112 protein-coding genes, 2 tRNA genes, 3 rRNA genes and 1 riboswitch (2 of these 118 only partly in view) are annotated in these 115,343 nt (G+C 36.4%); of the genes, 72 read left to right on the forward strand and 45 right to left on the reverse strand.

What is annotated here, in order from left to right:
- The 3 genes from G7050_RS09270 to gpmA form a co-directional block, all read left to right on the forward strand.
- Positions 1–260: the final stretch of an MBOAT family protein gene (locus G7050_RS09270; RefSeq protein WP_166114348.1), read on the forward strand. The gene continues 1,177 nt to the left of window position 1, outside the view; only the last 260 of its 1,437 coding nucleotides appear in the window; its start codon lies off the left edge, out of view; it ends in the stop codon at positions 258–260.
- A gap of 153 nt (positions 261–413) precedes the next feature.
- Complete coding sequence (locus G7050_RS09275) at positions 414–1,259, forward strand: hypothetical protein (RefSeq protein ID WP_166114351.1); 846 nt, start codon at positions 414–416, stop codon at positions 1,257–1,259.
- A gap of 212 nt (positions 1,260–1,471) precedes the next feature.
- Positions 1,472–2,218, forward strand: a complete 747-nt coding sequence (gene gpmA, locus G7050_RS09280) for a 2,3-diphosphoglycerate-dependent phosphoglycerate mutase (RefSeq protein ID WP_166114354.1) — start codon at positions 1,472–1,474, stop codon at positions 2,216–2,218.
- 76 nt (positions 2,219–2,294) lie between these two features.
- On the opposite strand, the gene G7050_RS09285 is transcribed toward gpmA, so the two are convergent.
- The 3 genes from G7050_RS09285 to G7050_RS09295 are packed head-to-tail and all read right to left on the reverse strand — an operon-like array spanning position 2,295 to position 6,643.
- Positions 2,295–3,176 carry a hypothetical protein gene (locus G7050_RS09285; RefSeq protein WP_166114357.1) on the reverse strand — a complete coding sequence of 294 codons (882 nt, stop codon included), beginning with the start codon at positions 3,174–3,176 and terminating at the stop codon, positions 2,295–2,297.
- Positions 3,177–3,213: 37 nt separating this feature from the next.
- Complete coding sequence (locus tag G7050_RS09290) at positions 3,214–5,640, reverse strand: hypothetical protein (RefSeq protein WP_166114360.1); 2,427 nt, start codon at positions 5,638–5,640, stop codon at positions 3,214–3,216.
- Entirely contained in the window at positions 5,603–6,643 is a 1,041-nt protein-coding gene (locus tag G7050_RS09295; protein WP_166114363.1) for a hypothetical protein, read from the reverse strand. Before G7050_RS09295 ends, G7050_RS09290 begins: the two co-directional genes overlap by 38 nt.
- Positions 6,644–6,989: 346 nt before the next feature.
- Here G7050_RS09295 and gnd point away from each other — a divergent pair, with 346 nt between their 5' ends.
- The 4 genes from gnd (at position 6,990) to G7050_RS09315 (ending at position 13,769) form a co-directional block, all read left to right on the forward strand.
- The gene (gnd, locus tag G7050_RS09300) at positions 6,990–7,886 is read left to right on the forward strand and encodes a phosphogluconate dehydrogenase (NAD(+)-dependent, decarboxylating) (RefSeq protein ID WP_166114367.1); all 897 of its coding nucleotides are present in this window, start codon (positions 6,990–6,992) and stop codon (positions 7,884–7,886) included.
- A gap of 95 nt (positions 7,887–7,981) precedes the next feature.
- Complete coding sequence (gene zwf / locus G7050_RS09305; protein WP_166114370.1) at positions 7,982–9,511, forward strand: glucose-6-phosphate dehydrogenase; 1,530 nt, start codon at positions 7,982–7,984, stop codon at positions 9,509–9,511.
- Between the two features lie 70 nt (positions 9,512–9,581).
- A complete protein-coding gene (gene pgl, locus G7050_RS09310) occupies positions 9,582–10,304 on the forward strand; it encodes a 6-phosphogluconolactonase (protein WP_255499080.1) in 723 nt (240 codons plus the stop codon).
- 561 nt (positions 10,305–10,865) lie between these two features.
- Positions 10,866–13,769, forward strand: coding sequence for a glycoside hydrolase family 2 protein (locus G7050_RS09315; protein ID WP_255499081.1), 2,904 nt, complete (start codon positions 10,866–10,868; stop codon positions 13,767–13,769).
- Positions 13,770–14,121: 352 nt separating this feature from the next.
- Here G7050_RS09315 and G7050_RS09320 read toward each other — a convergent pair whose 3' ends face one another.
- The 3 genes from G7050_RS09320 to G7050_RS09330 are packed head-to-tail and all read right to left on the reverse strand — an operon-like array spanning position 14,122 to position 16,855.
- The gene (locus tag G7050_RS09320) at positions 14,122–14,859 is read right to left on the reverse strand and encodes a DUF3239 domain-containing protein (RefSeq protein ID WP_166114373.1); all 738 of its coding nucleotides are present in this window, start codon (positions 14,857–14,859) and stop codon (positions 14,122–14,124) included.
- Between the two features lie 6 nt (positions 14,860–14,865).
- Complete coding sequence (tsaE, locus tag G7050_RS09325; protein WP_166114377.1) at positions 14,866–15,282, reverse strand: tRNA (adenosine(37)-N6)-threonylcarbamoyltransferase complex ATPase subunit type 1 TsaE; 417 nt, start codon at positions 15,280–15,282, stop codon at positions 14,866–14,868.
- Positions 15,283–15,310: 28 nt separating this feature from the next.
- The gene (locus tag G7050_RS09330) at positions 15,311–16,855 is read right to left on the reverse strand and encodes a bifunctional response regulator/alkaline phosphatase family protein (protein ID WP_166114381.1); all 1,545 of its coding nucleotides are present in this window, start codon (positions 16,853–16,855) and stop codon (positions 15,311–15,313) included.
- A 380-nt stretch (positions 16,856–17,235) separates the two neighbouring features.
- Between G7050_RS09330 and rpsL the strand changes: the two genes are divergently transcribed.
- The 33 genes from rpsL (at position 17,236) to rplQ (ending at position 35,380) form a co-directional block, all read left to right on the forward strand.
- Complete coding sequence (rpsL, locus tag G7050_RS09335; protein WP_166114384.1) at positions 17,236–17,655, forward strand: 30S ribosomal protein S12; 420 nt, start codon at positions 17,236–17,238, stop codon at positions 17,653–17,655.
- 159 nt (positions 17,656–17,814) lie between these two features.
- Positions 17,815–18,291: a 30S ribosomal protein S7 gene (rpsG, locus tag G7050_RS09340; RefSeq protein WP_166114387.1), complete on the forward strand. Its 477-nt coding sequence runs from the start codon at positions 17,815–17,817 to the stop codon at positions 18,289–18,291.
- 20 nt (positions 18,292–18,311) lie between these two features.
- Positions 18,312–20,438 (forward strand): elongation factor G, encoded by a 2,127-nt coding sequence (fusA, locus tag G7050_RS09345; protein ID WP_166114390.1) that lies wholly within the window; start codon positions 18,312–18,314, stop codon positions 20,436–20,438.
- Between the two features lie 92 nt (positions 20,439–20,530).
- Positions 20,531–20,836, forward strand: coding sequence for a 30S ribosomal protein S10 (gene rpsJ / locus G7050_RS09350; protein ID WP_026626968.1), 306 nt, complete (start codon positions 20,531–20,533; stop codon positions 20,834–20,836).
- A gap of 24 nt (positions 20,837–20,860) precedes the next feature.
- Positions 20,861–21,481 carry a 50S ribosomal protein L3 gene (gene rplC / locus G7050_RS09355; RefSeq protein WP_166114393.1) on the forward strand — a complete coding sequence of 207 codons (621 nt, stop codon included), beginning with the start codon at positions 20,861–20,863 and terminating at the stop codon, positions 21,479–21,481.
- Positions 21,481–22,110, forward strand: a complete 630-nt coding sequence (gene rplD / locus G7050_RS09360; protein WP_166114397.1) for a 50S ribosomal protein L4 — start codon at positions 21,481–21,483, stop codon at positions 22,108–22,110. The genes rplC and rplD overlap by 1 nt, the downstream gene beginning before the upstream one ends.
- An 11-nt stretch (positions 22,111–22,121) precedes the next feature.
- A complete protein-coding gene (gene rplW / locus G7050_RS09365; protein WP_166114400.1) occupies positions 22,122–22,415 on the forward strand; it encodes a 50S ribosomal protein L23 in 294 nt (97 codons plus the stop codon).
- An 8-nt stretch (positions 22,416–22,423) separates the two neighbouring features.
- Positions 22,424–23,248, forward strand: a complete 825-nt coding sequence (gene rplB / locus G7050_RS09370) for a 50S ribosomal protein L2 (RefSeq protein WP_166114403.1) — start codon at positions 22,424–22,426, stop codon at positions 23,246–23,248.
- A gap of 21 nt (positions 23,249–23,269) precedes the next feature.
- Entirely contained in the window at positions 23,270–23,539 is a 270-nt protein-coding gene (rpsS, locus tag G7050_RS09375; protein WP_029903251.1) for a 30S ribosomal protein S19, read from the forward strand.
- Between the two features lie 49 nt (positions 23,540–23,588).
- The gene (gene rplV, locus G7050_RS09380) at positions 23,589–23,996 is read left to right on the forward strand and encodes a 50S ribosomal protein L22 (RefSeq protein ID WP_166114406.1); all 408 of its coding nucleotides are present in this window, start codon (positions 23,589–23,591) and stop codon (positions 23,994–23,996) included.
- A 9-nt stretch (positions 23,997–24,005) separates the two neighbouring features.
- Positions 24,006–24,749, forward strand: a complete 744-nt coding sequence (gene rpsC, locus G7050_RS09385) for a 30S ribosomal protein S3 (protein ID WP_166114409.1) — start codon at positions 24,006–24,008, stop codon at positions 24,747–24,749.
- Positions 24,750–24,770: 21 nt separating this feature from the next.
- Positions 24,771–25,202, forward strand: a complete 432-nt coding sequence (gene rplP / locus G7050_RS09390) for a 50S ribosomal protein L16 (RefSeq protein ID WP_110309647.1) — start codon at positions 24,771–24,773, stop codon at positions 25,200–25,202.
- Positions 25,203–25,207: 5 nt separating this feature from the next.
- Positions 25,208–25,405 carry a 50S ribosomal protein L29 gene (rpmC, locus tag G7050_RS09395; RefSeq protein ID WP_166114412.1) on the forward strand — a complete coding sequence of 66 codons (198 nt, stop codon included), beginning with the start codon at positions 25,208–25,210 and terminating at the stop codon, positions 25,403–25,405.
- Positions 25,406–25,414: 9 nt separating this feature from the next.
- Complete coding sequence (gene rpsQ / locus G7050_RS09400) at positions 25,415–25,672, forward strand: 30S ribosomal protein S17 (protein ID WP_166114415.1); 258 nt, start codon at positions 25,415–25,417, stop codon at positions 25,670–25,672.
- Between the two features lies 1 nt (position 25,673).
- Positions 25,674–26,039 (forward strand): 50S ribosomal protein L14, encoded by a 366-nt coding sequence (gene rplN, locus G7050_RS09405; RefSeq protein ID WP_166114419.1) that lies wholly within the window; start codon positions 25,674–25,676, stop codon positions 26,037–26,039.
- A gap of 21 nt (positions 26,040–26,060) precedes the next feature.
- Entirely contained in the window at positions 26,061–26,378 is a 318-nt protein-coding gene (rplX, locus tag G7050_RS09410) for a 50S ribosomal protein L24 (RefSeq protein WP_166114422.1), read from the forward strand.
- Positions 26,378–26,941 carry a 50S ribosomal protein L5 gene (gene rplE / locus G7050_RS09415; protein ID WP_166114425.1) on the forward strand — a complete coding sequence of 188 codons (564 nt, stop codon included), beginning with the start codon at positions 26,378–26,380 and terminating at the stop codon, positions 26,939–26,941. Before rplX ends, rplE begins: the two co-directional genes overlap by 1 nt.
- Position 26,942: 1 nt before the next feature.
- Positions 26,943–27,212, forward strand: a complete 270-nt coding sequence (gene rpsN / locus G7050_RS09420) for a 30S ribosomal protein S14 (protein ID WP_050709697.1) — start codon at positions 26,943–26,945, stop codon at positions 27,210–27,212.
- A gap of 67 nt (positions 27,213–27,279) precedes the next feature.
- A complete protein-coding gene (gene rpsH / locus G7050_RS09425; RefSeq protein WP_166114428.1) occupies positions 27,280–27,675 on the forward strand; it encodes a 30S ribosomal protein S8 in 396 nt (131 codons plus the stop codon).
- Positions 27,676–27,692: 17 nt separating this feature from the next.
- Complete coding sequence (gene rplF / locus G7050_RS09430) at positions 27,693–28,247, forward strand: 50S ribosomal protein L6 (protein ID WP_166114431.1); 555 nt, start codon at positions 27,693–27,695, stop codon at positions 28,245–28,247.
- A gap of 21 nt (positions 28,248–28,268) precedes the next feature.
- Complete coding sequence (gene rplR, locus G7050_RS09435; protein ID WP_166114434.1) at positions 28,269–28,613, forward strand: 50S ribosomal protein L18; 345 nt, start codon at positions 28,269–28,271, stop codon at positions 28,611–28,613.
- 5 nt (positions 28,614–28,618) lie between these two features.
- Complete coding sequence (gene rpsE, locus G7050_RS09440) at positions 28,619–29,137, forward strand: 30S ribosomal protein S5 (RefSeq protein ID WP_166114437.1); 519 nt, start codon at positions 28,619–28,621, stop codon at positions 29,135–29,137.
- Positions 29,138–29,156: 19 nt separating this feature from the next.
- Complete coding sequence (rpmD, locus tag G7050_RS09445; protein WP_221412794.1) at positions 29,157–29,333, forward strand: 50S ribosomal protein L30; 177 nt, start codon at positions 29,157–29,159, stop codon at positions 29,331–29,333.
- Positions 29,334–29,364: 31 nt separating this feature from the next.
- The gene (gene rplO / locus G7050_RS09450; protein WP_166114443.1) at positions 29,365–29,814 is read left to right on the forward strand and encodes a 50S ribosomal protein L15; all 450 of its coding nucleotides are present in this window, start codon (positions 29,365–29,367) and stop codon (positions 29,812–29,814) included.
- Position 29,815: 1 nt separating this feature from the next.
- A complete protein-coding gene (secY, locus tag G7050_RS09455) occupies positions 29,816–31,141 on the forward strand; it encodes a preprotein translocase subunit SecY (protein WP_166114446.1) in 1,326 nt (441 codons plus the stop codon).
- Between the two features lie 19 nt (positions 31,142–31,160).
- Positions 31,161–31,961 (forward strand): type I methionyl aminopeptidase, encoded by an 801-nt coding sequence (gene map / locus G7050_RS09460; protein ID WP_166114450.1) that lies wholly within the window; start codon positions 31,161–31,163, stop codon positions 31,959–31,961.
- Positions 31,962–31,972: 11 nt separating this feature from the next.
- A complete protein-coding gene (gene infA / locus G7050_RS09465; RefSeq protein ID WP_166114453.1) occupies positions 31,973–32,191 on the forward strand; it encodes a translation initiation factor IF-1 in 219 nt (72 codons plus the stop codon).
- 11 nt (positions 32,192–32,202) lie between these two features.
- Positions 32,203–32,319, forward strand: coding sequence for a type B 50S ribosomal protein L36 (gene ykgO / locus G7050_RS09470; protein ID WP_166114456.1), 117 nt, complete (start codon positions 32,203–32,205; stop codon positions 32,317–32,319).
- 30 nt (positions 32,320–32,349) lie between these two features.
- A complete protein-coding gene (rpsM, locus tag G7050_RS09475) occupies positions 32,350–32,730 on the forward strand; it encodes a 30S ribosomal protein S13 (protein ID WP_166114459.1) in 381 nt (126 codons plus the stop codon).
- A 9-nt stretch (positions 32,731–32,739) separates the two neighbouring features.
- The gene (gene rpsK / locus G7050_RS09480; protein ID WP_050709708.1) at positions 32,740–33,129 is read left to right on the forward strand and encodes a 30S ribosomal protein S11; all 390 of its coding nucleotides are present in this window, start codon (positions 32,740–32,742) and stop codon (positions 33,127–33,129) included.
- 108 nt (positions 33,130–33,237) lie between these two features.
- Complete coding sequence (rpsD, locus tag G7050_RS09485; protein ID WP_166114462.1) at positions 33,238–33,846, forward strand: 30S ribosomal protein S4; 609 nt, start codon at positions 33,238–33,240, stop codon at positions 33,844–33,846.
- Between the two features lie 4 nt (positions 33,847–33,850).
- Positions 33,851–34,843: a DNA-directed RNA polymerase subunit alpha gene (locus tag G7050_RS09490; protein WP_050709710.1), complete on the forward strand. Its 993-nt coding sequence runs from the start codon at positions 33,851–33,853 to the stop codon at positions 34,841–34,843.
- 6 nt (positions 34,844–34,849) lie between these two features.
- Complete coding sequence (gene rplQ / locus G7050_RS09495; RefSeq protein ID WP_166114465.1) at positions 34,850–35,380, forward strand: 50S ribosomal protein L17; 531 nt, start codon at positions 34,850–34,852, stop codon at positions 35,378–35,380.
- A gap of 148 nt (positions 35,381–35,528) precedes the next feature.
- On the opposite strand, the gene G7050_RS18010 is transcribed toward rplQ, so the two are convergent.
- From G7050_RS18010 to purB, 4 genes are all read right to left on the reverse strand, one after another.
- Positions 35,529–36,380 (reverse strand): DUF3667 domain-containing protein, encoded by an 852-nt coding sequence (locus G7050_RS18010; RefSeq protein ID WP_370521823.1) that lies wholly within the window; start codon positions 36,378–36,380, stop codon positions 35,529–35,531.
- Positions 36,337–37,740, reverse strand: coding sequence for an asparagine--tRNA ligase (gene asnS, locus G7050_RS09505; RefSeq protein ID WP_166114471.1), 1,404 nt, complete (start codon positions 37,738–37,740; stop codon positions 36,337–36,339). The genes G7050_RS18010 and asnS overlap by 44 nt, the downstream gene beginning before the upstream one ends.
- A 182-nt stretch (positions 37,741–37,922) precedes the next feature.
- Positions 37,923–39,137 carry a pseudouridine synthase gene (locus G7050_RS09510; RefSeq protein WP_166114474.1) on the reverse strand — a complete coding sequence of 405 codons (1,215 nt, stop codon included), beginning with the start codon at positions 39,135–39,137 and terminating at the stop codon, positions 37,923–37,925.
- A 63-nt stretch (positions 39,138–39,200) separates the two neighbouring features.
- Entirely contained in the window at positions 39,201–40,544 is a 1,344-nt protein-coding gene (gene purB / locus G7050_RS09515) for an adenylosuccinate lyase (RefSeq protein WP_166114477.1), read from the reverse strand.
- A gap of 355 nt (positions 40,545–40,899) precedes the next feature.
- Here purB and G7050_RS09520 point away from each other — a divergent pair, with 355 nt between their 5' ends.
- A complete protein-coding gene (locus G7050_RS09520; RefSeq protein WP_166114480.1) occupies positions 40,900–41,499 on the forward strand; it encodes a ribonuclease HII in 600 nt (199 codons plus the stop codon).
- Here the strand turns inward: G7050_RS09520 and G7050_RS09525 are convergent.
- The 6 genes from G7050_RS09525 to G7050_RS09550 all read right to left on the reverse strand — a co-directional run bounded on the left by G7050_RS09525 (position 41,496) and on the right by G7050_RS09550 (position 46,822).
- The gene (locus tag G7050_RS09525) at positions 41,496–42,065 is read right to left on the reverse strand and encodes a DUF4468 domain-containing protein (RefSeq protein WP_166114483.1); all 570 of its coding nucleotides are present in this window, start codon (positions 42,063–42,065) and stop codon (positions 41,496–41,498) included. The two genes, G7050_RS09520 and G7050_RS09525, sit on opposite strands and share 4 nt — an antisense overlap.
- A 180-nt stretch (positions 42,066–42,245) precedes the next feature.
- Positions 42,246–43,394: a 1-acyl-sn-glycerol-3-phosphate acyltransferase gene (locus G7050_RS09530; protein ID WP_166117688.1), complete on the reverse strand. Its 1,149-nt coding sequence runs from the start codon at positions 43,392–43,394 to the stop codon at positions 42,246–42,248.
- Positions 43,394–44,383 (reverse strand): D-alanine--D-alanine ligase, encoded by a 990-nt coding sequence (locus G7050_RS09535; protein WP_166114486.1) that lies wholly within the window; start codon positions 44,381–44,383, stop codon positions 43,394–43,396. The genes G7050_RS09530 and G7050_RS09535 overlap by 1 nt, the downstream gene beginning before the upstream one ends.
- A gap of 145 nt (positions 44,384–44,528) precedes the next feature.
- Positions 44,529–45,590 (reverse strand): RluA family pseudouridine synthase, encoded by a 1,062-nt coding sequence (locus tag G7050_RS09540; RefSeq protein WP_166114489.1) that lies wholly within the window; start codon positions 45,588–45,590, stop codon positions 44,529–44,531.
- Entirely contained in the window at positions 45,587–46,210 is a 624-nt protein-coding gene (locus G7050_RS09545) for a PASTA domain-containing protein (protein ID WP_166114492.1), read from the reverse strand. Before G7050_RS09545 ends, G7050_RS09540 begins: the two co-directional genes overlap by 4 nt.
- A 147-nt stretch (positions 46,211–46,357) precedes the next feature.
- Positions 46,358–46,822 carry an Lrp/AsnC family transcriptional regulator gene (locus tag G7050_RS09550; RefSeq protein WP_050709723.1) on the reverse strand — a complete coding sequence of 155 codons (465 nt, stop codon included), beginning with the start codon at positions 46,820–46,822 and terminating at the stop codon, positions 46,358–46,360.
- Positions 46,823–47,198: 376 nt separating this feature from the next.
- On the opposite strand from G7050_RS09550, the gene G7050_RS09555 reads away from it, so the two are divergent.
- Both G7050_RS09555 and G7050_RS09560 read left to right on the forward strand, forming a co-directional pair.
- The gene (locus G7050_RS09555) at positions 47,199–48,974 is read left to right on the forward strand and encodes a hypothetical protein (protein ID WP_166114495.1); all 1,776 of its coding nucleotides are present in this window, start codon (positions 47,199–47,201) and stop codon (positions 48,972–48,974) included.
- Between the two features lie 16 nt (positions 48,975–48,990).
- Entirely contained in the window at positions 48,991–49,731 is a 741-nt protein-coding gene (locus tag G7050_RS09560; RefSeq protein WP_166114498.1) for a BT1926 family outer membrane beta-barrel protein, read from the forward strand.
- 74 nt (positions 49,732–49,805) lie between these two features.
- Here the strand turns inward: G7050_RS09560 and G7050_RS09565 are convergent, their stop codons facing one another.
- Together G7050_RS09565 and G7050_RS09570 are read right to left on the reverse strand one after the other, a co-directional pair.
- Positions 49,806–50,810: an FKBP-type peptidyl-prolyl cis-trans isomerase gene (locus G7050_RS09565; RefSeq protein WP_166114501.1), complete on the reverse strand. Its 1,005-nt coding sequence runs from the start codon at positions 50,808–50,810 to the stop codon at positions 49,806–49,808.
- Between the two features lie 27 nt (positions 50,811–50,837).
- A complete protein-coding gene (locus G7050_RS09570; protein WP_166114504.1) occupies positions 50,838–51,422 on the reverse strand; it encodes an FKBP-type peptidyl-prolyl cis-trans isomerase in 585 nt (194 codons plus the stop codon).
- A gap of 165 nt (positions 51,423–51,587) precedes the next feature.
- On the opposite strand from G7050_RS09570, the gene G7050_RS09575 reads away from it, so the two are divergent.
- Positions 51,588–52,298 (forward strand): NAD-dependent deacylase, encoded by a 711-nt coding sequence (locus G7050_RS09575; protein ID WP_255499082.1) that lies wholly within the window; start codon positions 51,588–51,590, stop codon positions 52,296–52,298.
- 21 nt (positions 52,299–52,319) lie between these two features.
- Here G7050_RS09575 and G7050_RS09580 read toward each other — a convergent pair whose 3' ends face one another.
- The 8 genes from G7050_RS09580 to G7050_RS09615 form a co-directional block, all read right to left on the reverse strand.
- Positions 52,320–52,559, reverse strand: coding sequence for a DUF4834 family protein (locus G7050_RS09580; RefSeq protein WP_166114507.1), 240 nt, complete (start codon positions 52,557–52,559; stop codon positions 52,320–52,322).
- Between the two features lie 228 nt (positions 52,560–52,787).
- On the reverse strand, positions 52,788–53,513 hold the full coding sequence (locus tag G7050_RS09585; protein WP_166114510.1) for a phosphatidylcholine/phosphatidylserine synthase: 726 nt from the start codon (positions 53,511–53,513) through the stop codon (positions 52,788–52,790).
- Positions 53,510–54,184, reverse strand: a complete 675-nt coding sequence (locus G7050_RS09590; RefSeq protein WP_166114513.1) for a phosphatidylserine decarboxylase family protein — start codon at positions 54,182–54,184, stop codon at positions 53,510–53,512. The genes G7050_RS09585 and G7050_RS09590 overlap by 4 nt, the downstream gene beginning before the upstream one ends.
- Before the next feature lie 145 nt (positions 54,185–54,329).
- The gene (locus G7050_RS09595; protein WP_166117690.1) at positions 54,330–55,265 is read right to left on the reverse strand and encodes a ribose-phosphate pyrophosphokinase; all 936 of its coding nucleotides are present in this window, start codon (positions 55,263–55,265) and stop codon (positions 54,330–54,332) included.
- A gap of 247 nt (positions 55,266–55,512) precedes the next feature.
- Entirely contained in the window at positions 55,513–56,307 is a 795-nt protein-coding gene (locus tag G7050_RS09600) for a patatin-like phospholipase family protein (RefSeq protein WP_166114516.1), read from the reverse strand.
- A gap of 135 nt (positions 56,308–56,442) precedes the next feature.
- Positions 56,443–56,931, reverse strand: a complete 489-nt coding sequence (locus G7050_RS09605; RefSeq protein WP_166114519.1) for a CvpA family protein — start codon at positions 56,929–56,931, stop codon at positions 56,443–56,445.
- A gap of 200 nt (positions 56,932–57,131) precedes the next feature.
- Positions 57,132–57,284, reverse strand: coding sequence for a 50S ribosomal protein L34 (gene rpmH, locus G7050_RS09610; RefSeq protein ID WP_050709734.1), 153 nt, complete (start codon positions 57,282–57,284; stop codon positions 57,132–57,134).
- Positions 57,285–57,471: 187 nt separating this feature from the next.
- Positions 57,472–59,184 carry a SulP family inorganic anion transporter gene (locus G7050_RS09615; protein ID WP_166114522.1) on the reverse strand — a complete coding sequence of 571 codons (1,713 nt, stop codon included), beginning with the start codon at positions 59,182–59,184 and terminating at the stop codon, positions 57,472–57,474.
- 333 nt (positions 59,185–59,517) lie between these two features.
- Between G7050_RS09615 and G7050_RS09620 the strand changes: the two genes are divergently transcribed.
- From G7050_RS09620 to G7050_RS09640, 5 genes are all read left to right on the forward strand, one after another.
- Entirely contained in the window at positions 59,518–60,177 is a 660-nt protein-coding gene (locus tag G7050_RS09620) for a DUF5715 family protein (protein ID WP_166114525.1), read from the forward strand.
- An 11-nt stretch (positions 60,178–60,188) separates the two neighbouring features.
- Positions 60,189–60,938, forward strand: coding sequence for a tRNA pseudouridine(38-40) synthase TruA (truA, locus tag G7050_RS09625; RefSeq protein ID WP_166114528.1), 750 nt, complete (start codon positions 60,189–60,191; stop codon positions 60,936–60,938).
- A gap of 125 nt (positions 60,939–61,063) precedes the next feature.
- Positions 61,064–62,203, forward strand: a complete 1,140-nt coding sequence (gene nhaA / locus G7050_RS09630; RefSeq protein WP_166114531.1) for a Na+/H+ antiporter NhaA — start codon at positions 61,064–61,066, stop codon at positions 62,201–62,203.
- A gap of 42 nt (positions 62,204–62,245) precedes the next feature.
- A complete protein-coding gene (locus G7050_RS09635) occupies positions 62,246–63,145 on the forward strand; it encodes an EamA family transporter (protein WP_166114533.1) in 900 nt (299 codons plus the stop codon).
- 130 nt (positions 63,146–63,275) lie between these two features.
- A complete protein-coding gene (locus tag G7050_RS09640; protein ID WP_166114536.1) occupies positions 63,276–63,905 on the forward strand; it encodes a DUF3256 family protein in 630 nt (209 codons plus the stop codon).
- Positions 63,906–64,048: 143 nt separating this feature from the next.
- Here the strand turns inward: G7050_RS09640 and G7050_RS09645 are convergent, their stop codons facing one another.
- A complete protein-coding gene (locus G7050_RS09645) occupies positions 64,049–64,339 on the reverse strand; it encodes a GNAT family N-acetyltransferase (protein WP_166114539.1) in 291 nt (96 codons plus the stop codon).
- Positions 64,340–64,639: 300 nt separating this feature from the next.
- Between G7050_RS09645 and trmB the strand changes: the two genes are divergently transcribed.
- Positions 64,640–65,401 carry a tRNA (guanosine(46)-N7)-methyltransferase TrmB gene (gene trmB, locus G7050_RS09650; RefSeq protein WP_166114541.1) on the forward strand — a complete coding sequence of 254 codons (762 nt, stop codon included), beginning with the start codon at positions 64,640–64,642 and terminating at the stop codon, positions 65,399–65,401.
- Between the two features lie 159 nt (positions 65,402–65,560).
- On the forward strand, positions 65,561–66,673 hold the full coding sequence (locus tag G7050_RS09655; protein ID WP_166117691.1) for an Mrp/NBP35 family ATP-binding protein: 1,113 nt from the start codon (positions 65,561–65,563) through the stop codon (positions 66,671–66,673).
- A gap of 59 nt (positions 66,674–66,732) precedes the next feature.
- Here the strand turns inward: G7050_RS09655 and G7050_RS09660 are convergent, their stop codons facing one another.
- A complete protein-coding gene (locus tag G7050_RS09660; protein ID WP_166114544.1) occupies positions 66,733–66,852 on the reverse strand; it encodes a ComC/BlpC family leader-containing pheromone/bacteriocin in 120 nt (39 codons plus the stop codon).
- Between the two features lie 251 nt (positions 66,853–67,103).
- Here G7050_RS09660 and G7050_RS09665 point away from each other — a divergent pair, with 251 nt between their 5' ends.
- Positions 67,104–68,474: a sensor histidine kinase KdpD gene (locus G7050_RS09665; RefSeq protein ID WP_166114547.1), complete on the forward strand. Its 1,371-nt coding sequence runs from the start codon at positions 67,104–67,106 to the stop codon at positions 68,472–68,474.
- Positions 68,475–68,557: 83 nt separating this feature from the next.
- A complete protein-coding gene (locus G7050_RS09670; RefSeq protein ID WP_166114550.1) occupies positions 68,558–69,235 on the forward strand; it encodes a response regulator transcription factor in 678 nt (225 codons plus the stop codon).
- Between the two features lie 111 nt (positions 69,236–69,346).
- Here the strand turns inward: G7050_RS09670 and ppc are convergent, their stop codons facing one another.
- The 6 genes from ppc to G7050_RS09700 form a co-directional block, all read right to left on the reverse strand.
- Positions 69,347–71,983: a phosphoenolpyruvate carboxylase gene (gene ppc / locus G7050_RS09675; protein WP_166114553.1), complete on the reverse strand. Its 2,637-nt coding sequence runs from the start codon at positions 71,981–71,983 to the stop codon at positions 69,347–69,349.
- 117 nt (positions 71,984–72,100) lie between these two features.
- On the reverse strand, positions 72,101–73,837 hold the full coding sequence (locus tag G7050_RS09680; RefSeq protein WP_166114556.1) for a phosphoenolpyruvate carboxykinase: 1,737 nt from the start codon (positions 73,835–73,837) through the stop codon (positions 72,101–72,103).
- A 160-nt stretch (positions 73,838–73,997) separates the two neighbouring features.
- On the reverse strand, positions 73,998–74,201 hold the full coding sequence (locus tag G7050_RS09685; protein WP_166114559.1) for a cysteine-rich CWC family protein: 204 nt from the start codon (positions 74,199–74,201) through the stop codon (positions 73,998–74,000).
- Between the two features lie 71 nt (positions 74,202–74,272).
- Positions 74,273–74,535, reverse strand: a riboswitch (cobalamin riboswitch).
- 351 nt (positions 74,536–74,886) lie between these two features.
- Positions 74,887–76,656, reverse strand: coding sequence for a hypothetical protein (locus tag G7050_RS09690; protein WP_166114562.1), 1,770 nt, complete (start codon positions 76,654–76,656; stop codon positions 74,887–74,889).
- A gap of 116 nt (positions 76,657–76,772) precedes the next feature.
- A complete protein-coding gene (locus tag G7050_RS09695; protein WP_166114565.1) occupies positions 76,773–79,778 on the reverse strand; it encodes a tetratricopeptide repeat protein in 3,006 nt (1,001 codons plus the stop codon).
- Complete coding sequence (locus tag G7050_RS09700; protein WP_166114567.1) at positions 79,775–80,308, reverse strand: NUDIX domain-containing protein; 534 nt, start codon at positions 80,306–80,308, stop codon at positions 79,775–79,777. Before G7050_RS09700 ends, G7050_RS09695 begins: the two co-directional genes overlap by 4 nt.
- A gap of 339 nt (positions 80,309–80,647) precedes the next feature.
- On the opposite strand from G7050_RS09700, the gene G7050_RS09705 reads away from it, so the two are divergent.
- From G7050_RS09705 to G7050_RS09755, 11 genes are all read left to right on the forward strand, one after another.
- On the forward strand, positions 80,648–81,091 hold the full coding sequence (locus tag G7050_RS09705; RefSeq protein ID WP_166114570.1) for a cysteine peptidase family C39 domain-containing protein: 444 nt from the start codon (positions 80,648–80,650) through the stop codon (positions 81,089–81,091).
- Positions 81,092–81,232: 141 nt separating this feature from the next.
- Complete coding sequence (locus tag G7050_RS09710) at positions 81,233–83,428, forward strand: peptidase domain-containing ABC transporter (RefSeq protein ID WP_166114573.1); 2,196 nt, start codon at positions 81,233–81,235, stop codon at positions 83,426–83,428.
- Complete coding sequence (locus G7050_RS09715; protein ID WP_166114576.1) at positions 83,429–84,730, forward strand: HlyD family secretion protein; 1,302 nt, start codon at positions 83,429–83,431, stop codon at positions 84,728–84,730. It abuts the gene before it with no gap.
- A 160-nt stretch (positions 84,731–84,890) separates the two neighbouring features.
- A complete protein-coding gene (locus G7050_RS09720) occupies positions 84,891–85,595 on the forward strand; it encodes an ATP-binding cassette domain-containing protein (protein WP_166114579.1) in 705 nt (234 codons plus the stop codon).
- Positions 85,596–85,927: 332 nt separating this feature from the next.
- A 16S ribosomal RNA gene (locus tag G7050_RS09725) occupies positions 85,928–87,454 on the forward strand.
- Positions 87,455–87,613: 159 nt separating this feature from the next.
- Positions 87,614–87,687: transfer RNA gene (locus G7050_RS09730), tRNA-Ile, on the forward strand.
- A 32-nt stretch (positions 87,688–87,719) separates the two neighbouring features.
- Positions 87,720–87,793, forward strand: a tRNA-Ala gene (locus G7050_RS09735).
- 122 nt (positions 87,794–87,915) lie between these two features.
- Positions 87,916–90,805: ribosomal RNA gene (locus tag G7050_RS09740) — 23S ribosomal RNA — on the forward strand.
- 116 nt (positions 90,806–90,921) lie between these two features.
- A 5S ribosomal RNA gene (gene rrf / locus G7050_RS09745) occupies positions 90,922–91,032 on the forward strand.
- The 16S, 23S and 5S rRNA genes sit together here with 2 tRNA genes alongside, the layout of an rRNA operon.
- A 223-nt stretch (positions 91,033–91,255) precedes the next feature.
- Positions 91,256–92,719 carry an MAC/perforin domain-containing protein gene (locus G7050_RS09750; RefSeq protein WP_166114582.1) on the forward strand — a complete coding sequence of 488 codons (1,464 nt, stop codon included), beginning with the start codon at positions 91,256–91,258 and terminating at the stop codon, positions 92,717–92,719.
- 193 nt (positions 92,720–92,912) lie between these two features.
- Positions 92,913–94,013, forward strand: a complete 1,101-nt coding sequence (locus G7050_RS09755; protein ID WP_166114585.1) for a glycosyltransferase family 4 protein — start codon at positions 92,913–92,915, stop codon at positions 94,011–94,013.
- A 14-nt stretch (positions 94,014–94,027) separates the two neighbouring features.
- Here G7050_RS09755 and G7050_RS09760 read toward each other — a convergent pair whose 3' ends face one another.
- Positions 94,028–95,083, reverse strand: coding sequence for a glycosyltransferase (locus G7050_RS09760; RefSeq protein ID WP_166114588.1), 1,056 nt, complete (start codon positions 95,081–95,083; stop codon positions 94,028–94,030).
- Between the two features lie 196 nt (positions 95,084–95,279).
- Here G7050_RS09760 and G7050_RS09765 point away from each other — a divergent pair, with 196 nt between their 5' ends.
- Positions 95,280–96,404 carry a glycosyltransferase family 4 protein gene (locus G7050_RS09765; protein WP_166114591.1) on the forward strand — a complete coding sequence of 375 codons (1,125 nt, stop codon included), beginning with the start codon at positions 95,280–95,282 and terminating at the stop codon, positions 96,402–96,404.
- A gap of 2 nt (positions 96,405–96,406) precedes the next feature.
- On the opposite strand, the gene G7050_RS09770 is transcribed toward G7050_RS09765, so the two are convergent.
- The 6 genes from G7050_RS09770 to G7050_RS09795 form a co-directional block, all read right to left on the reverse strand.
- The gene (locus G7050_RS09770) at positions 96,407–97,453 is read right to left on the reverse strand and encodes a glycosyltransferase family 9 protein (RefSeq protein WP_166114594.1); all 1,047 of its coding nucleotides are present in this window, start codon (positions 97,451–97,453) and stop codon (positions 96,407–96,409) included.
- 13 nt (positions 97,454–97,466) lie between these two features.
- Entirely contained in the window at positions 97,467–98,213 is a 747-nt protein-coding gene (locus G7050_RS09775; RefSeq protein ID WP_255499083.1) for a lipopolysaccharide kinase InaA family protein, read from the reverse strand.
- A gap of 312 nt (positions 98,214–98,525) precedes the next feature.
- Entirely contained in the window at positions 98,526–99,323 is a 798-nt protein-coding gene (locus G7050_RS09780; protein ID WP_166114598.1) for an META domain-containing protein, read from the reverse strand.
- A 119-nt stretch (positions 99,324–99,442) separates the two neighbouring features.
- Positions 99,443–100,270 (reverse strand): amidohydrolase, encoded by an 828-nt coding sequence (locus G7050_RS09785; RefSeq protein ID WP_255493183.1) that lies wholly within the window; start codon positions 100,268–100,270, stop codon positions 99,443–99,445.
- A complete protein-coding gene (locus tag G7050_RS09790; RefSeq protein WP_166114601.1) occupies positions 100,221–100,772 on the reverse strand; it encodes a 1-acyl-sn-glycerol-3-phosphate acyltransferase in 552 nt (183 codons plus the stop codon). Before G7050_RS09790 ends, G7050_RS09785 begins: the two co-directional genes overlap by 50 nt.
- A gap of 10 nt (positions 100,773–100,782) precedes the next feature.
- Entirely contained in the window at positions 100,783–101,064 is a 282-nt protein-coding gene (locus tag G7050_RS09795; RefSeq protein ID WP_166114604.1) for a hypothetical protein, read from the reverse strand.
- Positions 101,065–101,435: 371 nt separating this feature from the next.
- On the opposite strand from G7050_RS09795, the gene G7050_RS09800 reads away from it, so the two are divergent.
- The 3 genes from G7050_RS09800 (at position 101,436) to G7050_RS09810 (ending at position 105,358) form a co-directional block, all read left to right on the forward strand.
- On the forward strand, positions 101,436–101,795 hold the full coding sequence (locus G7050_RS09800; RefSeq protein ID WP_166114607.1) for a MarR family winged helix-turn-helix transcriptional regulator: 360 nt from the start codon (positions 101,436–101,438) through the stop codon (positions 101,793–101,795).
- Positions 101,796–101,955: 160 nt separating this feature from the next.
- Positions 101,956–104,397: an FAD-dependent oxidoreductase gene (locus G7050_RS09805; protein WP_166114610.1), complete on the forward strand. Its 2,442-nt coding sequence runs from the start codon at positions 101,956–101,958 to the stop codon at positions 104,395–104,397.
- A 220-nt stretch (positions 104,398–104,617) separates the two neighbouring features.
- Entirely contained in the window at positions 104,618–105,358 is a 741-nt protein-coding gene (locus G7050_RS09810; protein WP_255499084.1) for a carbonic anhydrase, read from the forward strand.
- Between the two features lie 155 nt (positions 105,359–105,513).
- On the opposite strand, the gene G7050_RS09815 is transcribed toward G7050_RS09810, so the two are convergent.
- Positions 105,514–106,113, reverse strand: a complete 600-nt coding sequence (locus G7050_RS09815) for an NAD(P)H-dependent oxidoreductase (protein WP_166114613.1) — start codon at positions 106,111–106,113, stop codon at positions 105,514–105,516.
- A gap of 144 nt (positions 106,114–106,257) precedes the next feature.
- Here G7050_RS09815 and G7050_RS09820 point away from each other — a divergent pair, with 144 nt between their 5' ends.
- The gene (locus G7050_RS09820) at positions 106,258–106,560 is read left to right on the forward strand and encodes a helix-turn-helix domain-containing protein (RefSeq protein WP_221412795.1); all 303 of its coding nucleotides are present in this window, start codon (positions 106,258–106,260) and stop codon (positions 106,558–106,560) included.
- Between the two features lie 33 nt (positions 106,561–106,593).
- Here G7050_RS09820 and G7050_RS09825 read toward each other — a convergent pair whose 3' ends face one another.
- From G7050_RS09825 to G7050_RS09835, 3 genes are all read right to left on the reverse strand, one after another.
- The gene (locus G7050_RS09825) at positions 106,594–107,997 is read right to left on the reverse strand and encodes an rRNA cytosine-C5-methyltransferase (RefSeq protein WP_166114619.1); all 1,404 of its coding nucleotides are present in this window, start codon (positions 107,995–107,997) and stop codon (positions 106,594–106,596) included.
- A 310-nt stretch (positions 107,998–108,307) separates the two neighbouring features.
- Complete coding sequence (locus G7050_RS09830; protein ID WP_166114622.1) at positions 108,308–110,197, reverse strand: ABC-F family ATP-binding cassette domain-containing protein; 1,890 nt, start codon at positions 110,195–110,197, stop codon at positions 108,308–108,310.
- 117 nt (positions 110,198–110,314) lie between these two features.
- The gene (locus G7050_RS09835; RefSeq protein WP_166114625.1) at positions 110,315–112,363 is read right to left on the reverse strand and encodes a hypothetical protein; all 2,049 of its coding nucleotides are present in this window, start codon (positions 112,361–112,363) and stop codon (positions 110,315–110,317) included.
- A 376-nt stretch (positions 112,364–112,739) separates the two neighbouring features.
- On the opposite strand from G7050_RS09835, the gene G7050_RS09840 reads away from it, so the two are divergent.
- From G7050_RS09840 to G7050_RS09850, 3 genes are all read left to right on the forward strand, one after another.
- Positions 112,740–113,390, forward strand: coding sequence for an ABC transporter ATP-binding protein (locus G7050_RS09840; protein WP_166114628.1), 651 nt, complete (start codon positions 112,740–112,742; stop codon positions 113,388–113,390).
- A gap of 188 nt (positions 113,391–113,578) precedes the next feature.
- Positions 113,579–113,905, forward strand: a complete 327-nt coding sequence (locus tag G7050_RS09845) for a hypothetical protein (RefSeq protein WP_166114631.1) — start codon at positions 113,579–113,581, stop codon at positions 113,903–113,905.
- Positions 113,906–114,305: 400 nt separating this feature from the next.
- On the forward strand, positions 114,306–115,343 hold the 5' portion of the coding sequence (locus G7050_RS09850; RefSeq protein ID WP_166114634.1) for a TonB-dependent receptor. The gene runs 1,446 nt beyond the window's last position; 1,038 of the gene's 2,484 nt are visible here — the first part of the coding sequence; its start codon is at positions 114,306–114,308; the stop codon falls past the right edge of the window.

Raw genomic sequence — 115,343 nt, forward strand, 5'->3', positions numbered from 1 at the left:
TTACTGATGCTTTTATGTATATAAAAGAAATATTCTCTGCCACTTTATTTCAAAGCCCCGATGTTATATCAGGAAAAGTGATAGCTATTGTGGGAGTCTTTATGCTTATCGAATGGCTGGGGCGTGAAAATAAGTATGCGTTAGAGAAATTGACATTGAAATGGAAGCGTCCGCTTAGTTGGGCTTTCTATTATTTAATAATACTGGCTATACTTTGCTTTACAGGAAGTGAACAACAGTTTATATATTTTCAATTCTAAGGGATGAAGTCATTTTTAAAGAGTGTATTTCGATTTCTGATTATACCGATAGTAATTTTTTTACTGCTGGTTGTGGGTTATATTGTTTATGACCCTTTTCAAATTGTACATTCTTATGACAAATATACGTCACTGCAAGTTAATCGCAGTTATATGTCAACGGAGGTATTTCTTAAGAATTACAAGAAAGAACATTATAATTCGTTCATCTTTGGAAGTTCACGTATTTTCGGATATAATGTAGATTCTTGGAAAGAACATCTGGGAGCTGATGCCAGTGTTTATTCATTTGATTCGTACGGCGAAAAAATAGAGGCCGTTTACCATAAGCTGAAATTCCTCGATTCTCTGAATGTTGACATTAAGAACGTGTTATTGTGTCTTGATGTTGACTTTACTTTTAATTATAATGAGAATGAGCCTAAGTTTCTATATATGGAGCATCCGCTTCTTTCGGGAAAAGGTTGGTGCGATTTTCATGAGACTCATTTCTTAGCCTATTTGACACCTTCTTTTATTATTTCATTTTACGGAAATAGAATTTTAGGTCTCGAGAATAGTTATATTGGTCAACACTACTTCTTTGTTCAGGCGAGTTTCGATCCGAAGACGAATCGTCCTTTCAGATCAGATTTAGAGGAGCGTATTAAAAATGAGCCTGATTATTACGATGCACCTATGTTTTATCCTGTAAATGACACTCTGATAATAAGCCAGTTTATTCAGGTAGATAAACATCATGAAGAAACTCTTCGTGGAATAAAGGATATTCTGTCGAAACATAATACCAATTATAAGGTAGTTATTAATCCGCTTTATCCGCAAGTGAAGTTCAACCCGCAAGATATGGATGCAATTATAAGTGTATTTGGCAGTGAGTATGTATATGATTTCTCCGGAAGAAATGAGTTTACAACATGCAAGTATAATTATTACGAAGAGTCGCATTTCAGGCCTTTTGTAGGTGATAGCATTATGAATATTATTTATCGGAAATGATAAGGTCTCAGACCTTTTTATTACTTTGGCAAGTATCACAACTAGGGTTAGTTATGTCGATAAAATATCGCATTAAATATTTAACGCTACTTAAATCGGAGACTAATGCAAAACACCTATTGTGATATTTTTTAATTATGACTAATTTTGGTAAATATACTATATGAGGTCTGCGACCTCAATTTCGAAGAAAACCTAAAACAAAAAAAGATATGAAAAAAGTTGTATTGATCCGTCACGGTGAGAGTGTATGGAATTTGGAAAACAGATTTACAGGTTGGACAGATGTTGATTTAACTGAGAATGGTGTTAAAGAAGCAATCAAAGCCGGTAAACTTTTAAAAGAAAAAGGATTTAAATTCGAAAAAGCGTATACTTCATATTTGAAGAGAGCTAATAAAACATTGAATACAATCTTAGATCAAATGGATTTAGATTGGATTCCTGTTGAAAAATCTTGGCGTTTGAACGAAAAGCATTATGGTATGCTTCAAGGTTTGAACAAAGCAGAAACTGCTGAGAAATATGGCGATGAGCAAGTTCTTATCTGGAGACGTAGCTACGATGTTCCACCAACAGCATTAGCTGCTGACGATCCTCGTTCTCCATATCTTGATCCTCGTTACAAAGACGTAGATAAAAAAGACCTTCCTCTTACAGAAGCTTTGAAAGACACTGTGGAAAGAATACTTCCTTATTGGAATGATACTATTTTCCAAGCGTTGAAAGATCACGATGAGATTATTGTTGCTGCTCACGGTAACAGTCTTCGTGGTATAATCAAACACCTGAAAGGAATTTCTGATGAAGATATCGTATCATTGAATCTTCCAACAGCTGTTCCTTACTTATTCGAGTTTGATGACAACTTGAAACTTGTAAATGACGAATTCTTGGGTGATCCGGAAGAAATCAAAGCTTTGATGGATGCTGTAGCCAATCAAGGAAAAAAGAAATAAGGTTATGCTTATATAAAAAAGAAAGCCATCATTCATTTGAATGATGGCTTTCTTTTTTTAGTAATGCTGCAACTATTTAATTATTATTGAGCTTTTTGATTATTCTGTCTTCAAATAGCTGGATGAGATCATTGTATAGTGGAGGTATTGAGTCTGCCGTCCTATCTATGATAATCGTATCAGGAAGATATCCATATTTAATGATGCTTGTTAAATTTATTTTTGAAGAGTGATTATCTCCCGTGATATAAAAATGGGTATTTTCGTCATCTATCCGGATAGTGTCTGTATCTTTTAGCTTATTATAATCCAGTATTTTGGCTATGGCTTCTTTTATGTATTTATGATCTGATAAATATGTATGTCCTATACTGTCAAAAACAATAGTGCCGGCATAATATTTTTTGAGATAATTCACCCTTTCCATTTGGAGGTTATTGTATCTTTCTATTAACTTTTCCTTTGAGTAGGGGAATTGGTAACTATTCTCAATATTAACGAATTTGTATGTGGGTGTTGTTTGAAATATAGGTCGTTGACTTGTAGCAATAAATGAGAATAAGGATACTCCCATAATAGCATATTTCAGTATCGGATTTATTTCCTTGTATTTGAACTTCGAGAATAAGAAATAGGATAGTAATAGGCTGATAAGGGCTATGTTGTCACTCTGATCAACTACCCTGTTAATAGGTACACCGACTGAGTTTACTGTGTCGATTAATGGCTGTGAGTAGCTGCTTTTCCAGAAAATAAATAAAACGGCAATCACTATATGGACCTGTTTTTTGTATCGAGGCAATAGTGAACTGAAAAAGTATGCAAAGGCAAATAATCCTGCAAAATCAGATAGTTTTCCCGTTAACAATCCAGGAAATGCATACTTTAAATAAAAGTCATTTAAAAGTAGTAACAAAATAGAAAATATAAAAACAGGATGCTTTAGTTTCGACTTCATAACTGTGTAGTGAGGATATATAATTATAGACTTAGATTTAATTTATAAATGCCTCGTAACCTAGGCACTCGTTTTGTTTGGCAAACCGCGTATTCAAGTAATTATCGTAATATTCTTTGGAGTATTTAGCCGCCAGAGCCTTATCTTTTTCGCTACCGTTTAACACGATATTGTGCCAGTGTGTACGGCTCAGCATTAAGGTTGCAGAGGCTTTTTGTTCATTGTTTTGTGCTTTCTCGTAGGCTTTCTCGTAATACTCCTGAGCAATAGAAGCTGTCATATACGCACTTCTCCACGGGTCAAGCATCTTTATGTTCCCGTAATAGGCATCGCTTCCACTCCAACTATAAGAAACCATCATCCATGAATTGCCCCAATAAGTTGTGTTGAAAAAGGCATGCCCTAATTTGAGATAAGCATCTGCCGATTTTTTAGGATCACTTCCTTTGGCTGTTTTTTCAAGGTCGAGCAATGTTTTCACAAAACTGGTCTTATTAAACTTGTATGTGAAATCGCGGCTTTCTTGAGAATACAGATTCTTTGGTATAAAAGGGTCTTCATTCAAGTAGTCCTTAAAATAATACGTTGTATCCCAGAAGTCCTGTTTCATGTCGGCAAACGATTCATAGGCAGTTTGTAAATCCCTGTTACGAAATGCGATTGTACCTTTTAAATCTCTGTAAGCATCTATCGGATTGAAGGGTTGATCGCAGATGTACTGTTCGAATTCGCTCTTGTTCGTTTTTTGTAGGAGTGCGATTAGTTTGTCCATATCCGATACAGAAGCATTGTAGTCCAGTTGTCTCATAACTCCATAATAATCGGAAGAATACCCCTGTGTATTCCAAAATGCGTCTCCGTCATAACTACGGTCTTTATTCGATATGTTCTTTAAAAGACAGTAGGATACAATGTCTCCTTTTTTCTTCAATTCATTTGATAATGCCAGATCTAACGTGTAAATTATTCTGTTATAATTATCATAACTGGCGACATCCTCATTTTTAGAACTATACATGCTTTCTTTATGTCTGTTAGGCACTGCCCGAAGCTGTGATTTCAGCTTATTTATTTCACTGACATAGTTTTTCTTGAAGCTGCCAGTTGTTACATCATCGGTTTTGATGGATAGCCAAATATTTTCGATAGACTTTTGTAATAATATGGATGGATCGGCTTTAGACGATATGCTAGCCAAATATTCTTTGGCTTCGGCTCCATTTTCTTCCAATAGAGATAGATGAGCTAAGGCAATAGCATAATAATCTTTTTCGTCTTGTTGCTTGGTCTCATTTCTGAGTGTGATTACAAATACTTTAAGTCTTTTAAGGTATTCTAAGTCAGTCTCGAGATTCTGCTTTTTTATTTCGGCTGTCTCTTCGTCATCATTCCAACTATACCGATACTGGTATGCTCGTGAGAACGGATTTTCTTCCGATTTTAAGTAAATAGAACTTATTAACCAATCTTCCAGTTTATTTATCTCACGCATAACCATAAATGTGAGGTACTGACTGTTTTTATCCAGATTATGGATGTTCTGTATAGAATCTAAAGTACGTCCCGGGTTTTGGATTGATCTGAGTACGACCTCTATACTTTTTTCTTTATCGGTGAATGTTGAAGGTGTAGGGATATTGTAATTGTACAATTGCACGGCTCTGAGTTTTTTCTCATCGCTACTGTCAAAAACCTGAATATAATACAGATTGGCATCGGCTTTTCTTTCGAGCCTGTCCAATGACATGGCCTTGAACAATCCCGCCCATACAGACATTAGACTGTTGGGATTAATTGTTTTAAAATAAGTGTCGAATATTTCGGAAGCCTCTTGGTATTCCTCCAATTGCCAGCTTAAACGCACTGCCTGAAATGCATATCGCTCTTTTAAAAATGCAGATTTTACAGTGTTTAGCTTTGCCTTTGCTTCAGCCAGTAATTCGTATTTTTGGGCTATACTTTTATTAGGGGCTTTATTAGGTTCATCTTTCCATTCTTCGAAGTTGGCATCGGTGAAATCATATTCGGTGGATTCTGCTTTCTTGGCAAAAACAAGATAATCGAGTATGTCTTTATGCTTTTTATCGGCAGTAAGATACTTTATTAAGGAGTTGCCCTTATATTCCTTTAATCCCGAATTTTCGAAAGAGCTAATAAACGCAGTCGGATCAGTATTATATTGTATCTCATAAATGTCATCCAAGCTGATATCTTTTGATGTTGCCTTTTGCCATTCGGTAATATTGCGGGTGCGGTCGTTACCCATCGGGTCAGGATTCATATTATAGAATAACGAAGCCGTAGTGTAAACAAAAGGGTTCATCGATTGCATCCATGGCAATTGTGCTTGAAATGTCATAGGTCGATATTCCCATTCAAATTCCCAATAACCACAGGCTTTTAAATTTCCTTGTGTTATAAATAGGCTAATGAGAAGAGCTAGTGTAAATATTTTTGATTTCATCAGTTGGTATATTATTAGTGTCGCCCCATGCAAAAAATGTAATGCGTGAGTACTTATCTGTTTTTATTTCAGAGAGTAAATATTGGGATAATTCTTGTAACTCTTGTTTGGTGAGGGCTTCAATTCTTATTTCATCCCCCGGACGGGCAAAGAAATCGCCTATAACCATTTCTTCATTTAGGCGAAACTTGTTTTCGGCAATTTGACTATATTGTTTATTGTTGGAATAATTTTCGCAGGTTGCATTTCTGATTACTCCTTTGAATTCCTTATTCCGGAAAATTACTCCCCAACTGAATAATGGTAAAGCAATATCAGTTTTCAGTGGATAGCTGACTCCGGATACATATTTCTTGATTTCATCGAGAGTTACTATCGAGTTTTCGATGTCATATTCATTAGCTGCCTGTAAATTGTAGCACATCAATAGAACCCTTTTTACGGGAGGTATGCCTGCCACTGTCGGATTCTTGTATTGCCAAAGACGTAGGGTAGTAGTTATCTCTTTGTCGGGAATGGCAGCTTGCAGCTTTTCGATGAAATAAAAGAATTTATCTTTTGTGCCTTTCGACCAATCGCAATCAATCAGTATCTCTGAATATTTGTTGGCAAAATCTTGAATAGCGAATTGCTCGTTGGTTTGATCTATTCTACTTTTTATTCTTGTCGCCAATGTATCCAATTGTTCCTTTGATGATTTTTCAAATACATTATTCGAGAAAAATATGGCAGGGGTTATATGATTACAAGGTAGAGAGTCTTTACTAGCCAATATGGTACTTATTGGTTTGGCTTGTTTTGAGCCGGCGTCCCATCCCACATCAAAATAGCGGATATACATGTGATCGGCTGTGGTTTGCTTCCATACATTATTATCTTGAGTATCAAATGTAAAAGTTGTCTTCCAATAACAAAAGGAATTTTGCTCGTCAAGACTCCTTTTTTCTGATGAATTACAACTGACAAGTAGTGTGATAATTAATGTGTATAATAAATATTTCAATGCTATAAATCTTTTGTTCAAAGGTATAAAATAAGTAAGATGAACTATTTAATGTCATGCTTAAAAAAATATAACCGGTAGTGATTGTTTTCGGTACTTGAGTAATAGAAAGTCTAATGCACTAGATGATTATTTTGTTAGAAATAGTTGATGTTAGTTTTCTTATTATAAATAAAACCAATCATTAATTATACCTTATCAAAGGGTTTGATATCAGAGTTTTGACATTTTGATAGAAAACAATAGAAGAATATTTGTTTTAAATGGCTGGATATCTTCAACAAATCACTAATTTAGATGTTCAATATTACACAGTAAGAAAATATAATATCAAAACTTATAAAATATGAAAATCGGATTTGTTGGTTTAGGCAAGATGGGTGGCAAAATGGTTGAACGCCTATTGAATCATGGACATGAGGTTGTAGTTTATAACTTAACTTCAAAAGAAGTAGATGAGGCTGTTAGCAAAGGTGCTGTAGCTGCTAAAGACTTGACTGACTTAGTTGGAAAATTAGACGGACGTAAATTGGTGTGGTTGATGGTTCCTGCCGGAAAACCTGTAGAAGAAAACATAGCAGAGCTTGTTTCGCTATTAGGCAAAGATGATATTATTGTTGATGGTGGAAACAGCTACTGGAGAGAAACTGTAGAACGTGGTAAAAAAGTTGCCGAAAAAGGCATTCATTATATAGATTGTGGAACCAGCGGTGGTGTTTGGGGACTTCAAAATGGTTACTGTCTGATGTACGGTGGCGAAAAAGGTGCTTGTGATTTTGCAGAGCCTATTTTCAAATCATTAGCTCCTGAAAACGGATATATCCGTTGCGGAGAAAGTGGTTCGGGACACATGGTGAAAATGGTTCACAATGGTATCGAATACGGAATGATGCAGGCTTATGCCGAAGGTTTCGAAATTATGAAAAAATCTCCATACGATGTTGATTTAGAAAAAATCTCTCGTGTATGGATGCAAGGTTCGGTCGTACGTTCGTGGTTACTTGAGTTGATTGGCAACGCATTGGAAGGAAACGAAGACCTGGCAGGTATTAAACCTTATGTTTCTGATAGCGGTGAAGGTCGTTGGACTGTACAAACTGCTATTGACTTTGATGTACCTGCTCACGCAATTACCGCATCATTGTTTACTCGTTTCGAATCAAGAGAAAACGATTCGTATGCATATAAATTATTGTCTGCCATGAGAAATCAATTTGGCGGTCACGAGATAAAAAAAGACTAAGATCTTTAAAGTAGGGGCGTATTGTATACGCCCGTTTACATAAGTCTGTTTGTTTAAGGGCGTATACAATACGCCCCTACTAAAGAAAAAAGCGAATGAAAAAAATAAAAGATCAGGTCTTGGTGATTTTTGGTGCGTCGGGTGACTTGACATATCGAAAATTAGTTCCGGCTCTTTTCGATCTATATAAGCAAAAATCTTTGCCCGATAATTTTGTTGTGCTGGGTGTTGCACGAAGTTCCTTTACTGATACTTCGTTCAGAGAGAAAATGATTGATGGAATACGTCAGTTTGCAATATCGAAAGATGCTGCCGAAAAAGAGATTGACGCTTTTTCTGAAAAGCTGTTTTATCTGTCGATAAATACGGATGATGGAGCTGAATATTCAAAACTTACATCTCGTCTTAAAGGATTTGATGATGAGAAAGGAACAGATGGCAATTACTTATTCTATCTGTCTACTCCTCCTAACTTGTATCCTTTGATACCTAAGTTTCTGGCTAAAGAGGGTTTGAATGAAAGCAAAGGCAAAATCAGACGTATTGTTATAGAGAAACCGTTTGGTAATGATTTGAAGTCGGCAGTAGAACTTAATAAAAGTCTTTTGAACGATTATGAAGAGCATCAGATCTATCGTATGGATCACTATCTGGGTAAAGAGACAGTGCAAAACTTGCTAGTGACTCGTTTCTCAAATAGTATCTATGAGCCTTTGTGGAATCGGAATTATATTCACCATGTAGAAATTACCGCTGCCGAAAGTATCGGAGTTGAAGGTCGTGGAGGATATTATGATCATTCGGGAGCTATGCGTGATATGATTCAGAATCACTTGTTTCAGTTACTGGCTCTAGTGGCTATGGAACCGCCTACGGTGATTGAATCGGATGCTATCAGAAATGAAAAGCTGAAAGTCTTTCAAGCTATGCGTCCATTGAGTCAGCTTGATATTCAAAATAATGTAATAAGAGGTCAATATACGGCAGCAAACGTTAAACGTGTTCCTCAGAAAGGATATAGAGAAGAAACGGGAGTTAATCCCAATTCTCGTACCGAAACCTATGTAGCCATGAAGATGTTTGTTGATAACTGGCGTTGGGGTGGTGTGCCTTTTTATCTTCGTACAGGGAAGCGTTTGCCTACCCGTGTGTCGGAAATAGTTATACATTTCAAACCAACTCCACTTAACTTGTTTGTTGACAACAAAGAATATTGCAGTGATGGAAATGTATTGGTAATACGCATACATCCAGATGAGGGCATCTTATTGAAAACAGGTATGAAAGTTCCGGGAAATGGTTACAGGGTAAAAGAGGTGAATATGGATTTCCACTATTCGCAACTACAAGATACCTATGTTCCGGGAGCATACGAACGCTTGTTGCTAGATGCCATGTTGGGTGACTCTACTCTATACACACGTGGCGATGCTTTGGAATTTGCATGGAAGTTTGTTCAACCGATACTCGATTATTGGGAAGCAAATCCGGATGCTCCATTGTATGGATATCCCTGCGGATCGTGGGGGCCTGCATGTGCCGATGGTTTGATCGAGGGTGAAAATATGACATGGAGATATCCGTGTAAAAATCTGTCAGACGACGGTATATATTGTGAATTATAGGTCTTAGGCTATTTACTTACCAAAGCAATAAATAGCTCTGTGAACTTGGATATTATCAATTACTATGATTATGGATAAGAAGATTAATATATACAAAGATGTCGAAGCCCTCAGTGAGGGCTTTACGTCGTTATTAAAAGAAGAGTTATCGAAACGTGAGATCGTGAATATTTCACTTTCGGGAGGCTCTACCCCTAAAGCTCTTTTCAATTATTGGGTCGCCAATTACTCTGAGTCTATTGATTGGAACAGAATTGCATTTTTCTGGGGGGATGAGCGTTGTGTACGCCCTACGGACGAAATGAGTAATTTCGGGATGACTAAAAGTTTGTTGTTTGATAAAATTCCGACAATAGATAAAAAGAAGATTCATCGTATACATGGCGAAAATGAGTCTAAAGAAGAAGTACAATGGTATACGTCTATCATGGATAAATACTTACCTAAAGAAAACAATCTTCCGACTTTTGATATTATGATGCTTGGTATGGGCGATGATGGTCACACAGTATCTATATTTCCCCATCAGATAGAGCTGTGGAATGCTGAGGCTGATTGTGTAACTGCTCAACATCCTGAAACTGGCATGGAACGTATCAGTTTAACGGGACGTATTGTTAATAATGCCCGTAATATAGTCTTTTTGGTAACCGGAAAGAATAAGGCTGAGAAGGTTAAGCAAATAGTCGAAGAGCGTGAGGCTTTTGTGGATACTTATCCTGCAGCAAAAGTAAATCCTGTGAATGGAAAACTTTTCTGGATGCTGGATGAAGAGGCTGCAAGTTTGTTATAAGAAGATAAATGACCTTAATATCTAATCCATTGCCGATCTGACGGTAATGGATTTTTTTTATTCTAACTTTATCTATAATAAGGTGACAGACCTTTTTATTGCTTTGGCAAGTATAACAAATATAGAATGTTACAACTGCAAAATAGACCAATAAATTTTATTCTTTACTTACTTATCATGGATGATATTATATTTGAGAATGCTAAAATAGCAGCAACAATGAAACTGAAGAATAGTGTCACCTTTGTCACTTTTGTAACCTTTTTTGAGTTTGTTGTTTGATTATTAGTTGTTTAGTTGGGTTTTAAAAGTGTACTTTTTTTGCCACCTTTGTCACTTTTTTGTCTAACTAAATGTATGGTATTGTCACCTTCTTGTTTCGCCTTTTAAGAGGTATATAGCTTAAGTAACTATATTGCATTCATTTTAGTGCTTGTATTAAAAGGATTTAAGGGATGCAAGTATTTTGTTAATTAACAACTCAATTGTAAAGCCCTTTAAGGCTGAACATTTTTTTTGATTATATTTGTGAAATCGGAAATCAATCATAAAATAATATTCATGAAACAAAAAACACTAAAGACTTGTATTCTTGTTGGTTCGGTGTTTCTCTCTTCACTAATTAGTCCGAACAGTGTGAATGCACAGGACATGATGGGAAAAACAGGACTTATTAAGCTTTGGGCAGGTTTGAAAGAGAAACAACCCGAAGATCAATTGCCGCATGGTAAAGCACCTTTTCAAACTTCGGAAAGAAAAGCAAAGCAAAATATTCCAACTAAGTTAATACCTATTCAGCAAGGTGAGTGGATTATCTCGGATGGTTGGGAGTTGGGTACTTCAACTCAGGTACTCGAATCCAAAGAGTCTATTTTCAGCCCTAATTTCGATACAAAAGGCTGGTATAATGCAACTGTTCCCGGAACGGTGCTTACTACACTTGTAGATCAGGGCGAATATCCCGATCCTTACTTCGGGCTTAACAATATGGCTATACCCGATACATTGGCGTATATGAAATGGTGGTATCGTACCTCTTTTGATTCGCCGGTAAATACCGATGGTAAGAGAGTACGTCTTTTATTGAACGGTATAAATTACAGAGCGGAGGTTTTCTTAAACGGAAAGAAACTAGGCAATATAACAGGTGCTTTTATTCGTGGCGAATTTGATGTTACTTCACTTATCAAGTCGAGTGGTAAAAATGTACTGGCAATTTTGGTTTCTCCACCCGATAATCCGGGTATATCACACGAGCAATCGATGGTTGCCGGACAAGGATTGAATGGCGGACAATTAAGTTTGGACGGACCTACCTTTGTTGCTTCTATGGGTTGGGACTGGATACCGGGTATTCGTGACCGAAACATGGGTATCTGGCAGGATGTAAGGCTGAAAGTGGGTAGCGATGTTTCTATCGGCGATCCTCAGGTGGTAACTAACCTTCCTTTGCCTGACACAACAAAAGCAACAGTTAAGATTATTGTTCCTGTAAAGAACTTGTCAGATTCTCCGGTGCAAGGAACACTGTCAGCTAAATTTGAAGGCGTAGACATTAACTTGCCTTATAGCCTGAAAGCAAAAGAAGAAAAGACTTTAACTTTTGATCCTGCCAATTTTAAGGAATTGAATATAAAGAATCCAAAACTTTGGTGGCCTAACGGATATGGTGCTCCAAATTTGTATAACCTCGAATTGCAGGCAAATGTCGGAACAACTGCTTCTGATTTGAAAAGGCTACGTTTCGGTATCCGTGAACTTTCGTATGAGTTGATGATAAATACTCCTGCTAAGGGAGATCACAGAATAGCTTATACGCCTGTGGATGTTGAAATGGATGGTAAACCGATCTTTGATTATGAGAATGTTGTAAAAGTAGGTGACCCGAAATTAAATAGGACTATTCCTACATTACAGAAAAATATAGATGAGGCTGTTGTTTTTGAGCAACTATCGAATGATGACCCGGTAGGTCAATACTTTGTATTCCGTGTAAATGGTGTCCGCATCTTTATAAAGGGTGGAACATTCGGTATGGATGATGCTATGAAGCGTATCTCTCGTGATAAGTTTATGACTTATTTTCAATTGCACAAGGATGCTAATTTTAACCTGATCCGTAACTGGGTAGGCGAAAATACCGAAGAGTTATTCTACGATATGGCAGATGAATATGGTATGCTTGTTTGGAATGACTTCTGGATTACAACGGATGATACGGTAGAGCCTAACGATTATCAGTTGTTTATGAAAAATGCAACGGATGTTGTACGCCGTTTCAGGACTCATCCATCTATTGCTATCTGGTGCCCACGTAACGAAGGGTATGCTCCTGAAGGAATGGAGCCGCAATTGGCTAAGATGTTGGCAACTGAAGATCCTACACGTCATTATCATGGAAACTCTCGTTTCTTGAATGCTGTAAATAGTGGACCTTACGGATTCTTTAAAGATCAGTCGCGTTATTTTACGGAAACAGCCGAAGGGTTTAATACCGAGTTTGGAGCTCAGGCAATACCTACAGCGAATACAATCCGTAAGTTTATAGCTCCCGAAGATCAGTGGCCAATTAATGACGTATGGGCTTATCATGATTTACACCATACAACTCACTTCTTCGAAGACTTTATGGCAGCTGTAAATAGCTATGGTAAGGCCAATAGCATGGAAGATTTTTCTAAGAAATCGCAGATGGTGACCTACGATACTTGGCGAGCTATGATTGAGGCATGGAACAGTCGTATGTGGGACAATACAACGGGGCTTATCATGTGGATGAGTCATCCGGCATGGCCTAGTATGACTTGGCAGACTTATACGTATGATTACGAAACTCCGGGTTCATATTTCGGAGCTAAAAAAGCACAAGAGCCTATACATATTCAGATGAATCTGCCTGATAATAAGGTGGTGATTGTTAACTCTACTCGTGAGGCTTATAAAAATATGACAGTAAATGTTCGTTACTTCCATATAACTGGTAAGGAGTATTTCAATAAGACAGCGAAATTTGATGTTCCTGCCAATGGAAAGGTAGATTGCTTTATTCCTGAGCTTCCAACTAAAGATGTACCTAAGTATACTTTAGTTCGCCTTGAATTGAAAGATAGTAAAGGGAATATTGTTTCTATCAACGACTATTGGAAAAACTGGGGTAATATACAATCCAATCAGGCATTGAATGCATTGGGTAAACCGGAGTTGAAGTTGACGTTGAAAAAGGCTGTAGGTTCTAAATTTATCTATGAATTAGAAAATACTTCATCGGAGTTTGCTGTAGCGGTTAAATTGAATGCTAAAAGTACAATAACCGGTGAGATTATTCTTCCTGCTTATTTCTCGGATGGTTATATGAATCTACTACCCGGAGAAAAACGTAAGGTTGAATTGGTATTGCCTGATATGACTCCTGCGAACTTTAAAGTAATAGCCGAAGGATATAACTTTGATTCGGTAGAGTTGTAAATTACTATTTATTATATACACAATCAAGGGCCGGGAGTGTTCCCGACCCTTGATTGTGTATTATATTGTCTGTATAAGTCTTCTGTTAATATGCGTACAGCCTTAGATACGGGAATTCAGCTACATTGAGTGACGCTTTCCGCTTTCTTAAATCACATCATAAATTTATCTGTATAATAGTGGTTGTAATGATGTGCATTTATGCCATTGCTATTGTAGGGGGAATTGCTATTGCTTTAATGATCTAAAATAATTTGTATAAAGTAAAAAGGAATAAAGACCGATGCAGATTAGTCGTTATTCCTTTTGCTATTTTACATGAACAAGTCTGTTGCTGTTGTCTAATCTTGTATTATGCATTGTATAGTTTAAGTTCTACTATCTCTTTTAGGGTAAGTTGCTTCAGTTGTTCTGGTTCTGAATATTCCGGTTTGAAATCATATCGATCAATGCTTTGTGATAATGCCTCCCATTCTACCTTGTCGATTTGGTCAATTGCTTTTTGAATAACATCCCTAGAGGAGGTTCCCCATGCAATTAGACTAGGAGTTACAGCGTTGTTATAGTTAAACCCCGAGTCTGAACTGAAAACACAGGTTACAGGCACTTTTTCTCCTATTTTCTTTTCATGTACAGATGGCAGTTCTTTGATTTTTATACTGCACAATCCCCAATGAACTTCTTCTGCTCTTGTGGTTTCTGCCAAAACAAGGATTCCTATTCCGTCAGAATCTATTTGACTTATAATACCTGCATTTAAGACTCCTCTTTTTAATAAAGCGGTGGGACTTCCTAGCCTCTTGAAAACAAGAATTGCCAATACTATTGTTGCTATACTTATTAATGTGGTTATAGCTCCAAGTAGGATGAACCATATTCCTCCAAGTGAGTAAAGCCATATACTCAAAACTCCTGTTATCAGAGCAATAATAAGGGCTCTCATTGCAAAACGTTGCATTTTTTTGTAATTTTCATTATAACGTTTTGCTAAGTTAGCATCTACATCGTAGTAAAAATGACGTTCGGCATAACTACCCATAAACTGAGGACCTATATCTGCGTACGCTGACTCTTTTTCATCATTACTCATATTTGCTTATTTAATTATAACTTGTCTTTGCCCTCCCTCTATTTCCTTAACTGTAACATGTACTGTATCATGAGGAAGGAGTGATTCTATCCTTTCGGGCCATTCTATAAAGCAGAGAGAGCCGCTAAAGAAATAATCTTCGTATCCGAAGTCGAAAGCTTCTTCTTCTTTATTTATTCTGTAAAAATCAAAGTGATAAATTAGCTCGCCCGAGTCTGATCTGTATTCGTTTATTATGGCAAAAGTAGGGCTGTTTATTACGTCATCCACTCCGAGCTTTTCGCAAATAGCTTTGATGAAAGTAGTTTTTCCCGCTCCCATTTCTCCGTGAAATGCGAAGACCGTATTGTCGCCCATCTGCTTAATGAATTCAGAAGCAGCATTAGCAATGGTGTCCAGCGATTTTATTTCTATAGTTGTCATGATCTTTATATTTGTGATTCTTGTATTATTATCTCGGATTAAGAGTGACTAATGGTAATAGCATCTCTTCTATTGAGATTCCTCCATGCTGGAAAGTATCCGCATAATAAGATGTGTAATGATTATAATTATTGGGGTAAGCAAAGAAGTCTTCATTAAGAGCAAATATATATTTACTGCTTAAGTTGGGTGAGGGGAGGCCTATCTGTGATGGGTTTCTGCTCTCGTATACTTTTTTGTAATCGTAATCTAGATTTTTGCCTACTTTATATCTTAAATTCGTATTTGTAGCTTTGTCTCCTATAACCTTTAAGGGATTCTTTACCCTGATTGTTCCATGGTCGGTTGTAAGGACAATACTGTATCCCATATTTGCAATATACTTGAACAGGTCGCTAATGCTCGAATGTTTGAACCATGATCGGGTAAGTGACCGGTAGGCAGCCTCATTTGCCGCTAATTCGCGTATCATCTGCGAGTCGGTTCTTGCATGCGAAAGCATATCTACAAAATTAATGACAATAACATTCAGTTGGTTATTGCTAAGTGAATTTAGATTTTGTACAAATTTGCTGCCGTATGCCGAAGTGTGTACCTTATTATAAGAAAATGAATAGTTCTTTCTGAACCTGTCTATTTGAGTTTGTATCAATAGGTCTTCATTCAGATTTTTGCCTTCGTCTTCTATTTCTTCTACCCAAAGATTCGGATACATTTCAGATATCTGCAAAGGCATCAATCCTGAGAAGATAGCATTACGCGAATATTGTGTGGCAGTCGGTAGTATCGAAAGATACATGTCTTCATCAAAAGTAAAATCGGGTGCAAGCATGTCTTTTATTGCTGCCCATTGATCTAAACGAAAATTATCTATAAGAATGAAGAATAGTTTCTCGCCATTATCTAATCGCGGGAATATTTTTTTCTTAAATAGATCGGGGCTAATAATAGGTCTGTTATCCGGATTTTGAATCCATGAAACATAATTTTTCTTGATGAATTTACAAAAAGAATTATTGGCATCTTGCTTTTGTGCCACAATAAGTTCAAGCAAAGGATTTTGGGTTGCAGTGAGTTCCATTTCCCAGAATACGAGTTTTTTGTATACCTCTACCCATTCTTCGAAAGTATAAGAATCTCCAATCTGCATGCCTATCTTGTTGAACTCTTCACGATAACCCTCTACTGTTGCTTCGGTTACAATGTCGTGTTTGTGTAAGTTCTTTTTTATAGATGATAGTATTTGATTTGGATTAACAGGCTTAATTAAATAATCTGCTATTTTTTTTCCTATGGCATCGGTCATAATACCCTCGTCTTCACTCTTAGTGATCATAATTACGGGTATGTTGGGATCTATTTCTTTGATTTTGGTCAAGGTCTGTAAGCCTGTAAGTCCGGGCATGTTTTCATCTAGAAATACAAGGTTAAATTGTTCTTCTTTACAGCAATCAAGAGCATCTTGTCCGCTATTGACTGTTACGATCTCATAGCCTTTATCTTCTAAGAAAAGTACATGAGGGCGAAGTAATTCAATTTCATCATCAGCCCAAAGTATGCGATATTTTTTCATATAATCATCAATTATCTATTCTTATGTTTTAGTGCGTTTTTTTCTATCAGATAAAATAAAAAAAAGAAATTAATCAGCCTAAAGCAATAAAAATGTCTGTGACCTCAAAGTTAAGTATTTCTATATAACAAGAGTGTAATTGTGTGAGCTTAAATTATATCAATAGTTTTTTATTCGAATAAAATATGAAAATAGTAAGGTGTTTTTTTTGATATGTGCCTGATTTATTGTATTTTTGCACCTCAAATTACGAGGAAGTGGATAGTCTTCATGTGGTATTCTTTTGATACACACTTGATTGGCTATTTGTTCTTGTCGTATTTGTAATGTAGTTTAACCAAATAAAAATTGAATTTTTTAAGTTCTAAAAGTTAAAAGAAATGCCTACAATTCAACAATTAGTAAGAAAAGGACGGGCTGTTTTGGTTGAGAAGAGCAAGTCTCCAGCATTGGATTCTTGTCCTCAGAGAAGAGGTGTTTGTGTACGTGTGTATACAACAACTCCTAAAAAACCAAACTCGGCTATGCGTAAAGTAGCACGTGTGCGTTTGACAAACGGTAAAGAGGTGAATGCTTATATTCCTGGAGAAGGACATAACTTGCAAGAGCACTCTATTGTACTTGTTAGAGGTGGTCGTGTTAAAGATCTTCCAGGGGTACGTTATCACATCGTTCGTGGAACATTGGATACTGCCGGCGTGAATGGTCGTACGCAAAGACGCTCTAAATACGGAGCTAAGAGACCTAAAGCAGGAAAAGCGGCACCAGCAGCACCAGCTAAGGGAGGAAAGAAAAAATAATTTTTCGTTCCGATAATCGACATTTTTAATTAATTCAAGTATTAAAGTGTTTTTTAGTTTATTGGGTAGGCTACTATAAGGTTGAGTAAATGGTTCGGCGGAGCCGTTGAAGACAGGGAGATCGGCAACCAAAAACAAGAACAAAATTTTTAAACAAAAATGAGAAAAGCAAAACCAAAGAAAAGACAGGTACTTCCAGATCCTGTTTTCGGTGATGTAAAAGTTACAAAATTCGTAAATCACTTGATGTACGATGGTAAAAAAAGTACTTCTTACAGTATTTTTTATACTGCATTAGAAGTGGTTAAAAACAAACTTCCTAACGAAGAAAAGAGCTCTTTGGAAATTTGGAAAGCAGCTCTAGATAATGTGACTCCTCAGGTAGAAGTGAAGTCTCGCCGTGTAGGTGGTGCAACATTTCAAGTGCCAACAGAGATTCGTGCAGATCGCAAAGAATCTGTATCTATGAAAAATCTTATCCTTTATGCTCGCAAGAGAGGTGGTAAAACTATGGCTGATAAGCTAGCTGCAGAGATTGTAGATGCTTTCAATAACCAAGGTGGATCATATAAAAGAAAAGAAGATATGCATAGAATGGCTGAAGCTAACCGTGCATTTGCTCACTTCAGATTTTAATTAAGGAGATAAATTATACAATGGCAAAAGTTTTAGATAACTTAAATAATACCCGAAATATCGGGATCATGGCTCACATTGATGCTGGTAAAACTACCACATCAGAACGTATTCTTTTCTATACAGGACTAACTCACAAGATTGGTGAAACTCATGATGGTACAGCCACTATGGACTGGATGGATCAGGAGCAAGAGCGTGGTATTACTATCACATCTGCTGCTACTACCACTCAATGGAAGTATGACAATGAGATGTATAAGATAAACTTGATTGATACTCCGGGACACGTTGACTTTACTGTAGAGGTAGAGCGTTCATTGCGTGTGTTGGATGGAGCAATCGCTACATTTGATGCAGTATCAGGTGTTGAGCCTCAATCAGAAACAGTTTGGCGTCAAGCTGATAAATATGAAGTTCCACGTATTTGTTATGTGAACAAAATGGACCGTTCAGGTGCAAACTTCTTTGAAGTTGTTCGCCAAATTCGTGAGATGCTAGGAGCTAATCCGTGTCCTATTCAAATACCGGTAGGTGCTGAAGAGAAATTCACAGGTATTGTGGATCTAGTGACTATGAAATCTTATTTCTGGCATGATGAGACTATGGGAGCAGATTATCATGTGGAAGAAATTCCTGCTGATCTGTTAGCTGAAGCTCAAGAATGGAGAGAGAAAATGTTAGAATCAATCGCAGAATGTGATGATGTTTTGATGGAGAAATTCTTTGATGATCCTTCTACTATAACAGAAGATGAAATCAGAGTAGCTATCCGAAAAGGAACATTGGCTATGCAGATTACTCCAATGTTGTGTGGTTCTTCTTTCAAAAATAAAGGAGTTCAGCCATTGTTGGATTCTGTTTGTGCATACTTGCCAAGTCCGATGGATACTCCTGCAATTGAAGGTGTAGATCCAGAAGATTCTGAAAAAGTAATTGTACGTCATCCAAGTCCGGACGAACCATTTTGTGCTTTGGCATTTAAAATTGCTACAGACCCATTCGTAGGTCGTCTTTGTTTCTTCCGTGTTTATTCAGGGGAATTACATGCCGGTTCTTATGTATACAATACACGTTCAGGTAAAAAAGAACGTATCTCACGTTTGTTCCAGATGCACTCAAACAAACAAAACCCTAAAGAGGTGATTGGTTGTGGTGATATTGGTGCAGGTGTAGGTTTTAAAGATATTCGTACCGGAGATACTCTTTGTGACGAAAATCATCCTATCACACTTGAGGCAATGGATTTCCCAGATCCAGTAATCGGTATCTCTATTGAGCCTAAAACTCAAAAAGATGTTGATAAATTGGCTAATGGTTTAGCTAAACTATCTGAAGAAGATCCAACATTCCGTGTGCATACAGACGAGGATTCAGGTCAAACTATCATCGAAGGTATGGGTGAGCTTCACCTAGATGTTCTTATTGAGCGTTTGAAGCGTGAGTTTAAAGTAGAATGTAACCAAGGACGCCCTCAGGTATCTTATAAAGAGGCAATTACTGAAACAGTTGAGCTTCGCGAAGTTTATAAGAAACAATCAGGAGGTCGTGGTAAATTTGCTGATATCATTGTTAAAGTGGGTCCTGCTGATGCAGACTTCGAAGGTTCTCTTCAATTTGTTGATGAGGTGAAAGGTGGTAATATTCCTAAGGAATTTGTACCTTCAGTTCAAAAAGGATTTTTGAACTCTATGAAGAATGGTGTTTTGGCTGGTTTTGCTTTAGATAAAATGAAAGTTACTTTGGTTGACGGATCATTCCACCCTGTGGATTCGGATCAGTTGTCATTTGAGCTTTGTGCTAGATTTGCATTTAAGTCGGCATCAGAAAAAGCTCGTCCTGTATTACTTGAGCCAATCATGAAACTTGAGGTGGTAACACCAGAAGAAAGCATGGGTGATGTGATCGGTGACTTGAACAAGCGTCGTGGACAGGTAGAAGGAATGGAATCAAGCCGTTCTGGAGCTCGTATTGTTAAGGCAAAAGTTCCATTAGCTGAAATGTTCGGCTATGTAACTTCATTGAGAACGATTACTTCGGGTCGTGCAACATCAGCAATGGTGTTTGATCACTACGCAGAAGTGTCTTCTTCGATTGCTAAACAAGTCTTGACTGAATGTCAAGGTCGAGTAGATCTTATTAAATAAGAAAAACTGTTTTGCAAACTGTGGTTAGTAAATGACTCTTAATCACGGTTTGCATTACTATATAAAAACAACCCTTAATTTAAAAGACTGAAATGAGTCAAAAAATTAGAATCAAACTGAAATCTTACGATTACAACCTGGTTGACAAATCAGCTGAGAAAATCGTGAAGACAGTTAAAGCTACGGGTGCTGTGGTTAGTGGACCAATTCCATTGCCTACTCACAAACGTATTTTTACTGTTAACCGTTCGACTTTCGTTAACAAAAAGTCACGCGAACAATTTGAGCTATCTTCTTATAAGAGATTGATCGACATCTATAGCTCAACAGCTAAAACTGTAGATGCTTTGATGAAACTTGAATTACCAAGTGGTGTAGAAGTAGAAATTAAAGTTTGATAAACACGTAAATCAATTAAAGAAATGCCAGGATTATTAGGAAAAAAAATCGGAATGACATCCGTTTTCAGTGCCGAGGGAAAGAATGTTCCATGCACTGTTATCGAAGTGGGTCCTTGTGTTGTTACTCAAGTGAAAACTGTAGAAAATGACGGTTATGAAGCTGTTCAGATCGGTTTTGTTGATGCTAAAGATAAGCATACAAGCAAGCCTTTACAAGGTCACTTTAAAAAAGCAGGAGTAGCACCCAAAAGACACTTGGCCGAGTTCAAGTATGAAGAGAAATACAATCTAGGAGACGTTATTACTGTAGACGGAATGTTTTCGTTGGATGATCCTTATTTGGATATAACGGGAGTGTCTAAAGGTAAAGGTTTTCAGGGGGTTGTTAAACGCCACGGCTTTGCTGGGGTTGGTCAGGCTACATTAGGACAACATAATCGTCTGCGTGCACCAGGTTCTATCGGAGCTTGTTCTTATCCAGCTAAGGTATTCAAAGGAACAAGAATGGGTGGACAAATGGGTAACAAGCAAGTTACTGTACAAAATCTCGTGCTTATTAAGATAATTCCGGAACACAACCTTTTATTAATCAAAGGTTCTATCCCGGGTAGTAAAGGTTCAATCGTTAGAATAGAAAGATAATGGAGCTTAGTGTATTAAATATAAACGGTAAAGATACCGGCAAGAAAGTATCGTTGGACGATGCTATCTATGGAATTGAGCCTAACGACCATGTTCTTTGGTTAGATGTAAAGCAGTATTTGGCTAATCAACGTCAAGGTACTCATAAGTCTAAAGAAAGAAGTGAATTGTCGGGTAGTACACGTAAACTGATCAAACAAAAAGGTGGAGGTGGAGCTCGTCGTGGCGATATCAAATCTCCTCTATTGGTTGGGGGTGCTCGTGTTTTTGGGCCAAAACCAAGAGATTATAGCTTTAAATTGAACAAGAAAGTGAAAGTTCTTGCTCGTAAATCAGCATTGGCATACAAAGCAATAGGGAATCAAATCGTAGTAGTCGAGGATTTCAATTTCGAAACTCCAAAAACAAAAGATTTTATTGCTTTGACTAATAGTTTGCAAGTGGCTGATAAAAAGGTAGTTTTGGTTTTGTCGGATCAAAATAAAAACGTATATTTGTCGGCTCGTAATTTAGAGCGAGTTAAAGTTGTAACTGCTTCTGAGATAAATGCTTATACTATATTGAACTGTACTAGTTTGATATTGGCAGAATCTTCGATTGCGGTAATTGATAAACTTTTAAAAGCATAAGGAGGTAAAAAATGGGTATTTTAATTAAACCAATTCTAACAGAAAAACAAACAGCGATCTCTGAGAAATTTCCGAATCGTTATGGTTTTCGTGTTGCTCCTAGTGCAAATAAGGTGGAAATCAAAAATGCAATAGAGCAAATTTACGGAGTGAAAGTAGATGTTGTGAACACAATGAACTATGCCGGGAAACGCAAAAGCCGTTTTACTAAAGCTGGTGTAGTTAGTGGAAAAACTCCTGCTTACAAGAAAGCAATCGTAACCTTGAAAGAAGGTGAAGTAATAGACTTTTTTAGTAATATCTAAGATAAAAAATGGCAGTACGTAAATTAAAGCCCACAACACCGGGGCAAAGACACAAAATTATTGGTACATTCGAAGAAATCACTGCAAGTGTACCAGAGAAATCTCTTGTAGTCGGAAAGAAAATTTCGGGTGGTCGTAACAATACTGGGAAAATGACAGTTCGCAACGTAGGTGGCGGTCATAAAAGAAAGTACAGACTAATCGATTTCAAGAGAACAAAAGACGGAGTACCTGCTACAGTGGCAACAATTGAATACGACCCGAATCGTTCGGCTCGTATTGCTTTGTTACATTACGCAGACGGAGCAAAAGCTTATATGATTGCTCCTAATGGCCTGCAGGTAGGTCAAACAGTGATGTCAGGTGCTAATGCAGCGCCTGAGGTAGGAAATGCTTTGCCTTTGGCAAATATTCCTATTGGTACAGTAGTACATAATTTAGAATTACGCCCAGGACAAGGAGCGAAATTAGTTCGTTCGGCAGGGGGATTTGCACAGTTAACTTCTCGCGAAGGAGACTATGCTATCGTTAGAATGCCTTCTGGTGAAACACGTAAAATACTTTCAGCTTGTAAAGCAACTGTAGGTAGTGTTGGTAACTCTGATCATGCACTTGAAAAATCAGGTAAAGCTGGTCGCTCTAGATGGCTTGGAAATCGTCCTCGTGTTAGAGGTGTAGTAATGAACCCTGTCGATCACCCCATGGGTGGTGGTGAAGGTCGTGCTTCAGGAGGACACCCAAGATCACGTAAAGGATTGTATTCTAAAGGTCTTAAAACAAGAGCTCCAAAGAAACATTCTTCTAAGTATATAATTGAAAGAAGAAAGAAGTAACCTGATTTAATTTAAAAAATTATGAGTCGTTCGTTAAAAAAAGGCCCGTATATTAATGTAAAGCTTGAGAAAAAAGTTTTGGCTATGAATGAGTCAGGCAAAAAAGCTGTTGTTAAGACATGGGCAAGGGCTTCAATGATTTCTCCGGATTTTGTAGGTCATACTATAGCTGTACATAATGGAAATAAATTTATTCCTGTTTATGTAACAGAAAATATGGTAGGTCACAAATTAGGAGAATTTGCTCTAACTCGTACTTTCCGTGGACACGGTGGTAACAAGAAGAGATAATCAAGCAAAAGCCAAAATTTATTCAACAAAAAAGAAACATTAATATAAAATGGGTAAGAGAAAAAGAATAGCAGCTGACGCTAGAAAAGAAGCTAAACAAGCAGTTTCTTTAGCTAAGTTGAATAACGTTCCTACTTCACCACGTAAAATGCGCTTAGTTGCAGATATGGTGAGAGGTATGGAAGCGTTTAGAGCTCTTGGCGTTTTGAAATTCTCAAATAAAGAAGCGGCAGCAAGAGTTGAGAAATTGTTGCGTTCCTCTATTGCTAACTGGGAAGCTAAAAATGAGCGTAAAGCCGAGAGTGGTGAACTTTATGTGTCTTCGATATATGTAGACGGAGGTGCGATGTTGAAAAGACTTCGTCCTGCTCCACAAGGTAGAGGTTACAGAATTCGTAAACGTTCGAATCATGTAACTATTACAGTTGATGCACTTAGTAATAAAAAACAAAATTAATTTAGCCAGATGGGACAAAAAATCAATCCGATAGCAAATCGTTTAGGTATAATAAGAGGATGGGATTCTAACTGGTACGGCGGCAATAACTACGGTGAAACTCTGTTAGAAGATAGCAAAATCCGTAAATACTTAAATGCCCGCTTGGCAAAAGCTAGTGTATCTCGTATCGTGATCGAAAGAACTTTGAAACTTGTAACTATTACTGTATGTACAGCTCGTCCTGGTATTATTATCGGAAAAGGCGGTCAGGAAGTAGACAAGCTAAAAGAGGAATTAAAGAAAATTACAGATAAAGATATTCAAATCAATATATTTGAAATCAAAAAACCTGAGTTAGATGCAGTAATTGTAGCTAATAATATCGCACGCCAGTTGGAAGGTAAAATTGCTTACCGTCGTGCAATCAAAATGGCTATAGCTTCAACTATCAGAATGGGTGCTGAAGGTATTAAAATTCAAATCTCTGGACGTTTGAACGGCGCTGAAATGGCTCGTTCTGAAATGTACAAAGAAGGAAGAACTCCGCTTCACACATTCCGTGCTGATATTGATTATGCTCATGCTGAGGCTTTGACTAAAGTTGGTTTGCTCGGTATCAAAGTATGGATTTGTCGTGGAGAAATTTATGGCAAGAAAGACCTTGCTCCATCATTTGTAGTATCTAAAGAACCATCTTCTTCTCAAAACAGAGGAAATGATAATCGTAGATCAAACGATGGTAGAGGTTTCAAGAAAGGAAAGAGAAAATAAGAATTAAACATTTGAAAAAAGATGTTACAACCGAAGAAAACAAAATTTAGAAGACAGCAAAAAGGTCGCATGAAAGGTAATGCCCAAAGAGGCAGCCAACTTGCTTTCGGTTCGTTCGGTATCAAGACCCTTGAGACCAAATGGATTACCGGACGTCAGATCGAAGCGGCTCGTATTGCTGTAACTCGTTACATGCAACGTCAAGGTCAGGTTTGGGTGAGAATTTTCCCAGATAAGCCTATTACAAAGAAACCTGCTGAAGTGCGTATGGGTAAGGGTAAGGGTTCGCCAGAAGGATTTGTGGCGCCTGTTACTCCAGGAAGAATGATTTTCGAAATCGAAGGTGTATCTTTTGAAGTAGCTAAAGAAGCATTACGCTTGGCTGCTCAAAAATTACCAGTAACTACAAAATTTGTAGTACGCAGAGATTATGATTTAACTCAAAATTCTTAAGCACTATGAAAATTGCAGAAGTAAAAGAATTGTCCGATAAGGATTTAGCAGAAAGATTGAATGTCGAAAAACTGGCATTGGATCAATTAGTTTTGAACCACAGTGTGACTCCATTGGATAACCCTGCTAAGATTAAAGAAAAGCGTCGTGATATCGCTCGTATCTTGACAGTGTTGCGTCAAAGAGAAATAAATAAAAAGTAATAAGAGCTGATGGAAACTAGAAATTTAAGAAAAGAAAGAATCGGGGTCGTTTTCAGTAATAAAATGGATAAGACCGTTACTGTTGCTGTAAAATGGAAAGAAAAACACCCTATCTACGGGAAGTTCGTTAATAAAACGAAGAAATTTCATGCTCATGATGAAAAAAACGAGTGTAACATCGGTGATACTGTAAGAATCATGGAAACTCGTCCTTTGAGCAAACTAAAAAGATGGAGATTAATCGAAATAATCGAAAGGGCTAAATAAAATGATACAACAAGAATCAAGATTAGTAGTAACGGACAACAGTGGAGCTAGAGAGGCTCTATGTATTCGCGTACTAGGAGGCACAAGAAGACGCTATGCATCTGTAGGAGATATTATAGTAGTTGCTATCAAGAATGTGATCCCTTCAAGTGATGTTAAGAAAGGTGCAGTAACTAAAGCAATGGTTGTTCGTACAAAAAAAGAAGTACGTAGAGCTGACGGATCATACATCCGTTTTGATGACAATGCTTGTGTATTGTTAAATGCTGCCGGTGAAATCAGAGGAAGCCGTATTTTCGGACCGGTAGCAAGAGAATTGCGTTCGGTAAATATGAAAATCGTTTCTTTAGCACCAGAGGTACTTTAATCTAAATAAATCTAGACGGTAATGAGTAAGTTACATATAAAGAAAGGTGACATCGTTTATGTGAACACCGGTACAGACAAAGGCAAGACAGGTCGCGTTGTTAAAGTCATTATTGACAAACAACGTGCCATTGTTGAAGGTCTGAACATGGTATCTAAGCATACTAAGCCTAATGCGAAAAATCCTCAAGGAGGTATTGAGAAAGTAGAAGCTCCTATTCATATATCTAACCTGAATGTGGTTGATCCTGAATCAGGAAAACCAACCAGAGTAGGTCGTAAAGAATTGAATGGTAAGCTAGTGCGTTATTCTAAAAAAACAGGGAAGGAGATTAAATAATGAGCAATACAACAACTCTTAAAACAGAATATAAAGATCGTATTGTTTCTTCTCTGATGAAAGAATTCGGTTATAAGTCGTCAATGCAAGTTCCTGTTCTTAAAAAGATTGTTATCAATCAAGGTTTAGGAATAGCAGTTGCTGATAAAAAGATCATAGAAACAGCAATCAATGAATTGAGTGCTATTACAGGTCAAAAAGCTGTAGCTACAGTATCTAAGAAAGATATTTCGAACTTTAAGTTACGTAAAAAAATGCCTATTGGTGTAATGGTAACATTGCGTCATAACCAAATGTACGAATTTTTGGAAAGACTTGTAAAAGTTGCACTTCCTCGTATTCGTGACTTCAAAGGTATCGAAAGCAAACTTGATGGTCGTGGTAACTATACATTAGGTATCCAAGAGCAAATCATTTTCCCTGAAATTAATATCGATGCAATTAACAAAATTCTGGGAATGAATATTACCTTTGTAACTTCTGCGAAAACAGATGAAGAAGGCTATGCTCTTTTGAGAGAATTTGGTTTACCATTTAAGAACGCAAAAAAAGAATTGATATAAGATGGCAAAAGAATCAATGAAAGCCCGTGAGGTTAAAAGAGCAAAATTAGTAGCTAAATATGCAGCTAAAAGAGCTCAATTGAAGTCTGAAGGAGATTACGAAGGTCTTCAAGCTCTGCCTAAGAATGCGTCTCCAGTTCGTCTACACAACAGATGTAGTATGACTGGTCGTCCAAAAGGGTATTTACGCCAATTTGGAATTTCTCGTATTCAATTTAGAGAAATGGCTTCTAAAGGCTTAATACCAGGTATCAAAAAAGCTAGCTGGTAATACACAGAATTTTTTTTAGAATTAAATATTGTTCCGGGTTTCGGAATTAATTTAAATCAATTTTATAATGACAGATCCAATAGCAGATTATTTGACGCGCTTGAGAAACGCCATCATGGCTAAGCACAGAGTGGTAGAAATACCAGCGTCAAATTTGAAAAAAGAAATCACAAAGATTCTTTTTGAAAAAGGCTACATACTTAACTATAAGTTTGTAGAAGAAGGTCCTCAAGGTTCAATAAAAATTGCCTTGAAATATGACCCCGTAAATAAAGTGAATGCGATAAAGAAATTGATTCGTATCTCAACTCCAGGTCTTCGTAAGTATACAGGATACAAAGAAATGCCAAGAGTCCTTAATGGTCTTGGTATTGCTGTATTGTCTACCTCTAAAGGTATTATGACTGACAAAGAAGCTCGCGGTTTGAAAGTGGGTGGAGAAGTTTTATGTTATGTTTATTAATTAAGAGGAGGTATACTATGTCAAGAATTGGAAAATTACCTATAACTATCCCTGCGGGAGTTACCGTAAGTGTGGATAAAGACAATTTGGTTACCGTAAAAGGTGCAAAAGGTGAATTAACTCAAAGTGTAAATCCTGATATCAAAGTTTCTGTTGACGCTGATGTGTTGACGGTTACTCGTCCAACTGATGAAAAAGAGCATCGTGCGTTGCATGGTCTTTACAGATCGTTGATAAATAACATGGTTATTGGAGTTTCTGAAGGATATCGTAAAGAGTTAGAATTAGTAGGGGTTGGTTATCGTGCATCTAATGCAGGACAACAATTAGACCTTTCTCTAGGTTATACTCACAACATTCATATGTTGTTACCAAAAGAGATAATCATAGAAACTAAATCTGAGAGAAATAAGAATCCTCTAATCATTTTAGAATCTTGCGATAAAGAGCTTATCGGTATGGTGTGTGCTAAAATCCGTTCATTCCGTAAACCAGAACCTTATAAAGGTAAAGGTATTCGTTTTGTGGGTGAAGTTATACGTCGTAAGTCTGGTAAATCGGCAGGTAAATAATTTACGTAAACTGTAAAAATCATGACAACGAAGACAGATAGAAGAAATAAGATAAAGTTAGATGTACGTAGTAAAATACAAGGTACAACTGAACGTCCACGTTTGACAGTTTTCAGAAGTAACAAGCAAATTTATGCTCAGGTTATCGACGATTTAACTGGAAAAACTCTAGCTTCTGCTTCTTCTCTTAAATTGAGTGAAAAAGCTCCTAAGAAAGAGATTGCGGCTAAAGTAGGTGAACTAGTAGCTAAGGCTGCTCAAGAAGCAGGCATTACATCTGTAGTATTTGACCGAAATGGTTATTTATACCACGGTAGAGTTAAAGAAATGGCAGATGCTGCCCGTAAAGGTGGACTTAAATTTTAATACAAATGGCAGGAATTAATAATAAAGTAAAATCGACCAACGATATCGAACTGAAGGACAGATTGGTGGCTATCAATCGTGTTACAAAAGTAACAAAGGGTGGTCGTACGTTCAGTTTCGCAGCTATCGTCGTTGTAGGTAACGAAGATGGTATAGTTGGTTGGGGCCTAGGTAAAGCCGGTGAGGTGACTACAGCCATTGCCAAAGGAGTTGAAGCTGCTAAGAAAAACCTGATCAAAGTTCCGGTTTTGAAAGGAACTATCCCTCACGAACAAGTTGCTCGTTTTGGAGGATCAGAAGTTTTCATCAAACCAGCTTCTCCCGGTACAGGAGTAAAAGCAGGAGGTGCGATGCGTGCTGTGCTTGAAAGTGTTGGTGTAACTGACGTTCTTGCAAAATCTAAAGGTTCTTCTAACCCTCACAACTTAGTGAAGGCTACAATTGAAGCTTTAGGTGAACTAAGAGATGCGTATACTGTTGCTCAAAACAGAGGAGTGTCTATGGAAAAAGTGTTTAAAGGTTAATTTGCAAGAAAACAAAATTATGGCAACAATTAAAATTAAACAAGTTAGAAGCAGAATCAATAGCCCTATTGATCAAAAGAGAACATTAGATGCTCTAGGGTTGAGAAAATTGAATAGAGTGGTTGAACATCCAGATAATCCAGCAATAAGAGGGATGATCGAGAAAGTAAAGCACTTAGTTTCTATAGTAGAGTAATAATCTAGTAAAAGATAAAAAATCTAAGCATATGAATTTATCGAATTTAAAACCTGCTGAAGGTGCTACTAAAACAAGAAAAAGAATCGGTCGTGGTACCGGATCGGGTTTAGGTGGTACTTCTACAAGAGGTCATAAAGGTGCTAAGTCTAGATCGGGTTATTCAAAGAAGATCGGTTTTGAAGGAGGTCAAATGCCTATCCAACGTCGTCTTCCTAAATATGGCTTTAAAAATATCAACCGTGTTGAATATAAAGCTATTAATTTGAATGTACTTCAAGATTTGGCTGATGCTCAAAAACTAACAAAAATTGATATTCAAACTCTGATCAATGCTGGTTTTGTTTCATCTAAGCACTTAGTGAAGATTTTAGGTAATGGAGCATTAACTGTAAAGTTAGATGTTGAAGCTCATTCTTTCTCTAAGTCAGCAGAGGCTGCTATTATAGCAGTAGGTGGAACCGCAACAAAACTGAAGTAAGATGGGATTTGTAAAAACAATAGAAAATATATGGAAGATTGAGGATCTGCGCAAACGGATTCTCACTACTTTCTTTTTCGTAGTGATCTATCGTTTTGGTACACATGTTGTGTTGCCGGGCGTAAATCCAGCGGATTTGGAAGCTCTTCGCCACAGTGCATCCGGAGGATTATTAGGCTTGCTTGATATGTTTTCTGGTGGTGCTTTTGCAAATGCTTCTATTTTTGCATTGGGTATTATGCCTTATATCTCAGCTTCGATTGTAATCCAGCTGTTGGGTATAGCACTACCGTACTTTCAAAAACTACAAAAAGAAGGAGAAAGTGGACGTAATAAGCTTAACCAATATACTCGTTATCTGACATTAGTGATACTTCTATTTCAAGGCCCTGCCTATTTGCTAGGTGCTTTGCAAGGAGCTGCTCCTGGAGGATTCTGGAGTTTTCTATTGCCTTCAACCATCATTTTGGCAGGCGGTAGTATGTTTGTACTATGGTTAGGTGAGCGTATCACCGATAAAGGTATTGGAAACGGTATTTCGTTTATAATACTAGTTGGTATTATTGCTCGATTGCCTCATGCTTTGGTTGGAGAGTTTACTTCCCGTCTGAGTGATAGTGCTGGTGGTCTGATCGTATTTTTGCTTGAAATAGTATTTTTACTTTTTGTTATTGCAATGGCAATACTTCTTGTACAAGGTACTCGCAAGATACCGGTACAGTATGCAAAACGTATCGTTGGCAATAAACAATATGGTGGTGCACGTCAGTATATCCCATTAAAAGTAAATGCTGCCAACGTGATGCCTATCATTTTCGCTCAAGCGATTATGTTTATCCCTGTTGCTGTGGCTGGATTTACAACTGCAGATAAATCTGGATGGTTCATGCGTTCTATGACTGATAATACCAGTTGGTTATATTGCCTTATATTTGCTTTTTTAATTATAGCATTTACATGGTTTTATACTGCGGTTACTATCAATCCAATACAAATGGCTGATGAATTAAAAAGAAATAATGGATTTATTCCCGGAATTAAACCTGGAAAGAAAACGGCTGATTATATAGACCTTATTATGTCTCGTATAACTCTACCCGGTTCATTATTCTTGGCTCTAGTTGCTATCTTACCTGCTTTTGCAAGTTTGATTGGAATTAGTAAAGAATTTTCTCACTTTTTCGGTGGTACTTCTTTATTGATTTTGGTTGGGGTAGTATTGGATACTTTACAACAAATCGAAAGTCACTTGTTGATGAGACATTATGATGGTTTGTTGAAGTCAGGTAGAATAAAAGGTCGTTCAGGATCAATTGCGGCATATTAAGTAAGTTTAGTATAGATCAATGATTTTCCTAAAAACAGAAGAAGAAATAGAATTAATGCGTGAGAGTAACCGCTTGGTTGGTATGACTCTAGGCGAAGTTGCCAAACATATCAAGCCGGGGGTTACTACACTGCATTTAGATAAAATAGCTGAAGAATTTATCAGAAGTCATGGAGCAATTCCATCTTTTAAAGGCTATAAGGGTGCACCGGGTACAATTGATTTTACTGGGAGTATATGTGCTTCGGTGAATGATGTTGTAGTGCATGGTATACCTGGAGGTTATGTTCTTAAAGACGGAGATATAATATCAGTTGATTGCGGAACTGAAAAGAATGGTTTTTGTGGAGATTCAGCCTATACTTTTTGTGTAGGAGAGGTTTCTGAAGAAGCGAAAGCTTTATTGAGAGCTACTAAGGAATCTTTATATAAAGGTATAGAAAAGGCCATCGAAGGTAATCGTATCGGAGATATTAGTGAAGCCGTTCAGTCTCATTGTGAAAAACTGCGATATTCGGTAGTACGTGAATTAGTTGGTCATGGTATCGGTCGTAAGATGCATGAAGCTCCCGAAGTTCCTAATTATGGAAGACGAGGAACTGGTCCTTTATTAAAAAAAGGAATGTGTATTGCTATTGAGCCAATGATTAATCAAGGAAGTAAGAATGTTGTGTTTGAAAGCGATGGATGGACAGTAAGAACAAAGGATAGAAAACTATCAGCTCATTTCGAACATACAGTTTCGATTCGAGAAGGTAAAGCTGATATCTTATCTACGTTCGAGTTTATTGAGGCTGTGTTAGGAAATAACGGAATCTAATTTAATTTTTTATGGCTAAACAAGCATCAATAGAACAAGATGGCGTAATTGTAGAAGCATTGTCTAATGCAATGTTTCGTGTAGAGTTAGAAAATGGACATGAAATTACTGCACATATTTCGGGTAAAATGCGTATGCATTACATTAAAATACTACCAGGAGATAAAGTGCGAGTTGAAATGTCTCCATATGATTTGACTAAAGGTCGAATCTCTTTCAGATACAAATAAAAAAACAAGATATGAAAGTAAGAGCATCATTAAAGAAGCGTACTGGTGATTGTAAAATTGTCAGAAGAAAAGGTCGCTTATACGTAATAAACAAAAAAAACCCTAAGTACAAACAACGTCAGGGATAATTTACTAATTTTGCAAAAATAATCAAGTATATGGCTATAAGAATAGTTGGTGTCGATTTACCGCAAAATAAGAGAGGCGAAATTGCCTTGACATATATATATGGTATCGGACGTAGTAATTCTAATAAAATTTTAGAACAAGCAGGTGTTGATAGAAATCTTAAAGTAAAAGATTGGACAGATGAACAAGCGGGAACAATCCGTGAATTAATCTCAAGTCAATTTAAAGTTGAAGGAGATTTGAGATCTGAAGTTCAGTTGAACATTAAGCGCCTAATGGATATCGGTTGTTACCGTGGTATTCGTCACCGTATTGGCTTACCTCTAAGAGGACAAAGCACTAAAAATAACGCTCGTACACGCAAGGGCAAAAAGAAAACTGTTGCAAACAAGAAAAAGGCTACAAAATAATAGTTTGATATGGCAAAAAAAACAGTCGCAGCTAAAAAAAGAAACGTTAAAGTGGATGCAAACGGACAAGTTCATGTGCATTCTTCATTTAACAATATTATTATTTCGATTACAAACAGCGAAGGTCAAGTGATCAGCTGGTCATCTGCAGGTAAAATGGGTTTTAGAAGTTCTAAGAAAAACACCCCTTATGCAGCTCAAATGGCAGCGTCAGATTGTGCTAAAGTAGCATATGACCTAGGCTTGAGAAAAGTGAAAGTGTTTGTAAAGGGTCCAGGAAACGGGCGTGAGTCTGCAATCCGTACAATACATGGTGCAGGAATAGAGGTGTCAGAAATAGTTGACGTTACTCCACTTCCTCATAATGGATGTCGTCCTCCAAAACACAGAAGAGTTTAATCCCAATTTCTAAGTTAGAAACATGAGTTGTGATTGATTGCAAGTAACCCTCTCTGTAATCGCGGCTGCACAATTCTCGCTTCTTTTTAATGTTTTAATTTTAAAAAAATGGCAAGATATACAGGACCAAAATCAAGAATAGCCCGTAAATTCGGTGAGCCTATCTTCGGACCAGATAAAGTTCTTTCTAGAAAGAACTATCCTCCCGGACAACATGGTAATGGTAGAAAGAAAAAGACTTCTGAATATGGTATTCAGTTGCGTGAAAAACAAAAAGCTAAATATACTTACGGAGTATTGGAAAAACAATTCCGTAACTTGTTTGAAAAAGCTGCAAGTGCTCGTGGTATTACAGGTGAGGTTTTATTACAATTCCTAGAATCAAGACTTGACAACGTTGTATTCCGCTTGGGTATAGCTCCTACAAGAGCTGCTGCCCGTCAGTTGGTTTCACACCGTCATATTTTGGTAGAGGGTAAAATTGTTAATATACCATCATATTCTGTTAAACCAGGACAAATAATATCTGTTCGCGAAAAATCAAAATCTTTAGAGGTTATTGATAATGCTTTATCTGGATTCAACCACAGCAAATATCCTTGGATAGAGTGGGACAATTCATCTAAATCAGGTAAATATTTGCACTTACCTGAAAGAGCAGATATTCCAGAGAACATAAAAGAACAGTTGATAGTAGAATTGTATTCTAAAGATTAATTTCATGGCGATATTAGCATTTCAAAAACCCGATAAAGTATTGATGTTAGAAGCGGACAACTTCTTCGGTAAGTTCGAGTTTCGTCCGTTGGAACCTGGCTACGGTATTACTGTAGGTAATGCTCTTCGCCGTATTCTCCTTTCTTCACTTGAAGGTTTTGCTATTACTTCTATAAAAATCGATGGTGTTGAGCATGAATTTGCTACAGTACCGGGAGTTATAGAGGATGTAACAAATATAATCTTGAATCTGAAAAAAGTTCGATTTAAACAAATAGTCGAAGAAATAGAGAATGAGAAAGTAAGCATTACTATTTCGGGTTCCGAAGTGTTCAAAGCTGGAGATATAGGTAAGCATTTATCTGGGTTTGAAGTTTTAAATCCTGAATTGGTGGTTTGCCACTTAGATCCAAGTGCGAATCTTCAAATTGAGTTGACAATTAACAAAGGTCGTGGATACGTTCCCGCAGACGAGAACCGTAGTCTTTCCGATGATGTTAATGTAATCGCAATTGACTCTATCTATACTCCGATCCGTAATGTGAAATACTCTATCGAAAACTATCGTGTAGAGCAAAAAACAGATTACGAAAAATTAGTGATAGAAATATCGACTGATGGATCTATACATCCAAAAGATGCACTGAAAGAAGCTGCTAAAATTCTTATCCATCACTTCATGTTGTTTTCTGATGAGAAAATCTTATTGGAGCAAACAGAAACTGATGGAAACGAAGAGTTTGATGAAGAAATACTTCACATGCGCCAATTGTTGAAAAGCAAGTTAGTAGATATGAACCTATCGGTTCGTGCTCTGAACTGTTTGAAATCGGCTGAAGTAGAAACTTTAGGAGAGCTTGTTCAGTTCAATAAAAACGACCTTCTTAAATTCCGTAACTTCGGTAAGAAATCTCTTACAGAGTTAGACGAATTATTAGATAGTCTGAACCTTTCTTTTGGTATGGATATATCCAAATATAAATTAGATAAAGATTAATAAGCGATGAGACATAATAAAAAATTTAATCACTTAGGTCGTACTAATACGCATAGAAACGCAATGTTATCTAACATGTGTGCTTCTTTAATCATGCACAAGCGTATTTTTACTACTGTAGCAAAAGCAAAGGCTTTAAGGAAAGTTATTGAGCCTATCATTACTAAATCAAAGGAAGATACTACTCACTCAAGACGTTTAGTATTCCAAGATCTTCAAAGTAAATCAGCTGTAACAGAATTGTTCCAAAATGTATCTGTAAAAGTTGCAGATCGTCCAGGTGGATATACTCGTATAATCAAAACCGGAAATCGTTTAGGAGACAATGCTTCAATGTGTTTTATTGAGTTAGTAGACTACAATGAAAATATGTTGAAAGAAACTACTAAAGCTGCTGCTAAACCTAAGACACGTCGTTCTAAGAAGAAAGCAGATGATACTGAAGTAGCTGCTGAAGCAGTCAAAGAAACTAAGGCTAAAGCTCCTAAAGCAGCTAAAGCTAAAGTAGAAGACGAAGACAAAAAAACTGAGGAATAATTATATATTACTCTTAAAAAAAGCACTCTCAATATTGGGAGTGCTTTTTTTATGTTATAATGTTAGACTATATATCAGGTCTAATTGACCGAAAAGTTGGATTTGATAATAGAATTAGACTTATTGTAATTTGTCTATTCGTATGAGTCTAGCTAAGAAAATACAAACCGCCAGCACATCCTAAGAGCAAACCTAATATGCTGCTGAATATAATAATTCCAATTATCTTAATAATACTTTTAAACAGATTATTTTCGAATATCCGATAGAATGTCCAGCTCATATATAAATAAGATAGTAGAAGTGGTAAAAAGAGGTTTAAAGTAGGGAAAATGTAATGTAGAGGAAGAAGTATTATTAAGAATAATATTTGGATGCCAATCATATATGAATTGATGACCAAGTGTTCAAAATAATTATAATTACTCTTTCTAAATAATATAAACGAGAACAAGGCATTAAATGGTATGAGAAGATAGGTTATCAAAGCATAGTGCTTGTAAAGCCAGTCAAACGTAATTTGTATTGCGCTTTGTGTCTGAGAAGAGCTACTTATAATATCTACATTAGGATATATGTGCAAATAATGGCTCAAAAAACCATATATAGTTGCTAGAATAGTAACAAAAGCAAAAGGCTTAAAATGTTTTGCCCTTTTTCCTGAAAGATATCCCTTCAACATTTGACTAGGCCTCAGAATTAATTCCTTTATTGTATAGAGAATCCCTTTATCAACATGAAATATGCTATGTTGAATTTCGTGTATTAAATAATGAAAGTCGATTCTCTGAGCTTTCATGAACTGTCCACATGATGGGCAATATTTAGTATTCGATTGATTATTGCAGTTTTTACAAACTATTTCCATATATTTTAGACTAATAATTATAAAACAAAATAAATAAAAAAGGCGATAAGTTATTATTTTATCGCCTTTTATAAATTTATATATGTCTTTAGAATTCCGCGTTATTTGGTGTTCTAGGAAATGGTATAACATCTCTAATGTTGCCCATACCTGTAATAAAGAGCATAAGACGCTCAAAACCTAATCCGAATCCGGCATGAGGTGCTGTTCCAAATTTGCGGGTTTCTAAATACCACCAAATTGGGTCAGCATTCATTCCTGTTTCTTTAATGCGATTCATTAGCTTGTCATAATCAGCTTCACGTTCTGATCCACCAATAATCTCTCCGATTTTGGGGAAAAGAACATCCATGCCACGAACCGTTTTTCCATCCTCATTCTGCTTCATATAGAAAGACTTGATCTCTTTCGGATAATCAGTCAGGATAACCGGACATTTGAAGTGCTGCTCTACCAGATAGCGTTCATGTTCTGATTGAAGATCTGCACCCCAATAAACAGGAAATTCGAATTTGTGTTTACTTTCTTCCAGAATTTTCACACCTTCAGTGTAAGTTAAACGAATGAACTTATTATTGGTAACAAAGTTTAATCTGTCGATTAATTCTTTATCGTATTTCTCTGCTAAGAATGCAATATCATCTTTACAATTTTCAAGAGCATATTTGATCAAGTATTGTAAAAAGTCCTCAGCCAAATCCATATTGTCATTGATGTCATAGAATGCGACTTCAGGTTCTATCATCCAGAACTCAGCAAGGTGGCGTGGGGTATTTGAGTTTTCTGCACGAAATGTAGGGCCAAAAGTGTATATCGCACCTAATGCCATAGCTCCAAGTTCTCCTTCTAGTTGTCCTGAAACAGTAAGATTGGTTTGACGGCCAAAGAAATCTTGACTATAATCTACTGCACCTGTTTCGGTACGAGGTGTATTGTTGAAATCAAGAGTTGTTGCCTGGAACATAGAGCCTGCTCCTTCAGCATCAGAAGCTGTAATGATAGGAGTATGCAAATAAAAGAATCCATGGTCGTTAAAGTATTTATGAATAGCAAACGACATGTGATGACGCATACGTAGAATTGCTCCAAAAGTGTTTGTTCTTGGACGCAAATGTGCTATTTCGCGCAGATACTCTAATGAAGGACCATTTTTTTGCTTTTGCAAGGGGTACTCTTCAGGGTCTGCAACACCGTATATTTCTATTTCTTTGGCTTGTATTTCGCAGTTTTGTCCTTGACCTTGTGATGCTACTAATGTTCCAACGACATGAATACATGCACCTGTTGTAATCTTTTTCAGTAATTCTTCATTGAAGAGTTCTGCATCAGCAACGACTTGGATATTATTTATTGTAGAACCATCATTTAAATGTATAAAACTTACAAATTTATTGCCTCTGCGGGTACGTACCCAGCCTTTTGCACTTACGGTTGCTCCGAAATCATCTCTGCGGAGCAAGTCTGAAATTTTAGTTCTACGAATTGTTTCCATTTTTAATTTAAGTTTGTCCTGACTAGGGTTATAACTAATCTTAGATATTTATTGCTATTATAGTTATTAGAGCAATAAAAGGTCTGTGATCTTAAATATTTATTGCTGCTTTCGCATGTATAGCCATCTCTGTCATTATACGTGCAAAAGCAGCAAATAGGTGTATCACCTTATAATTTTATTTATTCGAATGCACCCATGCGAAGCATGTTTACTTCAGATTCAGTTAAATATCTCCATCTGCCACGAGTAACATTTTTCTTGGTAAGACCAGCAAAATATACACGATCTAATTTTAATACCTGATATCCTAACTTTTCGAATATGCGACGTACAATACGATTTCTTCCTGAATGGATTTCGATTCCTACTTCGTCAAGAACGTCTTCTCCAACGTAAGCAATTGAATCGGCATGAATTTCACCATCATCAAGCATAATACCATCGGCAATGGCTTGCATATCTTCAATAGCTACTTCTCTATCCAGTTTTACTTGGTAAATTTTCTTCTTTACATACTTAGGATGCATTAGCTTAGAAGCTAAATCTCCATCATTAGTAAGCAATAGTACACCGGTAGTGTTTCTATCTAAACGACCTACGGGATAGATACGCTCAGGACAAGCTCCTTTTACTAAGTCCATAACAGTCTTTCTATTTTGAGGATCGTCTGAGGTTGTAACCGTATTTTTCGGTTTGTTTAGGAGTACATATACTTTACTTTCTAAACGTACCGGTTTGTCTTGGAAAGTTACACTGTCACCTCTTTTTACCTTAGCTCCCAGTTCCGAAATAAGTTCTCCATTAACTCTTACTACTCCGGCTGTGATGAATGAATCGGCTTCGCGTCGAGAACATACACCTGCATTGGCCAAGTATTTATTTAGACGGATTGGAGTTTCAGGATCTAGATTTTCTTTGTACTTAACAGGTTTAAATAGCTGTTTAGGTCCTTTACTTCTGTTTTGATCACTACCTCCCGATCTTTGATCTCTGTCATAAGGTCGGCGATTATTATCGCGTGATTGATTGTTGGGGCGATACGAACCTCCGCCACGTCTGTCATCGGAATTGTAATTGCTGCGTCTTTCTCCTGAATTGTAATTACTGCGTCTGTCGTCATTGTTATAACTACGTCTGTCATCAGAGTTGTAGTTGCTACGCCTGTCATCAGAATAATTACTTCTTCTTTCCCCCGAATTGTAATTGCTGCGTCTGTCGTCATTGTTATAGTTACTACGTCTGTCATCAGAGTTATTATCTCTGTTGATCACCGGGCGAGTATCTCCTACGCGAGGACGTTTTTTCTTCGCTTCACTCTGATTGTTCTTGTTGAGAGACGGCTTATTTGATGATGAGTAACCGTCTCGGCTTTCATTATCTCTGTCTGTAATCATCTGTAATAAGATTTAAATTTTAATAAATCAATTAATTATAATAACCTCGCGGCTATATTTGGGTTATACTCCAGTATATGTATGAGGCGTTATTTTTCTCAGCTCATCTTTTATATCTTCACTAACAGATAATCCGTTAATAAAATTAGATATGGATTGCATTGTAATTGCTTCGTTGGTACGAGTCAATTCTTTTAGCGCTTCGTAAGGTTTTGGATAACCTTCGCGACGTAATATCGTTTGTATTCCTTCGGCTACTACAGCCCAGTTTTTTTCAAGATCGTTATCTAAAGCATCTTTGTTTAAAAGTAATTTGCCTAATCCTTTTAATGTACTCTGAAGTGAAATGATTATATGTCCGATAGGAACTCCTACATTTCTTAGTACTGTAGAGTCAGTAAGATCTCTCTGTAAACGCGAGATGGGTAGTTTTGCGGACAAATGTTCCAATATTGCATTTGCTATACCTAAATTACCTTCGGCGTTTTCAAAATCAATAGGATTTACTTTATGAGGCATGGCTGATGAGCCGATTTCTCCTGCTTTAATTCTTTGTTTAAAGTATTCCATTGATATGTATTGCCAAAAGTCACGATTCAAATCAATTATGATTGTATTTATACGTTTCAATCCGTCAAAGATTGCAGCCATATTATCATAATTAGATATTTGTGTTGTGTACTCTTCTCTTACTAAGCCTAATTTATCAGATACAAATTTCGAGCCAAACTCTCTCCAATTATATTGAGGATAAGCTACTGTATGTGCATTGTAGTTACCTGTTGCGCCTCCGAATTTAGCAGAAAAAGGAATTGATTTTAATAAATCGACCTGATTTTTAAGACGGCTTACAAAAACCATAACTTCTTTCCCTAATCGGGTGGGAGATGCCGGTTGTCCGTGAGTCTTAGCTAACATCGATACCTCTTGCCATTCATCGGCTTTGCTTTGTAATAGATTAATCAATTCTTCTAATAGAGGATAATACGTATTATCCAATGCCTCTTTCAACGAAAGCGGGATAGATGTGTTGTTTATATCCTGAGAAGTAAGCCCGAAATGAATAAACTCTTTGTATTCGTCTAAATGCAGAAGATCAAATTTTTCTTTTATGAAATATTCTACAGCTTTTACATCATGGTTAGTGATACTCTCGATGTCTTTGATATGAGTTGCATCTTCTTCAGAGAAATCCGCAACTATTTTTCTTAATTCAGGAAAAATACTATGGCTAACATCTTTTAATTGGGGTAATGGAAGTTCGCACAATGCGATAAAGTATTCCACTTCAACTAATACACGGTATTTGATCAGTGCATATTCCGAGAAATAATTAGCTAATTCTTCGGTTTTGCTACGATAACGACCATCAATAGGACTAATGGCTGTTAGGGTATCTAATTTCATGATGGTTATTTGGGTTTAATTGTGTGATAACTCCTTTTTGATCTTCCTGAATACCTTACAAAGGTAATTATTAAATCAATTATCTGTAGTCAATTAGAAGAAAAAAATAGGATAAAATATATCATAATTGGTGAAAATACGATAATATGCTTATTTTTGATGAATATGTTTTATCATGTATTTAATACCGTATTATTAATTAAGTACGCAGAGTTATTTATTACTATGTCAATTAAAACAGCGATAAATAGTTCTGTACTCAAAATACATCATTAGATTTTTCTTTACTTATAATAACTTTTTATCTCTTTACTCTTTCTCTAAAGGTAAGGTTTTAAGATTCAATATATTCAAGATGCTTCAATTGTTTTTAAATCCAGATGTTATAGAAGCCGGTTGTGATGAAGCCGGACGTGGATGTTTAGCAGGCCCTGTATTTGCGGCAGCAGTTGTGCTTCCTCCCGATTTTAAATGCGAATTACTAAATGATTCGAAACAACTTAAAGAAAAAACAAGATACGATCTAAGAACCATTATCGAAGAGCAGGCACTGGCGTGGGCCGTAGGGATAGTTTCTCATACCGAAATAGACCAGATAAATATCTTAAATGCTTCTTTCTTAGCTATGCATAGGGCTGTTTCGGATTTAAAGATCGTGCCGGAACATTTGCTGATTGATGGAAATCGATTCAAAAAATATGAGAATACACCTCATACTTGCATCGTAAAAGGGGATGCTAAATTTCTGTCCATTGCTGCTGCATCTGTATTGGCTAAAACGTATCGAGATGATTTTATGATGCAATTAAATGACGAGTATCCTCAATATGGTTGGAGCCAAAATAAAGGCTATCCCACAGTAAAGCATCGACTAGCTATTGAACAATATGGGGTAACTCCTTACCACCGTTTGACTTTTAATTTGACAAATAAGCAGCTTAGTTTCGATTTTTAGATTCCTGATTTTAATGCAGTTTCCAAACTGTCGGCTAATTCATTTAAGAAGTAGAATGTACTCCTTTGGATATTTATTCTAAGCTCTTGTTGTGGTCCCGAAGCCAATGCCGATTGTGTTATAGTATCTTCTGCTTTCACACTTTTCTTGGTGTTATGCAATTTATAGGTAATTCCTTTAACTTCGAAGACACATTTACCATTCAAAATGAAGGTGTTGAGATGATAAGTCATTATAACTTTCTCTCTAACTTTATTTTCATTCTCAGGAAGAAGAAGCTCTATTTTTGACTTTACAATTATTTCTTTATTTGTGTTGTCATATCTTATGTTGGAAATTAAAGGATCCGAAGCATAACGTTCCTTACCCCATTCTTTAACAATCTGGAAGCTTTTGTTAGGATCAGCATTGTTAAGCGATATTTCTTTCATTAATACTACTTGGTTGTCAAATAGGGGAGCATATGTGAATTTATTATTTTGAAGTAAATCCTGTGCAAAACTATTACCTGATAGTAGTGTAAAAAGAAATACGAAGCAGATTGTTATAGTTTTTAGTCTAGTCATAATGTTTATTTGTTGAGTAATAATGAATTTTTATTATCCATGCTTTTGTAACTGCAAATGGATTTTAAACTCTAAAAAACAGATGGAATTACAAATAAGTTTGTGCTGTTCTTACAAATTTATGAAAAATAAAGTAGTTTAGATATGCTTTGTGTATTAAAAAAGAAAAAGGGAGAATAATTATTCTCCCTTTGCTATTAGATAGTTTTTTAATGTATTGGAGTACATTTCCAGAATCTTGGTTCTCAAGAATGGTATGTCTTTATTTTCGAGTTTAATTTTGTCAATTTGTTTTGCCAGATATTCTTTAAAATCGGCTTCTTGTTGATCTGTATAATACTCTTTATATTGGTTTGAATTTACCAATAGATCATTTGCGATGTAATTGCAAGGATAAAATTCGTAATTCAAATGAATTTCACGATCAATGATTCGAGCAACTGCTGATGTGCGCTCTTTCTTATCCAGTGAATCTATAGAGCCTAATTTATCATTGATTTCTTTTCCGAATCTGAAATGTATTTTCCCCTTAAAGCCTAGTAATCCGATCTCCATATTCCGAAGGTCGTCTATCTGTGCTTTCTTGTATTCAGGATTATCCCTTTTCAGTTGAAATTCCATCGCTTTCAAGTAGTCACAAGGATCATATTCGTAAGAAATTGATAAAGGTAGTATATTCAAGCTTTTGATTCTCTCCGTAAATCCACCTGACGGTGCAGATAATGCAAGCATTTTCAATACACTTTCTTGAGTTCTGTCATTAGAATCCTTGGCTCTGCCTTCTCTCTGAGCTAGCCAAACAGATTCTTTTTTATTGTTGATTACATAATGAATGTATTCAGACATGTGTGAAGATACTTCAAGCATTTGTCGAACAGAAACACCTCTTTTTACTAAAAAACTTTTATTGAGACGAACCAGCTTCTCGATCCAAGGATGGATAAGCAAGTTGTCACCTATTGCAATTTCAGTAGTTGCCAAGCCTTTTTCGTTGCGTAGGATGTTTAATAATCCCGCATCTAAAATTATATCCCGGTGATTAGATATAATTAAATGAGAGTTCTCATCTATGTTTTCCCATCCCGAACTGGTTATTCCTGATGATGTTTTATTTGCCAATGCCCATACTGTAGGGGCGATCATTTTTGATTGGAAATCAAACTTTGTATTGTACTTCAGCATTTCTGAAGAAAATTCATCCCAGTTTATATCAGGGATTATATACTTTACAGCATACATAAAGCCAGGGTCGACTAGTAACTCTTGGATAGCTTGCTTTACATCTTTGTCTTCTAAAGGGGCTATATCAACGAATTTATTATCGCTCATCATAAACTTTTTTGTATTTTTTGATATTCACATTCAATTATTTCGGTTAAGACATCAGTCATGCTTAAGCCGGCAGCCTTAACCTGTTGGGGTATAAAACTTGTAGTGGTCATTCCGGGTGTTGTATTTACTTCTAATAGATAAGGTGTATTGTCTGATATTATAAAGTCAGCTCTAATAATTCCTTTCGCTCCTACAAGATCGTATATCTTTGAAGTGAGCTGTTGAATTTCTAATGTTTTCTCCTCAGAAAGATCCGCAGGTGTTATTTCTTCAACTTCTCCCATGTATTTGGCATTGTAATCGAAAAATTCATTCTTCGTGATTACTTCTGTTATCGGAAAAACAACTTCATGGTCGCTTGTTTTATAACATCCGCAAGTAACTTCTCTTCCGCTAATAAAGCTTTCGATAATTACATCCGATGCTTCAGAAAAAGCAAAATCTATTGCTTCTTGCATTTTATCTATTCCCTTCACTTTGGTTGTTGCAAAACTAGAACCACCGGTGTTCGGTTTAATAAATATAGGGAACTTAAGAGCTTCGGCAATAGCATTAATGTCGTATTTTGAATCTTTGCTTAGATATACTGACTTGGCAACATTTAGTCCGAAGTTTTTCAGGAAATTATTGCATACAAACTTGTTGAAAGTTAAAGCCGAAGCCATCCAGTCGCAAGAAGAGTAGGGGATGTTCAGCATGTCAAAATAGCCTTGCAAACGTCCGTCTTCTCCGGGAGTGCCATGTATGGTTATGTAAGCAAAATCAATTTCTATTTTGGCAGAACCGAAAAATATACTGAAATCGTTTTTGTCAACAATATATTCTTTACCTTCAATTTCTGCTGTCCAACCCTTTTTGTCTATCTTAACTTTGTAGACATTATAACGGTTTTTGTCTAAGAACGAGTATATACCGTTCATGCTTTTTTCGGATACTACAATTTCAGAAGAATATCCTCCCCATATAATTGCAACATTTTTATTCATGGCAAGCGTTACTTATAAAATGTAGGGTCTCGGACCCTTTTATTAGTTTATAAAACTATAACATCTGCTGATAATTATAGTTTTTAATACGACATTTAATGCTTCTTTTTTATTTGATATCTTCCGATGTCCTTGGTTCTCAGAGTCAAACATCTCGATTTGATATATATCCTCTCCATTTTTCAATCATAAGAGTCATATCTTCAGGTAATGATGATTCAAATAGCATCTCCTCTCCTGTGCGGGGATGAATAAATCCTAGGGTTTTGGCATGTAGTGCTTGGCGTGAGCATAAATTGAAACAGTTTTGAACAAACTGTTTGTATTTTGTGAACGCAGTACCCTTTAATATAATGTTACCTCCATATCGCTCATCATTAAATAAAGTATGCCCGATATGTTTCATATGAACGCGTATTTGATGGGTGCGACCTGTTTCTAGGCGACACTTAACCAGGGTAACATAGCCCAATCTTTCCAGCACTTCGTAGTTGGTAACGGCAGGTTTGCCTAATTCGGGATCTTCAAAAACACTCATTTGTAGTCTGTCTCTGACATTTCTTCCAATGTTACCTTCGATACGACCCGAATCTTTTTCGATTGCCCCCCATACTAATGCGATATATTCGCGTTTGGTACTTTTGTCAAAAAATTGTTTTGATAAATGAGTTTTCGCCTCCGGGTTTTTAGCGATTACCAATAGACCCGACGTGTCTTTGTCTATACGATGTACCAAACCCAAACGAGGGTCTTTGGAGTCGTACCCTGCTGTATCTTTCAAGTGATAAGCTATTGCATTGACTAAGGTTCCGGTGTAGTTACCATGCCCTGGGTGTACAACTAATCCCGCTTGTTTATTGATAACCATTAGATCTTGATCCTCGTACACTATCTCTAGAGGGATATCTTCCGGAATTATTTCAATCTCGCGGCGGGGACGATCCATAACTATGGTTACGATATCGTTAGGCTTCACTTTGTAGTTCGATTTTACGGCAACGCCATTGACTAAAATGCAATTTACATCTGCTGCACTTTGTATTCTGTTTCGCGAAATTCCGTCTATACGTGTTGTGATGAATTTGTCAACACGCAACAGTCCTTGTCCTTTATCGGCTACAAACCGATAATGTTCAAATAATTCGGACGAGTTTTGTTCTTGATCCCCTTCGAGGAGATCGTCTATATCTTCAAGCTGATTAATCATTCGCTGAATGTTTCACTTCCTTCAATTTGTAAACTGTCGGCAGAAGTGTCGTTTGCATTCCCATTTCCTACTTTCAATGTAACAGTGGAGCCTTTAGGTATTCTCTGCCCGCCTTTAAGGGGAGAACCGTTATATTCAACGCCATATACTAAGTCTTGAAATTCAGATGGAACAGAAACTATATTTATTTGAGTTATTCCTAAAGCATTAAGAAGCGTTTCTGCTTGCCTCAAAGAGGCATCTTCCAGATCGGGTATAGCAACCAGAGGTTCGTTCTTAGCTTGTATAGTGAGGTAGATTGTTCGACCTTGTTTTACGCTCGATTTACCACTCGGAATTTGTTCCAGAATAGCTCCGGGAACACCATCCTTTTGGAATATGGAATCAACGACTTCATATCTGAGGTTTTTTGCTGAAATCATAGCCGCAGCATCTTCCACCTGTAGTCCTTTGAGATCAGGCACTTCTATTGCTTCGTTGTGGCGCGTGTATTGATTGATGAAAAAAAGTGTAATGCCAATAAGAATAATGGCAATGATTACCATTGCTGCAATATTTCTTATATATGTATTATTTATTATTTTTTTCAGAAAACTGTCTGTTTGTTTATCTTTTCCCATTCTATATATAAAATCACTTATTCCGAACTGCAAAAGTATTAAAAAAAAGAGATCTAAGTTATAGCTTTTGGTTTTTTTAGTAAACCAAAAGGATAATCTATCATTGTAGATTATCCTTTTAGTCATATCTAAATATATATGTATATATTATTCAGGTTTTGTGATAGGAATTTGACGTTTTACTCCTTGACTCAAAGAAATCATAGTTTCGGTTGCAACAACACCGGGTATTTCCTGTATTTTGTTGTTTAGCAATTCCATTAAATGCTCATTGTCTTTTGCATATAGCTTTACCAATATAGTATAAGGTCCTGTTGTGAAATGAGATTCTACCACTTCAGGTATTTTATCTAATTCAGGTATTACGGTTTTATACATCGAGCCTTTTTCTAATTTTACTCCAATGTATGTGCAGGTGTTATAGCCTAAAACTTTTGGGTTAATAATATAGCCTGATCCAACGATAACTTTCATTTCGATCATTCTTTGTACGCGTTGATGTATAGCAGCTCTTGATACACCACATTCTAGAGCAACATCTTTGAATGGAATTCTTGCATTCTGCGAAATAATTTCGAGAATCTTTTTGTCAAGTTTATCAATTTTTTCCATATTCTTTCTTTTTATTCTATTTATGTGTCAAATATAGTGGTATTTTTTTATCTATGTATTTTTTCTTGATAAAAAGTACCTCTTTACCTAACAAATTATTTAAAATAATACTGATTCTTATCTTGTATAATGTTAGCACTATACGAAGTGATAGATATAACTTAGAATATAGTACTGTTATTTCTCATCTTTTTCTTTATTTGATGTCTGTTGTTTTGGAATATTGATATTTTAATATATTTTTGCGCTCGATTTAACAGAATGAAGGATATTTTAAGAAAAATATTAGGATATTTGTATTTTACCTTAATGCAATAATTAGTTTCTGATAATTACACTTACTTACATTCTAAACACTAAAAAACAAATTAATTCAATGAAAAAAATTAAGATCTATGTTTCAGTACTTATGGTACTGGGTGCTTCGTTCGCCTTTACTTCATGTGTAGATGATAGCGAGTCGTCGAGTGTGAAAGAGGTACGCGAAGCCTATGCTAACCAGTTAAAAGCTCAGGCCGAATTATCCAAAGCTCAAATTGAAGCAAGTAAGATTAAAGCAGAAGCGGAAGCTCTTTTGATTCAAGCTCAAATTGATCAGGTTAAGAGTCAGACAAAGTTAAATGATGCAAACGCAGCTTTATTAATTGCTCAGACAGATGTTGAAAAGAAAAAAGCCGAGGCTGATCAATTAGTTGCAGCCGAAGAATTGAAAAGCATACAGGCTCGTGTTAAGCTTGAACTTGAGGAGTACAAGTATAAGCTTGAGCAAGTTCAGGTTGTGGCAGAGATCGAAATGCTAAAACTTCAAGCCGAATTGGATAAATCGAAGAATCAGCAAGACGAAGTTTTAAATAAAGCAATCAATGATTATAAGGTATATATCGGAGAAGTAAATTCGCTGAAAAAGTCATTAGCCAAAGCTGAATTGGATTTAGTATATCAAAAAGCGATTCTATCTGATTTGAAGACTGCAGCAGAGTCAAATACGGAAAGCAGTATTCGTCTTTATAATAATTGGATTATAAATACTGAATCACAAATTGCAAATGATAAAAAACTTATAGCTTCGTGGAATCAGATATTGACTAATATTGATGCTACTAAGTTAGAGAAAGAAATAGCAGAAAAAACAAAACAATATCAAGCTCTCTTAATTACTCAGGCCACTGTATATAAAAATTATACAACTGCTCGTGCCACATTTGAGAATGGAGTAAAAAAAGATCTTTTAGACTTTCAGTATTTGTTGGGAAAGTATTATACAGGGAATAATGCTATGCCTAATAATATGACTTATTATTCTTTGACTGAAATAAATACAACAATAGCCGAAGAAACAAAAAAGACCTCTAGTTATCAAGCTTTATTGGATGCAAATAATATAGCTATAAATAAATTAAAGGCTCAGACAGAGTCATTGTATGTTGCAAGAAATAAAACTAAAATAGAGTCTGATAATCTTTATACTGCTTATGAAGTAGCTCGTGATTTGTATTATAATAATTCGACTTCTGAGAATTATAATAAAATGAATGCTGCCTACGAAAAATATAGAATAGCAAACTCAGCTTACGACTCAGCCTATAATGCTTATTATAAGAATCAGAACTCAATTAGCAATTTAGAATATCAGAATTCAGATTTAAGCAGTTCTTTAAATTATGTAGCAAATGCATTGGCAAAGGCTAACAGGCAGAAGGCTGCATATGCTGGAGATGCTAATAAAGCAAAGGTATTAGCTGATGCTTATACTGCTGCGGAGAAAATTTATAATGCGGCGTATACAGTATATGTAACTAATGACAATGAAGTTCGTAGTATGTCTGATTACTTACAGCAGTTAAATACTATATATTATAGTGGAGATTTAATTTATCCCGGAGGTAATAGTGGTATTTGGACAAGCTCAATTGAGCAAGTGAAAAAAAGAATAAATGAACTTGAAAACAGAGTTTTGGATTCAGAAGCTGGCTTAGCTCAATATAAACGAGATATAACTAATGCAAAAGAATTGAATAAACGAGCAATTGCACAATTGGATCAAAATATCAAAAATGCAGAAGCTGAGATTACTGCTTTAAAAACTCTATTGCCTGTTGCTGAGAAACAAGCTAGCGATGCTAAAGCAATTATTGATGCACGTATGAAATAAATAAAAACAGAAGTTAATGATAAAAAGATTTAGTTCTATTATATTTCTATTTATGCTGGTGTGTGGTACGTCGGTAGCTCAGGATGATGCAGGTTTAGGACCGCAAAAAGGCGATGTAATGCTTTCCGTTAATTTTGGAGTAGGTTCTTATATCGGTATGTCGGCACCAAAACCTAATTTGTCGGAATATACACTATCTGCACCTATGTCGGGATGGTTCGATAAGAAACCGATTCTTGATGTAGAAGCTAAATGGTTTGTATCCAAAGATTGGGCATTAAAACTTTCCGGAGGTTTTACTTATAGTAATAATCCCGGATATAGTGAGGTTGTGGGTACGGGAAGCACCGAACCCGGTTCTGTGCCAACATATAAAGCAGTTCCTAATAGCGACAATATTCAATATGCCATTGGATTAGGAGCTAACCGCTATTATGAATCGATGAGCAATCGATTGTTTTTCTATTTTGGAGGCGAAACAGGCTTTGCTTATGGTAGAGTAACAGCTAAAGCTGATAGCGAAGAGTATATGGGGGCTTCTATAGCCGAGGCTTACGCTTTTCGTCTGGCTCCTGTATGCGGATTTGATTACTTCTTTGATCAACTGTTATTTGTAGGTGTGGATGTACGTCCGGTATCTTATCAATATACAGTATACAAAGAACGTCCTCAAGCCGGACTCGGAAATTTGTCTTCAGATAATCATACCATCTCGTTTATTTCTCAACCAATGATTAAGCTAGGTATCAAATTCTGAAAAGAGGACCTATAAATAATAAAAAGAGCCGAATCATTTGATTCGGCTCTTTTTTATGAAATTGATCGAAAGGATTATTTTTCGATGCTAACTAATTCGATATCGAATATAAGTGTTGAAAATGGAGCAATATTACCAGCTTGTTGTGCACCATAAGCTAGGTCATAAGGAATATATAGAGTCCATTTAGAACCGGCAGGCATTAATTGAAGAGCCTCTGTCCATCCTTTGATTACTTGACCAACGCCAAATACAACAGGATCTTTTCCTTCGTTAGTTTCAAATACAGTACCATCAATTAAAGATCCTTTGTAGAATACTTTAACGCGATCGCTGGCAGTTGGAATTGCACCTGTACCTTGTTTGATAACTTTGTATTGAAGACCGCTAGGAAGTGTTACAACACCTTCTTTAGTTTTGTTTTCTTCAAGGAATTTATTAGCAGCTTCGATTTGTGCTCCGTTTTGTTTTTTAAGTTCTTCTTCTTGCTTAGCTTGAGCTTTAGCTTGTGAAGCCATCATTTTAGCTTGAACTATTTCTGTTGCATTTTCAACAGATAGTTTTTCGTGTTTCAAAGAGTTAAGTAGACCTGCAAGTAAAGCAGCTTTATTAACTTGTGCAGAATCCAATACTTGATTTTGGAAATTTTCTGTCATTTGTTTCAATTGACCACCCACTTGAAGACCGTTGAAATATGCATCTTGATCTTTGTTTGTGCTGTTGAAGCTTTCGTTCAAACCTTTGATAAATTGAGCAAGATTTTTAGTATTTGCTTTGTTCAATGAGTCAATTTTTGAAACTAATGCTTTTTCAAGTTGAGCTTTTTTAGCTGGATCAGTTTCAGCAGCTATACGTTGACCTTCTACAGCTTTAAACATAGCTGTGTCTTGAATAACTCCTAGTTGAGATAGGTATTGGTTTAATCCACCTTCAGATAATTGAACTCCGTATGCATAAGAAAGAGTATCAACCTCAGTCTTTAGGTTCGCATTAGGAGTGCCGGCGCCTCCTTGACAAGAAACAGCCATTGTTCCAATAGCAGCAATTGCACTAAGTGCAAGGATTTGAAATTTTTTCATTTAAAAAAATAATTATTTTATTATTAATTATACAATATCCAATACTTCGACTTCAAACACTAATGTAGAATTAGGTTCGATAGATTGTCCCGCTCCTGCTTTTCCGTATGCAAGGTTTGATGGAATAAATAGTTTCCATTTTGAGCCTACTGGCATTAATTGAAGAGCTTCAACCCATCCCTGGATTACTTGATTCACACCAAAGGTAGCAGGTGTACCACGTTGCACGCTACTGTCAAATACTGTACCATCGATAAGTGTTCCATGATAGTGGCATTTAACTTGATCTGTAGCTAAAGGTAACTTACCTTCTCCTTTTGTAATGATTTCGTATTGCAATCCGCTGGGGAGAGTAACTACTTCAGGACGTTTTTTGTTGATTTCTAAAAATTCTTGACCTGCTTTTTCGTTAATGTCAAGTTTCTCAGCTTGTAAGTTTGTAAAGTAATCATTGATAACGCTCTTTGCTTCATCGTAGCTCATCGATGGTTGATTATCGTTCAATACATCTTCTAAAGCTTTCGCGAATACATTGATGTCGATTTTCTTGATACCTGAGCTTAAAAAATTGTTTCCAATACTTAACCCTAGAGCGTAACTTATTTTATCCATTGCTTTTCTATTATTCGGGATTTTCCTTTTATTAATACCCTACGTTGATTTCTGATTTATAATCTTGCAAAAATAACTCTTTTAGCGATATTTTATCTAACTTTCATGCTTGAAAATCAAAGATCTTCGTGATTTATTTGTTAAATCTTATAAAAAATATTTGAAGTGAAAAATATTGTTGTTTTAACCGGGGCCGGAATGAGTGCCGAAAGTGGAATTGCAACCTTTAGAGATTCAGGAGGATTATGGGCTCAACACCGGGTAGAGGATGTAGCAACGCCCGAAGGGTTCAGGCGAAATCCTCAATTGGTATTGGATTTTTACAATAAAAGAAGACGAGAATCACTTTCTGCTAAACCGAATGAAGGACATCTTGGATTGGCTGAGATGGAAAAAGAGTATAATGTGCATATTATTACTCAAAATGTGGATAATCTACATGAAAAGGCCGGTAGTTCTTCTGTCATTCACCTTCATGGTGAATTAATGAAAGCACGCTCATCGATTAATCCGAATAAAATTTATCTTTTAGACCCTGATAATCCTGATATAAAAGTAGATGATGTGTGTGAAGATGGTTCACCTCTTCGTCCTCATATTGTTTGGTTTGGCGAGGCTGTACCTCTGATGGAAAAAGCGGAAGAGATGGTTAGGCAAGCTGACGCTTTGGTGGTTATTGGAACATCGCTAAATGTATACCCTGCTGCAGGACTAATTAATTATGTACATGACGGAACACCTATTTATATAATAGATCCGAATGAAGTTGCCGTATCGAGAGGTAAGATAAACTTTATAAGAAAAGGAGCTTCCGAAGGTGTTGTTGAATTAAAACGCTTATTGAAAGAAAAATTTAATAAGAAATCAGAAGTGTAGTACCTTAATTGTACCTGTTTATTATTTTACTTCTTCGTAATCAATGTATTCACCTTCTTCTTTACTGAATATTTTTTGATGATTACTATCGTTATCTGTGCGTTGACTCTGTTGATCTTCGTATCTGTTATTGGTCGATCTTCCATGATGTGAACTGCTTGTCTGTTTAGTAAATAGACGAACAAATTTCAATACAAAAGCTCCGATCAAGCCTATGATTGCAAAGAATATTACTAATATAAATAATAAGAAGCTACCCATTTAATTAAAATAAATAATGTGCGAATATTTATTCCTCTGTTTTGGAACTTATAACCAAATTTGAGTCTATGAATGTAAATATACAAGGAATACCTATTCGAAAAAAAGCTTTTTCGAAAAATTAACGACTATAAAGTGCTTCTAACTAACAGTAAGATTTACTACATTTCTAGAGGAAGCCTGTGATGTATTGTTCTAAACCAGAGAAAAGAAGTCTTGAACTTTAATTTATTTTGCTAATTTGGCTGTGATGACAGATAGTATAATGTAGAATATGATTCCGGCTGAAATACCGAGTACCCCCCAATAAAATATAGCTATAATCATAAAAAGTACAAGGAGATATCTCAGTTCATTTCCTTTTAATTTCAAACTCTTTATTTTTAGCGAAAACATGGGTATTTCTGCTGTTAATAAGAGTGAGAATATAATAACCAGAATGATTATTGGATAAAAGCTAAAAAGTTGAGTGAACTCATCTTTAGTGCTGATTCCATAGCATAAACTAATCCAAAATAATGCATTCGCCGGAGTAGGCAATCCTATGAAAGAAGTGGTTTGCCGCTCATCAATATTAAAGTTGGCAAGTCGTAAAGCCGAAAATATAACTAGAAGAAAACTTACATAAGGAATTAATTCTTTTATATAATAAGATTCGGTTGATGACACATAAATGGGTGACCCTAATATATTATTATCTGATAGCAGTCTGAAAACGACTAGTGCCGGAGCCAGTCCAAAGCTGACCATATCAGCCAGAGAATCTAAATCTTTTCCTATTGGAGAATAGGCTTTCAGCATTCGAGCAGAAAAACCATCGAAAAAATCAAATATAGCTGCAATTATAACCCATATAACCACCCATAGGTAATTACCATTGAATGCCATAACACAGGCTATACAGCCTGAAAGGACATTCATTGATGTTAGTATATTGGGAATATGTTTTTTCATGCCTTGTTTTGATAAGGTAGTTCGCCTATTACAGTTTGGTTACCCGTCACTTTTTCGTCTAGAGTTACGTTGATCTTTGTATTAAGCGGTAAAAACAAGTCTACACGTGATCCGAGTTTGATAAAGCCCATATGTTCGTCAATATGTGCTTCATAGCCTTCGTCGGGATAGGTTACAATACGTTTAGCCATAGCACCTGCTATCTGGCGCATAAGTATCTCTGTACCGTCTTCTCTTCTTATAACAACCGTAGAGCGTTCATTCTCTGTGCTCGATTTTGGTAGATAAGCCGCCTGAAAGCGTCCATTATGATGTTTTTTTAATATCACTTTTCCATTTACCGGATACCAGTTTGCATGTACATTTAATGGTGACATAAATACTGATACTTGTAGTCTTTTTTCTTTGAAATATTCGGGTTCGAAAACTTCTTCTATAGCCACAACTTTACCATCAGCAGGAGAAACGATAGAATTGATCATGTCTCCGGTGAAACGACGGTATGGACTTCTGTAAAAGTTCAGAACAATAAGAAAAAATGCGAATGATGCACCTAGTATTAAAAAGGTGAATGCATTCTTTCCAAAAAAGTAAACCAGACTACCATTGAGTACCAATAGTATACATATCAGTATTGCTAATTCACTACGCCCTTCGTGATGGACCTTCATTCCTGTAATATTTTGTTATTATTTACTTTTTAACAAGCAAAAATATTCTTATTTAGCGACACTGCAAAATAATATGTATTTTTTCAAAAATAAAGATCGGGTTCTGCATTGTCTTACCGAACCCGATCTTATTATATGTGTTTATTTACAATACATACAATGAGCTGATAGACTCATTGTTACATACTCTTCTGATTGAATCGGCGAATACATCAGCAACAGAAAGAACTGTAACTTTTTCGCACTTTTTAGAATAAGGTATGCTGTCTGTAAATATGATTTCTGTTAGGGCTGATTGATCTACACGTTCAGAAGCGGGGTCAGACATAACTGCATGACTGGCAATAGCTCTTACCGAACGTGCTCCATGTTTTTGCATCAAGTCTGCAGCTTTTGTTATAGTGCCTGCTGTGTCAACAATGTCATCAACAAGCAGTACATCCATACCCTCTACATCACCAATGATTTGCATTTCTGAAATTTCGTTTGCTTTTTTACGAAGTTTGTAACAGATAACCATCGGTACGCCAAAGTATTTTGCATATGAGCTGGCACGTTTGGTTCCGCCGACATCGGGAGTTGCTATTACAAGATTTTCACGGTCTAAAGTTTTTATGTAGTCCGAGAAAATAGCAGAAGCATATAGGTGGTCTACCGGTACATCAAAGAACCCTTGAATCTGATCGGCATGTAAGTCCATTGTAATAAGGCGGTTGATTCCCGCAGCACTCAGCATATCAGCAATAAGTTTAGCACCTATAGATACACGAGGTTTATCTTTGCGGTCTTGTCTTGCCCATCCGAAGTAAGGAATAACTGCAACAATAGAACGAGCAGATGCTCTTTTAGCTGCATCCACCATTAATAATAGCTCCATCAGGTTATCTGATGACGGAAAAGTCGATTGGATCAGAAATACCTGACGACCTCTGATTGACTCTTCGTATGATACTGAAAATTCGCCGTCGGCGAAGCGTTCGATATTCATATTGCCGAGTGGACAGCCTAAACTATTACAGATTTTTTCAGCTAAGTAACGAGATTTGGTTCCCGAGAAGATTTTGAATGGTATCTGTTCCATTTGTTCCATTGATGAGTTTTTTTATTGTAATTGTAGATTTATCGAGTGCAAATTTATAAAACTATTTGTTAAGAAATGAATATCAGTACATAAATTATCCCATTAAGACCTAATGCCTTTTCATTATTTGGGTAAATATAAGTTTATCCGATATTTATTGGGGAATTATCAAGATGTAAGATCGGATATATTCTTTTAAGAATAGAAACTGTTAGCTAAGTTATGTCTCAGACTATCATAGCAGAATTTATATATTTTCGAACAAATCTTTATACTTTTCTTTTTTTAATTCCTCTATCGCGATTTCATAACCCACATTGAATATTTCTTTGGTATGCTCTAGGGTGAACATAGCATAGGATGATAATCGGTCGGGCTCAATTAGTATATCGCACAGTTTTCGATCGGCTAAAGAATTAGATACCGATATATAGTGGAATGATCTTTCGGCGATGTACAGTAATGAATTTTTATATTTTAATTTTGTGAGGGGAGCTACGTTTACACCTATTACGGTTTCGCAATCGAACCGAATGGGGGTAACCGGGAAATTCTTGAATAGACCTCCATCAACATAGTGCACCTTTTCTATTTCCACAGGAGTGAAAACAATAGGGTAGGCGCATGATGCTGTTATTGCCGGAATGAGAGGACCTTTATCGAATACCACACTTGTTCCATTGGCAATATCGGTAGCTACAACTTTTAAAGGAGTTTTCAACTCTTCAAATGTACGTGCTTTAAGATGTGTCTTCAAGAATTGTTTGAATCTGTCGGCCTTGAAAATTCCTGTATGAGGGATGGTTAGTTCGGCAAATTCTTTGAATGCTTTTTTGTGGAAAAACGAAAGTATTTCATCCGGACTATTACCGTCTGCATACAATACTCCGGCAAAAGCTCCTGCGCTGGTGCCTGATATTATCGAGGGGTGAATGTTATGTTCTTCTAATGCTTTAAGTACACCTAAATGGGCGAATCCTTTTGCTCCACCACCACTCAGGGCTAATCCTAATTTATATCTGTAAGTGTCGGTTGTGCTCATAAAAAGTATCTGGGTTCACCGGTAAAAGTACAACATTAAAACTAAATAGTGGGCTAACATCGGATAATATAAAGTCCCGGGCCTTTTTATCGCTTTGGTGTAAAGGGAGCCTTTGATTCACCTAAAGATAAAAGATTAATCGAGACTGAATTTGAGAAACGGAACCAGTTTGGGTGCGAAAGGCTGTATATACTTATAACTAGCTGATCCGTTTTGAATTTTAGGTGCTATCAACTGATGGTGCTCATCTGCTTGCACAATAAGATTAATGACGATACTTATCGCAAACAACCATTTGGTAAGACATAGGGCTATTCCTGCTAATTTATTTAGTGTGCCCATTTTTACAGTCTTGAGTATTTCTTCCATCATAGTACCTAATAAATAGAAGCATACTATAATTATAAGAAAGGTAAGGGCGTATGACAGCGGCGGAGCCATATATGGAGGTATCTGCTTTATATGTTGTACATAGGGGAGTATCAGGACTGATAGCTTTCCGGATAGTATAGCTCCTACTATAAGACCGGCAAGTGTAGATAATTGTTTTACTAAACCTGTTTTATATCCTTTTATGACACAATATACTATTACTATGAAAATGCAAATATCGAACCAATTCATTAATTGAAATTAAGTAAATAATGAAATCTGTATATGTTGTAGTAGGTATTGAATGTAACTTGACTTAGTCGTGATAACTTGCCGTATTTTATACTAGCCAATATTACAAATAGGTCTAGACCTTATACGACAAAAGTAAGAATTAAAAAATTAATTCCTACTTTTATTTATACAGAAGACTAAATGAATAGTCTATTCAATTATTTTGCAGCTTCGTCAGATACAGTTAATTTACCTCTACCTTTTGCTCTGCGAGAAGCTAATACTCTACGACCGTTAGCTGTCGCCATTCTTGAGCGGAATCCGTGTTTGTTTATTCTCTTTCTTCTAGAGGGTTGAAAAGTTCTTTTCATTGCTATATTATATTATTCGTTATTGTTTCTGATCGAATTTGGCTTGCAAAAGTAGATAGTTTATTTTAAATATACAAGTATATCTTTATTTTAAGTATCCTAAAATAGTTATTTCTATATTTTTTGATTTAAGTGTAATTGCTTTTTTTATGACACTTTCTCAAATAGGTAATAAGCCATGTGGTTATTAGTCCTGTATTTTCTTGTTTAGTATGGCTTGTTCCGCAAGAATTTTTTCGGCTTTGTCCATCGCTGCATTGATATTAGGACAAATATTTTTTTCTCCTAACAGTTCGCAAAAACCAAATTTCTCGAGAGCCTCTCTTACGTTAGGTCTTACTCCTGATAGTATCATTCTTATATGCTCATCTTGAGATTTCTTACATAAGCTTTCGAGATTGTGCATACCCGTAGAGTCAATAAACGGAACTTTTCGCATTCGTATTATTCTGACTAACGGCTTATCTTCGACAACACGCATACTTTCCTCAAACTTATTGGCTATACCAAAAAAGAAAGGTCCGTCAATTTCGTAAACTTCAACACCTTTTGGTATGATAAGGTTATCATCAGAAGAAGCCCCTTCTTTGTCCGATGGATTTAATTCATCTGTAATTACCGATACTTTGGTAACCTCCATGATGCGCTTCATGAATAGGAATACAGCAAGTAATAAGCCAATCTCAATAGCTATTGTAAGGTCGAAAATAACGGTGAGGAGAAAGGTCGTGACTAAAACAATTACATCTGACTTCGAGTTGCGAAGCAATGCTATGAAGGATCTCCATTCGCTCATATTGTATGATACAACGATAAGTATTGCAGCCAAACAAACCATTGGAATATGCTGTGTCAACCCTCCTAAAAATAATACAACCAATAATAAAAAACAGGAGTGCACTATACCCGCAATAGGAGTCCGCCCACCATTACTAACGTTGGTCATCGTACGAGCTAAAGCGCCTGTTGCAGGAATACCTCCAAATAAAGGAGCAAAGATATTGGCAACCCCTTGGGCGATTAGTTCCATATTGGAATTGTTCTTTTCTCCTGTAACACCATCCGCAACATTGGCGGATATAAGAGATTCTATTGATCCTAAGATGGCCAATGTGAAGGCATAAGGAAATAAAGTGTTGATTGCTCGTATGCTGAAAGTAATTCCTTCCATATGGGGCAATTCATTGTTGATGCTAAAACGGTCTCCAATAGTTTCAACGGAGTTTATTCCCATATAATAACGTAAGAAATATGCTATAACGGTAATTAAGACAACAGCAATGAGCGAACCCGGTATCTTTTTGGAAACTTTGTGAGAAAAGATAATAATAAGTAGACTTAAAACACCTATTCCTACTGTTATAAAATCGATACTATCTAAATGGTAGATGTATTGTTGCCATTTGCCCAAAAAGTCCGGTGGAATATTTTTAATGTCGAGTCCGAAGAAGTCTTTTATTTGAGTCGAAAATATAGTAACGGCGATACCACTCATATAACCGACAATAATTGGATAAGGAATGTATTTTATTACGACTCCCAGTTTTACAACACCCATTAAAATGAGTATGACACCCGACATTACAGTTGTAATCACCAATCCCTGGAAGCCAAATTGTTCTATGATGTTATATACGATAACAATAAATGCACCCGTCGGTCCTCCGATTTGGACGGTGCTACCTCCCAAGAGCGAAATAATAAATCCGGCAATGATGGCTGTATAAAGTCCTTTTTCAGGGCTTACTCCTGAGGCAATACCAAATGCAATAGCGAGAGGGAGAGCAACAATACCGACAATTAAACCGGCCATGAGGTCGGCCATAAATTTTTCCTTATTATAACCTTTTAAGGAATCAATAATTTGGGGTCTGAATGTTTTTAAAAAATCCGTGTTCATAGCTTCTTTTCATAACCTTTAATTCTGATTCTGCAAAGGTATGAAATGATTTCGGCTTTACACCATAATTAAAAATCCATTTGTTTTAACATCACAGGTTAATCCTAAAATGGTTTATTTTCCTTAATTTTGTAATTCTATAAACTTTCCTTGGTAAATAAGTAAAAGAAAATATTTAATGATACATTTTAGGAGCATAGCTATTTGTCACTGTTTTGTTTGCCAAAACAATAAATAGTTCTGCGAAATATTTATATTATATGCGATACCATAGTTGTGTTTATACTTAATTGAAATAACAAATTGGGTTTGAGACCTTTTTATTGAATATTGATGAATTTTCGTATTTTATTATTTTTATCGGTTTTAGTTCTTTCTTTCGAATCATGTAAAGGAGAGAAAGAAGAGTCGTCTTTAGATAATGTAGAACCTAAAGTATATACCCGATTTAGGGGCGCATATAAGTCGTTTAATGATATGCCCGAATTGCATTTGGAGGCTGCTCAACGAAAAGGGATTCTCCCAATGACCGAAAGAGGTGATACAGCTAAGTTTCTGAGTCAAATGGTTAGATTGCCTATGGAGCTGGATTTATATAAAATTGACAAGCTGACACATTCGGTTCCTTATTTAGTAACTGATGCGTCGAAGTTGTTGGTTCAGATCAGCTCTAATTTCAGAGACTCACTTATAAGCAAAAAGTTGCCGGTCTATAAACTGGTTGTAACCAGTGTAACCCGCAGTCTGGATGATGTTGCTTCTCTAACAAAACGAAATGGAAACGCCAGTCATAACTCGGCACATTGTTATGGTACAACTTTTGACATTTCGTGGAAGAGATTTCAGAAAAGGGGACCTGAGGGAACAAATGACGTTAGTACAGATCGCCTGAAACTTATACTCGGAGAAGTATTACACGATTTAAGGCAGAGAGATTTGTGCTATGTTGTACATGAAAAAAAACAAGCATGTTTCCATATAACAGTTCGATGAAAGGGTGAGGGATGAATAGATATTTCATGTATTTGGCTTATAATGGAGCGAATTATTGTGGATGGCAAATCCAACCTAATGGGCTTTCCATACAGGAAGTGTTAGAAAAATCATTGGCTACATTGTTGCGTGTACCTACACCTATTGTTGGTGCAGGGCGTACGGATGCCGGAGTACATGCCCGCCAAATGATGGCTCACTTTGACGCTGATGTGCAGGATATTGCATTGCTTACAAATAAATTGAACCGAATCCTACCTAACGATATAGTTATATATAAAATAGTACGCGTAAAAGAAGATGCTCATGCTCGGTTTGATGCCACTTCCCGTTTGTACAGATATTATCTGACCACTCAAAAAGACCCGTTTATGTACCCTTATAAATATAAGGTGCATGGGAATATAGATGTTGAGATGATGAATAAGTGTAGTCAGGTTTTGTTTGAATACATCGATTTTACCAGTTTTAGTAAATTGCATACCGATGTTAAAACGAATGATTGTAAAATAACACTTGCCCAATGGAAACAGGAAGGACAGGATTATATATTTACAATACAAGCAAACCGTTTTTTGCGGAATATGGTTCGTGCTATTGTTGGAACACTCCTTGAAGCAGGGAGAGGAAAACTTGATGAGGCAGGTATGAGACGAATTATAGAGGCTAAAGATAGAAATGTAGCCGGATTTTCTGTTCCCGGAAATGCGTTGTTTTTAGAAGAAATAGATTACCCCGATCACATTTTTGTGATGGATTAATAATAAGGTTTTGATCTTGATTTAAGTTCGCAGAACTATTTGAGTCGCTTTCGCTCTTCGATTTTTTATTGTTGCTTTGACAAGTTGAAAAGCAATAGGTAGTTATGATTTAATGTATAAATATTATGTGTAATAAACTATTGAAAAAGATTATTAACGATGAGAAATCAGGCGGAATTGTGCTGATTTTTTGTACAATAGTTTCTCTAATTATTGCAAATTCGGCATTTAGGGAGGGATACCTTCATTTTTGGCATACTTCGTTGGCAGGGTTAAGCCTCGAATTATGGATCAATGATGGTTTGATGGCGATCTTTTTCCTTATGATTGGTTTGGAGCTAAAGAGAGAGGTGTTTATCGGCGAATTTTCTCGTCCGCGTAATGCCATATTACCCGTCGCAGCAGCACTAGGAGGAATGGTTGTTCCCGTCGCATTTTTTCTTTTATTCAACCTTGGTTTGCCAACCCAATCGGGTTTAGGAATTCCTATGGCTACGGATATTGCTTTTGCATTAGGCGTTTTATCGCTCTTGGGAAAACGAGTGCCGGTGTCGTTAAAAGTTTTTCTTATGGCTTTGGCTGTAGTCGATGATTTGGGAGCAATCCTTGTTATCGCTATTTTCTATACTAAAGATTTAATGTTGCTCTATTTGTCAATAGCTTTGGGGATATTCGCTTTTCTTATTGTATTGAACAGATTGAAAGTCTATTCGCTAATTCCCTACTTTATAGGAGGTGCGATCATGTGGTATTTCATGTTATTATCGGGGGTGCATGCTACTATCTCAGGGGTATTGTTGTCAATGGTTATTCCCTTTGCCGGAAGAACCGATGGTCGGTCTCCCTCTTTTGTGGTTATGCATAAATTGCATCTGCCTGTGACTTTTATAATATTGCCAGTATTTGCCTTGGCAAATACTGCTGTTACTATATCTTCCGATTGGCATACTCTTTTTGCAGAGCCTATATCACTGGGTATTCTGAGTGGTCTGTTGTTGGGTAAGCCAATTGGTATCGCATTAGCTTGTCTGATCGTAGTATTGGCGAAATTTTCAAAATTGCCAGTCGGAGTCAATTGGTATAATATGGTTGGAGTCGGATTGCTTGGAGGAATTGGGTTTACCATGTCAATCTTTATTACCTTACTCGCTTTTGATGATCAGCAAGTAATAGATACATCTAAAATTGTAATCCTTACAAGCTCGCTTTTGGCTGGAATTTTGGGTTACGCATGTCTACATTTGACCTTAAAGAAATCGAAATAAGGATATTTAAATAATAAATAGGTCTGCGGCCTTAAATAAATTATGTGGTTAGGTTTAGCATTTCTTTCGGCTTTCTTTTTAGGTTGTTATGATATAAATAAAAAAATGTCGGTTCATAATAATGCAGTGATACCTGTATTATTCTTGAATACATTTTTTTGTACGTTATTTTTACTGCCATTATATCTTTTATCCCGATTAGATTCTTCATTGGTTGAGAATACAATCTTCTTTGTTCCGACAGTAGATTTCGAAGCTCATCTTTATATTATACTGAAGTCTCTGATTGTATTATCTTCATGGATATTCGGGTACTTTGCTGTTAAGCATCTACCATTAACGATAACGGGACCTATTAATGCCACTCGCCCTGTAATGACTCTTGTCGGAGCATTACTTATTTTTGGCGAGCGTCTCAATCTTTATCAGTGGATAGGAGTTTTGCTTACTATCGTTTCGTTTTTTCTATTGTCTGCTACGGGGAAAAAAGAAGGTATTAACTTTCGTCAGAATAAATGGATATTTTTCATATTCATTGCAGCTATCCTCGGTGCAGCGAGTGGGCTTTATGATAAATATCTGATGCAGCGAATCAGTTCTACATCGGTTCAGTTTTGGTACAACCTTTACCAATGTATAATGATGTTTGTGATACTTATTATATTATGGTATCCTAAACGTAAGAATACAACAGCCTTTAGCTGGAAGTGGAGTATTATTTTGGTGTCCCTTTTTCTGACGATAGCTGATTTTGTTTACTTCTATGCACTGACCGATCCCGATGCTATGATCTCTATTGTATCTATGGTTAGACGTAGTTCTGTAGTTGTATCATTTATCGGAGGAATATTCTTCTTCCATGAAAAAAACTTAAAAGGTAAAGCGATAGATTTGATCTTAATAATAATAGGAATGTTTTTCCTATATTTGGGAACGAAATAAGTAACTGAAATCTTTAATGATATATTATATAAGTATAACTGATTTTTGAACTTATCTTATGATAGCAATAAATAGAGTTCTACAAGCTTAAAAATAGACGGGTCTTAGACCTTAGAAGATTACACAAAAGATGAAAAAAATATTCTTTATACTTTTTTTACTGATTACAGGTTTGGTGCAGGCACAGAATATATCGCCCTTGGTGATTGCTATGCCCGATGATATATTGATCGGAATTACACTTGATCAACGCAAATTATTAATTGCACCTGAAAATGATACGACTGATATTTTAGTAGTAAATGCGGTGGGGGATACAGTGAAGCGACTTGGCTTTTCGGAAGACTTCATATCGTTACAAACATCTAAAGTCGGTAATCTACAAGTTAAGCTTCTGCCGTTAGTGAATAATACTCAAATAATAGGAGTGATAACCACTGTCTGTGGTCCTGCATGTGACAGTCGGATTAATTTCTATACAACAGATTGGCAGCCTTTGGCTCAGTCTGATTTATTTCCGGAGACAAGTAAAGAAAGTTTCATAAAGAATGGAGTTGATCGTAATTCTGAAGCGTTTCTGAACGCCTATGCAACTTTGGATATGACTCCGGTTAAGCTTAGTTTTTCAGCAACGGATAGAAATGTATCAGCAGTTTATGATATAAAGAAATATCTGTCTAAGGAAGATTATGAGCAATTATTACCTTTTCTGAAAGAGGCTCCCGTGACTTATACATGGGATAAATTTGTATATAGATAATAAGTAATTGAAGATGTTTAATGAAAATTTGAAAGATGTGGTTATCTATTCCAGTTTTGCTTATTGAGGCAACAAATAGTTCTGCAACTTAAATCATAGATATAATAAAAATGGTTCACTTAAATTTAAGTGAACCATTTTTGTTATTCATATTCTTCGTGAAGTAAATTTTTGAATTCAGGATGGCGATCTACATAGCTTTTTGTGTAAGAGCATAACGGATTAATCTTAAGATTGTTTTTGGTTATAAAGTTTAGTATCGCCTTTGTTAATGCTCCTGCAATACCTTGACCTTCATATTCTGTTTTAACTCCGGTGTGGGTCACAATTATTATATTATTTTCCTTATAATAATTTACGACTCCTATAATTTCTTGATTTGAAATGGCTTCAAATCTATTCTCATCCGGATTATGTTTTATCTCGTATTCCATAAAATATTTATTGTTTTAATTAATCAATTTCAGAATTCTTGGTTTCATTTACTATCTAAACAAGTATATATCAAAACATGTTTAGAAAATGATTCTAATTACTTTTTAGATAAGTGTATATTGTGTATTTTTAATGCACTGATTTTAATGTATATTTGTCTATCGATTGAACTTGTTTACCTGGCGAAAAAAAACACTGTTTTGTATGGTATTACTTGTTATGTCATAGGATTTCTATTTGATAGGATAAAAAAGATAATTGTTTTATAATACGATATTTATAGTACTAAGATAGTAAGTATGGGAAAGAATAAATTAGCAAAATTTGCTAATATGGAGGAGTATCCCCATGTTTTTCAATACCCTTTTGCTGTATTGCAAGAGAAAGGATTTGAGATGAAAGGGAAATGGAATGAATTGTTTTTTAAAAATGACAATCCGATAATTCTTGAATTAGGATGTGGTAAAGGCGAATATACAGTCGGATTAGCAAAGTTATATCCTGAGAATAACTTTGTCGGGGTTGATATTAAAGGTGCTCGGATGTGGTCGGGGGCAAAGCAATCTTTAGAAGAAGGCTTATCGAATGTAGCTTTTTTGAGAACACATATCGAGTTGTTGACTAATTTTTTTGAGCAGGGTGAAATTTCTGAGATTTGGATAACATTTCCCGATCCTCAGATGAATAAAGTAAATAGAAGAATGACCTCGACCCGCTTTATGAAACTTTATGGTCAACTTCTAAAGCCCGATGGAGTAATTCACCTGAAGTCTGACAGTAATTTTATGTTTACTTACACTTCAGAAATGGTTGAACTGAATAACCTGAAAGTTTTATTCAAGACGGATGACTTGTATCATTCGGATTTGGTGGACGATGTGCTTACAATTAAAACATTTTATGAGCAACAGTGGATTGCTCGAGGGTTAAATATTAAATATATCAAGTTTGAATATGCTCATAAAAACGAGTGGCAAGAACCTGATGTTGAAATAGAACAGGATAGTTATCGGAGTTATGGAAGAAGTAATTCCCAGATATTGACAAAGCGAGCAGAGTAAGTGCTCAGTTCAGTCTTCGATAATAAGTGGCAGAAAATATTAATTATACGTTTTACAACCATAATTATCTATTGTTTTTACATCTGTCAAGCCAATAAATCGTTATGGGGACTTAATTGAATATAACTTAAACATTATTTAAATAATACATTGATGAGTATAAAAATATATCCCAAATTGGTTCTTGATGCACTTCGAAACGTGCGTTATCCCGGAACAGGAAAGGATGTCGTGGAGATGGGAATGGTTTCGGACGATATCCATATAAACGGCAACAAGGTCAGTTTCTCCATGTCTTTTGAGAAGCCTAACGATCCTTTTATTAAGTCGGTAGTAAAAGCTTGTGAAACAGCTATTCTAACATACATAAGCCCGGATGTCGATATAAAAGGAAATATTGAGGTTAAAACAACTGAAGTGCAGGCTCCTCCTGCACCTGTAAAGTTGCTGCCCGAAGTAAAAAACATCATTGCGATATCATCAGGTAAGGGGGGAGTCGGTAAAAGTACTGTTACGGCTAATCTGGCAGTGGCTTTGGCTAAGCAAGGATATAAAGTAGGTGTGCTTGATGCCGATATATTTGGTCCTTCTATGCCGAAAATGTTCGACGTGGAAGATGTACAACCTATGCTTGAATTGGTTGGAAATAAAGAAATGATAATTCCTGTGGATAAGTATGGTGTCAAAATGCTATCTATCGGTTTCTTTGTGAAAAAAGAGAGTGCAATTGTTTGGCGTGGAGCTATGGCGGGAAATGCTTTGAAACAACTGATTACTGATGGCAATTGGGGTGAACTGGATTATTTTCTTATTGATTTCCCTCCGGGAACAAGTGATATACATTTGACTTTAGTTCAAACTCTAGCTATTACAGGAGCTGTGGTTGTGAGTACCCCTCAGGAAGTGGCTCTGGCTGACGCCCGTAAAGGTATTGATATGTTTACTAATGAAAAAGTGAATGTGCCGATTCTCGGATTAGTAGAGAATATGGCGTGGTTTACACCTGCTGAGCTTCCCGATAATAAGTATTATATTTTTGGAAAAGATGGTGCTAAAGAGCTGGCAAAGGAAATGAATGTTCCTTTATTGGGGCAAATACCAATTGTTCAAAGTATTTGTGAAGGAGGGGATACAGGTAGTCCTGTGGCTTTAAATGAAAATTCGCTGACAGGTGCAGCTTTTGCTCATTTGGCTGAAAATTTTGTAGCCTCAGTGAATAAGAGGAATGAGGAGGCAGATCCGACTCAAAAGGTTGAGGTACATTTGAAGTAATTGAGAATAAAAAAAGCTAGTCTTCTGGCTAGCTTTTCTATATTTGTGGCGGGAATTATTTATTCTTCGTAATAAAAATATTCACCATTGATACATACATAATGTTTAACGCCACCTTGGATCTTTTTTAAATCTTTTTTTTCTAGTTTTTTGAAATCTTTGATTTTTGTCTTTTTCATAATTGATATTTTATTGATGTTTTTATTATGTTTTACATGTGCAAATATATATCTGATTAGTAGATGTTTATATAACTAAATAGTCATATTTTTCTTGAAAAATGTGCTTTTTGGGTTAAATATTTTTCTAATATTTTCATTATTGTATTCTGTTATATAATTGTAGGACAAGGCGGCGTTTACAGTTTTTGTTTTATATTTGATCCCTATAATACTTTTACCTGATAAAATGATTTAATACCTCAACTGTTATGAAGTATACTTATATGTCGCGATTATCTATACTGGCTGTTGGTCTAATATTTTTATTGCAGGCGTTATTAGTTTATCGCTTGTATGAAACGAATGTTGATCTGCTTCAGCGTGAGTTGAATTTAGTCATGCAATCGACATATGATGCGGATCTGAATCTTCGTTTAGATCCATCAAAAAAATCTAAAGAACCGAGTGTCGAGTATTTTGGTACTACTCCGCCTCCGGGAATTGATACAACAAAAGCTACTCGAATTGATGCAAGAGGCTTGGATAAAAAACTAAACAAAGGACTTGTCTCTGCTATGAATATAGCTATGGAAGAATTTATAGGAAGAAAGTACCCTATCAATTTGCCGAGAATAGATAGTGTGGCGGGAGTTTTTCTGAAGCAGAATAAGATTAACATGAAGTTTTATTCGGAGATTATTGATCTGAAAACTAATGAAGTTTTAGAAACGTCTTTGCAGGATTCCAATAAGTCGTCAGATCTTTTATATTCAAAAGTTATCTTCTTGAATGTAAAGCAAACAAAGGGTCTTCGATTGGTGCTTATTGATCCAATGTGGAAAATATACCCTCAGATGGCATGGATGTTGATACTTTCTTTGCTACTTTCAATTTTCTGTATATATAGTTTGTATGTACAAAAGAGAACTTTAGCGAAACAAAGGCAATTATCTAAGCTGAAAAATGATTTCTTCTCCGAAGTATCTCATGAATTTAAACGACCTTTGGCCGTCTTGCTGCAATCTATTAATTCATTAAGTAATGAAAAGATTATAGTTAATGAGGAAAAAAGGACACGTATGCTGAATATTGCCGAACAAGAAATTGTGAAAATGACTAGTAAAACAGATATGCTGTTAAGCTTGGCTCAAGAGGAAGAAGGACTCTTCGAGCTGCATCGTACGGAATTTGATTTTGCGAAAGTTGTTTTTGATCTAGTCGATAATGCTATTGATACAACACCGGGTTCTCCCGAGATTGATATTCATAATGAATTGAAAAATCCGATGATTTTTGCTGATAAAGATCATATTGAGCAAGTGGTTTCGAATTTGATTAGTAATGCTATAAAATATTCAAGGGAATCTATTGATATAAAAATCAGGTTATATCAGGAGAATAATAATATATGTATATCGGTTAAAGATTCTGGTTTAGGAATTTCACGGGAAAATTTAGATGTTATTTTTGAAAAGTACTCTCGTGTAGGTAAAACGACTCATGCTAAAGGGCATGGCATAGGGTTGAATTATGTAAAACGTATTGTTGAAAAGCATGGTGGCAGTATTTTTGTTGATAGCCAATTAAATTTAGGAAGTCAATTTATTGTAAAATTGCCATTAGTAAAGAACATAAATTGATAAATTAATTTATTAGAGTAAGTTAAACTTTATTATCTTTGCAGAACAGATTAATTTTAAGCACATTTTACAAACTTATGTCTATGGCAAATATACTATTAGTAGAGGATGATGAGAATTTAGCTTTTATGTTGTCGGAGAATCTGGAAGTTGAGGGATTCGGTGTACAACATGTAAAGAGAGGTGAATATGTAATGGAAGCAATTGACGAAAATCCGATTGATCTTATATTAATGGATGTCGATTTGGCTGGAGATATGAACGGGTTTGAAGTTGCAGAAAAAGTAAGACTATCCAACACTTCTTTACCTATAATATTTACCACAGGAAAAACTCATTTCAAAGATGTTGAGCGAGGGCTTAAGCTAAGGCATGTAGATTATCAAAAGAAACCTTATGGAACAAAGGAGTTATTGGCTCGAATCAATAATCTTTTAAATAGAGTTACAGAGTCAGGCTCCAAGAAGTTTGTATTCTCTGGTTTTTCGTTTAGTCCGATTGATCAGGTAATAGAATATGATGGCCAAGAGCTTAGAGTTGCAAAGACTGAGGCTGCTTTTTTACGCTTGCTTTGCGAAAATGCAAATGGAGTGGTAACCAAAGAAAGTATTGTTTGGCTTTTATGGGGTGAAGAAGATGTATATCAGAAAGAACACTCTTTGAATAATCTGACACATAAGATAAGAAAATATTTGGAAGGAAATCCTTATGTTGAATTAGTTACAATATCTAAAGTGGGTTATAAACTTATGGAAAGATAAGTATTATATATATTATGTGCCAGCTTATTTTAGGACGGGGCATTGTATAAATAAAGGGGAACATAATAAGTTATGTTCCCCTTTGTTATTTAATTGAATTGGATAATCAGGTCATCCGGTATTTCTCATTCCGGCAGCAATTCCCGAAATAGTAACCATTAATGCTTGCTCTAATTCTTGAGGATGTACCTCGTTACTCCTTACGCGTTGAAGTAATTCAACTTGAAGAAGGTTCAATGGAACTGTGTAAATATTTCTCATAGCAATATTACTAGCAATAAGAGGTAAGTTTTCCATCAATGAATTATCATGAGCAATATTTAATATGGTAGCAGTGTCTTTTGCCAGCTGGTCGCGTAGTTCCGCTCCCAAATACTGAATATTTTTATCAACTAATCGTTGGTCATAATAAGCTGCAATACGGCTGTCTGCTTTTGCGTAAACCATCTCGAGCATACTAATGCGAGTATTAAAGAAAGGCCAGTCCTGATACATGGTTTCCAGTATATTCATTTTGCCATTATCAATAACTTGCTGTAAAGCTTGCCCCGCTCCCAACCATGCCGGAAGCATAAGTCTGTTTTGTGACCAACCGAAAATCCAGGGAATGGCACGTAGGCTTTCCACACCTCCTGTTGACTTACGTTTTGCAGGACGTGAACCTAAAGGTAATTTTGCCAACTCTGCTTCGGGCGTTGCCTGATAGAAATAAGGGATGAAATCATCATTTTTTCTAACAAGGTCTTGGTATATTTTGCATGAAATATCCGACAACTCGTCCATCGTTTTTCTCCATTCCTCTTGAGGTGCAGGAGGAGGCAATAAGTTTGCTTCCAAAATGGCATCTATATAAAGAGACAATGTTGAAATTGCCAGATCGGGTAATCCTAATTTGAAACGAATCATTTCTCCTTGTTCGGTAACACGAAGTCCACCTTTTAAAGATCCCGGAGGCTGAGAGAATAATGCTATTTTAGCAGGACCTCCGCCTCTACCGATTGTTCCGCCTCTACCATGAAACAAGGTAAGTAAAACTCCTGCATCATTACATGTTTTGAGTAGTGCTTCCTGTGCACTGTATTGTGCCCATCCTGCTGCCAATGCACCTGCATCTTTAGCCGAATCTGAATATCCAATCATAACCATTTGTTTGTTGCCGATGATGCCTCTATACCAACCGATATTCAGCAATTGTTGCATAACATCAGAAGCATTGTTGAGGTCATTAAGAGTTTCAAATAATGGAGCTACAGGTAGCATATAAGGACATCCTGTGTCTTTTAATAACAGGTGAACTGCCAGAACATCAGAAGGGGTGCGAGCCATTGAGATAACATACACGGGAATTACACCTTGTGGAGTTTCTGCAATAACTTTACAAGTGTCCAGCACCTCTTTTGTTTCGGGACTAGGTTCCCACTGTTGAGGAATCAATGGTCTTTTAGAGGATAATTCTTTTATAAGGAAGGCTTGCTTCTCTGCTTCAGACCATGCAGCATAATCGCCTAACCCCAGATAAAGGGTTAATTCCGATAATGCTTCTGTATGTCTGGTACTTTCCTGACGTATATCAATCTTAACAAGGGTAACTCCAAAACATTTTACACGACGTAGGGTATCCAATAATTTATCGCCTGCAATACTTTCCATACCGCAAGCAATAAGAGAATCGTAGCATTTGATTAGAGGTTCCCACAATTGCTCGTTGTAATAAATGATGTCATCATTTATTGTTACGTGTTTTCCTTCGATTTTCTCATCCAGATATATAATGGTCTTTTTGAGTTTCGAACGAAGCTTTTTCATTAAAGCTCTATATGGTTCCTGTACTTCGGCATCGCCCAAATATACTCTGAATTCAGCAGTACAATTAAACATAGATAGTTCTTTAACCAATACTTCTATATCTTTTAAGAAAAGAGTTGCTGCACGTTTGCGGCTTTGTAGAAGTACATCTTTAGTAACTACAGCAGTAACATTGGGGTTACCATCGCGGTCACCACCCATCCAAGAGGTGAAATGTATTGGGCGAGCTTCTACCGGGATTGTGTATCCTATAGAGGCTTCCATTTGTTTATTTAATTCTTTCAGAAAAGAGGGTACAGCTTCCCAAAGGCTACTTTCGATAACATCGTAACCCCATTTAGCCTCTTCGTTGGGTGTTGGCCTGTCTTTGCGTATCTCAGCAGTAAACCAGTATTGAATAATAAGTTGTTTCAAACGACTCATTATATGTTCTTGTTTATAGCTTACGATATCATCGTGATCTAATTGCTGAAGGCACTCGCTTACTTCATTAAGGTTGTTAATTAAAGATCGGCGATTTATCTCTGTCGGGTGAGCAGTCAAAACCAGGTCAATGGATATTTCATTGATCGCTTTTTTTATGTCTTCATCATTTACTCCTTTGCCTTGTAATGTATTGTAGATACGGGCGAAGTTCACCGGATTATCTTTTCCCATTGCATGCTGAGAAATAGTGTCGTATTGTTCCGCAGTATTAGTCAGATTCAGAAACTGATTAAATGCTTGCGCAACCGGTAAAAAATCTTTGTCGGGCAGATTCTGAAGAGTTTCTACCAACTTATCATGTGCCTTTGTATCTCCGTTATGAGAAGCTTTTGATAATTGGCGAATTGTTTCGACGCGTTCATAGGTGCCTTCACCCAATGCTCCCTTGATGGTTTCACCAAGTAGTTTTCCGAGCATTGCTATGTTGTCGTTCATCAAAGAATTTGATTGACTCATAGTTTTTGTTTTTATATTAGTTTATATTCAATATATCTCCTTTATAAAAGGTATAAACTCAATTATAAAGGAGATATTGTTTTATTCTAACAGAAGTAATGAAAAGGTATGTGACCTTTATTCATTTATCAGACTGAATAATTCTTCTGCAGCTAAACGTGGACCTTCTTTAGTTTGACCGTCAATAGCAAGAGATGTATGTATTTCACCGATCTTAACTTGGTTCTCATTCATCTTTGTGAAGTATTGGCGAACTAATTTCTCCGCAACTTCTCTTTCCTGAACAGGTCCGAATGGGTTTGCAAAATAAGATTTTACTAAACCAACCTCAGTTGTAGTTCCTTTCGCTTTTCTTGCTCCGTCTTCAAAAACCTCGATAGCTTTATCCAGATTATCGAAAAATTTAATTTTCTGATCGGTCTCAGTATAATTATTGGCATAAAGCATATAATCTACTTTGTATCCTTTCGAAATAACTTCATAAGTTGAAACCGGAATAGTTACACGGGCATTTACTTTATCCGGATTTGTATATATTCCACGGTCTAATTGTTGATAAGCGTATGAAGGATCAAGGTCATCCACACGGACAAATGCTCCGATCTCAGTACCATATCCTTTTACCGAGCCATCGGCTTCGATATTCAAATAACCCATGTCATCGAAAATGATACGCATGTGTCTGATATATTTTTCATTCAGGTTGCGGAATGCCTCTAGGCTTTCAGATTTTCCGGCACCACTATCACCCATGATGATGATATTTGATTCTTTTCCGTTCTTCAATGCAATGTTTACCATCGCACCGTGTATTGGTAAACGACCATTCTCCATTTGCTTCACATTGTGAAGTGTAAGGAGCATTTTTTTCATATAACCGAAGTAGTCGATATCATCGCAATAGTTTGCATATCCGATAAGGATGTCATTCTGTTTGTCTTTGTAGTAGAAAGTACGTTTTTCTTCATGACCGTCGGCATAACCAAATACATAGATCATATCGGGTTTCTTACCGATATAACTGCTTGGTGTTGCTAATTCGAAAAGATTAGACAAGCCTAAACCGTGATCGATAAAGTCTTTGTGGAAATAAACAAATGTAAGCATATTGCCAACCCAGGCAGGGAATACAAACCATTCATCGTCATTCAAAGATATATTTGCAACGGGATTCGAAGAGTGTTCCTGAAAAATTCCGTCACGTGTATTTCGCTTAGTATAAGTAATCAATGGTGGTTGAAATATCACAGTACTAATAAATGGCACTGCCGATAGTCCTTTATATTCAATAGGACAATTCCATGATACTTCGTCATTCAGGATAAGACCGGCATTAGCCCCTGCAATCAGTTGACGATATACTCTGTGTTGGAATCCCATAACCGTTTCTTCGATGCGGCGATAGGTTGCAAGGATAAGGTCGTTGAATTGAGAATTTGCCTGAGTAAACCTAACATCTTGCAAACCTTCGCCAAGGCTCGAGTTGCGTACAATAGAGATGCGGTCTAAACGTCTCCAGTATGAATATAATAGTTCGATAAGTTCAATGAAAAGATCTTTATCTGCGAAGCAAACCGAATATCTATTGTCTACTTTTACTATCTCGTTTTCGTCACAAACTGTTAGAAACTTGAATACTTGAACAAGTGATTGAGCAAATTCATCATCTTTATTATTGAAGTATTTAATATAATAGTCATATATAATGACGTTATCTTTCTTCAATACCTGAATAAATGAGTCGATTACTTTTTTAAAACCATAACTATTCAAAAGTTTCTGACGGTTGTCACAATATTTCAGCGAGAAATTAATCATCGCTTTTCCTCGACTGATTGTAAATTCGTTTAGCATTGTTTATTCGGTTTTGTTTATAATTTTAGTTATTAGAATCTTTTTTGATAACACTGAGGGTATATTTCATCTTATACAAAATCTATTTCCAAATTTAATCATTTTACTTGTATTAAAAGAATTGATAAATGACTAATTTCTGTTTTCAAATTTAGCATCCTTATTCAATTGTTTTACTTACGGATAAAAGTGAAAATTTGTCGTTTATTTTCTTCAGGCAATCAAAGCAAAGACAATTTCCGTATGTGGTCTTGATGTATTCTCTGACTCCTTTCTCCAGATTTAATTTTGTGCAGTTACACAATTCTATCTGATCCACTCGACAGGTGAATGTAGAAGAGCAACTAGGACATGTTTTATCCATTCTTTATATTTTTAAAGGTCAAATGGTTTATTTGAATGATGTGTTGCATTAACTTTATTTCCCGAAAGTTGTTTGCCTGTACTATTTTCGGCAGGTCTTCTGACTTACTTCATTTCTAAACACCCTTCCCATCCTTCAGCTGGCAGTTATCAGTTATCAACAAATTTGTTGTTTACTGCTTTCTGTTCACTGTTTGCGACAGTGGTTTGAGTATTGTCTAGAAACTCTTAATGAAGCTTACAGCAGCGGGTCTGTTCCGGATTTTCACCGGATTCCCTTTTCATTATTCCATCGAGCATTGTGATAGAATAACACCAAAAACAGTTGTAAAGATAATAAAATGTCTGATTGATGTTAGCTAAAGAAACAAAAAAATCTTTCCTAAATGAAGGAAAGATCTTTTGTTCCAAGAATGTGCCTATAGGAGAAGGAGAGTCCTATATAAATTGAGATATTATGGAATGTGTTTTCCGGGCACAGCTTTAGATTTCGAGTTAGTAATTGATTGTTTGTTATATATCTGTTTAATATATTCTATTTTAATGCAAATTAAGCCATAAAGCATCAAGCAGGCTATAACCAAAATCTCTTTTTTTTCTCAGATTTGCTATTTAACTATATATAATAAAACAGCCCTCTCTCGAATATAAGAAAAGGGCTGTTCTATTGTATAAGAATCTTTAGTTTAGAATTTTAAGCTTATTCCTCCAAGGGCATTAATTCCTTGATTGGTATAGCCGTAATATCTTTCATATTTTTGGCTCATAACGTTGTTTGCTTTCACATAGAATGATAGCCAGTCTAATATGTTATAGCTTCCTTTGATATTTAGCTCATTGATATTGTTCATATTGGTTGAAGCATTGTTTACATATGTCTTACGTCCTCCTTCGAATATGTAATTAACTGAGAACGTGAGATTCTCGATAAATGAAAAATCAGCATTAAAATCAAGAGTGAAGCTGGGCAGTCCCCATGCTTCTTTTTTGTCAGGGGCTGTATCGGTTAAAGTATATTTGCTGACACTGTAAAAGTGAGTCAGAGCTTTTAAAGAAAGATCGGTATATGGGATCAATTTTGTTTTTAATGCCCCGCCAAAATGTCCGGCACCTAAATTTGCATACATCATTTCAGATACGTTACCCCATGATGGTGATTCGTTTGGAACAAACAGGTGTTCGTCTTTCGTATATTTATAACCGCCGAAGATGTCAAACTCAAAACCACTTATAACTCCCGATCTTACACCAATTTGTGCGTCGTATAATGTTTGAGAAATAAATACACGTGATGCGGGGTTGATATATCGATTCACACGGTTCATTTCTACAACATTATTGTCATTTATGCCTCCATCTACATTGAAATACAATAAACTTTTTTCATCGAAGTTCCAAGATGTTTTGATTGCCGGAGCAACTACAAATTTGTTCTCAATGTCAGATGCCCAATTTATGTTAGCACCTAAAGACAATTGAAAATTTCCACCTTCTATACTATAATATGGCTTAGCTTTAAAAATAGTCAGATTATGAAACGGATCCTTATCTAACAAAGGAAGAAAGTCTGTATTGCTAAATGTTTGGAAAAATATACCTCCTTCTACACCGGCTTTATGATCTGTTTGCAGGGGAGCTGCAATGTTAACCAAGGCGTCGAATATACTTCCCGAAATACCGTCATAATTTACATTGGGGCCATATTTAGTAGAGAAGTTATTGTATTTTACATTTGCAGAATAATACAATGCATCGTTTTGTTCTTTGGATGTTATTCCTGTTTCAGCTTCAATAACATTAATATTCTGATTGTTCTTCATAAAACCTTCATAAAGAGAAGGATCTTGATCCGCCGCACTGAATATGTAGGGATTGCCATAATAGTTAAAGGTGTTATTAAAGAATGATCCGTTCACATGCCATGTTAATGATTCAAAGTCGTGGCTGTATTTTGCTTTTATCAGATTCTCCATGTTTTTAGCTTTGGCTTGGTCAAGAAGAGAATTTGGATTTAGGTATTTTATTTTACCATCAGTAGAATTGTGGGTTGCAAAAATATCTAACCGGTCATTTTTTGAATCCACTATTCTGTATCCGGCCGCACCATCTAAGTTGGAATACATACCTGCTCCAAACAAGAAATAGCCACGATGTTTACTGTAGTCTATTTTTGTTCTGATATCGCCTGATCCTGGATTTCCAATCGGATAAGAGGCAATATTCATATTTGGGATGCTGTTCTCGAACTTTATATCGTACTGCTTCTTTTGCGGTTCGTGGAGAGCCGGAAGCGTATTGACTTTTGATGCATCCTGAATGGTTGGTGTATATTCTCTTTCGAGAGAAACCTGACGGTTAAGCGTTGTATCTTTAGCGGCAGTTTGGGCTGATATGTTTATGGATGCAACGCTTAATCCCAATGTGCTAATAAATAAAGTTTTATATAATGTATTCATTATCTTTTAATTTAAGTAAGGCCTCAGACCTGTTTATTACTGTATTTTAGACCTCTCCTAACCCTTTCCTGCTTAGAGTGTGGTCGGGTGGGGCTTAATTGCAAAGGTTTATGACCTTATTTATTTAATTGAGTTAAACGGTCATTTATCATCGATTGAATATCAGTTTCATTACCTGTATAGTTCGCTTTTAAACTTTCAAGGTATTGTTTTGCCTGAAACTTATCGCCTTTTGCCAAATAGGTATCTGATAATACGATTATCGATTGAGCCATCCAATAGGCATGAGGTGTACCTTGCTTCATCAATGCAAGGACTTGTTGTTCTGCCTTATCGTAATTCCCATTCTTTAGATAGGTTTTAGCCAATAGGTATTGCGCTTCTGCTCCATATACACTGCGTGTATCACTAGCCGCTTTCTGAAGATCGTCGATAGCTTTATTAGTCTCACCTGTATTCAGATAAGCTTTAGCACGGTATAAGCGAGCTTCGCTAACGATTTCGGGAGAAGTTTTGCTTTGTGCAAGTAACGCTGTTGCAACAGTGATAACTTCAACGTCTTTATTTAAGTTGTTGGCTACTTTAAGCATTCCTAATTGAGCCGTATTCTTATCCTCACTGCTTGTTGCTGTACGCATCATTTCCTTATAAGCATTATATGCGGCTTGATTGTTGCCTTTGTCCAGTTGTATTTCGCCTACAAGAGCAAGAGCTTTATTGAGGCTTTTTGAATTACCTGAATTAATAGTATTGTTGAATGCTTGGAGTGCAGTATCATAATCTTTCTTATTGTAAGCTATGGCTCCTATATAATAATGTGCATCGCCTGCAAACTGACCTTGAGGATACGATTGAAGGTATTTGTTCATCGCATTGGCTGCTTCGTTTGCATGACCTTTCATGTATATATTTTCAGCGGCAAGATATGATAATGAATCTTGACGGCTGGCAGTAATAACAATACCGTTGCCCAACGAGTTTGCAAAACTGGCATATGAGCCAATATCGTTAATATCACGATAAATGCCTTCGAGACTTTGTATGGCGATACGTGCTTCTTCCGAATTTTTGTGCAGTTGTACAACTTGTTTGTAGGCTTCAATCGCTTTTTGAGGATTGTTACTGTTATAATAGGATTGTCCTAATTGAACACCAGCCTGTGGAGCTACATTCGAGTTAGGGTAATCGTTTAATAACTTCGTTAAGATTGGAATTGCATCTGTTTCGCGATTTAGCATTATCAATGCACGACTTTTCTCATACATGGCATCATCGTAATATTGAGAATCAGGATATCTTTTCATCATAACATCCAATGCTGCAATTTTTCCATTGTAATTGTGCTGTAAACCTAATACAAAGGCTTTTTGGAAGTCAGCATATTCGGCACTCTGCGGATTATTTACAGACGCTTGAGAGTATGCATTTGCTGCTTCAATAAAATTACGATTGAATAAATAAACATCTCCGATACGATTCCATGCGTCAGAATAAGTCAACTGTTGTCTGTTTCTTTCCTGAGAAGTATATTGCTTGAAACTATTCAACGCATTATTATATTGTTTCAGATTGAAATAAGTATATCCTAAATTATATAGGGCATTCGAATAATTGTCATCCGAGGCATTACATACAGATAAATAAGTCTGATAATCTTTTATTGCTGCCGGATAATTGTTTTCTCTATAATATGTTTCACCACGCCAGAAGTAAGATTCGTTTTTAGATTTTACATCGTAATTCCCTATATTTATAGATGCATTGAATCTTTGGATTGCCTGATCGTAATTTCCGTCAATGAAATCCTGAGCTCCTAATTGAAACAAAATAGTTTGCTTTGCTTCGAGTATTTGTCTGCCAGGATTACGCATTTTGTCGATTGTTGTAAGCGCGGCCTGATAATTTTTAGTAGCAAGTAGTGTCGATGCCAATTGATTATTGATTTCGTTTACATACTTCGAGTTAGGGTATTCGTTTAAGAAACGCTGCAATACAGTGATCGATTGATCAAAGACCGAAAGTGATGTCTTATGAACCAACATGGCATAATTGTATAACGCAACCTCGCTGATTGATGGATCGAACTGCACGCGTGATGCTGCATCAAACGCCATTAATGCATTCGCATTATCATTTATTTTTAGGTAATTCTGACCGAGTAGCATATATGCTGTTTGTCCCAGTTTATTATCTGTCGAAGCAGCAAATTGTAAGGCTTTTATTGCATTCTGATAATCACCTGTTTGAGTATATGCCGTACCGAGTTGCAGCATATCTTCAGCGAAGGGTTTAGACTCCGAAGCTAGGTATTTCTCATAGTTCGAAATAGAACTATTGATATTACCTTGTCTATAGTAAGAGTTTCCGAGTATGCGATATACTTCCGCCGAGTTCTGATTATTGGGATAAGCACTCAGGTAATTATTTCCCGCGTTGATTGCTTCACCCAGGTTATTCTTAAGGAACAGACCTTGAGTTATGAAGAATAATGATTGCTCTTTGTATTCGGGATTGTTTTTAAGGCGTTCGAATGTCGATAAAGCACTATCGTATTTGCCTTCTTGAAAATCGATATACGCTTTATAGTAAGTTGCAGGTTCATAATATTTATTGCTGTTACGAGCCAGTAGTTCGAATTGATTTGCGGCTACAGATTTTTTTCCTTCCTGCAGATTAGCAAATGCAGATCGGAATGTATAATCCTCTTGATCCTTTTTTGATAAATAATCAACATCCGCTTGTTCAAACCAGTATAAAGATTGATTCCAATCTTTTTCATTGAAATAAGAAGATCCTATATAGAAGCAAATATCATTTCTATGGTATGACTCGGGATAAGTATCCAAATATTCCCGGAGAATAGTAACTGCATCTTCTTTTCCTGTAAAATAAGACGAGGCAGCAATCATATAGTCAGCCTCCAACTTTGCGTTCTGGTCGTTAGAAAGTCTTTTAAATTCCGCAAGTGTATTTTGTGCACCAACGAAATTGTTGTCTAAAAACATCTCTTTCCCCTGTATAAACAAACGTTGAGGTAATTCATTGCTGATTCCTCTTTGGGCATACGTTAACTGTAGGGTAGATGCTATTCCTATCCCTGTAATAAGTAGTATTTTCTTCATAAATTCATCTTTTGTATTTTTTCGATCCCTATTTTAACAGAACGTAGTCCAAACAAAGAGGGATCTAAATCGGCTATAGGTATAAATTTCAATTCAGCAACATCATCTTGTGCGCTAAATTGAGAACTGTTTTTTATTTTACATAAAAAGAAAAGATCGGTAGTCTCCACTTGAAAACCTGAGTATATGTAAAGGTTCGGTACAGAGAATAAATACTGAGCCGATATAACTTCAAGTCCAGTCTCTTCTTTTACTTCTCTGGTAATTGCTTCTTCTGCGGTTTCATCCATATCCACAAATCCACCGGGCAGGTCATAGGTTCCTTTTGCCGGCTCATTAGCACGGGTTGCTACCATTATTTCGTTTCTGTCGTTAATGATTACCGCAATTGTTGCCGATGAAGGGTTGAAGTAGTAAATAAAGCCACATGCTTCGCAACGTTTAGATTTGAAATTGTTGTCGACAAAGTGTGCAGAGCCACATTTGGGGCAGAATTTAAACTGGTATAGAGGATGTTTCTTTACTGGCATAAAATTTTTATATTAAACTTACATACACAGTGTACAAATATAGTTATTTATAACATAGATGTTTTATGAATATATGTTGTTTATATTAAAAAGTGTACCTCTTTAAAAGTTAATGAAGTGTTATATTTGTTAATGCGTGTCGCTTTTACAGGCTGTGTATTTTCTGCTAGAATGTTAGGAAATTACTTTTTTCTATGTTAAATATATTAAAATACAACAAAAAAAGAGATCTAGACAGGAAAAGATGATAAAAAGGTTATAGTATAACTTGGAAATTTATTGTTACTTTGTAGTAAAGTTGGTTGTTTGAATATAAATTGTTAAAATTTCATTTCTGTTATGAATGTACGTAGTACCTACATGGTAAATCTCGTGTCAACGTACCTCTCATTATGTAATGTTGTGCACAATAGAAAAGTCATAGGCGTTCAATTAGATTTTGAACAAAAGGATTCTTCTATTCTTGCTATATCTAACATATTGAAGGATTACGATCTGCATTGTAAGACTTATTACTCGGATTTTGATACCTTGAAGAAAGACAAACGGAAAGGAATATTACACCTAAGAATAGATGGAGGACGTTATGTCGTTCTGAAAAGTTTAGGTAGCGAGGGTAATGTAGTTTTTTATGATCCTGTAATCAATAAGAATATTGAAATTTCTAAGTTCGCGTTTCAAAAATTGTGGAGTAGCATTGTGATATATTCCGATGTAATGCCATCGTTAAACGAGCATGAGGTTAGTAAAGAATGGGTCGCTAAAAAAAGTGTGCAAGACTAACTTCTTAGTAGTTTGAGAAGAAAGTCAAAAGTATTTTTCTAAGAGTAGTTTCTGGGAAATTTAGGGGAAAAGAAAGTAGTTTTTATCAAAATTTAATTACGTTTGTCTTATAAGTTGCTTATAAAACATAACCTTTGACTCATGCAATCTTTTCCGTTTTTCAGTCAACATGATGCTATGGATTGCGGTCCTACGTGTCTGCGTATGATTGCCGCTTATTATGGCAAAAACTATTCGCTGGAGAAACTTCGGCTCAGTTCACACATAAATAAAGAAGGAGTATCTTTGCTTGGGATAAGTGAAGCTGCAGAAAATTTAGGCTTTCGCACAATGGGCGTTAGCATTACATTTGAGCAGTTATTGGAGGCTCCTCTTCCTTGTGTTGTGTATTGGAACCAAAATCATTTTGTCGTTGTTTATGCTGTTAAAAAGAAACGGTCAGGATATGTGATTTATGTCGCAGATCCGGGCGGAGGAATGATAAAGTATACCAAAGACGAATTCTGTAAATGTTGGATATCTTCATCTATTGATGGAGAGTCTCATGGTATAGCTCTACTGCTGGAGCCTTCTCCTGAATTTTATCAACATGAAGATGATAAGGAAGTTCGGAAAGGGTTCCAGTTTCTGTTTTCGTATTTAAAGCCTTATAAGAAATTAGTACTTCAACTTGTATTAGGGCTTATTTTTGGCAGTTTATTAATGTTAATTCTGCCATTTCTTTCTCAAGCCATTGTCGATATCGGTATAAATACCCAAAACCTTGATTTTATTTATGTAATACTAATTGCTCAATTAGTTTTAACACTAAGCAATTCGTCAGTTGAATTTATAAGAGGTTGGATATTGCTACACTTAGGTAGCCGAATAAACATCGCTTTAATCTCAGATTACTTGATCAAGATGATGCGAATGCCCATGGGCTACTTCGATACGAAGATGGTGGGTGATATTATGCAAAGAATTAACGATCATACACGCATTCAAGATTATTTAACCAATTCAAGTTTAAATGTTATTTTTTCAGTATTCAATATATTTGTATTTGGTATAGTCTTATGCCTTTATAGTTTCAAAATCTTCATTATATTTTTCATCGGCAGTTGCCTTTATTTTCTTTGGGTTTGGCTTTTTATGAAAAAGAGAGCAGAACTTGATAGTAAAAACTTTGCTCAAAAATCTGAAAATCAAAGTAATATAATTCAATTGATTACTGGGATGCAAGAGATAAAGCTCAATGGATGTGAGCAGCAGAGGCGTTGGACATGGGAAAGTATACAAGCAAGACTTTTTAGATTACGTATCAAAGGACTGGCTTTGGGGCAATACCAAGATTCAGGGGCTATATTTATTAATCAAACAAAGAATATCTTAATTACCGCCCTGGTTGCCAAGTTTGTGGTCGAAGGCCAGATGACTCTCGGTATGATGATGGCGGTTCAATATATAATAGGACAACTTAATAGTCCTGTAGATCAGATTATCGATTTTGCTCGCAAAACTCAAGATGCAAGATTAAGTTTGGACCGTTTAAGCGAATTACAGGAGAAAACAGATGAAAGTACAGAAGATTCGCAACGTATCAAAGATATTCCGATGGGTAAAGACTTATTTGTCTCAGGATTATCCTTTAGTTATGATGGAACATCCGAAGGTGAGTACGTCCTTAATAACCTCAATATCCATATACCAACCGGAAAGAAGACAGCTATAGTAGGTACAAGTGGTAGCGGCAAAACAACACTGTTGAAATTGTTGTTGGGTTTTTACCCTCCACAGAAGGGCGTTATACAATTGGGTGAAAATCGTTTGCATAATTATAGCTGGCGCGAATGGCGAAAAAAATGCGGAGTAGTTATGCAAGATGGGTTTATATTCTCAGACACAATAGCTCGCAATGTAGCACCTGCATCTGAAATTATAGATAAAGAAAAATTATTAAGATCTTGTATTACAGCAAATATACATGATTTTGTAGAGTCGTTACCTTTGGGATATAATACAAAGATCGGGATCGAAGGACATGGCTTGAGTCAGGGACAAAAGCAACGCATGCTTATTGCACGTGCTATATATAAGGATCCGGAGTTTGTGTTCCTGGATGAGGCTACCAACGCCTTGGATGCAAATAATGAAAAAGTCATTATGGAGAACTTGAATTCATTCTTTGAGGGGCGTACATCATTAATAGTAGCCCATCGTTTGAGTACTGTTCGCAATGCCGATCAAATAATTGTATTAGAGAAAGGGCAGGTTGTTGAAATTGGTACCCATGACGAATTATCTGCAAAAAGGGGAGCTTATTATCATTTAGTGAAAAATCAATTGGAGCTTTAAATGAGAGAAAAATTAGATAACATAGAATTGCGTAGCGATGAGGTTAAAGATATTTTAACACGTCCTCCTCATTCATTGATCAGATATGGCACAACAGTAATATGCCTTATTCTGTTATTGTTTTTTGTCGGCTCTTTCTTTTTTCGTTACCCGGATATAATACAGGGAGATGTAATTGTTACAACAGAAAATCCGCCTGCATGGATTGTGGCAAAAGCTACCGGGCGAATAAAGGAACTTTATATCACAGACAAAAGTTCTGTTAATCAAGGAGATCTGATAGCAGTAATAGACAATCCGGCAATAACAACTGATGTGAAAAGAGTCAAACAGTTATTGATTGAAAAAACTCAGGTTTCTGATTCTGTGGTTGCTTTAGAGGCAGAACTTATTTCGGTGACCTATGAATTAGGTGAGTTGCAGTCTGCATTTTCTTTGTTTTCGAAAGCTGCGATTAATTATCAAAACTTTGAATCATTGAACCTTACAAAACAAGATGAACTTGCTTTGAAAACCCAATTAGCAGGAAGAAATAGCTATGCTGCTAATTTACAAAAGCAATTAATACTAAAGGAGCAGGAATTGTCGGTTGCAAAGTCCCTATATGATAGGGATAAAGAATTGTATAAAAAAGGTGTAATTGCCAAGTCGGAATTTGAGGCTACAGAACAAAGCTATTTAAATCTACAGCAGATGCTTCGTCAGCTTGAAGGATCAATAGTTACAGAGCAAATCGAAAACTCAAAACTGAAAAGCTCCGCCTCAAAACTGAGCATTGAATACTTGCAAGACAGAAATACTAAATACCAGGAATTAGCTACTGCGTATAGAGAGTTGATGGCCGAAATTGAGAATTGGGAGCAAAAATATTTACTCATTTCTCCTCAAGCAGGCACTGTAACATTTAATACAGTCTGGTCAAGAAATCAAGTTGTCAATATAGGAGATAAGGTTTTTGTTATAGTTCCTAAAGATCCGGGAGCTCTTATCGGAAAGTTAGATGCTCCATTATCGGGATCCGGTAAAATAAAAGAGGGGCAATTAGTAAATATAAAAGTATCAGGTTACCCATACCTAGAATATGGCATGTTGCAAGGATATGTTCGCAACATCTCTTTAGTTTCCAGTGGTAGTTATTATACTGTAGAAATATCATTACCGAACAAGCTTACTTCAACTACAGGTGTTGATTTTAAATTTACAGGAGAGTTGAGGGGGGGAGCAGAAGTGGTGACAAAAGACCGATCCTTGGCATTTCGAATTTTAGCTCCATTGAGGTATTTGTTAAAGAATAATTTCTGATTATCAATAAATGAAACAGTTGTCATAAGATGTTTTGATAGATATCTTTTATATATTCTTTCTGCAGCCCGCGTAAATACTAGGATTTATACTTTTCAGAGTCTTTGTATTCTATTAGTTTATTCTATATTTGTTGATGTGAATTAATATTTATTGGGGAATGAACATTTTAGAGATTAAACGAATGGACTTTTGTTATAAACAAAGGTTTGTTCTAAAGAACTTTGAGCTTTCTGTAAAAGAAGGTAGTGTGTATGGCCTTATAGGCAAACCTAAATCTGGAAAAACAACAGTATTAAAATTAATCTTAGGTCTATTGAAAACAACTTCATCAACAATCTTTCTCAAAGGTCAAAATTTTTATGGCTGCAGAGATAAAATCCAAGGAGTAGTAGGTAATATTATTGATTTACCTTATTATCAAAATTTTTTAACCGTGAGAGAGAATTTCAAGTATATTGATATGCTCTTCGGTTATGGCGATTTGCGGATTACACAAGTCTTGCGCTTTATAGGTCTTTATAAATACACCAATACCAAGGTGAGAAAGCTGACTGCGGCACAACAAAAATGTTTAAGTATAGGGATTGCATTATATCATGATCCTGATTTTTTAGTTTTTGATGATTTATTGAGAGATTTAGATGAAGATTCGAGAATTAGTGTCTGTAAATTACTCGTTAAGATAAAGGATCTGGGTAAAACTATATTGCTATCCTCTCGTCATTATATAGAACTGTCGTCTGTTTGTACGCATATAGGCTTATTAGAGTCTGGCCGTATTAGCAAAGAGGGGAGATTAGTAGATTTTATTGAGTCTGATTTTGGTGATTTAATTCCCCGCTTACAGCATTACCAGCTATAACGGTTTCCAGAGATGGAATCCTCATTTTTTTTTCACAATGTAAACCACTGTTTAGATATAAGTTAGGGAATAAAGGAAAAAAGTTTTCAAAAATAGTTGTAATAATATTTGGAGCGTATATAAAAAGCGACTACTTTTGCACTCGCTTTAAAACCGAGAGACGGTTATAAAACGAAGCAAAAAAGAACGATCTTTGACACGGTTGATACATAAGAAACAAAAAATATAGCATTAGACGGGTAGAGACTAATTTTAGATTAGAGACTCTAACTCAACGTCAAAAACCTTGAGTAAAAAAAAGACAAACGCTTCAAAGAATATAAAAAAGATATACAAAGAAGAGTTTGATCCTGGCTCAGGATGAACGCTAGCGACAGGCCTAACACATGCAAGTCGAGGGGTAGCATGAAGTAGCAATACTTTGATGACGACCGGCGCACGGGTGAGTAACACGTATGCAACCTACCTTCTACAGGGGAATAGCCCGGAGAAATTCGGATTAATACCCCATAACGCAGGGATACCGCATGGTAATATTTGCTAAAGATTAATCGGTAGAAGATGGGCATGCGTTCCATTAGCCAGTTGGTGAGGTAACGGCTCACCAAAGCAACGATGGATAGGGGAACTGAGAGGTTTATCCCCACACTGGAACTGAGACACGGTCCAGACTCCTACGGGAGGCAGCAGTGAGGAATATTGGTCAATGGACGAGAGTCTGAACCAGCCAAGTCGCGTGAAGGATGACTGCCCTACGGGTTGTAAACTTCTTTTGTATGGGAGTAAAAAAGGTTACGAGTAACCTATTGCAAGTACCATACGAATAAGCATCGGCTAACTCCGTGCCAGCAGCCGCGGTAATACGGAGGATGCGAGCGTTATCCGGATTTATTGGGTTTAAAGGGTGCGTAGGCGGGATGATAAGTCAGCGGTGAAAGTTTGAGGCTCAACCTTAAAATTGCCGTTGAAACTGTTTTTCTTGAGTATATTTGAAGTAGGCGGAATTCGTGGTGTAGCGGTGAAATGCATAGATATCACGAAGAACTCCAATTGCGAAGGCAGCTTACTAAACTATAACTGACGCTGAAGCACGAAAGCGTGGGTATCAAACAGGATTAGATACCCTGGTAGTCCACGCCGTAAACGATGATTACTAGCTGTTTGTGATATTACAATAAGCGGCTAAGCGAAAGCGATAAGTAATCCACCTGGGGAGTACGCCGGCAACGGTGAAACTCAAAGGAATTGACGGGGGCCCGCACAAGCGGAGGAACATGTGGTTTAATTCGATGATACGCGAGGAACCTTACCCGGGCTTGAAATGCATCTGACCGATCTGGAAACAGATCTTCTAGCAATAGCAGATGTGTAGGTGCTGCATGGTTGTCGTCAGCTCGTGCCGTGAGGTGTCGGCTTAAGTGCCATAACGAGCGCAACCCACATTGTTAGTTACTAACAGGTCAAGCTGAGGACTCTGACAAGACTGCCAGCGTAAGCTGTGAGGAAGGTGTGGATGACGTCAAATCAGCACGGCCCTTACGTCCGGGGCGACACACGTGTTACAATGGATGGTACAGAGGGTCGCTACCTGGTGACAGGATGCCAATCTCCAAAGCCATTCCCAGTTCGGATTGGAGTCTGCAACTCGACTCCATGAAGCTGGATTCGCTAGTAATCGCGCATCAGCCATGGCGCGGTGAATACGTTCCCGGGCCTTGTACACACCGCCCGTCAAGCCATGGAAGCTGGGGGTACCTGAAGTACGTAACCGCAAGGAGCGTCCTAGGGTAAAACTAGTGACTGGGGCTAAGTCGTAACAAGGTAGCCGTACCGGAAGGTGCGGCTGGAACACCTCCTTTCTGGAGAAGCCTTGTCTAACAAAGAGACCCTTTGAAGAAAAGGAATCTACCCGATGTCTAATGTCTTTTTTAAAATGTTTCAAAACCTATGTACAACCTAACAAAATAAGAGAACAGAGAAGCTGTGTATCCACAGTTTCAGGCGCACAAGAACAAGCCAGTCCTATAGCTCAGTTGGTTAGAGCGCTACACTGATAATGTAGAGGTCGGCAGTTCAACTCTGCCTGGGACTACAAAGTACGAAGGAAGTCACGCTTCCCACTACGGGGGATTAGCTCAGCTGGCTAGAGCACCTGCCTTGCACGCAGGGGGTCAACGGTTCGAATCCGTTATTCTCCACAATACCTATGTAATAGGTAAACGATCTTTGACATGATGTAAAAAAGAGCAAGTAAAAATATAACGAGTATATATCAAACCGGTATATAAGAGTTTGTAAGAACCCTTATAAATCAGGCGAAGAAAAAAGTAAATAAGGGCACATGGGGGATGCCTAGGCTCTCGAAGGCGAAGAAGGACGTGATAAGCTGCGAAAAGCTTGGGGGAGGAGCAAATATCCATTATATCCCAAGATCTCCGAATGGGGCAACCCGGCGGTTGAAGAAACCGTCATCTGGTCTAACCAGAAGCAAACGTGGGGAACTGAAACATCTAAGTACCCATAGGAAAAGAAAACAAAAGTGATTCCCAGAGTAGTGGCGAGCGAAATGGGATTAGCCCAAACCAATAATGTTTCGGCATTATTGGGGTTGTAGGACTGCGCTGTGGCAAGAAGTTAGAGTAGTAGAACGATTTGGAAAGATCGATCACAGAGGGTGATAATCCCGTATACGAAACCCTAACCAAGCCTAGCAGACTCCTGAGTAGTGCGGGACACGAGAAATCCTGTATGAATCCACCGGGACCATCCGGTAAGGCTAAATACTTCCGAGAGACCGATAGTGAACCAGTACCGTGAGGGAAAGGTGAAAAGAACCTCGAACAGAGGAGTGAAATAGACCCTGAAACCATGTGCCTACAAGCGGTCGGAGCCAGTAATGGTGACGGCGTGCCTTTTGCATAATGAACCTACGAGTTACTCTCATTGGCAAGGTTAAGTACTATTGAGGTACGCAGCCGAAGCGAAAGCAAGTCTTAACAGGGCGCTTAGTCAATGGGAGTAGACGCGAAACCAAGTGATCTACCCTTGAGCAGGTTGAAGGTTGGGTAACACCAATTGGAGGACCGAACCGGTAAGCGTTGAAAAGCTTTCGGATGACTTGAGGGTAGGGGTGAAAGGCTAATCAAACTTGGAGATAGCTCGTACTCCCCGAAATGCATTTAGGTGCAGCCTCGGCTTATAACTTATGTCAGGTAGAGCTACTGATTGGATGCGAGGGCTTCACCGCCTATCAAGTCCAGATAAACTCCGAATGGGCATAAGTTTTTACCGGGAGTGAGGGCATGGGTGCTAAGGTCCATGTCCGAGAGGGAAAGAACCCAGACCATCAGCTAAGGTCCCCAAATACATGTTAAGTTGAATTAACGAAGTGTTGCTACAGAGACAGCTAGGATGTTGGCTTGGAAGCAGCCATTCATTTAAAGAGTGCGTAACAGCTCACTAGTCGAGTGGCGATGCGTGGATAATAATCGGGCATCAAACATGTTACCGAAGCTATGGGATAAAATATTATCGGTAGGGGAGCATTCCGTTCAGCGTAGAAGGCGTAGCGTAAGCTACTCTGGAGCGTACGGAAAAGCAAATGTAGGTATGAGTAACGATAAAGGAGGTGAGAAACCTCCTCGCCGAAAGACTAAGGTTTCCTGATCAACGCTAATCGGATCAGGGTAAGTCGGGACCTAAGGATAAGCCGAAGGGCGATTCCGATGGACGAAACGGTTAATATTCCGTTACTACTGTATAGAGTGATGTGGGGACGCAGAAGTGAAACTACTGCCATCTGACGGAATAGATGGTTAAAGAGTGTAGATGTTGATTTTAGTAGGCAAATCCGCTAGAAGAGTCGAACTTGAAAGTATGACGAGCCCTTGTGGCAAGTTAAAAATGTAGGTAAACAAACTGCCAAGAAAAACCGCTAAACGCTAATCTATATCGTACCCGTACTAAAACGGACACACGTAGTTGGGTTGAGTATACTAAGGCGCTCGAGTGATTCACAGTTAAGGAATTAGGCAAAATGACCCTGTAACTTCGGGAGAAAGGGTACCTACAGCAATGTAGGTCGCAGAGAATAGGTCCAGGCAACTGTTTAACAAAAACACATGGCTATGCAAATTAGAAATAAGAAGTATATAGCCTGACACCTGCCCGGTGCTGGAAGGTTAAGAGGAGAAGTCATCAGCAATGAGAAGCTTTGAATTGAAGCCCCAGTAAACGGCGGCCGTAACTATAACGGTCCTAAGGTAGCGAAATTCCTTGTCGGGTAAGTTCCGACCTGCACGAATGGTGTAATGATCTGGACACTGTCTCAACTGTGAGCTCGGTGAAATTGTAGTATCGGTGAAGATGCCGATTACCCGCGATGGGACGAAAAGACCCCGTGAACCTTTACTATAGCTTTACATTGAATTTGGGCACTTGATGTGTAGGATAGGCCGGAGACTATGAAGCAGGTACGCCAGTATTTGTGGAGTCACCCTTGAAATACGGCCCTTTAATTGTTTGAATTCTAACCCGTGGATACGGGGACACTGTATGGTGGGTAGTTTGACTGGGGTGGTCGCCTCCAAAAGAGTAACGGAGGCTTCTAAAGGTGCGCTCAGAACGATTGGTAACCGTTCGTAGAGTGTAATGGCATAAGCGCGCTTGACTGAGAGACCGACAAGTCGATCAGGTAGGAAACTAGAGCATAGTGATCCGGTGGTTTCAGTATGGAATGGCCATCGCTCAAAGGATAAAAGGTACTCCGGGGATAACAGGCTGATCATTCCCAAGAGCTCATATCGACGGAATGGTTTGGCACCTCGATGTCGGCTCGTCACATCCTGGGGCTGGAGAAGGTCCCAAGGGTTGGGCTGTTCGCCCATTAAAGTGGCACGCGAGCTGGGTTCAGAACGTCGTGAGACAGTTCGGTCTCTATCTATCGTGGGCGCAGGATATTTGCGGAGATCTGACACTAGTACGAGAGGACCGTGTTGGACAGACCCCTGGTTTACCGGTTGTTCCGCCAGGAGCATCGCCGGGTAGCTAAGTCTGGATCGGATAAGTGCTGAAAGCATCTAAGTACGAAGCCGGCTTCAAGATAAGATATCCTTATAAGGGTCGTCGCAGACTACGACGTTGATAGGCTACAGGTGTAAAGGCAGTAATGTCATAGCCGAGTAGTACTAATTGCCCGAAACTTTTTTCCATGACTCTGCCCAGAGTCTCGCCTGATTGACCCAGGTTTGCTACATACAAGTTATTTGAAAGCTCTTTTACATCATCTCAATTAAATCTCTATAAGTAGATATTTAATTTACAATATTAAGGTGGTTATAGCGTTGGGGATCCACCTCTTCCCATTCCGAACAGAGAAGTTAAGCCCAACCACGTCGATGGTACTGCCATTAGGTGGGAGAGTAGATAGCCGCCCTCTTTTTAAACACTCTGATTAGTGAAAACTAGTCAGAGTGTTTTCTTATATATATAATGCTTATTTGCAAAAATACACACTCACAACAAATAGACAGTATAAGTAGCCGTTTTATTCCTCCTTTAAATAGTATTATTTCTTAGAATTTAATGAGTTTTTAGTTATATTTAGTTTGTTTTTATTAAGGTATATTTACATATCTTTTTGTAAAACATATTATTTTATTATGAAAAATCTTTATCTATTTTTATTCCTATTAATTGGATTATCTGCGTGTACAGATAGTGATACAACTGATTTTAGTACTGACACGGAATTACGAAGTGCAGGAGATGGTTTATTTGATGTGCTTGGGTATGGGTACGATGTTACAGGTGAATATATGCATCCTAAATCAGTGAAATTCAAGGTGTTAGATGTGGCTAGATACAATAAGGATTATCCTGGACGAATAGACTCCGGTACTCCTAGTTGGGGATCTGATCATGTCTATTATGGATATTCTGCCATGGATTATATTTCTGATATAACTAAAGATAGTAATGCAGAATTAAAAATAAAGAAAGAAACAAAAGCGTTTGCAGGGAATATTAAGGGTAATTCTTATTTAAAATCCGAGTTTTCGTATTCGTCGAAGAACTCGTTTGCTAGTGTTGATGCTGTTAGAAATCGTAAGTATCTTAGAATTAATGATGAGCTATCTCGGTTGAAAAATTATTTATCTCCAGAGTTTGTGGAAGATTTGAATAGATTAACTGCGGATAGAGTAGTTGAAAAATATGGTACTCATGTTTTAATTGATTTCACTATAGGTGGACGCTATAAATTGATGTATAAGTCTACAATTTTTACATCTAAGGATGCAACAACAAAGAAGAATACTGTATCTGCTGGATTAGATTTTGTACTGAAAAAGATAGCGTTTAATTTGAGTGCTGATAAAACTATAACAGTTAATGAAACTTTAGCAAAAGAAAATCATGCAAAGGAGCTATATGTTATGTTCTATGGTGGAAATGGTACGAATCTCAAATATGATTTGGAAAAGGGAATGCCATCAACAGTTGACGTTGCAAGTTGGGAGAATGCAGTCAAATTAGACAATGCCACTTTGACTAATATTAACTGGAAGGAGACATATCCTATTTATGATTTTATAACTGATGTGACTAAAAAAGCACAAATACAAGCTGCTGTAGAAAAATATATTCTAAATAATCAGCTTAAAGAAATGCAGGTTGAGCCATTACATAGATATTGGAATCGAAAATATCTGATGTTTTATCCAACATCTATTTATGGGGAATCTCATATCGGAAGCGATTGGAAATATGAAGGAGTTATAGGGTATGTAAATAAAGTTCAATTACCAGGTACAGTAGCATTGCATAGATATTATAATAAAAAATACACTATGTTCTATTTAACTTCAGTCTTTGGGGAATCTCACATCGGAAGCGATTGGAAATATGAGGGCATAGTTGGTTATGCAAATAAGACTCAAGTAGAAGGTACTGTAGCATTACATAGGTATTATAATAAGAAGTATACAATGTTTTATTTTACTTCAGTTTATGGAGAATCTAGAATGGGTGGTGACTGGCAATATGAAGGAGTTGTTGGATATGTTTATCCGACAGATATTCCATGTGTTGATACGGATAAATATCCTAATTTAACTCCATGGTAAGGTATGGTATAACCTATATATAGGTTATTTCTATATTGTTAATAGTTATTTAAATTAATCCTTAGTTAGATTAATAGTATCTATTATCTCATATTAAGTAACTGAAAAAACCTTTAGGAATCATCCCTAAAGGTTTTTTATTATATAGCACTTAGTAATATTAGGATTCATAATCCTTTCTTATATTTGCAATATGAAAATAGTTTATCTTGTACGTGATTATATTAACTCAGGAGGTGTAGAAAGAGTAGTTGCTAATAAAGCTAATTACTTAGTTAATCGTGGATATGAAGTATATATTGTTAGCTTATTCGATAAAGAAGTCTTGCCGTTTTTTTATTTTGATCCGAAGATTACTTTTCACAGCTTAAATCTTATTGATGATAAGTTTATTAATGAGAATTTTGTACTGAAGCTATCTTCTTATTTTAATGAAATTAAGCCGGATATTGCTATTTCTACAGGGATTGGTCCTCTTAATTATTTGTATAAGGTAAAAGACGGTAGTAAGAAAATTCTCGAGCTACATTTTGCTAAGTATAAAAAGAAATATAAACTGGCGAGATTTGATTCCTTTCTTTTAGGAAGGTTATTTACTTCTATCTATAGTTATAAAAGAACAGCTATTGCTCGTAAATACGATGCTTTTGTAGTCTTGACAGACGAGGACCGTTTAGATTGGGGAGGATTAAATAATATTACCACTATACCTAATCCACTTTCATTTGTTCCGACTTCGTACTCTGATTTGAAAACAAAGAGAGTGATTGCTATTGGCCGTTATACTACTCAGAAAGGATTTGATCTGTTGATTGATATTTGGAGTAAAGTGCACCCTTATTTTCCGGACTGGAAATTATCTTTTTATGGGGTGGGAGGTAAAAAACGAAAGCTAGAAGATCAAGTGAAGCGCCTGAATTTGGGAAACTGCATAGAGTTAAACCCTCCAACCAAAGATGTAGAAAGTGAGCTGACCAAAAGTGCAATTTATGCTATGACATCCCGATATGAAGGCTTTGGATTGACTTTGCTCGAAGCGATGACCTGCGGTTTACCTGCTGTCTCTTTTGCATGTAAAAGCGGACCAAGAGATATAATAAAAGATGGAGAGGATGGTTTTCTTGTGAGTATGGGAGATAAAGACGGTTTTGCTCAGAAACTGTTACTGTTGATGTCAAATTCCGATCTAAGAAATGCTATGGGGGATGCTGCCCGCAAGAATGGGCTGCGATTTAAAGAAGACCAGGTTATGCCTAAATGGATTAATCTATTTGATAATTTAATGAAAGAATAATTTATTCTGTTCTTTCAAAGACTTCTATACAATTCTAAATATTTACTCATATGTCTTTCCAAAGTATACGAAAGACTATATCTTATTTGTTCTTCAATACGGTTTTTGTCTTCATAGAATGTACTAATATGTTCATTAATGAAAGAAGACATATGCTCCGAATTAAAGTTTTTAAAATAGTAAGAATATATGGATCCGACCTCAGGTAGACTTGTACAATCTGAACTGAACACCGGCTTGCCGAATTGCATCGCTTCTATTATCGGCATACCAAAACCCTCGAATAAGGATGGAAATAGAAAACCGTAACAATTCTTATACATCCAGATTTTCTCATTGAACAATATTTCTCCGGGCATAATTATATTGGATATATTTTCGTCTATTATTCGTTGCAACATCTCTTGTGCATATTGGCTGTCATGATTGCCGCAAATATAGAGATCGTATTGAGGGAGCAACTTCATTGTGTCAAGTAATACATGGAAGTTCTTTTTCTTATTTATTCTACTTATACTAAAAAGAAATTTCCTTTGGTCGTTAATTATGAAGTGAGGTTTTATTGCATTTTCAAACCTAATATCTTTAATCCCGACATAATTTATAAGTGTTTGCTTATCGCCAATCTTTAGATGTTGTTTTACTTCGCTTTCAGTAAACTGAGATATGAATGTTAGTACCTCTGCCGAATCAATATACTGTTGTAATCTTTTGAGCCTCTTAGTTGCTTTTGAGTCAGACTTTTCATAAATGAAATTCAAGTCGTGTATCGAAAGTATTTTTTTTGTTCTTGGGTTTGTTGAAGAATACTTTGCTTGCTGTGTTGTATTATGCCATACATCAAAGCGTGGAAATAAAAAAGGAAATATTTTATATATACGCTTAACCGTCAGATATTGTATATGACTTCCAAATTTGTTTACATATGATCTAGGTACTAATACGGTTATCTCCAATCCCTCAATCTTTTCGGGGTTTTCTTTTAGATAGTTTCCATAATAGGAGCATAATTCACCAAATCCATTCGAAACTCCCAGATATCTAAGATCAATTAATATTTTCTTACCCATTGCAGATGTTTGTTTTACGTTTCAAAGTTAGTGAAATATATTAAGTAATGTACAACTGTTTTTAGCTACATTTCGTTGTAATAACAGGCTAATATAATTACAATTATCTAAGTAATAAAAAAGTACAGGCTCTTAATTTTTGCAGAAGTGCCTACTTATTACTTACATTTGTGGTATAATAAATACAAATGCAAATATGAGAATAGCGTATTGTGTTCCAAGGCTTACAACCAGTGGAGGGATCGAAAGAGTTCTGGCTAATAAATCAAAGTTCTTGCTGGATCATGGATACGAAGTTTATTTTATATTGAGTGAGAAAACTGATGAACCTCCGTTTTTTGATTTTGATAAGCGAATAACCTTCTATAACTTAGGTTGTGAGTTTACAGCTAGAGGGCTTAAGAAAAAAATGGTTCATGGAAAATATAAGGAAATATACTTAAAGCGGTTGGCTGCAGCATTAGATGAAATAAAACCCGACATCACAATTTCCATATTCGATAAATATTCACGCTATCTCTACAAAGTAAATGATGGGAGCAAAAAGATAATAGAGCGGCATTTTGGTAAATATAAGAGACCACGGTATATTTCGAAATTTGAAACCAATTCTTTGGGAAGGATACTTACTTATCTATACCGAAAAGCTGATTATGATATCGTGAAGCACTATGATAAATTTGTTGTACTCACCGAAGAAGATAAGAATTTATGGGGGAATTTACCTAATATTGTAGCAATACCTAATAGTATTTCTTTTATCCCTGAAATAAAATCAACAACCAAAGATCAGAGAATTATTGCTGTCGGGCGTGCCTCGAAGCAAAAGCAATTAGATGTATTGATTAGGGTATGGGCTAAAATTGCAAAAAAATATACTGACTGGAAATTGGTAACATATGGTAATGGCAATTTAGAATCTTTACGTAAGCTCGCAGAGGAATTAAAAATAGGAGATCAGGTTGAGAATAATCCGCCTACACATAATATTCAGGAGGAGATGGTAAATAGCTCTATATATGCACTGAGTTCTAAATATGAAGGTTTTGGACTAGTTTTAATTGAAGCTATGGCTTGTGGTCTTCCCTTAGTGTCTTTTGCGTGCAAATGCGGTCCCCGAGATATTATATCGGATGGAGAAGATGGTTTTCTGATAAAAGAGAATGATTTAGACGATTTTGCTGATAAATTATCTTTACTTATTGCAGATTCTGAACTGAGGCGAAAAATGGGTATAGCTGCTTCTCAAAATGTGCTTCGATTTACTGAAGGTATTGTGATGAGCAAATGGATGTCTTTGTTTGACGAATTGGTCAATTAAAATTAAATATACTTTTCCAACATCTTATCGGCTTTTTCCCATACTGAATCGATATCTATCAGAGCAAATTTCTCACTATAGGATAGTGTTTCATAGTTTTTAACATCAGATACGATATCCTTTAGTTCTATTCCCTGAAATCGTTCAGATTTATTTGGTAACCAGTTATCCAAAGGTATATTAGGGGGATAGATGGCAAAAGAAGGTATATCTAAGGCCTGAGAAATATGTCTGGTTCCTCCTTCATTACCAAAGAAGAAATTACTGTTGGCTAGTAAAGCAATTAACTTCCTTAGATTATTAGCTTCTATATTCGTGAATATATGTGGGGCATTATTCATGATTTCATGTAAGCGCTGAGCTGCTTCTTTTTCTTTATTGTCTCCAAAATTAAAGACTAGTTGTGCATCATACTTATTGATGATCCGTTCGAGGATGGTGCGCATTTTTTCCTTATCCCATACTTTATATTCTAATCGTGCTGTTACAGCACATACAATAACAGGTTTCGAAAAATCAATCCCTTTGCTTTCCATATATTCTCTATACTTGGTGTACTCATCTGTTGTATAGTATAATTTAAAGTGAGGGTTCTTTTTTACAATATAACCTGTATTTAGGGGGTCAAGTAAAGCTAAAGTCAATTGGGCATTATCACGAATGCCATCGTATTTATTATTAACCCTGTGATTGTGTATAAGGTAATTGTATTTTTTTGATCTTCCTATTCGGTATTTTGTTCTTAAAGAGAAAATAGAAAAGAACAGGGTTTTTATTGTAGATCGGGTATCTATAATGATATCATACTTGGTTTCTTTGACAATTCTCCTGCATTTTTTTATATAAGCAGTGATACTGTGCATTTCCTCATTGGTGAAGCTAATTACTTTATCAATATCAGGATGATGTTCGTATAAAGGTGCAATATGCTCGTTTACGATATAGTGGATCTCCGAATCAGGAAAAGATTCTTTTAAAGAGGAACATAGCGAGGAGGAGATTACTGAGTCTCCAACTCTACGAAATCTGATAATTAATATTTTAGTCATTAGATGTTGCTGTTTATGTATAAGCTTTTTTATCAGGATGTTTTTTTGTAAAATATTCCCAGAATTTTCTATGGTAAAGAAGTGTAAGTTCAATGCATTTGTCCTGATCAAAATTACGTGCCTTAGCATATTCTGAAGCGATAAATCTTATCATCTCCTCATTTCCCCACAGACGTCTAAAACTTCTGCAACCTAAGTCCATCGATATATTGCCAAAGTACATTCTGTTTAAGTCTACCAGATAAAAATGAAAGCTCTGCCCTTCTTTTTTATAGAGGATATTTCCCGGAGAATAATCAAGATGCAAAACTTCTTTTTGATGCATATCTGCAGTGAATTTAGCAAACTGGCTTAATAAATCTTCGCGACCTGCAAGTTCTCCGGTATTAAATTCTCTCATTAATCCGTCGAAGTTTTCCTGTATCGAAATATAGTAGCTCTGCTTGAAGAGAAAGCCTTGTTTACATTCTAAAAATGCTACGGGATCGGGCGTGTTTATGCCTTTTTCCAGAAGTAAATTTGCGTATTCAAAAGAACGTCTCGCTTTTGATATTCTAAAGTTATCATAAACAAACTGGTTGATTATATTAGGAACTTTAAAGGCTTTTACGTTAAGCCTTAAATCTCCGACAGGTATGTCCCTGATAATATTCCGTCCGCCAAACAGGACTTCTCCTTGTGTGTGGAAGTTAACAGGTAGTTTGCCTATAAATTCTTTGAGATGCTGGTATTTAGCGTTTATGACAATTTTTGTTTTCAAAATGAGAATATAAGTAAAAAGTAAAATTTACTGGTATGTTTTATATTGGTAGGCGCAGACCTATGTGTCTGTCCTAAATAGGTGAACACTCAGGTTCACCTCTACAACCAAAGCAATAAAAAGGTCTGTGACCTTAATATCTTTATATGTTGTTTAAGACAAAGGTAATATATAAAATATAAAAGCAGTGAATAAATGATTCACTGCTTTTATATTTCAAGGTCTCAGACCTCTTTATTGCTTTAGTAATTATATTCAAAATAGCCGGTTATCGCAATAAAGTGCAGTAATGAATATATATGTATTACTTTTTTATTTTACGTCTTTCACAAAAGTAAGAACCGCTTTTCCTTCTTTAGAGAAAGTAATCTTATTCATAGAAGCTTCTAAAGTCGATGCTCCTGTTATGATTTGTGTGAATTTAGATTCACCTTCCATATTAGGACAAGCCATTCTTGTAGACATTACGGGACCCACTGTTATTGTTGTTCCTTCTATTTTGTAGGTTGCATTATAACGGTTGCATCCTGCATTTCCACCTAATCTGCTTTCGGCAAGGTCGAACGATATAGTTGGTTCTTTATCGGTAAACAATGCTTTTAAATCACCATCAGCAATTGATTCTAATTTCCATTCTCCCGAAAGAAGAGATGTGTCGATACCTTTTTCAAATTCGGCAACAGTTTTTCCTTCGTGTTTCAAAGTAAGGACACCATTTACTAAAGAAACTTTATTAGACTGACCCAAAACTGTGTGGAATTGGTGTTCCTGATTTTCCTCCACACACATCATCATAGTTGAAGCTAAATTAGGAGCAGAAAGGATTCCCTTCGAATAAGTATACATTCCGGTATATCCGTTACAGCCTCCGTTTCCGAATATTCTGTTTTCTACAACATCAATATTCATTGTAGGGATCTTTCCTTTGAAAAGACTTGTCGCGGGTTGACCGTTTAATGATTTCAAAATCCAGGTTCCTGAAATGTTCGGAGTGTTTTCTCCGGGATAATCATTTTTAGCCGAATTTTTTGATGATTTACAACTTTGTGCCATTATACCTAACGATAGTATCATTACTAGCGCGAATGACAATTTTACCAATTTTTTCATTATTTACTCTATTTAGTATTACTTAATTATATAACAAACATCTGTTGATCTTGTTTACTGAGATTAAAAAGACATTTATTCTATAAAATATTAGTATGTTTTCTTATCTTGTTTTGTCTTTAAATAAGAGTGAATTTATCTGCGTCTTTCCATACCGGAAATTTATTTCTAAATAAATTTAACTCTTCTTTCGAGATTTCAACAGTCTCTACTTCTTCAATAGCACTGTCTAAATAAACTTGTTTATTTCCTTTGTAATCGATTAATGCCGATTGTCCGATATATGAAAGTCCGATAGCATCTTTTCCTACACGGTTTACGCCGCAAACGTAGGCTTGATTCTCTAAAGCACGAGCTTCGAGTAGTACATTCCATACTCTACTTCTCGAATCGGGCCAGTTGGCTACATATATAAGCAAGTCATATTTATTATTTACATTACGTGCCCATACAGGAAATCGAAGATCATAACAAATCAAAAGGCAAATATTAAATCCTTTGTATTGTATGATACATTGTTTATCTCCTGCGGAGAAATGCCTGGATTCGTCACCCATTCTAAACAGATGTTTTTTGTCGTAAAATGTTGCTTCGGATGGTGTAATAAAAAATCCTCTGTTGTAGTATTCCTTATTATCGAGGGCAATAAAGCTTCCTGCTAAAGCAACATCATATTGTTTTGCCCATATTTGTAGTTTGTGGATTGTGTTTCCTTCGATTGTTTCTGCCAATAGATGGCTGTTCATCGAGAAACCTGTAGAAAACATTTCCGGAAGGACAATTAGGTCTGTCTTTCCGGTCAGTTCTGATATATATCTTTCAAGAGTTGCAAGATTGTACTCTTTGTCTTCCCATTTTATATCGGTTTGGAGAAGGCTTATTCTTAGTTTTGCATCTTCATTGTTCATTTCCTGATGAGAACTTTTCTTGGTGTTTGCCACTTGCATTCTTATAACGATCTTGTATTGCAGTGATATCTTTATCTGCATCTCTTGTAGGAGTGAAAACAGAATCGAAATACGCAGTTTTGTCTTTATAATCAAGTATTGCAATAACAATAGGCACATTGGCTGCTGTTGCAATATAGTAAAAGCCACGTTTCCAGTCGTTATTTTTGCTGCGTGTACCTTCAGGTGTAATGGCTAATTGAAAATCATTACGACGAGAAAATTCCGAAGTCATTTGTTCGGTGAGCGATGTTTTCTTTGACCGGTCGACCGGTATTCCTCCCATTGCATTGAACAATAGATTCATTGGGAAGAAGAACCAGGTTTTCTTTATAAGAAAATAAGATTTTCGACCTAATGATAAATAGATCAATTTACCTAAAAGTAAGTCCCAATTGCTGGTATGTGGGGCAACACATATGATACATTTGGTGGGTAAGTCGGTAATTCCGACAATTTTCCATCCTATTTTTTTTAGGATGAAACTACTAAACTTTTGCATATCCCGAATGTCAGACTAATTTTTGAATTTCTAATCCAAATTTATTGACTTGAGCCTGTAAATCTTCTTTTACTTTTTTGTAATAAGCTTTAGTTCTGCTTTTAATTTCTTTTCCTTCAGATACGCTCAAACGATTAATCAGATCGGTATGTGCATCAGCTATTTTGAGAATAATCTCATCGGCTTTTTGGATGTTTGGACTGTGTGTAAATACTTTGTAAAATATGCAGTCGTTATATAATAACCCCATTGAGTTATTAATTAGTTTTTTTAGATCTCTTCTGCTGCTCATCTTGATGTTTTTAATTATTTGAATGTTTTTAATATTGTACTGACCGCTATAACTAGCAGTTGCAGTTTTACTTACCAAAAGAATAAAAAGGTTTAGTTCCTTAATATCGCTTTTGTAAATACTGCACAAAGGTAGTTAATTTAGAGGACGCATTCGAAGTATTTGTATTATTATTCCTTAATAGCTTGCTGTATAAGAGATCACAGAAAGAAAATAGGGAAGAAAAAGAGAGCACGTGATTCTTCTTAATATGTTTTCGTTCGATGTTTTAGTGGTATAATAGTAATTTTTTCATAAAAAAATCATTTGTTTTTGTATTCTCAATATAAATGATTTACTTTGAAAATAATTTCTAACAGCAAATATGTTTAATGGAATCAATTTGTAAGTTAAAAGATATATATAAAGCTCTCTATAATTTCGAAAAAGAGTTTGCCGAAAAAAATGGTATTACTATCAATGAGGGGATGATACTTTGTTGTCTGAAAGATGGTAAACCTAAATCGGCCAATGAATTGTGTGAATTTGTAGGCTTGTCGAACTCACGCGTTTCTCGTGTTATAAATACAGTTGAAACAAAAGGGTATATAGTTCGTGCGATGGGGGCAGTCGATAAACGTCAAATGATATTTACATTAAGTGAATCGGGAAAAATTAAAGTTAAAGAAATGTTGAAACAAGAAATGGATTTTAAAGGATTGAGTTCGCAATTTTTAGCTTTAGCAGAATAAAGAGATCGTTGATTTTTAGGAGTTTTTGACAGGTTATACTTGGTATGATTTAGAATACTCTGGTAAAAAGATCTGATATCTTTGATGGAATTAAATTCCATTTTTATTTATTTATATTGTTGTTAGTGGCAAATATGTTTAATGGTAAATTTAATATAAGATGAAAGTAGTTATTATAGGAGGAGTTGCAGGTGGAGCTACGGCGGCAGCGAGAATGAGAAGAGAAAGTGAAGATGCCCGAATTGTTTTGTTTGAGAGAGGTGAATATGTATCGTATGCCAATTGTGGTTTGCCTTATTATATTGGTGGAACTATTAGCGAAAGAGACCGATTGTTTGTACAAACGGTAGAAGGTTTTGTGAACCGTTTCAATATTGATATACGGATTAAATCGGAAGTAACCGCTATTGATTTGAAAAGTAAAACGGTTACGGTGCTGAATCGTTTAACCAATGAAGGCTATACTGAGAGCTATGACAAGTTAATAGTTTCAACAGGGGCTGAACCCATCAAACCGCCGATGCCCGGAATCGATAATCCTAAGATATTTTCATTGAGAAACGTTCCCGATATGGATCATATAAAATCTTATATCGATCAGCATAATCCCAAGAGAGCAGTTGTTATAGGTGGTGGATTTATAGGTCTCGAAATGGTTGAAAACTTACAGGACGCCGGACTTGAAGTGTGCGTAATCGAACGAAGCAATCAAGTGATGACTCCTATCGATTTTTCGATGGCAAGCCTTGTACATCAACATCTGAAGAGTAAAAAAGTCGGCTTGTTATTAGAGGAAGTAGTCGAAGGTTTCGAATCGAATGGAAATGAGATAAAGGTATTACTTGCAAGCAAAAAGGATATATCAGCTGATATGGTCATACTAAGTATTGGTGTGCGTCCTGAAGTACATTTGGCAAAAGAAGCAGGCTTGGAGTTGGGTTCGTTGGGAGGAATAAAGATTGACGATTATATGCAGACTTCTGATCCCGATGTATATGCTTTGGGTGATGCTGTCGAGGTTTTTAACCCCGTCATTGGTAAACATTCATTGATTCCTTTGGCAGGACCAGCCAATAAACAGGCACGTGTAGTTGCAGATAATATATTGGAAGGCAATATTTATAAATATACCGGAACGATAGGTACTTCCATTGCTAAGGTATTTGATATAACCGTAGCGGCAACGGGAGCATCTTCTAAATTATTGGATCGGGAAAATATTGCACATTTATCGTCATTCACGCATGGTAATTCTCATGCAGGGTATTATCCGAATGCTTTACCCTTATCGATAAAAATAAACTTTTCACCTGTTGACGGGAAATTGTTCGGGGCACAAATCGTAGGTTTCGACGGGGTCGATAAGCGAATCGATTTATTTGCTCAGGTTATTAAAAAAGGTGGTACGATCTATGACCTGATGGAAATTGAACATGCCTATGCTCCGCCTTATTCATCGGCTAAAGATCCCGTGAATATGGCCGGATTTGTAGCTGATAACATCTTGAAGAATAAAGTAAAGGTTATTCAATGGAGAGAACTGGATAAACTAAGCAAGGACGAAATATTTCTTATTGATGTAAGAACAAGCGGAGAGTTTGAGTTTGCCCATATCGAAGGTGCAATAAATATTCCTGTTGATGACCTTCGTTTGAGATTATCCGAAATACCTAAAAATAAAAAAGTCATACTGTATTGTGCTGTTGGACTACGTGGATATTTAGCCTCACGCATTTTGCATCAGCATGGTTATACCGATGTTTATAATCTGTCGGGTGGATACAAAACGTATTCGAATGCAACCGATATTCAATCAACAGGTGCAGCTTTTGAGAAAGCGACAACACCTGATAATACTCCCATTAAATCAGAAATGAAAACAATAACTATAGATGCTTGCGGATTACAATGTCCGGGCCCGATAATGCAATTAAAAAAGAATTATGATCAAATAAATGCGGGTGACAGATTAGAAATAAAGGTAACCGATCAGGCATTTGGTGAAGACCTTAGCGGTTGGTGTCGCATGGTAGGTGCTAATCTGATCAGTATCAATAACACGGGAGGCGTTGTAACTGCCTGTGTCGAAAAATCGGAAAAGGCTCCGTCGTGTGAAATGGTTTCCAGTCCAAAAGACAATAAGACGTTGATTGTTTTTAGCGATGATTTGGATAAGGCTTTGGCTTCTTTTGTGATTGCTAACGGTGCATTGGCTTCGGGTAAAAAAGTGAGTATATTTTTTACATTCTGGGGATTGAATGTAATCAAGAAAACAAATAAACCTGCCGTGAAAAAAGATTTCTTAGGCAAGATGTTTGGAATGATGCTTCCTTCGAGCAGTAAGCACCTGGGATTGTCAAAAATGAATATGGGAGGCCTAGGCAGTAAGATGATGCGTTATATTATGAAGGAGAAAAAAATAGATACACTTGAAAGCCTGATGCAACAAGCCATTGATAATGGTATCGAACTTATCGCTTGCTCTATGTCTATGGATGTAATGGGAATCAAGCAGGAAGAACTAATGGATAATATTACTATCGGTGGTGTTGCTGCCTATCTGGACAGAGCCGAGAATGCAAATGTGAATTTATTTATATAATATCGGGCGAAAGGCTTCTTGAAAAGAGATCAAGTTTTTTGAAAAATAAAGGACGACTTTTAATTGTAAATTAGATACATTTTTTACTTTTACGCTCAATTTAGGTAAACGCTTATTGTAAGTAGTTGAAGGTGTTTTATGATGTGTTTCATAGCTGTAATTCATCTGGTTACTACTTGCAATAGCAATAAATAGCTTTTTGAGCTTAATATCAATTTTTATGAAATCTTTCTCTTTTTATTCTACTACAGGGATCATCTTATCCATGCTGTTATGTGGCACTGTAGTATCTTCTCAAAATTCAACTTTTAATCCCGATCGTAAAGTTGAGATGATTGTAGAAACGTCTCCACCTAAAGCCACCGAATCATTGCAGATTCTAAAAGATGGTAACAAGCGTTTTCTTTCGGGTGTGTCTACGCATGAGCGTCAGGATCAGGAGAGGATAAAAGACTTATCCAAAGGACAGAACCCCAAATGTATTATCGTGAGTTGTTCCGATTCGCGTGTACCACCCGAAATTGTATTCGATCAGGGTTTAGGTGATATATTTTCGATACGTACAGCCGGTAATGTCATGAGCGATTATGAAGAAGGCAGTATCGAATATGCAGTTGAGCATTTACATACTCCCTTGGTTGTGGTAATGGGGCATTTAGGATGCGGAGCTATTCAGGCTTTATTGGATCATGCAGACGATCTGGATGGTGATTTGGAAAAATCGGCTGACCACGTTTCTAAGATTATCCGTAAATTGAAAAGCGAGGAAGAAGAGCAAGAGGTACTTAAAACTGCAGGTAAGAATTCTAATTTAGCAGTTGTAGCCAATGTTATGAATGGTGTAAAACAATTAAGAGAATCTGATCCTATATTAGAAGAAGCCTATCATAAAGGAGAAATCAATATTGTGGGAGCTGTCTATCATATCGAATCAGGAGAGGTAGAGTTTCTCGATATTTAAACAGGCTTTAGAATCTTTGTTATAAAAATTATTCTGTTTTGGAAGATAGCTTTAGTAAAAGATTTAGGTCTAGAGATAATAAAAGAAGGGAAAGCATTTAATGCTTTCCCTTCTTTTATATATTGGAAATCAATAATTCAGATCATTGCTAAATTTTAAATAGATTCAATAATTTGCTCTAAAGGCAAACGAGATTTGGGATTGATAGCAGGCTGATTGCTGTCGTCAGGGTTTTTATAACCGATAGCTACTGCAAACAGCGTTTTGTGTGTATCCAAATCTAAGATTCTGTCGTATTCTTCGGCTTGTATACCTTCCATTGGAGTTGAGTCGATTCCCAGACTAGCACATGCACTTAGAAAAAATCCCAATGATAAATATACCTGTTGTCTCAGCCACGATTTTATGACTGTTTCGCCTTTTGGTTTCATAAACTGGTTGTAATACATAACAGATCCTTCGGCTAAAGATGATAAATTGTGATTCTCAAAGAATGAAATATCGTCTACCACAGTAAAAACAATTAAGTGGCTTGCATTCTTGATTCTGCCTTCGTTGAAATAAGAAACTTTGGCTAAACTGTCTTTGGTTTCCTGATCAGATATAAAGAAAAATTTCCAAGGTTGGCTGTTTATAGATGACGGGCTCAATCGTAGAATATCCTTCAACTGCTGAATCTTTTCATCGGTAATTTTCTTGTCCGGATTGTATTCCTTTGTTGTGTATCTTTCTTTTGCTAGGTCTAAAAAAATCATAATTCTAAATATTTAAATTAAACTATACTTTTTATTGTTGCAAAATTAAGTATAGTATCTTATCTTTGCAATAACGGTCAAAATAGATAGTAACAGATGTATTGTGTAGATGGTAAAAAATATCCTTGTAGTACAAGTCTGACTATGAGGTATATAGGTGGAAAATGGAAAGCGGTTATTTTAATTCATTTAATAGAAAAAAAACGATATAGTGAATTAAGAAAAGAATGTTCTGCCATAACCGAGCGAACATTGAGCTTGCAGTTAAAAGAATTAGAAGCAGACGGTTTGATTACACGGACTGTTTATACAAGTAAACCGCCGTTAAAGGTTGAATATGAACTGACAGAGTTTGGCAGGACATTAATACCGTTGCTTAAAGCAATCGCTCAATGGGGAAGGGAGACTGCTGCAAACAATAAGCAAACAAGTACTGTAAATGAATAAACGGAGAATTAGATAAAAGGCGATTAATTGCTTTTATCCCAATACGATTTGTAGTAGATCTGTCGTTTCATCCGGCAGATGGCTTGTTCTTATCCTCCATTCATTTGGGTAGAGATTATTAGCTCTGTTTCCTATATTCTTGATGAATCCTAAAGGTACATTTTTGTAAGTCAGAAGTATATAACCTTTGGGTTGGTCTTCAAATACTAAAGCTTCCTTTCTTAGATAAGCAATGGCAGTTTCTCGGCCTATATCGTGCAGTATAAACGCATCTTTATTGATCCGGTTAGACATTGCAAGAGAATGTTGCGGTAAGAAATCTTTTCCCTTGAATTCTCCTATATAGATTCCGGCTGATACCAGTTTCAATTGAGAACTAACTTGTAAAAAAGCCTCATATTGTTTCTCGGGAAACGCAAACCACAATCCGTTTTTATCGAAAAAAGTATATTCTTCGTGTCGAGAAATATACTTCTTATATTCTAGAGCCAACGTCTGAGGTTTGGCTGTATTCTGTTTTTTATTTCGTTTGTTAGAAGGTAAATTCTCGAAAGTTACATTCCCTTTCTTTTGTATGGCTGCCAAAAAGAAGCCTTCTCCCTTTACTTTATGGGGAAAGAAGTGATGTGCCAACACTTCATTATTATATGCCTGCGAGATATTCCAGTTAGCATCAGTTTCTATAGGTAATATTTCAGCATCAAAATTATCGAGTATCCAGTTTATATTTTCCTCGTTTTCCAGCTTATTGTAAGTACAGGTACTGTATATAAGTATTCCTTCGGGTTTCAATGCATCCCATACATCGGCTACAATACGTTGCTGGCGTTCTTTGCACAACTGCACATTTGCAGGCGACCATTCTTCTACTGCATGCGGATCTTTACGAAACATACCTTCGCCTGAACAAGGAGCATCAATCAGTATAGCATCAAAAAAAGAAGGAAGTTTATTACCGATATCTGACGGATCGTTATTGGTAACAATTACATTCGGATATCCTGATTTTGTCATATTCTCCGAAAGAATAAAGGATCTGGACTTTATGACCTCATTCGATACCAACAGACTTTCTTCAGATATAAGGCTGGCTATATGGGAAGATTTACCACCCGGAGCAGCACATAGATCGAGTACTTTAATATCATCATTCAGATATTGTCTAAATACTTGCTCTATAAACATCGATGATGCCTCCTGTACATAGTATGCTCCTGCATGAAAAAGAGGGTCGAATGTAAACGATGGACGCTTTGCGAGATAATAACCCGTTTCGCACCAAAGAACCCTTTCTGACTGAATGAGTAAACCCTTAGCTTTTGTCGGATTAATACGGATACTTGTGGGCGATTCTTGTTCGAGTGCCTGCTCGAAATCTATCCACTCTTCTTGGAGTAAAGGCTGTGTGTAAGAAACAAACTTTTCAGATAACTGCATCTATGCCGAAAAAAAGGTCTTAGACCTGTTTAAAATTATTTTTTTCGGGCATAAAAATAATTATTTCTCTTTATTCTGAAAAGTAATTTATTTATAAATGTGATAATTAAGTTCACAGAACTATTTATTGCTTTGGTTGTAGGGGTGAGCCAGTGTGCCCACCTATTTAGGACAGACACATAGGTCTGCCCCCTGCCAATAAAAAACGTATCATTAACTATTTTCTTTTACTTAGATTGTTTTTTATAAACCAAAATAGGAGAGTATTGGTATACTCCCCTATAAAAAACAGAAAAAAAGATCTGTGACTTTATATCAATTCGCTGAGTTCAATCCAGCGCAACGTTTTCTCTTCTATTTCATTTATCAACTCGCTGATGCGATTCGACTTGCTCAAAAGAGCTTCGGATGATAAGTTTGAATCAGATAATTCGTTTTCTAATTTCGTTTTCTCTTCTTCTAACTTGGGAATAAGAGCATCTAATTCTTCGAATTCGCGTTTGTCTTTATAAGATACTTTTTTCTTCTCTTCTTTTTTAGGAGCTTCAATCTTTGGTTTTTCCTCTTTAATTTCTTTTACCTTTTCGGCTTGGGCAGCTTCTTTTGCTATTAATTCCTGTACCTCTTTCCACTCGCGATATAGGGTATAGTTACCCGGGAAATCTTTTATCTGAGCATTACCGGAGAATGCCAACAGGTGATCGACCACTTTGTCCATAAAGTAACGGTCGTGAGATACAACAATAACACATCCCTTGAAACTTTGCAGATACTCTTCCAAAATGTTCAGAGTCATGATATCTAAATCATTGGTAGGCTCATCCAATACAAGGAAGTTTGGATTCTTTATCAACACAGTACATAAATAGAGGCGGCGTTTTTCCCCACCGGATAATTTATATACGAAGTTATGCTGCTTTTCGGGTGGAAATAAAAAGTGTTGCAAAAACTGTGAAGCAGTAAGACGGTTGCCATTACCCAAGTCGATAACTTCTGCTATGTTTTGCACAACGTCCAATACCTTCATCTGATCATCGAACTGCAATCCATCCTGACTATAATATCCGAAGTTAACGGTTTCGCCTACATCAAATTCGCCTTTGTCGGGTAGGGCATCGCCAATCAACATCTTGATGAAAGTCGATTTTCCTGTACCGTTGTTTCCTACAATACCCATTTTTTCGTATCGGGCGAATACGTAATTAAAATCTTCGAGGATTTTCAAGTCGCCGAATGATTTGTATATATGTTTAGCTTCGAATATCTTGTTTCCGATATACGAGCCTTTCATTTGTAATTGTACATTCCCCAGATCACGTTCCTTCTCCGCTTTTTTCTCCAGATCGTAATACGCATCTATACGCGATTTCGCTTTTGTTCCCCTTGCTCTGGGTTGCTTACGCATCCATTCAAGTTCTTTGCGGAGCAGGTTGTTGGCTCTGTCTATTTCACTATTCTGACTGCTTACTCTTTCTTGTCTTTTCTCTAAGTAATAAGAGTAATTGCCTTTGTACTGAAACAATTGTTTTTGATCTATCTCGATAATTTCCGAACAAACTCTATCCAGGAAATAACGGTCGTGAGTAACCATCAAAAGACTGAGGCGAGAGCGTTGAAGATACTCTTCGAGCCACTCCGTCATATCTAAGTCAAGGTGATTGGTAGGCTCATCCAATATAATCAGTTCGGGTTCGGTGATAAGTACGTTTGCTAATGCAACCCGTTTTAGCTGACCTCCCGAAAGTTCGGATATCTTTTGGTCGAAGTTACGAATCTTTAATTGAGATAAGATTTGTTTGGCTCTTTGCTCATAATCCCATGCTTTCAACATATCCATACGCTGTAGGATATCATCCAGATTCGAATGGTCTTCCGACTCCATTGCTTTCTCGTATTCGGCAATAACATCGGTTACATCCGTCCCTGATTGAAAACAGGCATCGAGTACAGTTATATGACCCGGATATTGAGGGTCTTGTTCCAGATACGCTACTCTTAAGTCACGTCGGAATACTACGGAACCCGAATCATACGATTCTTTTCCTGTTAATATATTGAGTAGAGTTGTTTTTCCTGTTCCGTTTTTGGCAAGTAAGCCAATCCGTTGTCCTTCGGCAATCCCAAATGACAAATCGCTGAATAATACTAAATCACCAAAGCTTTTGGTAAGCTGATCTACTTGAAGGTAGGATATCGCCATTTTTTGTTCTTTCTCTTTTTTTTGTTACAAGTTGTTAGTAAATAAGCAGACAAGCTTGTTTACTTGTATGCTCGTCAACTCATCAACTTTCTGTGGGGCAAAGGTATGAAAAATAAGCTATTCTTGCTTTTTTTCGGGAGCTTCTATCGAAACCTTGTACCGAAGTGTGAGTTTTGGAAAAGTATCGTTTGTCATTCTACAGGTAAGATTTACCCCTGCAAATGATTCGGGCACAACATATATACCTTCCTTTCCGTCAAATAGAATTTCTTCGCCGCTTTCATACCAACGGTATTGAGTCTCCTTTCCGTTTTTAAGAAATTCGCTGCTAAGGTCTATTGTTTCTCCACATTTAACTGTTCCTCCATCGATGACTGTTTGTGGTGAATAAGTATAATTACGCAGGAATGTATATTCCGAAAAATTGAGAGTCGAAAAACTTAAAGCATTATTCGAACAGTTCATTTTAAAGAAAAAGCTTCTGTCGGTACTCAAATGAGTTAAGTTATTATTCGAACAATCGAGATAAAGTAAGCGGTGATTTAGCGGTAGGTTTATGTCATCCAGAGAATTATTGGAACAGTCCAGCATATTTAATTGCATGCTATTACTCAAGTCTATTGTCGTGAGACTATTTGCCGAGCATGTAAGTACTGTCAGTTCTTCATTGTTGCTAACATCTAAATCGGTTAGTTCATTATCATCGCAATGCAGTTCTGTTAAGTTATTGCATTTAGTAATATTCAATGATTCGATCGTATTTATAGAACAATCCAAAAACTTTAAAAGTGTGTTGTTGCTTAAATCCAACTCTTTTAATTGGTTTTCGGAGCATGATAGTTCGGCAAGTATGCTATTTCTAGACAAGTCGAGTTTATCTAAACTGTTGATGGAGCAATTCAACTTCTCTAATTTGAGAAGAGGTGTTACATCCAGAGTTTTGATCTCATTCGAATCGCAACTTAATACTGTGATAGCAGGATTACTTTCCAGTTTCAGAGATATGATTTTATTAGACCGACAATCGAGTTTCGACAAATATATATTCTCCGATAGGTTAAGATGATTGAGGGTATTGGATGAACAATCGAGCGAAAGCAGTTCATGATTGTTTGTAATATCGAGTTCTCCCAATTTGTTGTTGGAACAGTATAATTCCATCAGCAGATTGTTTTGAGAAACATCAAGTATTGAAAGGGGATTATTTGAAATTTTAAGCAATTGAAGTTTGGTGTTCCGGGATAAATCAAAAGCTGATATAGAATTCTTATTACAATCGAGAATGTTGAGTTCTTTCAACGTAAGTAAATCTAAATTCTGAAGCTTATTATCAGAGCAGGATAGTATGGACAGAGCCGAAGTTGCTCCGAAAGATATATTTTCCAACTGATTCTTGTCACATGCCAAATGAAATAGACCGGGATTCGATTGCAGATCAAGCGTGGTCAGTTTATTTTCAGAGCAATCCACGTTTTCCAGCAATGTATTTTTCGAAAGATTTAGTGTGGTCAGATAATTAGCATAACAAGCCAGTTCTGTTAGTTTTTTATTATTGGATATATCTAAAGTTTCCAATTGATTCCAATGGACTTCAAGGTGTTTAAGTTCTTGATTTCTGGATAGGTCTATTTCTTTTAATCCATTATAGCTACAATTCAGATTCTCAATCTGCTTGTTATTTCTGATATTAAGAGAAGTTAGTCCGTTTCCTGAGACATTAAGATCGATAAGTGATTTGTTGTTTAATAGAGATAGGCTGTCAATTTCATTTGACGAAATATTCAAATGTTGTAGCAGTTTATTTCTTTGAATATCTATATTCGAAATATGATTGTGGGTACAGGTAAGAGAGCGAAGTTCTGAAAAATATCCAAAGTTGAAACTTCCGGCTAAATTAACACTTGTCCAGTCTATTGCAGTTACTCGTTTGGGCAGCTTATCGTTCCATTCCAAGCCACTTAGTTTCTTGATCCATTCGTCCGAAGTCTCCCAGTTGACAGTATCCTGCCTATTCAAGCCTAACTGTTCGAGATTAAGGCTATCCCTTACCATAGACGCTTGTCTGAGTATTTGCATCAGTCCTTCTTTATCATCCTTGTGATAGGTTTGTGCATTTGCATACATGTATACTAGGCTGAATAGGATAAGAACAAATACTTTTTTCATTTATTTATAGAGAGGTGTCAGACCTTTTTTATTACTTAGATGAGTATAAATACTTACTCTTTCTTTAATTTATAGACAGTGTGATTATTGAATACCTATATTCTTTACAAAAATAGTAACAAAAGTTTAATATCAATAATTGCAAGTCTTTAAAGGCACATTTAAGTAAAAGAAAATAGTTAATGATATATCTTTATTGCTAGGGGCAGACCTATGTGTCTGTCCTAAATAGGTGAACACACAGGTTCACCCCCTATAGCCAAAACAATAAAAAGTTCTGCAAGCTTAATATTTTTGTCGATTTAGCCGATTTGATAAAGAACCTGTCAATTTATTTCTAATTTTGTTTATAATTAAGGATGAAAGAATTCGATATATGATAGAAGTACAGAATGTAACCAAAAGTTACGGGCAATTGCAAGTCCTTAAAGGTATAAATTTGCATGTAAACCCAAGTGAAATTGTATCTATTGTGGGAGCAAGCGGGGCAGGCAAAACGACTTTGCTACAGATAATAGGTACTCTCGATAAGGCTGATTCGGGAACTGTTATTATCAATGAGCAAAAAGTTACCGGATTAAATGATACCGGCGTTTCTGATTTCAGAAACCGCAACATTGGGTTTGTCTTTCAGTTTCACCAGTTATTACCCGAATTTACCGCTCTCGAAAATGTAATGATTCCTGCGTTAATTGGTAGAGCCAAAGAGTGGGAAGCCAAGAAAAAAGCAAAAGAGTTACTTGAGTTATTGGGGCTGTCCTCGCGATTGGAACATAAGCCGAATGAACTTTCGGGTGGCGAGAAACAGCGTGTAGCGGTGGCTCGTGCATTGATTAATAATCCTTCGGTCATATTAGCCGACGAACCATCGGGTAGTCTCGATACCGAAAATAAAATAGAACTCCACAAACTGTTTTTTGATTTACGTGATCAGTTCGGACAAACGTTTGTAATTGTAACGCATGATGAGGAGTTGGCGAAGATAACAGATCGTACTATCCACATGAAAGACGGATTAATTTTATAGGAATACACCTTCTTTTGATACTCTGATAATCAATCCGAAGAAGTTAGATGATTATAATTTTTATATAGTGATAGATACTTTTGATAAAGAACTTAATCTGAAAATTGAAGTTCTATTGGTATTTATATTATATATTTGTTGAATATTTAGGTTAAAACAGAAATCTGAACAATCAAGTGAAAGTGAAAATGATAAGCAGGCAGAGAATTGCCTCGTTATTTATAATCGCCTTCTTCGGTGTAATACTGATGAAGCCGGTTCACTTTTTGTTTGTTGATCACGAATCGCATTATACGACACATCCTCATGCTGATGGAAAATCAGCAGCCCTTCATCAGGATTGCGATATCTGCCTTTTCATGTTTCAGGCATTTACTCCGCAGCAGTTTGCCGAGCTGCAACACTATTTTGATATTTCTTTTGCTGAAATTATACAGGCCGATGTTCAAACGTGGGCTTATCAGTTTTTACCTCAAATTTCCCTTCGTGCCCCTCCGGTAGAAGGTCTTTGTTAAGGTCTCAGACCTCTCTGTTGTTTTTATGTAAAGGTGAACTTATTTGTTCTCCATATGGGATAGACGTATAGTTCTGTTCCTGTAGATATACATATATCAATAGATATTCCACATTGTTTAAAATCAAGTTATTCTAATTATTACATCAAGGTTTCAAGTTTGCTTGTCTCTTTGATATAATTGTATGATGCAGAGAAAATTCTGCATGTATACTTGTCTTCTATTCGAAAAATGAATTTACATATTTAGCTGTATTCGGCTAATCTCAACTTTAATTAAGGCCTCAGACCTATTTATTGCCCATTCAGCTATAAAAACTATTGATAGTTATAGCTTTAAGATAGGATATTAAATATTCTCTGTAACTTATAAAGTTGTTATTTACAAATATCGAAAACTAATGAAAATAATATATATACATAAAAGAACGTCTTTAATAAAAAGGTCTTTGATCTTAATTATCATATGCCTGCTCTCTTTAGCAACGGTATCTGCCGATAATGCAAACAGTGATAACCGCTCGTTGCAAGGATTCATTACGGACGAAAAGGATGGGGAAGCATTGATGGGAGTAAATATTTATCTCCCCGATTTAAAAAAAGGTGCTATTACTGATGATAAAGGACATTATCGGATTGATAATCTGCCTATGGTGAGAACTACCATACAAGTCAGTTACTTAGGGCATCAAACTATTGTACAAACTATTGACTTAAGATCGGTTAATAGTATGAACTTCGATCTGAAGGAGTCGAGTGCCGAAATCAATGAAGTGGTAGTTACCTCTCTAACCGGAAGTTCGCTGATTAAACGGACACCTTCTCCAATATCTTTTGTTGCCAGGAAAGAGCTTCTGCAACAGTCGTCCACTAATATTATAGATGCTATATCGCGTCAACCGGGAGTATCGCAAATAACTACCGGAGCAGGTATTTCTAAACCTGTAATCCGTGGTTTGGGATATAACCGTGTAGTGGTTGTTAATGACGGAGTACGTCAGGAAGGGCAACAGTGGGGCGATGAGCATGGTATTGAGATTGATCCTCAATCGGTAAATTCGGTAGAAATACTGAAAGGACCTGCCAGTTTAATGTATGGTTCGGATGCTATGGCAGGGGTTATTAATTTTCAGTCGGAGCCTGTTTTACCCGACGGTTCTATTGAAGCAAATGTATTGACAGAATATCAAACGAATAATGGGTTGATTAATTATTCGGTAAACACAGCCGGCAATAAAGGCGGTATTGTGTGGAATGCCAGATATAGTGACAAATGGGCTCATTCGTATAAAAATAAATACGACGGATATGTTTTCAATTCGGGCTTTCAGGAAAGAGCTGTTTCCGGATTGTTAGGTGTCAATAAAAATTGGGGATACTCTCATCTGACTCTGGATTATTATAACATTACTCCCGGTATTATTGAAGGAGAACGTGAT

Source organism: Dysgonomonas sp. HDW5A (assembly GCF_011299555.1).
GTDB lineage: Bacteria > Bacteroidota > Bacteroidia > Bacteroidales > Dysgonomonadaceae > Dysgonomonas_A.

Coding starts and splice junctions, on each gene's coding strand:
- G7050_RS09805 (WP_166114610.1), top strand. CDS start 101,956: ATGAAAGTAGTTATTATAGGAGGAGTTGCAGGTGGAGCTACGGCGGCA.
- G7050_RS09585 (WP_166114510.1), bottom strand. CDS start 53,513: ATGAAAAAACATATTCCCAATATACTAACATCAATGAATGTCCTTTCA.
- G7050_RS09825 (WP_166114619.1), bottom strand. CDS start 107,997: ATGCAGTTATCTGAAAAGTTTGTTTCTTACACACAGCCTTTACTCCAA.
- G7050_RS09545 (WP_166114492.1), bottom strand. CDS start 46,210: ATGGGAAAAGATAAACAAACAGACAGTTTTCTGAAAAAAATAATAAAT.
- nhaA (WP_166114531.1), top strand. CDS start 61,064: ATGTGTAATAAACTATTGAAAAAGATTATTAACGATGAGAAATCAGGC.
- zwf (WP_166114370.1), top strand. CDS start 7,982: ATGAAAAAAATAAAAGATCAGGTCTTGGTGATTTTTGGTGCGTCGGGT.
- G7050_RS09835 (WP_166114625.1), bottom strand. CDS start 112,363: ATGAAAAAAGTATTTGTTCTTATCCTATTCAGCCTAGTATACATGTAT.
- G7050_RS09760 (WP_166114588.1), bottom strand. CDS start 95,083: ATGGGTAAGAAAATATTAATTGATCTTAGATATCTGGGAGTTTCGAAT.
- rplP (WP_110309647.1), top strand. CDS start 24,771: ATGTTACAACCGAAGAAAACAAAATTTAGAAGACAGCAAAAAGGTCGC.
- G7050_RS09765 (WP_166114591.1), top strand. CDS start 95,280: ATGAGAATAGCGTATTGTGTTCCAAGGCTTACAACCAGTGGAGGGATC.
- G7050_RS18010 (WP_370521823.1), bottom strand. CDS start 36,380: ATGTTATACCATTTCCTAGAACACCAAATAACGCGGAATTCTAAAGAC.
- rplW (WP_166114400.1), top strand. CDS start 22,122: ATGGGTATTTTAATTAAACCAATTCTAACAGAAAAACAAACAGCGATC.
- ykgO (WP_166114456.1), top strand. CDS start 32,203: ATGAAAGTAAGAGCATCATTAAAGAAGCGTACTGGTGATTGTAAAATT.
- ppc (WP_166114553.1), bottom strand. CDS start 71,983: ATGAGTCAATCAAATTCTTTGATGAACGACAACATAGCAATGCTCGGA.
- G7050_RS09565 (WP_166114501.1), bottom strand. CDS start 50,810: ATGAAAAAATTTCAAATCCTTGCACTTAGTGCAATTGCTGCTATTGGA.
- G7050_RS09780 (WP_166114598.1), bottom strand. CDS start 99,323: ATGAAAAAATTGGTAAAATTGTCATTCGCGCTAGTAATGATACTATCG.
- rpsH (WP_166114428.1), top strand. CDS start 27,280: ATGACAGATCCAATAGCAGATTATTTGACGCGCTTGAGAAACGCCATC.
- G7050_RS09595 (WP_166117690.1), bottom strand. CDS start 55,265: ATGGAACAGATACCATTCAAAATCTTCTCGGGAACCAAATCTCGTTAC.
- rplE (WP_166114425.1), top strand. CDS start 26,378: ATGAGCAATACAACAACTCTTAAAACAGAATATAAAGATCGTATTGTT.
- G7050_RS09720 (WP_166114579.1), top strand. CDS start 84,891: ATGAACATTTTAGAGATTAAACGAATGGACTTTTGTTATAAACAAAGG.
- rpsG (WP_166114387.1), top strand. CDS start 17,815: ATGAGAAAAGCAAAACCAAAGAAAAGACAGGTACTTCCAGATCCTGTT.
- asnS (WP_166114471.1), bottom strand. CDS start 37,740: ATGGAAACAATTCGTAGAACTAAAATTTCAGACTTGCTCCGCAGAGAT.
- G7050_RS09685 (WP_166114559.1), bottom strand. CDS start 74,201: ATGGATAAAACATGTCCTAGTTGCTCTTCTACATTCACCTGTCGAGTG.
- G7050_RS09550 (WP_050709723.1), bottom strand. CDS start 46,822: ATGGAAAAAATTGATAAACTTGACAAAAAGATTCTCGAAATTATTTCG.
- rpsN (WP_050709697.1), top strand. CDS start 26,943: ATGGCAAAAGAATCAATGAAAGCCCGTGAGGTTAAAAGAGCAAAATTA.
- rpsD (WP_166114462.1), top strand. CDS start 33,238: ATGGCAAGATATACAGGACCAAAATCAAGAATAGCCCGTAAATTCGGT.
- rpsE (WP_166114437.1), top strand. CDS start 28,619: ATGGCAGGAATTAATAATAAAGTAAAATCGACCAACGATATCGAACTG.
- rplN (WP_166114419.1), top strand. CDS start 25,674: ATGATACAACAAGAATCAAGATTAGTAGTAACGGACAACAGTGGAGCT.
- G7050_RS09285 (WP_166114357.1), bottom strand. CDS start 3,176: ATGAAGTCGAAACTAAAGCATCCTGTTTTTATATTTTCTATTTTGTTA.
- rpsK (WP_050709708.1), top strand. CDS start 32,740: ATGGCAAAAAAAACAGTCGCAGCTAAAAAAAGAAACGTTAAAGTGGAT.
- map (WP_166114450.1), top strand. CDS start 31,161: ATGATTTTCCTAAAAACAGAAGAAGAAATAGAATTAATGCGTGAGAGT.
- G7050_RS09510 (WP_166114474.1), bottom strand. CDS start 39,137: ATGATTACAGACAGAGATAATGAAAGCCGAGACGGTTACTCATCATCA.
- G7050_RS09660 (WP_166114544.1), bottom strand. CDS start 66,852: ATGAAAAAGACAAAAATCAAAGATTTCAAAAAACTAGAAAAAAAAGAT.
- G7050_RS09535 (WP_166114486.1), bottom strand. CDS start 44,383: ATGAATAAAAATGTTGCAATTATATGGGGAGGATATTCTTCTGAAATT.
- rpsS (WP_029903251.1), top strand. CDS start 23,270: ATGAGTCGTTCGTTAAAAAAAGGCCCGTATATTAATGTAAAGCTTGAG.
- G7050_RS09705 (WP_166114570.1), top strand. CDS start 80,648: ATGAATGTACGTAGTACCTACATGGTAAATCTCGTGTCAACGTACCTC.
- G7050_RS09275 (WP_166114351.1), top strand. CDS start 414: ATGTCAACGGAGGTATTTCTTAAGAATTACAAGAAAGAACATTATAAT.
- G7050_RS09750 (WP_166114582.1), top strand. CDS start 91,256: ATGAAAAATCTTTATCTATTTTTATTCCTATTAATTGGATTATCTGCG.
- G7050_RS09830 (WP_166114622.1), bottom strand. CDS start 110,197: ATGGCGATATCCTACCTTCAAGTAGATCAGCTTACCAAAAGCTTTGGT.
- G7050_RS09540 (WP_166114489.1), bottom strand. CDS start 45,590: ATGATTAATCAGCTTGAAGATATAGACGATCTCCTCGAAGGGGATCAA.
- G7050_RS09840 (WP_166114628.1), top strand. CDS start 112,740: ATGATAGAAGTACAGAATGTAACCAAAAGTTACGGGCAATTGCAAGTC.
- G7050_RS09320 (WP_166114373.1), bottom strand. CDS start 14,859: ATGAGTAATGATGAAAAAGAGTCAGCGTACGCAGATATAGGTCCTCAG.
- G7050_RS09530 (WP_166117688.1), bottom strand. CDS start 43,394: ATGAGCGATAATAAATTCGTTGATATAGCCCCTTTAGAAGACAAAGAT.
- rplR (WP_166114434.1), top strand. CDS start 28,269: ATGACAACGAAGACAGATAGAAGAAATAAGATAAAGTTAGATGTACGT.
- G7050_RS09800 (WP_166114607.1), top strand. CDS start 101,436: ATGGAATCAATTTGTAAGTTAAAAGATATATATAAAGCTCTCTATAAT.
- G7050_RS09520 (WP_166114480.1), top strand. CDS start 40,900: ATGCTTCAATTGTTTTTAAATCCAGATGTTATAGAAGCCGGTTGTGAT.
- truA (WP_166114528.1), top strand. CDS start 60,189: ATGAATAGATATTTCATGTATTTGGCTTATAATGGAGCGAATTATTGT.
- infA (WP_166114453.1), top strand. CDS start 31,973: ATGGCTAAACAAGCATCAATAGAACAAGATGGCGTAATTGTAGAAGCA.
- G7050_RS09605 (WP_166114519.1), bottom strand. CDS start 56,931: ATGAATTGGTTCGATATTTGCATTTTCATAGTAATAGTATATTGTGTC.
- G7050_RS09690 (WP_166114562.1), bottom strand. CDS start 76,656: ATGAATACATTATATAAAACTTTATTTATTAGCACATTGGGATTAAGC.
- gpmA (WP_166114354.1), top strand. CDS start 1,472: ATGAAAAAAGTTGTATTGATCCGTCACGGTGAGAGTGTATGGAATTTG.
- purB (WP_166114477.1), bottom strand. CDS start 40,544: ATGAAATTAGATACCCTAACAGCCATTAGTCCTATTGATGGTCGTTAT.
- G7050_RS09315 (WP_255499081.1), top strand. CDS start 10,866: ATGAAACAAAAAACACTAAAGACTTGTATTCTTGTTGGTTCGGTGTTT.
- G7050_RS09795 (WP_166114604.1), bottom strand. CDS start 101,064: ATGAGCAGCAGAAGAGATCTAAAAAAACTAATTAATAACTCAATGGGG.
- rplV (WP_166114406.1), top strand. CDS start 23,589: ATGGGTAAGAGAAAAAGAATAGCAGCTGACGCTAGAAAAGAAGCTAAA.
- rpmC (WP_166114412.1), top strand. CDS start 25,208: ATGAAAATTGCAGAAGTAAAAGAATTGTCCGATAAGGATTTAGCAGAA.
- G7050_RS09820 (WP_221412795.1), top strand. CDS start 106,258: ATGAGGTATATAGGTGGAAAATGGAAAGCGGTTATTTTAATTCATTTA.
- G7050_RS09290 (WP_166114360.1), bottom strand. CDS start 5,640: ATGAAATCAAAAATATTTACACTAGCTCTTCTCATTAGCCTATTTATA.
- rpmD (WP_221412794.1), top strand. CDS start 29,157: ATGGCAACAATTAAAATTAAACAAGTTAGAAGCAGAATCAATAGCCCT.
- G7050_RS09525 (WP_166114483.1), bottom strand. CDS start 42,065: ATGACTAGACTAAAAACTATAACAATCTGCTTCGTATTTCTTTTTACA.
- G7050_RS09770 (WP_166114594.1), bottom strand. CDS start 97,453: ATGACTAAAATATTAATTATCAGATTTCGTAGAGTTGGAGACTCAGTA.
- gnd (WP_166114367.1), top strand. CDS start 6,990: ATGAAAATCGGATTTGTTGGTTTAGGCAAGATGGGTGGCAAAATGGTT.
- rpsM (WP_166114459.1), top strand. CDS start 32,350: ATGGCTATAAGAATAGTTGGTGTCGATTTACCGCAAAATAAGAGAGGC.
- G7050_RS09570 (WP_166114504.1), bottom strand. CDS start 51,422: ATGGATAAAATAAGTTACGCTCTAGGGTTAAGTATTGGAAACAATTTT.
- G7050_RS09640 (WP_166114536.1), top strand. CDS start 63,276: ATGAAAAAAATATTCTTTATACTTTTTTTACTGATTACAGGTTTGGTG.
- G7050_RS09695 (WP_166114565.1), bottom strand. CDS start 79,778: ATGAAGAAAATACTACTTATTACAGGGATAGGAATAGCATCTACCCTA.
- G7050_RS09330 (WP_166114381.1), bottom strand. CDS start 16,855: ATGAAAAAATATCGCATACTTTGGGCTGATGATGAAATTGAATTACTT.
- G7050_RS09645 (WP_166114539.1), bottom strand. CDS start 64,339: ATGGAATACGAGATAAAACATAATCCGGATGAGAATAGATTTGAAGCC.
- pgl (WP_255499080.1), top strand. CDS start 9,582: ATGGATAAGAAGATTAATATATACAAAGATGTCGAAGCCCTCAGTGAG.
- G7050_RS09785 (WP_255493183.1), bottom strand. CDS start 100,270: ATGCAAGTGGCAAACACCAAGAAAAGTTCTCATCAGGAAATGAACAAT.
- G7050_RS09590 (WP_166114513.1), bottom strand. CDS start 54,184: ATGAAGGTCCATCACGAAGGGCGTAGTGAATTAGCAATACTGATATGT.
- G7050_RS09670 (WP_166114550.1), top strand. CDS start 68,558: ATGGCAAATATACTATTAGTAGAGGATGATGAGAATTTAGCTTTTATG.
- fusA (WP_166114390.1), top strand. CDS start 18,312: ATGGCAAAAGTTTTAGATAACTTAAATAATACCCGAAATATCGGGATC.
- G7050_RS09490 (WP_050709710.1), top strand. CDS start 33,851: ATGGCGATATTAGCATTTCAAAAACCCGATAAAGTATTGATGTTAGAA.
- tsaE (WP_166114377.1), bottom strand. CDS start 15,282: ATGACAACTATAGAAATAAAATCGCTGGACACCATTGCTAATGCTGCT.
- G7050_RS09810 (WP_255499084.1), top strand. CDS start 104,618: ATGAAATCTTTCTCTTTTTATTCTACTACAGGGATCATCTTATCCATG.
- G7050_RS09790 (WP_166114601.1), bottom strand. CDS start 100,772: ATGCAAAAGTTTAGTAGTTTCATCCTAAAAAAAATAGGATGGAAAATT.
- trmB (WP_166114541.1), top strand. CDS start 64,640: ATGGGAAAGAATAAATTAGCAAAATTTGCTAATATGGAGGAGTATCCC.
- G7050_RS09665 (WP_166114547.1), top strand. CDS start 67,104: ATGAAGTATACTTATATGTCGCGATTATCTATACTGGCTGTTGGTCTA.
- rpsC (WP_166114409.1), top strand. CDS start 24,006: ATGGGACAAAAAATCAATCCGATAGCAAATCGTTTAGGTATAATAAGA.
- G7050_RS09845 (WP_166114631.1), top strand. CDS start 113,579: ATGATAAGCAGGCAGAGAATTGCCTCGTTATTTATAATCGCCTTCTTC.
- G7050_RS09815 (WP_166114613.1), bottom strand. CDS start 106,113: ATGATTTTTTTAGACCTAGCAAAAGAAAGATACACAACAAAGGAATAC.
- G7050_RS09560 (WP_166114498.1), top strand. CDS start 48,991: ATGATAAAAAGATTTAGTTCTATTATATTTCTATTTATGCTGGTGTGT.
- G7050_RS09600 (WP_166114516.1), bottom strand. CDS start 56,307: ATGAGCACAACCGACACTTACAGATATAAATTAGGATTAGCCCTGAGT.
- G7050_RS09715 (WP_166114576.1), top strand. CDS start 83,429: ATGAGAGAAAAATTAGATAACATAGAATTGCGTAGCGATGAGGTTAAA.
- G7050_RS09755 (WP_166114585.1), top strand. CDS start 92,913: ATGAAAATAGTTTATCTTGTACGTGATTATATTAACTCAGGAGGTGTA.
- G7050_RS09700 (WP_166114567.1), bottom strand. CDS start 80,308: ATGCCAGTAAAGAAACATCCTCTATACCAGTTTAAATTCTGCCCCAAA.
- G7050_RS09555 (WP_166114495.1), top strand. CDS start 47,199: ATGAAAAAAATTAAGATCTATGTTTCAGTACTTATGGTACTGGGTGCT.
- rpsJ (WP_026626968.1), top strand. CDS start 20,531: ATGAGTCAAAAAATTAGAATCAAACTGAAATCTTACGATTACAACCTG.
- rplO (WP_166114443.1), top strand. CDS start 29,365: ATGAATTTATCGAATTTAAAACCTGCTGAAGGTGCTACTAAAACAAGA.
- G7050_RS09615 (WP_166114522.1), bottom strand. CDS start 59,184: ATGAACACGGATTTTTTAAAAACATTCAGACCCCAAATTATTGATTCC.
- rpsQ (WP_166114415.1), top strand. CDS start 25,415: ATGGAAACTAGAAATTTAAGAAAAGAAAGAATCGGGGTCGTTTTCAGT.
- G7050_RS09680 (WP_166114556.1), bottom strand. CDS start 73,837: ATGCTAAACGAATTTACAATCAGTCGAGGAAAAGCGATGATTAATTTC.
- G7050_RS09580 (WP_166114507.1), bottom strand. CDS start 52,559: ATGGGTAGCTTCTTATTATTTATATTAGTAATATTCTTTGCAATCATA.
- secY (WP_166114446.1), top strand. CDS start 29,816: ATGGGATTTGTAAAAACAATAGAAAATATATGGAAGATTGAGGATCTG.
- G7050_RS09710 (WP_166114573.1), top strand. CDS start 81,233: ATGCAATCTTTTCCGTTTTTCAGTCAACATGATGCTATGGATTGCGGT.
- rplB (WP_166114403.1), top strand. CDS start 22,424: ATGGCAGTACGTAAATTAAAGCCCACAACACCGGGGCAAAGACACAAA.
- G7050_RS09635 (WP_166114533.1), top strand. CDS start 62,246: ATGTGGTTAGGTTTAGCATTTCTTTCGGCTTTCTTTTTAGGTTGTTAT.
- rplX (WP_166114422.1), top strand. CDS start 26,061: ATGAGTAAGTTACATATAAAGAAAGGTGACATCGTTTATGTGAACACC.
- rplQ (WP_166114465.1), top strand. CDS start 34,850: ATGAGACATAATAAAAAATTTAATCACTTAGGTCGTACTAATACGCAT.
- rpmH (WP_050709734.1), bottom strand. CDS start 57,284: ATGAAAAGAACTTTTCAACCCTCTAGAAGAAAGAGAATAAACAAACAC.
- G7050_RS09620 (WP_166114525.1), top strand. CDS start 59,518: ATGAATTTTCGTATTTTATTATTTTTATCGGTTTTAGTTCTTTCTTTC.
- rplC (WP_166114393.1), top strand. CDS start 20,861: ATGCCAGGATTATTAGGAAAAAAAATCGGAATGACATCCGTTTTCAGT.
- rpsL (WP_166114384.1), top strand. CDS start 17,236: ATGCCTACAATTCAACAATTAGTAAGAAAAGGACGGGCTGTTTTGGTT.
- rplF (WP_166114431.1), top strand. CDS start 27,693: ATGTCAAGAATTGGAAAATTACCTATAACTATCCCTGCGGGAGTTACC.
- rplD (WP_166114397.1), top strand. CDS start 21,481: ATGGAGCTTAGTGTATTAAATATAAACGGTAAAGATACCGGCAAGAAA.